The sequence below is a fragment of the Altericroceibacterium indicum genome, from assembly GCF_009828105.1.
Taxonomy (GTDB): Bacteria; Pseudomonadota; Alphaproteobacteria; order Sphingomonadales; family Sphingomonadaceae; genus Altericroceibacterium; species Altericroceibacterium indicum.
The window spans coordinates 228,594-343,936 of the sequence record NZ_WTYQ01000001.1; the positions used below are offsets into that span (position 1 = coordinate 228,594).

Below are 115,343 nucleotides of genomic sequence, written 5' to 3' on the forward strand. Positions count from 1 at the left end.
AGGCACATGGCGCCGCTCAGCAGGAGCTGTTCAAGCAGCGGTATGCCCGCAGCACTGAGCCCGGCGGCCAGCAATGAACCCACAACCATAGCACCAGAGTTGACAATATTATTGGCTGCAACGGTTCTGGCTGCCTGTCCCGCATCGACCTTGGTTGTCAGGAATGCATAGAGCGGCACCACGAACATTCCCCCTGAGATAGCGATCAGAAGCAGTGTTCCCAGCACCAGAGGTGCCAGAGGCTGGATAATAAATTCTGGCACGTCCATCAGCTCGGTGGGGACGTGTTGTGCCCAAAGCTTGCAGACGAAATAGAACATCACCACGAATACCCCCATGGCGATCACGGAAATGGGGCCATAGCGCGCCGAAACTCTGCCCTTCAGCAGCGCATTGATAGAGATGGAGCCAATCGCCACGCCGATAGAGAAGGTCACCAGGAAAAGGCTGGCTACTTCCTTGCTTGCCATCAGGACATTCTTGGCCAGTGGTGGGAACTGGATGAACAGAACGGCACCAATCGTCCAGAAAAAGCTGATGGCCATGATCGCGTAGAAAACTTCACGATCCTTCATCGTATTGCGGATGAGCGCGATGGACGAACGAAAGACGTGATAGTCGATCTTTTGGCCTTGCTCAGTTGGTGGAGCGGGCGGGACTTGCTGGCTGGTGATAAAGCCCACCACGGCCATCACGACCACCACCACTCCGGCCACTTCAATGGGAATCCATCCGGCTAGGATGGTGCCGGCAAGAATGGCGATATAGGTTCCGGCTTCGACAAGGCCTGTTCCGGCAAGCACTTCGTCACGTTCAAGATGCTGAGGGAGAATGGCATATTTGATCGGCCCGAAGAAAGTCGAATGAATGCCCATAGCAAACAGGGCGACAAGCATGAGCGGGATCGCGACGGATTCGATCATGGTCGCACGCCAGGCAAGGTAAAGCCCGGTTGCGCCGCAAGCCATGATGACAATTTCCGCACCTTTCACCCAGCGGATGATTTTCGCCTTGTCGCGCATATCGGCCAACTGTCCGGCGAGCGCGGAGAGAATGAAGAACGGGAGGATGAAAAGCCCGGAAGCGATAGCGCTAAACTGCGCTTCTGCCTCAGCGGAACTGTAGACCTGATACACAACGAACAGGACCATCGCGTTCTTGTAGAGATTGTCATTGAAAGCATTCAGCAGCTGCGTGACAAATAGCGGCAGAAAGTTGCGCTTCTTCAGCAATTGGGTGGAAGTCAAAGGTATCGGCCTGTGCTGCCTCGGGACTGTGTTTGACCCATAACGGAGCTTTTGTGCTGGACAAGGGCAGGAAGCGCTTTTTCCTCGCGCGTTTCGGCGCTAGGGCATTCATATAATGTGGACTCTGCCTAATATTCTCACCCTGTCGCGGATTATCGCGCTCCCTCTCCTTATCGCTTTGATGTGGTGGCCGAACTGGGCGCTGGGCTATATATTGGCATTCCTGCTTTATTGCCTGATGGGCATTACTGACTATTTTGACGGGATGCTGGCGCGCTCCAGCGGTTCTGTTTCACGGCTTGGAATTTTCCTCGATCCCATCGCGGATAAGATCATGGTGGCCACCGTGATTTTGATGCTGGTGGCCAATGGGGATGTTGAAAGCTGGAATGTGATCGCTGGCTTGGTGATTCTGTTGCGAGAGATCGCTGTATCGGGCCTGCGTGAATTTCTGGCTGGCGTTCAAGTGTCCATGCCGGTTTCCAAACTGGCCAAATGGAAGACGACTTTTCAGTTGATTGCTCTTGGTGCGCTGATCCTTGGTTCAGGGCTTCCGCAATGGCCTTTTGTCCATCTGGTTGGACTGGTGAGCCTCTGGGGGGCCGCCGTGCTGACATTAATCACGGGTTGGGATTATTTGCGAATCGGTATGAAGCATATGGACTGATCGGATGAACGGTGGGAATCTACCGTTCATCCCATGGATTCGGCAGGTCCATTCAATCGCGTGGCTTATGTAATTGTCCTTCGCCGGCCTTGTAAAAGAACTGACTACAGGTCAGCCAGCCTTTCAAAGGCCTGAGGGGGAGCACGCATGTCAGGATCAGGATGGGCAGCGACACGATCAAATGCACCCAGAATGGTGGGTCCAGTTTCACCTGAATGATGAGGGCCAAAGCAATCGCCGGAATGCAGGCGAAGCACGTCACAAAAAAGGCGGGGCCATCTGCCGGATCAGCAAATTCATAGGACAGGCCGCAGACATCGCACCCTTTGCGCAAAGTGAGAAATCCATCGAACAGCCGCCCTTCGCCACAGCGTGGGCAGCGGCCCCGCAGGCCGGTTTGCAACGGGCTGAGGCGTGGCCAATGTTTGGTGGATGAAGGCTGATTGCCGTTTATCTGATCAGCCATAATGCCTGCATCTCCGCTGTGCATGGTGTAAAAGAGGACCTGTTGTGTAAGCCATGCCAGGCTTTGTCAAAACAAGTGGCAGGGTAGGGCAACTTGCCCAATCTGCCGTAAAGTCATGAATTTCCGGCTCTCAATTCATTCGCCAGCATACGGAATTCTTCCTCGCGTGGGGAGTTCTTGCGCCAGATCAGTGCGATTTCGCGGCTGCTGTGGGCTGACTTTAAGGGGCGCGCAACAACATCGGTTCCGCTCAGAATACCAGCATCAATCGCCATCTTGGGAAGCATGGTCAGGCCAAGGCCGTTGTCCACCATCTGTACCAGCGTGTGCAGGCTGGTGCCGATCATCGTGGCGCTACCGCGTAGTTCCGGGCGGTTGCAGGCGGCCAGCGCATGTTCTTTCAGGCAATGCCCATCTTCAAGCAGCAACAGACGCCCTTCGTCGATCATTGCAGGAGGGACGCGGTCAGGCGGATCGCGTGGATCATCTTTCGGGAAGGCGATGAACAATTCGTCCTGAAGGATGGTTTCTTTTTCCACATCGCCGGTCGCGAAGGGAAGGGCCAGCAACACGCAATCCGCCCGCCCATGGTGAAGAGATTCGACCGCATGTTGGCTGATTTCTTCACGCAGGAAGAGCTTCAACTGCGGGCGATCTTTGCGCAGGCGTGGCAAAATACGCGGTAGCATGAAAGGCGCAATCGTAGGGATCACGCTCATCCGCAATTCGCCGGAGAGCGGCTTGCCAGCGGATTGCACCAGATCGGACAGTTCTTCCGCTTCACGCAGCAGGCGGTGTGCTTTGGCGACCACCGCATTGCCCAGCGGAGTGAAACGCACGACCCGGCGGCTGCGTTCAACCAGCGTGACACCCAACAAGGATTCCAACTCGCGAATCCCGGCTGAAAGCGTGGATTGCGAGACAAAACACGCTTCTGCCGCGCGGCCAAAATGCCCATGCTCTTGCAGCGTCACAAGATATTGCAGCTGCTTGATCGTGGGCAGATAGGTGCTCATTCCTTTTCAGTCTCCGCATCAGCACCCTCGGCTTCTGTGATGCCCGAGGCCTCAGCCTTAACGTCATCGATGTGACTCATTTTGAGGCGGCCGTTCTCGACGGCAAAGGCAAGTTTTCCTTCAACCAGATCGAGCGCTTCCTTACCGAAGACTTCATAGCGCCACCCTTCGAGGATTGGCAGATCGCGACTGCCCGAAGCTAGTGCTTCCAATTCATCCGAACGGGTCAGCAGGCGCGAGGCAATATCAATATCACGGCAGCGAATCTTGAGCAGCAGTTTCAGGAGGTCAGCGACCAACGCGCCTTCCTTGCCCAGCGGTGCACCGCGCTTGGGCTTGTCGGGCATTTCGCTTTTGGGCAGCGGTTCTGCTTCTTCGAGCACCCGCATCAGGCGCTTGCCGATGTCATTTTCCCGCCATGCCTGAGAAAGTCCACGCACTTTGGCGAGGTCTGCCTGCTTCTTGGGGGGATGGCCTGCGAGATCAGCCAATGTTTCATCACGCATGATTCGGCCACGCGGAATGTTCTTGTCCTGCGCTTCCATTTCACGCCATGCCGCGAGGGCTTTTAACCGGCCGAGCACCTGTGCATTGCGTGAAGGGGCACGAACTTTTTTCCATACCTGGCTGTAATCATTGCGATAATGGTCAGGATCAGCGAGCTTTTCCATCTCGGCATTGAGCCAGCTTCCACGGCCTGTCTTGATGAGCTTTTTCAAGATACGCGGGAAAATCTCAGCCAGATCGGTGACATCGCCAATCGCATATTCGATTTGCCGTTCGGTCAGCGGGCGGCGGCTCCAGTCGGTGAAGCGCGCGCCTTTGTCGATCACCTTGCCGAGCCAGCTTTCGACCAGATTGGCATAGCCGATCTGTTCAGACTGGCTGATTGCCATAGTAGCAATTTGCGTGTCGAAAATGGGATGCGGAGTCTTGCCGGTGAGGTTGAAGATGATTTCCACATCCTGTCCACCAGCATGGAAGACTTTCAGCACATCTTCATTTTCTGTCAGCAATTCCAGAAGCGGGGAAAGATCGATTCCTTCGGCCAGTGGATCAATGGCAGCAGCCTCTTCCTGATTCCCGACCTGCACAAGGCAGAGCAGGGGCCAGTAAGTGTTTTCCCGCATGAATTCAGTATCCACGCAGATAAAATCCGAGGTGGCAAGCCGGTCACACAGAGCAGCAAGTTCATCGGTTGTGGTAATTAGCGGGTGTATAATCATTCGTTTTTTTCGTATCGACCTATTCGTGTCGTCATGGCACGGCCTTGACAATTAGGCGGCGTTACCGTGTTAGCGCGCGTTTTCTTAAATGTCTCATAGCTTCCCGAATGGAAAGAGTCTCGATGCACGCTTACCGTACCCACAATTGCGCCGCACTCCGTAAGGAAAATGTAGGCGACACTATCCGTCTTTCCGGATGGGTGCACCGCAAGCGAGATCATGGCGGTGTGCTTTTCGTTGATTTGCGCGATCATCATGGCCTGACTCAGATCGTTGCGGATGAAGATTCGCCCGCGCTCGAAATTCTAGACCGGCTGCGCGTTGAAAGCGTTGTCACCATTGATGGTGAAGTGAAGGCGCGTAGCGAAGGCACGATCAATGCCAACCTGCCGACCGGTGAGATTGAAGTGTATGCCCGCGCTATCACTGTTCAGTCGGCTGCGGCAGAATTGCCAATGCCGGTGGCAGGCGAGCAGGAATATCCTGAAGATATCCGCCTGAAGTATCGCTTCCTCGATTTGCGCCGTGAAACCATGCATCGCAACATCATGTTGCGCAGTCAGGTGATTGCCAGCCTGCGCAAGAAGATGGTGGAACAGGGCTTCACGGAATTCCAGACGCCTATCCTGACAGCGTCCAGCCCCGAAGGTGCGCGCGATTTCCTCGTGCCGAGTCGCCTTCAGGCTGGCAAGTTCTACGCGCTTCCACAGGCGCCGCAGATGTTCAAGCAGATGATGATGGTGGCGGGTTTTGACCGTTACTTCCAGATTGCACCATGCTTCCGCGATGAAGATCTGCGCGCTGATCGCAGTCTTGAGTTCTACCAGCTCGATTTTGAAATGAGCTTTGTGACGCAGGAAGATGTGTTCCAGGCGCTTGAACCCGTTTTGGCTGGAACATTCGCTGAATTTTCTGGCGGCAAAACCGTGACACCCGCCGGTGAATTTCCTCGGATTCCTTATCGCGAAGCCATGCTGAAATATGGCAGTGACAAGCCTGACCTGCGCAATCCGCTGATCATTACCGATGTGACCAATCACTTCGAGAAATCCGGCTTTGGCCTGTTTGAAAAGATCGTGGGTTCAGGCGGTGTGGTCCGCGTGATCCCGGCTCCGAACACGGCGGATAAGAGCCGCAAATTCTTCGATGACATGAACAATTGGGCGCGTGGCGAAGGTTTCGCCGGCCTTGGTTATGTCACTCGCAAGGGCGGTGAATTTGGCGGTCCGATTGCCAAGAATCATGGAGCCGACAAGATGGCGGCGCTCTATGAAGAGCTGGGCCTTGGTGATGATGACGGTCTGTTCTTTGCCGCTGGCAAGGAAAGTGAAGCGGCTAAGCTCGCCGGCGCTGCGCGTACCCGTGTTGGTCAGGAACTGGATCTGATTGAACAGGGTTGCTTCAAATTCTGCTGGATCGTCGATTTCCCGATGTTCGAATATGACGAAGAGCTGAAAAAGATCGATTTCAGCCACAATCCATTCTCCATGCCGCAGGGGGAAATGGATGCGCTGGAAAATCAGGACCCGCTCGATATTCTTGCATGGCAGTATGATATCGTCTGCAACGGCTATGAATTGTCCTCAGGGGCCATCCGTAACCACCGCCCGGATATCATGTATAAGGCGTTTGAAATTGCCGGTTATGGCAAGGAAGACGTGGATGCCAATTTCTCTGGCATGATCGAAGCCTTCAAGCTTGGCGCACCGCCGCATGGTGGCTCAGCGCCAGGGATTGACCGGATTGTGATGCTGCTGGCGGATGAACCCAATATCCGCGAAGTCATCGCTTTCCCGATGAATCAGCGCGGTGAAGATCTGATGATGGGCGCACCTTCTGTCGTCAGTCCCAAGCAATTGCGCGAACTTCACCTGCGTGTGGTGGAGCCGCCCAAGGCTACACAGGCCGAAAAAACCCGTACGGACCAGATTGGCGAGTAAGGCGTTATGGTTTCAGACTGGCAAGTTCTGTTTAGTATAGCACTTGCCAGTTTGCCGACCATTGATTAGGGCGAAAGCCAATTAGCTAAACCCCAAGTTCGAGAGTGAAAAAATGAGCGATACCGCTGAACGCGTTAAGAAGATTGTTGTCGAGCATCTCGGTGTAGAAGCTGACAAGGTAACTCCTGATGCAAGCTTCATTGATGATCTGGGTGCAGACAGCCTCGACATCGTTGAACTGGTGATGGCATTCGAAGAAGAATTCGGTGTCGAAATCCCTGACGATGCGGCTGAAAAGATCGCAACCGTTGGCGATGCGATCAAGTACATCGAAGAACACAAGGGCTAAGGCCCAAACGCCCCGCCACGACTGTTTGCGCCGCCAGCGCTGAGTGGGCGGGGCAGGGCTATGAGAGGCTCAGCCATCGTGGCTGGGCCTTTCGTAATTTCGGAGAGTGAATATGCGCCGTGTGGTCGTAACCGGACTGGGCCTCGTAACGCCGCTGGGCGGCGATGTGGAAACGAGCTGGAAAAACCTGATTGCTGGTAAAAGCGGGGCTGGCCCGATTACCCGATTCGATGCCTCGGATCAGAAGTGTCAGATCGCCTGCGAAGTGAAGCCAGCGGACCATGAATATGGTTTCGATCCGAACAAGCGGGTGGACACGAAAGTCCAGCGTCAGGTCGATCCGTTCATCATTTATGGTATCGATGCTGCCGGGCAAGCGCTGGAAGATGCCGGCCTTACCGATATGCCCGAAGAGATGAAGCTGCGCGCTGGTTGCTCGATCGGTTCAGGTATTGGCGGCCTGCCGGGTATCGAAAAAGAATCCATCGTTCTGCATGAACGCGGCCCAAGCCGTGTCAGCCCGCACTTTGTCCATGGCCGTCTGATCAATCTGATCTCCGGTCAGGTTTCCATCAAATATGGTCTGATGGGGCCGAATCATGCTGTGGTGACGGCATGTTCAACCGGCGCGCATTCGATTGGCGATGCTGCCCGGATGATTAAGGATGATGACGCTGACATCATGCTGGCTGGCGGTGCAGAAGGCACTATCAACCCGCTGGGCGTGGCTGGGTTCGCCCAAGCCCGCGCGCTGAACACATCCTTCAATGATCGTCCCGAACAGGCCAGCCGCCCTTATGACAAGGACCGCGATGGTTTTGTTATGGGTGAAGGTGCCGGTGTTGTGGTGCTCGAAGAATATGAACACGCCAAGGCGCGCGGCGCAACGATCTATGCTGAAGTGGTAGGCTATGGTCTGTCCGGCGATGCCTATCACGTCACAGCTCCGCACCCTGATGGCTATGGCGCTTATCGCGCGATGGAAATGGCCTTCAAAAAGGCCGGAATGACTCCTGCCGATATCGATTACGTAAACGCGCATGGCACGTCGACCATGGCTGACACGATCGAGCTGGGAGCAGTTCGCCGCCTGTTTGGTGATGCTATCAGCACCATGTCGATGAGCTCCACTAAGTCTGCCATAGGTCACCTTCTGGGTGGGGCAGGTGCCGTTGAGGCTATCTTCTGTATCCTTGCAATGCGTGATCAGATCGTTCCGCCGACCCTTAATCTGGATACTCCGGATGAAGGTACAGAAGGTGTTGACCTTGTGCCGCACAAGGCAAAGGAACGTACTGTTAATGCGGTGCTGAACAATAGCTTCGGCTTTGGCGGTACAAATGCCAGCATCATTATGAAAAAACTGGACTAAAATCCTATGCTGCGTCGCGGTTGCTCGCTGGTCGTTATTCTCGGCCTCATCTGTGCGGCAGCCGCGGCGCTGTTTGGCTCTAGCTGGTGGGGTTCTGCCAATCTGGAGAAAGATACACCCTTTCTTGTCGCTTCCGGATCGAGCCTTACGGCGGTCGCCAACAAGCTGGAAGAACAGGGCATCATCAATTCGGCTGATGGGTTTCTGACCCATGCCAGGTTTCTGGCCAGTAAGGACCCCATTCAGGCTGGCGAGTTTATGTTACCCGCAGGTGCTAGTCCTGCGAATATTCTCGATATATTTCAACACGGTGAGGTCATTCGCCGCTTTGTGACTATCCCGGAAGGCATGCCTTCCATCATGGTTTATGAACGACTGATGGGCGAAAAACTGCTCACCGGTAAGATCGACGTTCCAGCGGAAGGCTCAGTGCTGCCGGAAAGCTATGATTTCGAACGCGGTGAATCGCGCGCTGATGTTTTGAAGCGTATGCAACAGGCGATGACAGAGACTGTCCGCGAACTCTGGGCAAAACGCAGCAAGAATACGGTTGCCAAAACCCCGCAGGAAGCTGTCACCTTGGCGTCTATCGTTGAAAAAGAGACTGGCGTTCCGAAAGAGCGCCGGATGGTGGCCGGGCTTTACTCCAATCGGATAAGGCAAGGCATGATGCTGCAGGCTGACCCGACAATTATCTATCCGATCACCAAGGGCAAGCCTCTGGGCCGGCGTATCCGCCAGTCTGAAATCGCCGCTGTGAACGATTACAACACCTATTCGATGGTTGGGCTGCCCAGGGGGCCGATTACCAATCCAGGGCGCGCTTCGATTGCGGCGGTGCTCAATCCAGCGCAAACGCAGGCGCTGTACATGGTGGCCGATGGCTCAGGCGGGCATGTTTTTGCCAACACGCTGGAAGAGCATAATCGCAACGTGGCAAAGTGGTTCGAATTGCGGCGCCAGCGCGGCGAGATGTAACGCTGGAGCACCTTTCGAGCACTGGAAAAGAGTGAGGCACTGCCATGGCAATGACTGGCCCAGCACCGTTCATTATTACTGCTCAATTGCCGCCAGATATACACTCCTGGGCTACAGGCCTGCGGCGGGAGCATTTTCCGCCTGAGCGCAACCATCTTGATGCCCATGTGACGCTCTTCCACATTTTGCCACCAAGCGCCGAAACAGAAATCCGCGATGCTCTGGCATATTGTGCAAAGACCTATCGGAAGCCTGAAGCACAGGTGGAGGATATCATGTCTTTGGGTAAAGGTACGGCGTTCAAAGTTTTCAGCCATGACATGCAGGTGATTCGCGCAGAATTAGCCGATCGCTTTCATGGGCTGTTGACCGATCAGGATGCGCACACCCCACGTCTGCACATCACCATCCAGAACAAGGTCACTTTAAAAGAAGCGCGCGCACTCCAAGCGGAGCTTCAAAGCACCTTTATCCAACGCAATTTCGCCTTTCTGGGCCTTAGTTTGCACATCTATCGTGGAGGACCGTGGGAGTTTGTAAAAAGTTGGTCTTTTCGAGGTTGACCAAACCCAAACACCAACGTAATGCCCCGCCTCACCAGCGCACAAGCGCAGGCCTACAGTGTGGCGGAGTAGCTCAGCCGGTTAGAGCAGCGGAATCATAATCCGCGTGTCGGGGGTTCGAGTCCCTCCTCCGCTACCATTTCGCGAATCATCTCAAACCTCGCAAAATGGCGGTTTTCCGCCGCATTGAGGTGTTGGAGATGATCGCAATCGTCCTCATGCATGCGTCTTGCGTTGGACAGACCTGGTCAGCTTTCGACCGGTTTGGACGCCTGTTGTGCTATGATTTGTGCTATTGTTTCCTCGCCTCGTGTTGATCGAGGTAGCCATGGGAAAAGCTCAGAATTTCAATCCTTCGAGCCTTGATATGCTCCGTTCGGGCAGGCGTTCTGATCCGTTGGTGGCCGGGCTTTGTGTGATTGTCAGCGCCACTGGTAAGAAGACCTGGACGTATCGGAGGCGCATCGCGAAGTCGGGGGTGATCGTGCAGCTCACGCTTGGCACCTATCCAGCTAACACTATTCCGGATGCGCGCGAGTGGGCCACCGGGTTGAATGCCGCTGTAGAGCGAGGGGAAGATCCCCGAGTTGCCATGCGAATCGAGGAGGCAAGGAAGACCCTGACGGTCGCGAAAGCTCATGCGATCTATATGGAAGCGATGAGGCGTGGTGATCGAAAGGTACTCAAGCCCCGCACGCTCTACGACATGTTTTGGCAATATCCGACGGAGCGTGCCGCTGTTCAATGTCCGGGATGTTGGACGAACCGGAACGTCTCCTTTCAGAAGCGCCGACTGGGATAGCGGACGTCCCGGACGGCAAACCGGAGCGTCAGCTTCGCGCCCCAGAGTCAGTCGTTCGAACGCCCGAAACTGATCCTTGAAGCTGCCTTTCATTTCGGACGTTGCGCCCGCGGTGCGACCTGGCTCACGCGGCGGTGGCGACTGGGGCTTTTTTCACGGGTGCGCGGTCCAGCGATTTGACCAGTCCCCGCCCGCGCGGCATTTAATATCCGCTGATGATCGGCGTAACTACGATTATCTATAATGAGTCGGGCAGTAATGGGATCGAGACGACCGAATGGCCAAGCCGAAGAAGGCCAAATTGAAGCTCATGCTGTCTTCGACAGTCTACGGGATGGAAGATCGCCTCGACCAGATCCATGGACTGCTGACCGGGTTCGGTTATCAGGTGTGGAGTTCGCATAAGGGCAGCCTGCCGGTCGTGCCGGGGTTGAGTGCGTTCGATACCTGTCTTGCAGCGGTCGATGCCTGCGACCTCTTCTTCGGCATTATCCGCCCGCAATACGGTTCCGGGGTCGAAGAGGCCGGAGGAAACTCGATCACCCACCGCGAGCTTTCGCGCGCGATCGAGCTAGACAAGCCGCGGTTCTTCTTGGCCGACGCGATCGTAGTCAATGCACGACGTCTTCTGATGGACCTCGGACACAAGGGATCCGCGGGACGTGCCAAACTCAAGCTTGGAAAGGGCGCGAAGCTGATCGACGACCTCAGAGTGATCGATATGTACGAAGAAGCAATCCAGGATGCGGTTCCGATCACGGATAGGACCAACAACTGGGTGCAGACCTACGGGGACAGGGACGACATTCTGCGGTATGTCGAAGAACAGTTTAATCGGTACGAGGACTTGGAAGAGCTGGTGATGAGGCCCTCTCCCGCTACCGAGGGAGACGCCGAGGCATGAAGCAAAAGACACTTCTGGCGCGCTTTCGCAAAGGCGAAGATTCCTCGAATGAGTTTGTCGCCCGGGCAGCATCAGTCGAAGCGATCGGAAAAACCGCAACCGCCTTTCTCAACACGTCGGGCGGAACAATCTATGTCGGCGTCGGCGATGACGGCACTCTTCACGGTGTCGGGGAACCGGTCGAGCGGACCGTCGAGACAATTGAGCGCATGCTCAGCGAGCGCCTTTCGCCCTCTTCCTTTGTGACGGTTACTATCGAAGACATCGGCGACGATCCGATCATCGTCATCGATGTGCCCGCGGGTCACGATCGTCCTTATGTCTTTGACGGAGCAATCTTCATCCGCTCGGGTGCCCGGACGAAGCCCGCGGATAGCGCTATGGTCCGCAAACTCGTTCAGGCTCAGGTCGAGGCTCCGCAACGGTGGGAGCGGCGGATCTCTCCGTCGATGACCGACGAGGATCTCGACATTGATGAGGTTCTCGCGACGGCGCGTGCTGCGCAGGAGCAGGACGCGGGTTTCGTCGAGACAAGGGAACCCCATGAAATACTGCGCAGGCTTTCTTTGTGGCGGAGCGAAGGATTCACGCAGGGCGGAGACGTCCTGTTCTCGCATGACCCCTCCATTCGGCACCCGCAGTGCCGCGTCCAGTTTGTGGTCTTCGAGGACGATAAGGCGGGTGACGAATATCATAACCTCAAATGGCTGACGGGGCCGTTGCTGGACGTCGCCGATCAGGTCTCGCGCGAACTAGAGAGTATCAATGCGTCGCGGGTCTTATTTTCTGAAGAGAGCCTCAAACGCGATCAGCGTAAGCGCTACGCACCGCGCGCTCTGCGCGAGGCTCTTGTCAATGCGCTCGTTCACCGGGATTATTCGGCCTACTCCGGAGGAGCCCGGATAGCGGTCTACCCTTCGCGCATCGAATTTTGGAACTCAGGCAGCCTTCCCGACGAGCTCAGCACCTCGGACTTGAAGCGCGAGCATCCCTCGGTTCCGGTCAATCCCGACATCGCGAAGGTCTTCTATTTGAGGGGGCAGATGGAGCAACTCGGCCGCGGCACCCTGAAGATCATGAGAGCCTGCGAAGAGATCGGAGCGCGCAAGCCCGTCTGGAAGGACAGCAAATCCGGTGTCACATTGACGATTTACGCGGCCGACAAGCTGCCTCTTGAGGCCTCCGAGTTCAATGAGCGTCAGGCCGCTTATCTTGAAGCGACGCAGCCGGGCTCCGCAATCTCCCCTGCCGATTATGCAGCGACCTTTGCCCAAGGTCTGACACCTCGTTCGGTCAGACGGGACCTTGTCGATTTGGAGGACCGCGGCTTTGTGCGACGCGAAGGAGGCGGCCCTTCCACCGTCTACATTCGCTTGGACACGTAAACCGGACATATGCGGACATTAAAGGGGGCGTGCAATGTCCGGTTCGAATGCCAGGATTGACGGAATTCCGACGTTCTCTTTGAACAATGCGGACATTTCGTTGTAAATGCGGACATTGCAATCCATTGCACCATGTCCGCATTTCAAGCAAAACCGCAGAATTCCGTTGGTTGCAAAACCGCAATGCGGACATCGTATGCGGAACCGGCCATCCGACCTTTTGCCCACAACGAGAGCAAAGATGTCTGAAACGCGTATATGCGGGCACCCGCGTTGCGCTATCACTGGTTCTCCGCCAGCGGTATTATTCGCCTCGCGTCGAGTGCAGATCGGATCACGGGGCTTGATAACATTGGCCCAGCTTAGGCCCGAGCTGCTCACGCAAAAACATTCTTGATCCGATCGCCCACGGCATAGCGCAGGAAGGGCGCCAACTCGGCGCTTGGCGCGACGTCCGCGCCTATGACGCCGAAGACTTGGCGCAATGGCTCGAACGCTCCGCCAACACTCAGATCTGGTTCTCCGCAGAGATCGGACGTCCTACCGAGGACGTGCTTGTCTTGCCCGAATGCTGGCGGCGCTGGTCCGAATCGACCGCGCCGAAACTCTCGCCTCTGCTATTCGAAGAAGCAATCAAGGACCGCCGCCAATCGCTGGTCAACTGGATCGAGGGCGCGGGCGAGCACCCTTTCGTCGTCGTCGCCGATTCACCCGACGAAGCGCTCGCCTTTCTCGCCCTCGCTTTGCGCGAAACAGACGGTAAGGCTGGGCTGCTGCACGACCGCGCGATCCTTGCGACCAGTCCCGAGGCGCTTGCGCGCATTGCTGCCGCGTCTCACGAAGCGATCCTCCTCGTCGCCGACCGTGAAACTGAACTCGCCGCCGCCAGTCTCACGCGCCGCCATAAGGTCATCGTCACCCACTCAAGCGTAAGCCCGCAGGCGCAAGAGATCAGGCAAGCAGCCACTCGCAAAATGATGCCAGCTTGCAAAGCTAGCGCCATATGCAGTGCGCAAATGGTCGCGTTGACGCCTGCCTTGGAGCTTTCGGCAAGCAGAGCCTTTGAGTTGCGAAAACTTGGTGGCTTGAGCGCCAAACAATTGACGAGCTTACTTGCCTTGCCGCTTAGCTTACGTGCGTTTTGCGATACCTGATTGAACTACAACGGCATGGGCCGGTTCGCCTATGTGAACGATTGGCGGGTAATGACAAACTGCTAAAGGCATCGCGAATGACTGCTACGTTGGCGCGGCCAGCCGGCAGCAACGTACTACATCGCCGTCGGGTGAGAGAAGTAATCGTCATACCCACCATCTTGCTTTCACAATGCTAGAGGCGGCATCCACGGCGGCTATGCTTCAAAGTCAGGACGTGGCGCCGCAACATCTACAAGTACCACACCGTCTAGACCAGGGTGCGCAGCCCGAAGTTTTTCACGCGTTGTGGCGGATGATTCGTCTAACTCCCGAGTGTCGATATCCGAGAAGAAGGCAAGATAATCCGGCGGCTCGCCGTCGGGCCGCTCTGGCGGCCGAGGAATGTCCAAATAGCGATCACCAAGAACCTCGCGCGAGAGTTGCCCGAGCGATCGAAGAATGGTGAAGCGAACTATGTGACATTAGGGCCATGGGGACGCAGTTTGGCGCAGACCAGCCAGGAATGGCTTTTCGCATCTCCTCGCATAGACGGTCCGCACCTGTTCGGGTGGTTCAAGGCCCGGGACAGGGTTCACAGCCGGATGGAGCGGTTTGCCGGGATGGAAGTGCCCCGGTGGCATTTCCATGACCTGCGTCGCACGTTTCGATCACATGCCCGACGAATTGGTATCGATCGGGATATCGCAGAATTGATGCTCAACCATAAACGCAAAGGTCTTGAGGGCATCTACGACAGGAACATGGAGTTCGGACTGAGAGCAAAAGGGTTTGCCGCTTGGGAGGAATTTTTGGTTGCCATCGCACTTAAGGCAGGGGTGGCGTCTGAACTAGACGCACCTCTTTGAGGAAGCGGCCAGCTCGCCACACGAATTGGGAGGTGGCCGTCCGTTCTTTCCTGTCGGGCGCGCATTTTCAACAGCGACCCGCTGATTAAGATTCCAAGATAAATATTTTAAATCAGGTATTTGAATGCATTCGTTCATATTATTTCTTATCACGAACTCCCAGTAAATCCTATGTTTGCACAATGGGGCACAACACAAAAGTGGTCACATGTTGTTGACAATATTGAAGAGGCGTTCGTCTAATTCGCCTTTGTGATCGAGGTCTACGTCAGCCATATCCTGTGCTGACTGGTCAACAGATGAATACGCCCGAGTTTTCTATACTCATCACGTGCTGCCGTTCGAACTCTACGGCCGACAGCATCCCGTTTCGAACATGCTTGCGTATTGGGTTATAGAACATCTCGATGTAATCGAGCACATCCTGCCTGACCTCGTCGCGTGAGCGATAACTCCGTTGCCGGATGCGTTCGCACTTGAGAGGTTTGAACAAGCTCTCGACCATTGCCCCTTCGATGGGCTCAGGGCAGTATGGGGAGCGTCCAGTCGGCCACGGTCAGGTCTTCGGCCGTAGCCCCGTCCCAATCTGCACGCTCAAGCTGGTCGAGCGCCGCGCACATGCCGAGAAAATCGGCGATGGTTTCATCAGGATGCGCGATGGCTTCCTGACGCATCACGGCAAGTGACCCTGTGGCGCCTACCCATCCGGAGGCCGGGCGCAGGTGGCCGGCGATCAGGCGCAGAAGCGTGCTTTTGCCGGTGCCGTTGCGTCCCACGAGGCCGGTGCGCTCGGGGCCGAAGGTCAGGCTGAGATCGGAGAAAAGCGGTGTGCCGTCAGACGTGAGCCAGGACAGGCAGGAAAGAGAAACGGATGCAGGCATGGGACAGGACTTCTCGCAGCGAAACCAGAGGGGTGAAGGCGGCGATCATCAGGTCCATTTCGAGAACATCTCCTGCGCTGCAATGGCTGTTAGTTTAGGGACACCTGCACGCTGCTTCAAGAATGGCCTGAACGTCCGCTTTAGTTGTCATGAGACGTCCCTTTATCGAGCCTATCACCCGCACCCGACCATCGCGGGTGTTCTGCCAGCCAAGGCGGAGGGAGGGGCGCCGCGCGGGCGCCCCTCCGATCAGTCCGCCGGCCAGCGCAGGACGAATGGCTGGCACCCGCCCACTATGCCGCCGTTGTGGCGGATGGTCTGGCCCGGCTCCAGTTCGAAGCTGGGGATGCGCGCGAACCACTCTTCGAGCAGCACCTTCATCTCCATGCGGGCGAGGAACTGGCCGGGGCAGGTATGGTTGCCGTTGCCGAAGACCATGTGATTGCGGACCTTGCGGTCGAGATCGAAGGCCATCGGGTTGTCGTTGATCGCGTCGTTGAGCGCATAAAGCTCGGTCGGCGCGATCACCATGTCCCCCTTGCGCAGGGTCACGCCGTCGACCTCGGTATCGGCCACCAGCTCGCGTGCGGACGACACCAGCGGCATGCGGCGCAGGCATTCGTTGATCGCCGCGTGATGGCAGGTGGGATCGGTGGCGATGCGGGCCTGTATCTCCGGCGCCTGAGCCAGTGTGCTCATGGTGAAGCTCATGAAGTTCACCACCGTATCGAGGCCGCCGACCAGAACTTGGCTGGCGAGACGCGCCGCTTCGTCCTCCGTCATCGGGCGATCGTTGACCTTGCTCTGCGTGATATGGGTCAGCAGGTCTTCCCGACTGGAATTGCGCCGTTCATCGAGGATCGGCTTGAGATAGGCCTTGAACGAGGCGGTCGCCTCGGCCGGCGTCATGCTGCCATCGGGCCGGGTGAACTGGTCCGCCAGATGCTTCAGCCTCGGCAGGTGCTCGACCGGCAGATCGACCAGCTCCATGAACACCCGCAAGGGCAGCTGCTCGGCGAACTCGTGGACGAACTCGCAGCGACCATTGGCGACAAACCCCTCGATCAGTTCCGCAGTGAGCTTGCGGACCTTCGGTTCGAGCGGTTTGATGGCCGAACCATACAGCTTGTCGTTCAGAACCTTGCGATAGGGCCGGTGGACCGGGGGATCGAGCGACAGGGGCAAGAGGTCGCCATAGGCTTCCCCCGCCGTCGACTTGGGCACCAGCACGACACGGCTCGAAAAGCGCGACGCATCGGAAAAGACCTCGCCGATCAGCTCGGGTGAAAGCGCGATCCAGTGCCCTTCGTTGTGCGGGGTCCAGACGATCGCATGCTGCGTGGAATCGCGCAGCTGGACCCAGGCCTTGTGCAGATCGTGCTGTCCGTCGAACGGGTTGTAGATATCGAAATCCACGACCCGGTCGTCAGGCAGGCCTTCCGGCCTTGTGGCTGTTGCCGGTGGAGCAAGCGTTGTGTCGGTCATGGCGTCACTCCGCTGCTGCGAATGCATCGACCGGAAGGTTGGGCACAACCTCCCGGGCAAGCCGCGTCATCGATTCTTCCCACGGGGTGGGATTGTCGATGTAGTCGTAGCTGTAGGTGAGCAGGGTGCCGAAGCCGCCGCCGAGCTGGTCGACCCAGCTTTCGAACTTCTCGCGCACGGTTTCCACCGAGCCGACGATCCAGAAGTGGTCGGCGAGGAATTCGGGCGTCACATCGGACACGGAATAGTCGGTGCCCTCCGTCATCGCTTCGGCCAGCCCGAAGGCGTGATAGGTGGGGAGCAGATATTCCCGCCATGCGCGGCCCATGCCACCTTCGAGCGCCAGCTTGCGCGCTTCGGCATCGGTGTCGGCGATGAACACATCGCGCACCACGCGGTGCATCGTGCGGTCGCCGTGACGACCGGCCTCGGCAGCGGCTTCGCGATAGACCCGGAAGTGATCGATCAGCGCCGAATTGCTCGAATAGACCGATGCGGGCGAATAGCCGTGCGCCCCCGCATAGCGGATCGAGGGCGAATTGGGGCTGAGGCCGGTCATGGCCATGGGCATGGTGCCGCCCCAGGGCTTCTGGTCGCGAATGGGGTGCGCCGCATCGCCTTCGGGCAGCGATGCGCTCCAGAACTCGCCCTGATAGTCGAACGGCTCGCCCTTCCAGATCATCTCCATGATCTTGACCGATTCCTGCATCATCAGGTGATTTTTCTTCATGTCGGTGAGGCCGCGCAGCTTGGCGTCGGTGGGGTAGGCACCGGGCGCGACGCCCATCTGGTAGCGCCCCTTGAGGATATGGCTCAGCCAGGCGGCCTGCGTCGCAAGGGTAGCGGGGTGGTAGTAGGGGAGCAGATGGGCGAGCGGGCCGAGCTTGATGCGTTCGGTGACGCGGGCAGCGGCTGCGATCACCAGTTCGGGGCTGGGGATGGCTTCCCAGTTGAGGGTGGCGTGCTCGCCGACCCAGTACTCCGAATAGCCCGCCTTGTCAGCCACTACGGCCTGGTTGACGGCCCAGTCGAACACCTGCTCCGGCGTGCGCTCGGGCGGCAGGAACGGCGTCTGAAACACTCCAACTTCCATAACATCCTCCATTCTTACGATCTTATTAGCACAGGTGTGATATTTATGGCTGGTCGAGTCAACATGCTTGCGCGAATATCGGCTGAAAATTGGCGAATAATATCACAGGTGTTATATTGCTTGACGCGGGTTTCGATGTCAGGCAGGTCGCCAGCATGTCTTCCAAACGGCTCAAAGGACCGGATACCGAGCCCCAGCCGGCGACTCGCGAACGCTTGATTCTCGAAGCCGAGCGCCTGTTCGGGGAAAGAGGGATCGACGGGGTCACCATGCGCATGATCTGCGAGGCGGCGGGTCAGAAGTTTGCCGGCTCGGTGCAGTATCACTTCGGCGATCTCGAAGGCCTTCTCTACGCCGTGTTCGAGTATCGGGAAGAGCGACTCCAGCCGCAGCGGCGGGCCATTCTGGACGAGGCCAGGACGCACGGGCTTACGGGCGATCTGCGCCAGCTGCTCAGGGCCGTGTTCGAGCCCAATTATCGCATGTTCGCCGATGAGGGGCATATCTCGTACATGCGCTGCCACGCGGCCTATCTGACAACGCACCGGCCGCGCGGGGTGGAGCATCCGGTCGACCGGGCAAGCCCGACCACCGTCGCCCTGCGCGAGGCGATGGACCTTCTCGACCGGCGGCTGGCGGTGCTCGGGCCAAGCCTGCCCACGCGCAGGCTGGAGTGCGTGGGGACCATGTTCCTGCTCGGGATGGTCGAATATGCCGCCGATCCGTCGCGCTATGCCATGTCGGTGGAGCGCTGGTACGAGGAGCTACTCGACATGATGGTTCAGGCCATCAGCGTCTTGCCGCGCGTTACCGGCGACGCGCAAGCGTGACCCCGGCGTGACCGGCCAGATCAGTCCCTGGCGAACAGCGGCGGAATGACGAGCAGCTCCTCGCCGGTCGAACCGGGATCGAGATAGTCGCCCAGTTCGCGAATCTGCGCCTCGTGCGATGCGAGGTCTTCGGGGCTGTGATCGGGGTTGAAATAGCCTTCGCCGACCACGAAGCCGACCCGTGCCACCTTGCCCGAGGAACTGGAGAAGATTTCGCCGTTGAGCCCGGTGCTGCGATGGGCAAGCCACAGCACGGTCGGGGCGACGATGGAGGGTGGCCCCATCGGCACCTTGCCTTGCGCGATATCCTCGCGCCAGTCGTCGCCCTCGGAGGCTTTGCCGCCGAAGAAGGCATCGCGGTTCATGCGCGTGACGGCCATCGGCGCCACCGCGTTGACCGTGATGCCGGTGCCGATTGCATCCTGCGCCGCGCATTTGGTGAAGCCGGCCACAGCCAGCTTGGCCGCGCCATAGGCACCCAGTGCGGCATTCCCGGCAAAGCCCGCGTTCGAGGTGGTGTTGACGATCCGGCCATAGCCGCTTTCGAGCATATGCGGCCAGGCGGCGGCGCACATGTGGAAGGTGCCGTCGAGCGTGACCGATTGCATCGCTCGCCAGTCGGTCTCGGCAATGTCGGGCACGGCGGCAAAATTGATGATGCCGGCGTTGTTGATCAGGACCGTGAGCTTGCCGAACTGCGCAAGGGCGGCAGCGACCACCGCCTGAGCGCCCGCGCGCTCGGCCACCGAATGGGTGTTGGCGATGGCCTTGCCCCCGGCAGCCTCGATTTCGCTGACGACGCTTGCCGCCACGGCCGCCTCGATATCGTTGACGACCACGCTTGCTCCGCGCGTGGCGAAGGCGAGCGCATATTCACGCCCGAGCCCCTGACCTGCTCCGGTGACGATCACCACTTCGTCATCAAACCGCATTGTCATACCCGCCACTCCTTCGAGGCCAGCTCCGGTTAGCCGGGGATTTCGAACAGACCCGCCGAGCCCATCCCGCCCGCGACGCACATCGACACCACGGCGTAGCGAACGCCACGCCTGCGTGCTTCGAGCAGAATGCTGCCCGTCAGGCGCGCGCCGGTCATACCGAAGGGGTGGCCCAGCGCGATTGCGCCGCCGTTAACGTTGATCTTCTCGGGATCGATACCGAGCTTGTCGCGGCAGTAGAGGTACTGGCTGGCGAAGGCCTCGTTGATCTCCCACAGGCCGATATCTTCCACCTTCAGGCCCGCTCGATCGAGCAGCCTGGGAATGGCGAAGACCGGTCCGATGCCCATTTCCTCCGGCGGGCAGCCGGCGGACTGGAAGCCGCGGAAGATGCCGAGAATCTCCTTGCCCTCGGCTTCGGCCATGCTCCGCTCCATCAGGATCTGCGCGGCCGCGCCATCGGACAACTGGCTGGCATTGCCGGCCGTCACGTGCTGGCCCTCCTTGACGATCTGCCCGTCCTTCCACACCGGCTTCAATCCGGCGAGCTTCTCTGCCGTCGTATCGGCGCGGATGCCTTCGTCGCTGGAGAGGATGACTTCTTCGCGCCCGGTCACGCTGCCATCCTTGGCGATGATATTCCTGGTGACGGTTATTGGCGTGATTTCTTCACCCAGCCGTCCTGCGTCGGTGGCGGCGGCGGCGCGCTGGTGGCTGATGGCCGCAATGGCATCCTGCTGCTCGCGGCTGATGCCGTACTTGTCCGCCACGATCTCGGCGGTTTCGATCATGGCCATGTAGGCATGCGGTTGCCGGTCGAGCACGGCCTTGGGCTGGGCCCGGTAGGTGGGCGTATGCTGGTTGCGGGTATGGGTAATGCTTTCGGCGCCGCCCGTCAGCGCCACGTCCATGTCATTGGCCATGATGCCGCGCGCCGCGAAGGCGAGGGTGGTCAGCCCCGAGCCGCATTTGCGGTCGAGCGTCGTGCCGGGCAGCGAGATCGGCAGTCCGGCCGCGAAAATGGCCGTACGCGCAAGGTTGCTGCCCTGCGTGCCGAATTGCGTGCCGACCCCGATGAGAACATCGTCGATCCGCTTCGGGTCGATTCCGGCCCGCTCGATGGCGGCCTTCATGACATGGCCGGTGAATTCGGGGGCATCGGTGTCGTTGAGGGCGCCCTTGAACGCGCGTGCGACGCCCGTGCGGGCAGTTGAGACGATTGCGGCTTCACGCATGGCAGGCCTTTCCGGAATGCTGTTTCAAAAATGGGATGAGGAGATCGCAAAATGCATCGCGCATCTGGTGATGGAGCAAGTGCGAGCCGCCCGGCATGATCTCCAGCTGAACGTCGCGCATCAGGCCGAGCAGGTCTGGGCCGGGGGCCGGACGCTTGGCGCTGTCGCCGTAAACGAGCAGGGTGGGGCAGGCGGTCGCCGCCAGCACATCGCGCAGATCGTCGCCGCGCTGGTCTTCGGGCGGGCGGCCGCGCACGAGGGGATCGAACTTCCACGCATAGCCGCCATCGGGAGCCTCGCGCAGCCCATAGATCGCAAGGCGCTTGACGGTTTCCGCATCGAGCTCCGGGTGATTGCGGGCGAGGCGCTGACGGGCTTCGTCGGCATCTGCAAACCGGGTCGGCTCGGTCGCGCGCTTGTTGCGCCGCCGTTCGATCCAGTCTCGCAGCCGCAGCGGGTAGGGGCGGTGCGCGGCCATTTCGTCGCGCTGGATCGGCAGGGTTACGCACTCTATCCCCACCATTGCGGCAATGCATTCGGGAAAGGCCGCAGCAAGCCGCAAGCCCAGAGCGCCGCCAAGCGAATGGCCCACCAGTACAACCTGTTCCAGCTCCATCGCCGCGATCACGTCGGCAAGGTCGAGGACATGGGCGCCGAGGGTATAGCCGTCCGGGCTCGCCCATTGGCTGTCGCCATGGCCGCGCAAGTCGGGCGCGATGACGAAATGGGTCTGGGCCAGCCTTGCCGCGATCCAGTCCCAGCTACGATTGTGATCCCACAGGCCATGCACCAGCAGCACCGGCGGCGCTGCCTCGTCCCCCCAGGTGGTGACATGCAGGCGGAGTTCGCCCGGCTGGATGAAGCGGCTTGCGGGGCGCATCATTGCAGCACGAGCCTGTCGCGCAAGGCCCGCCGCAGGATCTTGCCCGTCGGCCCCTTGGGCAGTTCGTCGAGCAGATGGATCGCGGCGGGCTGCTTGTAGTGCGCCAGCTCCGCCTTGCAGAATTGCGTGAGTTCGCCGGTGTCGACATGCCCGCCGGTTGTGGCGGCGACGAAGGCCACCGGGACTTCGCCGAGGTCTTCGTCTTCGGCGGCGATCACCGCAGCTTCCGCGACGTTCCGGCAGCGGTAGAGCACTTCCTCGATCTCGACCGGGTAGATGTTCTGCCCGCCGCGAATGATGACATCCTTCTTGCGGTCGACAATGAAGGCAAAACCATCGGCATCGAGGTAGCCGATATCGCCGGTGTGCAGCCATCCGTCGCGCAAGGCGGTGGCGGTGTCGTCAGGCGCATCGTGGTAGCCCTGCATCACGTTCGGCCCTCGCACGACGATCTCGCCCGCGACCCCGGCCGGGCAGTCCTGCCCATGGTCATCGCGGATGGCGAGATCCATCCCGTCCAGCACGCGGCCAATCGTGCGGCCGTGCCGCAGGTTTCCGTCTGGTCCGAGTTCGACCCTGGTCAGGGTCACCAGCGCTGTCGCTTCGGTCAGGCCGTAGCCGGTCAGGACTTCGACGTTCGGCGCCTTGTCGAGGATGCGCGCGAGCAGCGGTCCGGGCACGGGCGCGCCGCCGGTCATGATGCGGCGCAGCGAGCGCAGCGCGCCGCCCGCGGCATCGGGATGGTCGAAGATCCGTTGCAGCATCGTGGGGACGGCGGGCACGAAGGTACAGGAATGTCGCGCAATCGCCGCGATGACCTGTTCCACCTTGAAACGCGGCAGCAGGATCATCGTCGCTCCGGTGGCCAGCATGGCGTTGATGCCCTGATTGAGGCCGAAGGTGTTGTAGAGCGGCAGCGCGCACAGGATCGTGTCCTCGCGCGTCAGGCCGAGCCAGCCGGGCGTGGCATCGTAATTCGCTGCGAGGTTCGCCGCAGTGAGCATCACGCCCTTCGCCTTGCCGGTGGTCGCGCTGGTGAGCAGGAGCATGGCCGGGTCGCTCGGCAGGACTTCGGCCGGTTGCGCCGGGGCATGCAGTTTGGTCAGCGCCTGGATGACCTCGTCGTCAATCGAGAACAGGCGGCAGTCGAGCTGATCGACCGCGGGCGCAATCGGTGTGCCCAGCACATCGTCGGTGACAAGGAACTGCAGATCGCAGCAGCCGATTGCGTGGACGATCTCGCCGGTGCGGTACATCACGTTCAACGGGGTGACGACCGCTCCCAGAGCAAACAGGGCCTGCTGAACCACGACGAAGTCGGGCGACGAATCGAGGTAGACGCCGACCCTCGACCGCTTGCCGATGCCAAGGTTGGCGAGGGCCGCCGCCATCGACGTGACGCGTGCGGCAAGATCGCCGAACGTCAGGCTTTCCCCCTCGAAGACAATCGCGGTCTTGTCGGGCATTTCCTCAGCCCGACGGAAGAGGTGGGCGGCGCGATTAGGCATTGGCGCAAGCCGGTGTGGTCACGTCGCCGAGGCCGTATATTCGCCGCGCCGAGCCGAGGAACAGGTCCGCCTTCTCCGCCGGGCTGTATTGCTGCGCGAGGCGCTTGAAGGCGTTCCAGAGCGTGCGATAGGAATACATCGCCTTGTCGACCGGGAAGTTGCTCTCGAACATGCAACGGTGCGACCCGAAGAGCTCGATGCAGGTTTCGACATAGGGCCGCCATGCCGCGGCGAGTGTTTCCGAACCGGGCGGGGCCGGATCGAGATGCCATTGCGCGCCGCCGATGATCATGCCGAAGCCGCCGATTTTCACGGACACGTTGGGGCACTGCGCCAGCTCGTGCATGTCCTTTGCCCAGGCCTTGCGCACCTCCTCCTCACGCCCGCGATAAGGGCCGACGCCGATGATCGCGCCGACGTGATCGAGCACGATCTGCAAGTCGGGCAGGGCGCGGGCCATGGCCGCAACTTCGGGCAATTGCTGGTGATAGAGCATCGCATCGTAGACAAGTCCGCGCTGCGCCAGCCGGGCAAGGCCCTTGCGATAGGCGGCGTCGCCCAGCAATCCGGCCGGGCCGGGGCGCAAGACGATGCCCTCGGGAAAGTTCTCGTCGCGCGACACGCTGTGGCGAATGCCGACCAGCGCCGCGCCCGCCACGGCCCGGTGCGCGTCCAGAATCTCGTCTACCGCTTCGCCCAGGCACAGGTCGGCCTTGGCCACGATGCCTTCGGCTACAAGCGAAGCGTGTCCGTCTTGTCTGGCCCTGCCACGCATGGCCATGACCTTCTCGGTTTCACCGACCGGCGCGAGGCGTGCCGGGCCGTCCTTGCGATAACCGTAGTGGGCCTCGACGCAGACGGTAGCGACGATCTTGTGCCCGTCGTCGAGGTCTTCGCCGAAGGCATCGAGCAGGTAGGGCTCCTCGTGCTGCTCCCAGAGGTGATGATGGGCATCGATGATGGGCAGATCGGGCTCGACCACGCCCTCGCGCATGCGCCGCAACCACGCCGGGTCGGGCGGCGGATAACGGTATTGGCCGGTCACATCGAGGCCCAAGATCACAAATCCCTCTCCCGATATTCATTCGGGTTTTTCTAAGCTAAATCTGCCCGCACAGCAATCGTGAGCAGCCGCTATCCCAGTTATATGCCGGTGTTATACAGCAAAATTCGGCCAATCAACCAAAACCGAAAAAACGTCGAAAAAAACTTGACCGGACAATCGGGCACCCATAACAAGCTGAACGAGCCGGCAGCGGTGCTGGAGGGCTTGCCCGCCAACCCGATTGCCGAGGCTGACATATGAGAGGAGTGCTCGATGGCGCTTGGGAAGGTGGCAGTCGTCGCGACTGCGCAAACCGAGCTGCGGCCCTTATGGGGTGAGGCGCAGCATATAGATCTGATTTCCGCAGTGGTGACCTCGGTCTTCAAGGGGTCCGGTTTCTCGATCGACGATGTCGACTTCGTGATCGACTCCGGCAGCGATGTCCTTGATGGCCGGTCGATCTCGAACTGCGGTTTCCTCGGTGCGCTTGGCGCGCATCGCAAGGAAGAGGCGCGGGTCGAGGCGGACGGCATCTGGGCGCTGCAATATGGCGTGAACAAGATCCGCTCCGGCGCCTCGTCGGTCGGGCTGATCGTGGCCTATTCGAAGCCTTCGGAGTCGCTGGTGGAGAACTACTGGGCCTCGCAGGTCGAGCCGTTCTACCAGCGTCCGGTCGGTTTCTCGCAGCGCGCGGCGGCGGGCATTCAGGCTCAGCGCTATCTGGCCGATCGCGGCTGTTCGGAGCGCGATCTTGCCGAACTGGCAGCGCGCCGGTGGGCCGATGCGAAGGCGCATGCCAGTGTGCAGATTGGCGATGTGCCCGACGCCGAGGCCATTCTCGCCTCCAGCGAAAGCGCCTTGCCGCTGACCGAACTGATGATGGCGCGCCCGGTCGATGGGGCGGTTGCCATGCTGATCGTCGATGAGCCCTCCGCCCGGCGCGCGGGCAACAACCCGGTCTTCATCACCGGCATGGGCAGCGGCACCGATTGTCACGCCTATGCCGATCGTGACCCGCTCAAGCTGGCCTCGCTCGAAGGCGCTGCCGCCATGGCGGCAAGGGCTGCCGGATGGTCTGCCAAGGAGGCCGATGTGGTCGAGCTGTCGGCGCATTCGGTCGTGGGCGAGATGCTGGCGATGGATGTGCTGGGCCTCGATGAGGGCAAGGCGGCGATCAATCGTTCGGGCGGGGCATTGCCTGCCGACCCGATCATGGCGACCGGCCTGTGCCGGGCGGCAGAAGCGGTTCGGCAGTTACGCGAACCGCAGCTCTACGGTGGCGGCGCTCCGTCGCGTGCCGTGGTGCATGGCGCGCAGGGCGTGGGCATGCAGAACAATTGTGTCATGACGCTCGAGGTGTAAGGACATGGGTCATCACGTAGCAATCGTAGGGGTCGGCCAGACGCATCATGCGCGCCGCCGTACTGACGTCAGCCAGGCAGGTCTTGTGCGCGAGGCCGTTGACCGGGCGCTGGCCGATGCCAATCTCGAAATGGGCGACATCGACACGGTCGTGGTCGCATCCGGCCCGGTCCTGTTCGGGGCGGTCAATCACCCCGAGCTGTGGGTGGCGAACGCTATCGGCGCCAAGGGCAAGCCGATCTTCCGCGTAACCAGCGGCGGTGGCGCGGGCTTCGCGGGCGCTCTGGCCGGCTATTACCAGGTGGCGGGCGGCTATGCCGGTCGCACGCTGGTGGTCGCTTATGACAAGCTGTCGGAGGGGCCGCTCCAGTATTCGATCTCGACGCTTTACGATCCCTTCTGGGGCCGTGAGTTCGCCGTCGGCATCATGGGCTTTTCTGCCGCTTACTGGCGTGCCCGGATGGACGCGCTGGGCCACACGGAAGAGGCGGCGGCCATGGTCTCGGTCAAGAACCGTCGCAATGCGATCGCCAATCCCTATGCGCACATGAAGAAGGAAGTGACCGTCGACGACGTGCTCAATTCCAAACCGCTGTGTTGGCCGATCAAGCTGCTCGACGTGCCGCCGATTTCCGATGGCGCCGCGGCCATCGTGCTCTCGAACGAGAAGCTTGCCGCAAAGTCCACGCAGAAGCCTGCCTTCATCAATGGCATTGCCTATTGCTGCGAGGCCGACAACGCGGCCGAGCGTTCGCTGATGCTGTCCGAGCCGCTCGCGCTGGCGGCCAAGAAGGTTTATCGCGCTGCCGGCATCACCAACCCGCGCCGCCAGTTCGACGTGGTCGAGGTGCAGGAGCCCTATTCCTGCTTCGAGCTTAACTACTACGAGAGCCTCGGCCTGTGCCCTCCGGGTGAAGCCGCACAGCTCGTGGCCGCTGGCGCGACCGATCTCGATGGCGATATTCCGGTCAATCCTTCGGGGGGCTGCATGGGAGCCAATCCCATCGGCGCGGTTGGCGTGGTGCGCCTGATCGAAGGCGCGACACAGGTCATGGGCCGCAACGAGAGCAACCAGATCAAGAATGCCAGGCTGGCGCTGGTGCAATCCGGTGGCGGCTGGGCCAACCTGCGCGGCTGCGCCGTGCTCAGCGCATAAGGGAGAGCGACAATGTATTCAGCACCTGAATCCATGTCTTTGGACATGCCGACGTTCCACGCGGAAATCAGCCTGCCCTACACGCTCACTCCGGGCGGCGCGGCGGGGACTTTCCTCGCCGAAATGAAGAACCGGCGGATCGTCGGGTCACGCTTTGCCAATGGCGAAGTGGTGGCGCCGGCGCAGGATTTCTCCGCCAGCGACGGCGAACCGATGGCGAGCTTCGTCGAGGTTCCCCAGACCGGCGAGATTACCGCCTTCACCCGCGTCGATGGCACTATCATCGCCTTCATCAAGCTCGATGGCTGCGCCAACGAATTCCCGCACCGGGTGCTTGGCGATCTCGATGCGGTCAGGATCGGCCAGCGCGTGAAGGCCGAGTGGGACGATGGCGTCGAGAACTCGATCCTGGCGATCAAGGGCTTCGTGATTGCCGAGGATGCAGCGGTCGGCACAGTTTCGGATCTGTCCGAGCCGGAGGAGGCCATCGGCTCGCTCGACTATGCGCTGGCGCTGCCATACGAGCACGCCTACGGCCCCTACTACGGACGCATGTTCGACGAGATCAAGGGCTTCGGCCGGGTCATGGGGGTGCGCACGGCGGATGGCGACGATGCCCTGCTGCCCCCGCGCGAGATCGACGACATTTCGCACACGCCGACTGGCACCTGGAAAACCTGCGCCGATACCGGCACGATCCGCGGCTGCTCGATCATCAACATGGAATTCATCGGGCAGACCAAGAAGCCGCCCTATGTCTATGCCGAGATCGTGCTCGACGGTGCCTCCACGCGCCTGATCCACCTGATCGAGATCGACGATGTCGAGTTCGCCAAGAAGAACATCGGCCCCGGCACGCGGGTGCGCGCCATCTGGACCGACGGCGAGCGCAAGGGATCCATGGCCGATATCGAACGCTTCGAGGTTATCGAAGAGTGAGCAACTGGACAGTCACGTCTCTCCGCATCGGCGAGATCTACATTCCGCACGACGGGGCGATCCAGCGTGACCCGATCCATTGCTGGCTGGCCCGTAATGGCGAGCACAATGTGCTGGTCGACACGGGGATGACCGATATCGCGATGGTCACCAGGCGGCTCAAGGTGGAAGGCTGGGGCGGCGGTCACGAATATATGACCAAGGCCCTTGCCGCCGAGGGGCTGGAGCCGTCGGATATCGATCACATCGTCCTGACCCATGGGCATTTCGACCATGCGGACAATCTCGATCTGTTCCCCGACGCCTGCGTGGTGATCCAGCGTGACGAGCTGGCCCATGCCGCAGACCCGGTGCCCTCGCAGCGGATCTTCTACTGGAACACGACGGTCGAGAATCTGGTCGCGCGGCGGCGGCCGAAGCAGATCCGCACGCTCGACGGGGATGTCGTGCTGTTTCCCGGCTTCCGTATCCTCAAGGTGCCAAGCCACACGCCGGGGATGCAGGTGCCGATCCTGACGACGGCCAAAGGCGATGTCGCCATCGCATCGGATCTGGGCGATCACTATCGCTACTGGTTTCCGGCCGATCCGCGCGCGACCACGCGGCCGCAGCGCTCGCTTGCGGATGCCTACCTCACCGGCAACATCCGCAGCGAAAGCGAGCGCGACTGGCAGGCGGCCATGCGCCGGGTGCAGGCCGCATCCGATATCGTCATTCCCGCCCACGACTTCCGCATCCCAGTGCGTATGCCCGAAGACTGGTGGGACATTCCCGAAAGCAATGAGGGCGATCTGGCCAGCGTTCCGCCCGATCGCGAAACTGACAATCTGGCCAAAGGACGCGGATGACCATGGAAAACGTTCTGCTCGAAATCGAGGACCGCATCGCAACGGTCACGCTCAACCGCCCCGACGCGCTCAACGCGACGACCGATGGGCTTTATGGCGAACTGGCCGCCTTGTGGCCGAAGCTGCGCAGCGATCCTGACGTGGCCTGCGTGATCCTGACCGGGGCGGGGCGCGGGTTTTGCGCCGGTGCCGATCTCAAGAACCGCCGGACCGACCTCACGCCGCTGCAATTGAGCGCGCGACATCGCTGGATTCTCACGAATGTGCTGCGTCCGCTTTACGAGATGGAAAAGCCGGTCATCGCCGCGGTCAACGGGCCAGCGGCTGGTGCCGGGGCGAATATCGCGCTTGCCTGCGACTTTGCCTATGCCAGCGAGAAAGCCAGCTTCACCCAGGCCTTTGCGCGTGTCGGCCTGATCCCCGACCTTGGCGGGCTGTTCTTCCTCCAGCGCGCGGTTGGCCGCGCAAGGGCGAAGGAACTGGCCTTTACCGCGCGCAAGGTGGAGGCGGCTGAAGCGCTCGAACTGGGGCTGGTGCAAAAGGTCGTCCCGCATGACGAACTGCTCGCCGCCGCGCGCGAGACCGCGCTCGCCATTGCGCAGAATGCGCCGACCTCGATCGGGATGATGAAGACCCTGATCGACAAGTCCGAATATTCGACCTTCGACCAGATGGTCGAGTTCGAGGCCTATGCGCAGACGGCAGCCTTTGTCTCTCCGGACTATCTGGAAGGGGTCAATGCCTTCCGCGAGAAGCGCAAGCCCGTGTTCAACGGCGGTCCGGCGCAGACCGATAACGAGACATGGCGCTAGGCGCAGGGGGCAATCATGGACTTCACCTACACCGATGAGGAGCACAGGTTCCGCCTGGAACTGCGCGAGTGGCTGGCCACCGCGCTGCCCGAAGGCTGGGGCGAAACGGTATTCGAACCCGAGGATGAGGAAGAGCGCTATCTCTTCCGGCGCGATTGGGACAAGAAGCTGAGTTCGGGCCGCTGGGCCGGTATCAACTGGCCGGTCGAGTATGGCGGGCGCGGGGCAACGCTGGTCGAGCGCGGCATCTTTGCCGAGGAAATGGCCCGCGCCAAGGCACCCGAAAGCCTCAACATCATCGGCCACAATCTCGCTGGCACCACGATCCTGCATCACGGCAGCCAGGCGCAGAAGGATCGCTTCCTGCCGCCGATCATCGCCAATGAGGAGTTCTGGTGTCAGGGCTTTTCCGAGCCCAATGCCGGTTCCGACCTTGCCTCGGTGCGGACCAAGGCGGTGCGCAAGGGCGACAAGTATGTCGTCAACGGCCAGAAGATCTGGACCAGCTACGCGCAGTATTCGCAATGGTGCTTTGCGCTGGTGCGGACCGATCCCGATGCGCCCAAGCACAAGGGCCTCAGCTTCCTGCTGATCGACATGAGCAGTCCGGGCATTTCGATCCGTCCGCTGCGGCAGATTTCCGGCGAATCCGAGTTCAACGAGACCTTCTTTGAAGATGTCGAAGTGCCGGTGGAAAATCTCGTGGGGCAGGAGAACGACGGCTGGCGCATCGCCATGACGACGCTCGCCTACGAACGCGGGCCGGAAGACTGCCTTGGCCGACAGGTCCGCTTCAAGCAGGAGCTGGAAAAGCTGCTCGAAGTCTGTGCTGTCGAACCGACCGCGAATGGCGTGCTGGCCGACGATCCGGTCGTGCGCCAGAAGCTTGGCCGCTCGATCGTCGAGGTCGAGGCGATGCGGCTGGTGGCGCTCAAGAGCTTCAGCCGCATTCTCGCCGGAGACGAGCGCGGGCCCGACGCATCGGTCATCAAGCTGTACTGGAGCCATGCCGCGCAGCGCATGAACGAGGCGGCGCTCGATATTCTCGGCCCGGCGGCGGTGCTGTCCGAAGGCGATGACGATGCCATGGCAGGCGGACGGTTCCAGACCAGCTTCCTGCAATCGAAGGCATTTTCGATCTACTCCGGTTCGTCGGAAATCCAGCGCAACATCATCGGCGAGCGCATGCTCGGGTTGCCGAGGTAGGGGAGGGACCGCAGATGAATTTCCTGTTCAACGAAGAGCAGACCAGTCTCGGCGAAACGGTCGGACAGGTCCTTGCCGATCATGCCGCCCTGACCGGTCCCGACCCTTCCCGCGACAGCGATGGAGAGGTCTGGGCGGCGCTGGCAGAGCTTGGCCTGTTCTCCCTTCTGGTCGCGGAAGAGCATGGGGGCGTTGGCCTCGGTTTCGTGGACCTTGCGCCCACGGTTGAGGCGCTGGGGGCGGGGCTTGCGCCGCCGCTCATTGCATCGACGCTTGTCGCCACCGAGGCGGTCAACCGGCTGGGCGATGTCGAACAGCGCGCGCAGCTGCTCCCCGACATTGCTGCGGGCGAAACCGCCATCGCGATTGCCTCGGCCGAGCTGGGGCGCGGCAACGATCCGGTGTTTGCCGAATGCGGGCTGCACGATGGCAGGCTGACGGGAAGGAAGATCGCCGTGGCCGGGGCCGATGTTGCGCAGATGCTGCTTGTCGTCACCCGAACGCAAAGCGCGCCGGCGCTGGCGCTGGTGCCGACCGATGCGCCCGGTGTGACGGTTGAGCCGCATGCAGACATCGACCCCTCGGCGGGCCTGTGCCGGGTGACATTCGACAACGTGGCCGTCGCTTCTGCTCAATTGCTGGGCGAGGGATCGCCCGGCGCGCTCGATACGCTCATCGATCTTGGCGCCACGGCCCAGTCCGGCATGGCGATGGGAATTGCCGAGGTGATGCTGAAACGAAGCGTCGCCTATGCCTGCGAGCGCGAGCAGTTCGGTAAGCCGATCGGTTCGTTTCAGGCGATCAAGCACCGCTGTGCTGACCTTGCGGTTGCGGTCGAGGCGGGCAAGGCGACCTCGCACTATGCCTTCTGGGCCTGTTCGGAAGATGCCGAAGATCGCGCCAGCGCGGCTTCGGCGGCCAAGGCCTATTGCGGCGAGATTGCCTGCAACGCCTGCAACGATGCGATCCAGATCCACGGCGGCATGGGCTTCACGTGGGAACTGGGCCTGCACCGGTTCCTGCGCCGCGCGCAGGTGATCGAGCACGCCGTGGGCAGCCGTGCCTGGCACTATGAGCGCGTGGTTGCCGAGACACTCGCCGCGCGCGAAGTGGCCTGATCTGCCATGGACAGCAAGCTCCTGCGCGATCTGGAAATCCTGACCGGCCTGATGGAGCAGGGCGGCTGGAAAAGCCTGCGCCTCCACAGCGACGAGATCAGCGTCAACCTGTCGCCAACCCCGCAAGGTGGCCCCGAGCGGGCAGCCGCGCAACCGGCGGCTCCCCGGCGAGAGCCTGAGCCGCACCCAGCGACACCGGCACCATCGCCCGCACCGATAGCGGCCCTGCCAGCGTCCGCTCCGCCGAGCGACATCGACCCGGCCTGGGCCGTGGTCAAGGCGCCCAATCTCGGCACGTTCTACCGCTCGCCGAAGCCCGGTGCGCCGAACTTCGTCGAGGTGGGGCAGCAGGTGCAGGCGGGCACCGAGCTGTGTCTGATCGAAGTGATGAAGCTGTTTACCTCGGTACGAGCGGAACAGGCGGGCACCGTCCGCCACATCGCCGCCGCCGATGCCGAACTGGTCGAAGGCGGCCAGCCGCTGATGTATATCGAACTCGCATAATTTACCGACCGACCAGATGGTTGGCGAGAGGAACTGACAATGGCTCATGTTGAATTTCTGGACGAGACCATGCGGGATGGTCAGCAAAGCCTCTGGGGCTTGCGCATGCGCGCCGGCATGGCGCTGCCGGTCGCACCACTGCTCGATAAGACGGGCTTTTCGACGATCGATCTGACAGGCGGCGGCATGCTCGACGTCCTGACCCGCTACTGTCAGGAAAACTACTGGGAAGGGCTGGACCTGCTGGTCGAAGCCATGCCCGAGACGCCTTTGCGCGCAGGGTTGCGCGCCAATGCCAATGTCACCTTCAGCGTCAGCCCGCGCGCGCTGATGGACCTGTGGGTGCGCCGTCTGTGCGCGCATGGCATCCGCTCGTTCTGGATCTACGATGTGCTGTTCGGCATGGACAACATGCTGCGGCTCGCCAAGGTCGCCAAGGAAGCCGATGCCAAGGTGGCGGGCGCGATCATGTTCGCGCTCTCGCCGGTACATACGAACGACTACTTCGCCGACAAGGTGCGCCAGCTGGCCGCGAGCCCGGACATCGATTCCATCCTGCTTTACGACACCGCCGGTGTGCTGGAGAAGGAGCGGCTCGAAGGCCTGCTGCCGAAGCTGGTGGCGCAGGCCAACGGCAAGCCGATCGAGTTCCACGCCAACAACCTGCTTGGCCTTTCGGGCAAGGCCTATTGCGATGCGGTGGATCTCGGGGTCAGCGTGCTGCACACGGCCAGCAAGCCGATGGCGAACGGCCCTTCGGTGCCCTCGACCGAGATTACCGCGCGCAATATGGAGCTGAAAGGGCACACCCACTCGCTCGACAAGAGCCTGTTCCAGCCCGTCGCCGATCATTTCCGCGCGGTCGGCCAGTCGGCCGGGTTCCTCATCGACCAATTTGCCGAATACGACGCTTTTTCGGAACAGCACCAGATTCCGGGCGGGATGATGGGTACGTTCAAGGCGCAGCTTGCACAGCACAACATGACCGACCGCCTGTCCGACGTGCTGGACGAGGTGGCCGCTGTTCGCCGCGATCTCGGCTATCCCGGCATGGCGACGCCGTTCAGCCAGCTGGTGGGGATTCAGGCGGTGCTCAACATCGTCACCGGCAAGCGCTACGGCACGGTGCCCGACGAAGTCGTGCAGTACGCCGCTGGCTTCTACGGCGAGACGGTGGCCCCGGTCGACCCCGAGGTGATGGACCGCATCATGAGCTCACCGCGCGCCAGGGAGGTGCTCGATAATCCTCCCGCCGATCCCGATCTCGACGAGCTCAAGAAGCAATACGGGACCGAGGATCTCGACGAACTGATCTACCGGGCGACGGTTCCGCAGGCCGATATCGACAAGATGCGCGCGGCAGGGCCGGTTCGGCGTGACTATCCGCTGCTGTCGTCGCCCGAGCTTGAACAGGCGCGCAAGCTGATGGAAATCGCCAATAGCCCGGTGGTCGAAGTGAAGACGGCCGGGATGGATATCTCACTGCGCCGATAAGGCGAGCTCGCGCTCAGCGGGATACCGGCCGAGCGCGAGGAAACATCCCGCGCCGAGCAACAGCAGGCCAGCCGAAATGGTGAGCGGCCAGCCATAGTTGCCGAAAGTATCATAGGCAAAGGCGAAGGCCGGAGGGGCAAGCCCCGCTCCCAGCGCAACGAAGATGTAGAGCCGTCCGTAGATGCGGGCGAAATGGGCAAGGCCGAGATAGCGCGCGGCCAGAAATCCGAGCATGTCGAACTCCATCCCCGTCGCCATGCCGATGGCCATTGCGGCCATGGCATAGGCGACGAAATCAAGCGGCTGCTGGATCAGGAAACAGGCAATTGCGGCGGGTATGAGCACTGCTGAAGCCACCAGCGGTGCCCAGAAGATGTCGACGAAAAAGCCGACCAGAATCCGCCCGGCGACGATCGCCAGACCGAAAAAGCCCATGATCGAGACGGCCTCGCCTTGCGACAGGCCGCTATCGGTGAGCGCCGGCACCAGATTGGGGATGAGCCCGCCAACAGCCACATAGATGCAGAGCGTCGCCACGCCGATGAGCCAGAAGCGATGGCCGCGCACGGCCTCGCCCAGGGTAAGTCCGGCTCGCGGCAGCTCTGTCTCGGGCAGGCTCCCGGCACGATGCCCGCCCGTTCCGCGTGGCAGGCCCAACAGGCACAGCGGCAGGATCAGCAGTAGGCAAAATCCGGCCAGCCAGATATAGGCTCCTTGCCATCCACCCCATTCCAGCCCGGCAACGGCAATGCGCGGGGTGATGAAGGCGGCAAGGCCCGTGCCCGACAAGGCCACGCCAAGCGCCAGCCCGCGGCTCCTGACGAAGCGGTCGGCAATGAGGAACGTCCAACTGACCGCGCCCGCTCCCGCGCCGAGCAGGGCCATCGCCGCATAGAGCAGGTAAAGCTGCCAGGCGCTGCCCGTCATGGCGGCGCAGACCAGAACCGCGCCGCCCAGTCCGACAATGCCGCCAAGGATCGACCGCCTCACGCCGAACCGCTCGACCAGCCAGCCTCCGAGCGGCCCGCCAAAGAAGCCGAGCCCGGTGCTGAAGGTGATCGCGGCCTGGATGGTCGCCCGGCTCCAGCCGAATTCCGCTTCAAGCGGTCCGGTCAGGACGCCGATCGAATAGACCGGGAGCGTGGCCGGAGAACTGGTCAGCGCCAGCGCGGTGAGGATGACCAGCGGCCAGTTGCGCCGCCATTCCCCGCCGCGCGTTTGCGCCGGCAAGCCTGCCGGGGTCACAGCGCGGTAAGGCCGCCGTCGATGATATATTCGCTGCCGGTGATGAAGCCGGATTCGTCGGAGGCGAGGAACACCGCAAGGTTCGACACGTCCTCGACTTCGCCGACCCGCTTGATCGGAACCGAGCCGCTGGCGACCTTGATCTGCTCGTCATCAAGCGCCGCCGTCATCATCGGGGTGCGGATATAGCCGGGGTGGACCGAGTTGGCGCGGATGTTGTGCTCGCCATATTCGATGGCCACCTGCTTGGTGATGCCGCGAACCGCGAACTTGCTGGCCGCATAGGCGACATTGGGGGTGCCATAGATCGCCACGATCCCGGAGATCGAAGAGATATTCACGATGGAGCCGCCACCCGCTTCGATCATCGAGGGGATCACGTGCTTGGTCCCGAGAAAAATCGCGGTCTGGTTGATCTGGCAGACCTTTTCGTAATCGCTGAGCGAAAGATCGGCGGCCTTCGCGCCGGGCCCCAGAATTCCGGCATTGTTGATCAGCACATTGGCCGGGCCGAACCTCTCATGGGTCGCCTTTATCACGGCTGCCCAGTCGGCCTCACTACCGACATCATGGCGCACGAACATCGCCCCATCGCCGAGCTCTGCTTCGAGCGCGGCACCGGCATCGGCATTGATATCCGTGAATACCGTCTTCGCATCTTCGGCGACAAAGCGGCGCGCATGTTCTGCGCCCATGCCCTGAGCCGCGCCGGTGATAATTGCGACCTTACCTTCAAGCCGTCCCATCTCAACTCTCCCAAACCGAATCTAAATCGGAAAATTTTGGGTGAGATTAGCGATGCTGAGGAGGAAATCCATACCTCGGCAGGAAATCCGAAAATTTTTCCATTTTCCGGGTCGGCTGTGGGCGCCCCGATTCAGGTCTGGGCGGCTTCGAGTTCCAGCATTCGGATAATGCGCTCGGCCATTTCGACTCCGGCTTTGGTCAGGTTCTTCGGCTTGCGGTACAGCAGCCAGGTGATGATGGTCTGGTTGACGCTGCCGACGATGAGTGCGGCCGTCTCGTACTTGTTGGTGTCGCGCCTGATCCAGCCTTCCTCCATGCCCTGCTCGACAAGGTGGCGGATGATCCGGGTGAAGTCGTCGATATTGGCTTGCAGCCCCGTTTCGCCAACGAATACGCTCGGCCAAATTTCCAGATAGAGCAGGCGCGCCCACTCGGAGTGCTCGCGCGCATAGTCTGCCGACATGGTCAGATAGACCAGCATCTTTTCGCGCGCCGTCATCTCCGCAGTGGTCGCATCGCGGAACGAGGCGAAGAACTCCGACAGGTGCGTCATCGGAATCTCGTAGGCGAGGTCTTCCTTGCTCGCGTAATACTCATAGAGCGTCGAGGTCGAGATGCCGGCTTCGGCGGCGATATCGGCGATGCGTGCGCGCGAGATGCCATCGCGGCCGAAAACGCGCAGGGCGGCGTTGAGGATCTGCTTTTCGGTCCGTCGGCTGCGGTCTTGCTTGCGTTCGGACTCTCTTGTCGAGCGGACGATCACGTCCTCGATCAGTCGGTCCCAGTCAGTAGCTTCCGCAGTTTTGGAAGATACGGGTTCAATACTCGCTTCGCTGGCCAATTTTCGCCCCAATTTCGGAAATTTCGTCGATTTTGCACTGTTGTGTCGACGCGTCAAGTTTCAAGCGACCGTACAGCCCCGATCGCGATTTGCGGCGCATATTCCGTTGCGGAGTTGGCCGGAGAGGGCGGGGCGGGAGGTCCTGCATTCCGGCGCCCAATCGGCCTTCGGAAGACTTTTTCCGAATATTTTTCGATTTTATTTGACGCTGCGAGCCTAGCTGGATAGACCGAGCATCACAGAAAAGGGGCGCAAAGCCCTTGGTGGAGAGAGCTTATGATTTCAGGCTGCAAGCCCTGCTTTCGCATCGTCCCTGCCGGGCGTGTCTCGCTGATGGCGGAGGCCGGGCGATGACCGGTCCCGCCGAGTGTGCGAAGAGGCTGGTCGACGCCTACAACAGGCAGGACTTTGAGGGGCTGCGTGCGCTCATCGTCGAAGATCTGGACTTTGCCCATTTCAATCGCGGGTTCGCCCTGAACAAGCGGGACGAACTGATCGCAACCCTCGAAGCCTTTGTTTCCGACTATATGACGGAACGGCACTTCGAGCCGGCAGAGCGGATCACCGAACATGGCGACATGGTGGTGCTCGAATCCTGGTACGTCGGCACCACGAAGGTCGACCTGCCCGGCTTCGGCGCTGCGGGCGAGAGTTTCCGTCTCAAATTCTGCAGCGTCATGCGCTTCAACGACGAGGGCCTGCTCGTCGAATGGAAGGATTACGGCTGACCGGTCGGTCGGCCCTGGCAAACAGAACACCGGACCAAACAACATACCGGAGTGGAGAGATCGCAATGAAAGTCGGAATGTTTCAAACGCCCTTCGTCAGGCCTGAGCGGACCCCGCGGCAGGTTTTCGAGTGGGCGCTGCGGCAGGCTGTCCATGCGGACAGGATCGGTTTCAGTGAATACTGGGTCGGCGAACACGGCACGCTCAACTGGGAGGGCATTCCCAGCCCCGAACTGGTGATTGCCGCTGCCGCGCTACAGACCGAGCAGATCAAGTTCGGCCCGCTGGCGCACCTGCTGCCCTATCACCACCCGGCAACGCTGGCCGTGCAGACCGCCTGGCTGAGCCAGATCCTCGAAGGCCGGTATATGCTCGGCGTTGCGACCGGTGCCTATCCGACCGACGCGGCGCTTCGCGGTATCACCGACATGAAGCAGAACCACGAGATGATGCTCGAAGCTATCGACATCATGGAGCGGGTATGGAAGGCGGAGCCATTCCACTTCGAAGGCAAATACTGGAACGCCGGTTTCCCCGAAAATGACGGGAAGAAACATCTGCGCGACGTTCGTCCGTGGAACAATGATATCCAGATGGCCATGACCGGGCTTTCGGCCCCGTCGCCTTCGATCGGCTTTGCCGGAAGGAACGGCTTCATCCCGGCCTCGGTCTATGCGGGCAACGAGTTCCTCAAGAGCCATTTCCAGACCTATCGCGAGGAGATGTCCAAGGGGGGCCGCCAGTCCGACCGGTCGGCTCACCGCGTGGTGCGCGATGTGATCGTCGCCGACACCGATGCCGAGGCGCGCGACCTCGCGATCAATGGCGGCATCGGCCTCGCCTGGAACGAATACCTCAAGCCGACCTACGAGCGCTTCGGCGTGCTGGGCGGGCTGGTGAACGACCCCAATGTCGATCCGGCGGACGTGGATGCGGAATATCTGGCCGAGCATGTGTGGATCGTCGGCTCGGTCGAAACCGTGCGCCAGAAGCTCAATCACTGGGTGGATGAGCTGGGCGGACCTTTCGGTACGCTGCTGATCTACAGCCACGACTACATCGACAACCCCGAACCGTGGGAGCATTCGATGAACCTGCTGGCGAACGAGGTTATCCCGCATGTCGGGGTCGATCAGGAAGCCGGAGCGGCTTAAGTCATGGGTCGGCTGGCAGGAAAGATCGCGGTCATCACCGGTGCCGGGCAGGGCATGGGCGAAGCTCATGCGCGCATGTTCGTGGCGGAGGGCGCAAAGGTGGTGCTCACCGACATCAATGGCGATGCCATCGATGCCATCGCACAGGACCTTGGCGCAGATGCCGTCGCGATCCGGCACGATGTCGGAGATCCTGCTGGCTGGGACGCGGTGATGAAGCTCGCCAGCGAGACGTTTGGTGTCGTCAACGTCCTCGTCAACAACGCCGGGATCATCGGCCCGGTCAAAGGGATACTCGATTTCACGGCCGAAGAGTTCACCGAGGTGTTCAGGGTCAACGAGCTTGGCACCTTTCTGGGCATGAAGGCCGTGCTGCCCGGCATGATCGATGCGGGCGGCGGCTCGATCGTCAACATCTCGTCGATTGCCGGAATGATCGGCACACGGGCATCATCGAATGCGGCCTATTGTTCGACCAAGTTCGCCGTGCGCGGGATGAGCAAGCTCATCGCGGCGCAGTGGGGCCATGCCGGCATCCGGGTGAACTCGGTCCATCCGGGCTACATCCTCACCCCGATGATGATCGCCGCAACCGACGAGGAAGGCGGCGGGGCGAAGGAGGCAATTCCGCTGGGGCGTCTGGCCAGACCGGACGAGGTATCGCGCCTCGTCCTGTTCCTGGCCTCGGATGACGCAAGTTTCGTGAGTGGAGCCGAACACGTCATCGATGGAGCGATGATCGCAGGCTGAAGACAGTTACAACGAGCCCCGCTTAGAAAAGGGGACATTGGGAGAAGTGCAATGGGAGATTCGAAGTATCTCTGGACGGCATGCGCCGGAATGGCCGTTCTGGCCATTCCGGCGCATGCGCAGGACAATTCCGGTTCCGATCGTGAAGATGCGCAGCAGCGCAGCTCCGCTCCCGGTACGATCATCGTTACCGCCAACAAGCGGGAGCAGGCAGCCAACGACGTCGGCCTGACAATCCAGGCCGCCAGCGCCGAGACGCTTGCCGATCGCGGCATCTCCGGCCCCGACGATCTCGCCAAGCTCGTTCCGGGGTTCACCTTCACCCAGTCGCTCTATTCGACCCCGGTCTACACCTTGCGCGGCATCGGCCTCTATGATGCGACGTTCGGCGCGGCCCCCTCGGTCTCGATCTACAGCGATGAAATTCCGCGCAACGTTCCGACCATGTCCGACGGTCTCGATCTCGATATCGAGCGGCTTGAAGTCCTGAAGGGGCCGCAAGGCACGCTGTTCGGCCAAAGTTCGACCGGCGGCGCGATCAACTATGTGGTCGGCAAGCCGACCAACACCTTCGAAGCCGGAGCCTCAGCCTCCTACGAGCGGTTCGACCGGTTCGAGCTGGAAGGTTTTGTCAGCGGTCCGCTGTCCGATACGCTGAAGGGGCGTCTGGCCGTCAAGGGCGTGACGGGCGGCGCATGGCAGCGCAGCCTTTCGCGGCCCAACGACGAGAACGGGACCGAGCGCAAGCTCGCAGGTCGCCTGACGCTCGACTTCGAGCCAACCCCCGCCGTCCGCCTTCGCTTCATGGCGACAGGCGCGCTGGACAAGTCCGATCCGCTCGCTCCGCAATATGCGGGCACGATCTTCAATATCTACGGCTCGCAGGCTGAGCTGGATGCGTCCGGCAACCCCTATGGCTATGTCGATGCCACGCGCTATCAGCAGCTGACCGACCCGACGAGCCCCGGCTACGACGCGTCTTTCCTCGGGCGTCGTGCAGTATTAGAAGGGCGCTTGGCGAGCAGCGACCCTGAGGTCGCTGCCGGAGCCAATGCGGCACTGGGCACGCCGATCAGCGACAATGCGCGCGACGGGGAATGGACTCCGGGCCTGCTGAGCAAATCGGACAACAACTATTACCAGCTCGCGCTGCGCGGCGATTTCGATGTGTCCGACACGATCACCCTGACCTCGATCACCGCGCTGGCTGAGAAAAACCTCGCCTACAATCAGGATCTCGATGGAACCACCGCACGGGTGGTCGACGTTCCGCTCGATGGCTATGTCAAGACGTTCAACCAGGAGCTGCGCGTTGCCGGCAATAGCGATCTGGTGAACTGGATCGTCGGCGCGAGCTACGACAACATCGAAACCGAGCAGAACAATTTCTTCTACCTCGGCGCCTATTCGGGCAACGCGGATCTCATCTCGATCACCCTCAACAACTTCAGCTCCAAGCAGAAGTCGTACAGCGCCTTCGGCAATGTGGAATGGGAGGTGTTGCCTGACCTCAGGTTGCAGGGCGGCATTCGCTACACCAAGAATGAACTAAGCGCGTCCTATTGCTACAACGACCCCGCGATCGACACGGGGCAGGGGGCGGCGACGCTGTTCGGTTCCGCGCTCAACAGCGTGCCGATCACCATCAACCCGGGCGAGTGTTTCCCGACCTCGGGCGATATCCTGCTGGGCACGGCTGCCTCGACCATCGATCCGGTTCTGACCAGCTTCGATGAGGACAACGTCTCGTTCCGCCTTGGCGCCAATTACCAGTTCTCGGGCGGCACGCTGATCTATGCGACCGTCAGCCAAGGCTACAAGGCGGGCATCTATTCCGCGATCGGTGCATCGCGGACCAACCAGTACACGCCTGCAAAACAGGAAAAGGTGGTCGCCTATGAAGCCGGCTTCAAGGCACCGCTCGGTCAGGGCCGTTACCAACTGAATGCCGCCGGCTTCTATTACGACTATTCCGACAAGCAGGTGCGCGGCCGTGTGCAGGATACCGTGTTCGGCCTGCTCGAAAAGCTGCTCAATGTCCCCAGTTCCTATATCTGGGGGCTCGAAGGCGAGTTCACCGGGGAGCCGGTGGACGGGCTGAACTTCTCGACCAGCGCGACCTACCTGCAGAGCAAGGTCACCGGCAACTATTCGCAGACGCCTGATGGTCTGGCCGTCTACAATGCGGCGGGGTTCACCGGCGACTTCAGCGGCTCGAAGCTTCCCTACACGCCTGAGTTCAGCGCCAATGTCGATATTCAGTACCGGGCCAGCCTGGGCGGTGACATCGATGGCTTCATCGGCGGTACGGTGGTCTACACCGGCAAGCAGAACGCGACGTTCGAGACCAGCGTACTGCAGGCCGACGACTTCGTGATCGACGACTACACCACGCTCGACCTGCGTGCGGGCATCGCCAGCCAGAACGATCGTTGGCGCGTGTCGGTCTTCGGGCGCAATGTTACCGATGAATCGTACGTCACCGCGGTCTCGACCTTCCTCGATACCCTGATCCGGTATCGCGGTCGGCCCGCGACCTACGGTATCTCGTTCGACTTCAAGTACTAAGTGTCCCCAGAGGCGGTCGGTTCGGCCGGCCGCCCGCATCTTGAGGAAACATGGCGGATTCAGCTCTTCCCGAAAACCTGCGCTACCTGATCGAGGAGTTCAATCGCTCCGGCCTGCGCGAGTTGCACATACGCAGAGGAGATTTCGAACTCCTCCTGTCCCATACCGATCACGCGCCGTCAGCGCCCGCCGCAAGCAGGCGACCTGCATCGCCATCGCCGCAGCAGGCGCCGCAGGCTCAGGCACCTGCCGCCCCGCCACCGGCGGAGCAGATTGCCGATGGCCTGCCCGAGGGAACCGTCGCCGTTGTCGCGCCGAACCTGGGCACCTTCTACCGCTCGCCGAAGCCCGGAGCCGCGCCCTATGTGGAAGTGGGCCAGCGGGTCGAACAGGGGGCAGAGCTGTGTCTGATCGAGGTGATGAAGCTGTTTACTACGGTACGCAGCGAAGTCAGCGGCACGGTTGAGGCGGTGCTAGTGGAAGACACCGCCATGGTTGAGGCCGGGCAGGCGTTGTTCGCGGTGCGAGCGGACTGATGGCTATCAAACGTCTGTTCGTCGCCAATCGAGGCGAGATCGCCCTGCGGGTCGTGAAGGCTGCGCAGGCCCTGAATATCGAAACCGTTGTCGCGGTATCCGACGCGGACTGGGAAAGCGCGGCAGCGAAGATGGCGGACCGGGCCGTGGTGCTTGGGCCCGCCTCCGCCGCCAAAAGCTATCTCGATCCGCGCCTTGTCGTTCACGCGGCGCGCGAGAGCGGCTGCGATGGCCTGCATCCCGGTTACGGCTTCCTGTCGGAGCGGGCGATCCTGCCCCGCCTGTGCGAAGACCATGGCATTGCCTTCGTTGGCCCACGGCCCGATGTGATCGAGGCTCTGGGCGACAAGTTGCAGGCAAGAGCCATGGCATCGGCGGCAGGGGTGCCGCTTGTTCCGGGCAGCGAGAATATCGCCAGCGGCGCCGATGCGCGCCGTGAGGGCGACCGTATCGGCTATCCGGTCCTGCTGAAGGCGGCGGCGGGCGGCGGCGGTCGCGGCATGGTCATTGCCAACAATGGCGACGAGGCGGAGGCCGGTTTCCAGCGCGCTTCCGCCGAAGCCGAAGCTGCCTTCGGGGATGGCACCATGTTCATGGAGCGCTTCGTGCCCGAAGCGCGCCACGTCGAAGTCCAACTCATGGGCGACGGGCAGGGCAAGGTGCTCCATTTCGGCGAGCGCGATTGTTCGGTGCAGCGGCGCTATCAGAAGCTGATCGAGGAAGCCCCCTGCGCGGCCATGTCCGACGAGTTGCGCGCGAAGCTGCACAAGTCCGCCATCGATCTTGCTGCCAGCGTCAACTATCGCAACGCAGGCACCGCCGAGTTCCTGTTCGACGTGCAGCGGCAGGAATTCTACTTCATCGAGGTGAATGCGCGCATTCAGGTCGAGCATCCGGTGAGCGAGATGATCTCCTCGTTCGATCTCGTGCAGGAGCAGATCCGCATCGCGGGCGGTGCGGGCCTGTCGGTCGGGCAGGATGACGTTGTGCTGTCCGGCCATGCGATCGAATGCCGCATCAATGCCGAGGACGCCGCGCGTGATTTCGCGCCGTCACCGGGCCGCATCACGCGGTGGGATGCCCCGACAGGCGAGGGGATCAGGCTCGACAGCCACATGGCCGAAGGCGCGATGATCCCGCCATTCTACGACAGTATGGTCGGCAAGCTGATCGCCCATGGCAAGGACCGGGCCGAGGCCATCGACCGGCTGGTCGGCGCGATTGACGACTTCGTGATCGAGGGGGTGCCGACGACGCTGGGGCTCCAGCGCGCGATCGCCACGCATCCGGATTTTGTCGCCAACACCATTCACACCCGCTGGCTCGAACAGGTGGTTCTGCCGCAATTCGGAAAGGATGCGGCATGACCGGCAAGAGCGACCCCGCCGCCGCAGCGATCGACAACGCGCGCGCGTTCATGGATGCCATGCTGCAAAGCGACTGGCTGGAACTGCACGTTGCGACCGACGATTTCGAGCTGTTCATTGCCCGCGAGGGTGGTGGGCCCAACCCGATGTTCGCTGGTGCAGAGCTGGACGAAGTGCCGGCACCTGCCGCAGCGGCCAAGGCGAGCGCCATCACGGCTCCGCATGTCGCGACGCTCGTCTGGGCGGCGCAGCCCGGCACGAATGTTGCCGCCGGGGAGGCCTTGGCCCGGATTTCGGTTCTCGATGAGGAAACGGACATTACGGCGGCTCGCGGTGGGCGCGTTGTCGCGGTGGATGCCGCACCGGGCGAGCTTGTCGAGTTCGGCATGACGATCCTTCAGATAGTGGAAGCAGCATGACAGCACAGATAGCCACACGCATTGGCGTCTGCGGCGCGGGAGCGATGGGATCGGGCATTGCCGAGATCGCCGCGCAGCGCGGCGCCGATGTGAAGGTGTTCGACGTTAGCGCAGAAGCGCTCAAGGGCAGCGAGGCGCGGATCGGCAAGTCGATCGCGCGGCTGGTCGAGAAGGGCAAGCTGACCGGAGCGCAGGGTGACGAGGCGCTTGGGCGTCTGCAATGGGTCTCCGATCTGGCCGACATGGCGGATCGTGAGCTTGTGATCGAGGCCGTGATTGAGGACGCCGAGATCAAGGCAAGCCTGTTTGCCGGGCTCGAAGAGGTGCTCGACGATAGGGCGATCATTGCCAGCAACACCTCGTCGCTGCCGATTGGCCGACTGGCGCGCACCTTGCGGAATTCGGGCCGGTTTTGTGGCATGCATTTTTTCAATCCGGCCACCGTCATGAAGCTGGTCGAGGTCATCTCTGGCCCGGCGACCGATCCGGCAGTCGCCAACAGGGTGGCCGCGACAGCGACGGGCTGGGGCAAGGTTGCCATTCCGGTCGCCGACGTGCCGGGCTTCATCGTCAACCGCGTGGCGCGCCCGTTTTATGGCGAGGCGTTCACCGCGCTCAATGAGGGGGCCGCGCAGCCGCACGAGATCGACGCCCTGTTCCGCGCGAACGGCTTTCGCATGGGGCCGCTCGAACTGACGGACCTGATCGGGCAGGATGTGAATTTCTCGGTCGCCCGCTCGGTTTACGATTCCTATTTCGGCCAGACGCGCTTCGTCCCCCAGCTGCGGCAGGCCGCACTGGTCGACGCAGGGTGGCTGGGGCGCAAGAGCGGACGGGGCGTCTACAGCTACGACGACGGGCAGGGCACCAGCGATGAGATCGCCAGGCTGACCGAGGCAAGCGATGCCGACCGTGATCTTGCCAAAAGGGTGCTTGGCCTGAAGGCCGGAACCTTACTTGAAAGTGATGGCGTCCTCATCGGCCTGACACGCGGCAGGACCGCCGCAGGCGAGGCAAGGGCGGTGGGCAAGCCGGTCGTGCTGTTCGACCTGATCGCCCCCGATGGCGACGGTCCGATTGGCTACAGCGTATCCGACGAGCGCGCGGTGCAGATGGCGCAGGCGGTTGCGGCGGGCCTTGGGCGGGCGGCGGTGCGTCTGGCCGATCGGCCCGGACTGATCGTGTGCCGCACGTTGGCCCAGATTGCCAATGCCGCCGCCGATGCGGCGTTCGAGCAGGTCGCTGACGAACAGGGCATCGATTCCGCGCTGCGCTTCGGGGCGAACTACCCGTTCGGCCCGTTCTCCTTCGCCGACCGGATCGGGCGCGACACCCTTGTTTCCATCCTCCAGAACATCGCCGCCGCAACGGGGCAGCCGATGTATAGTCCGTCACAATATTGGAGCGCGCCGTGAGCAATTCCGACATCCTGTTGCGCGAGAAGCGCGACGACAAGGTGCTGCTGCTGCGGCTCAACCGGCCGGAGAAGTTCAATGCTCTGGCAACCGATCTGCTGGCCGCCGTGGCCGATGCGCTGGACGCGGTGGCAAGCGACCCTGACGTGCGCGCCGCCGTCATCACCGGTTCGGACAAGGTCTTTGCCGCAGGCGCAGATATCAACGAACTGGTGCAGCGCGACACCGATGGAGCGCTGGCCGATCCGCGGCCCGGCCTATGGGCGCGGATCCGGGCCTTTCCCAAGCCGCTGATCGCGGCGGTGGAGGGTTGGTCGCTGGGTGCGGGCAACGAACTGGTGATGTGCTGCGACCTTGCCGTCAGTGGCGAGAGCGGCAAGTTCGGTCAGCCCGAAACCAATCTCGGCATCATTCCGGGCGCGGGCGGAACCGCGACCCTGCCGCGTCTGGTCGGTCGCACGCGCGCCATGAAGATGGTGCTGCTGGGCGAGCCGATTACCGCACAGGAAGCGCTTGCGGCGGGGCTGGTCTGCGAGGTCGTGGAAACCGGCAAGGCGCTGGAGACCGCGCTCGCGCTTGCGACAAAGATTGCAGCCCGCGCACCCGTGGCTATGCAGCAGGGCAAGGCGATGGTGCGCGCCGCTTTCGAGACGGAGCAGAGCGCTCATCTGACGATGGAACGGCAAGCCTTCGCGGCACTGTTCGGCACCGCCGACAAAAAAGAGGGCGTCGCCGCCTTCCTCGAAAAGCGGGCGCCGGAATGGCTGGGCCGCTGAAGACCCGCGTCACCGAGCTTCTCGGAATTCGCCACCCGATCATTCAGGGGGGCATGCAGAATGTCGGGCGCGCCCGCCTCGCCGCAGCCGTTTCGCAGGCGGGCGGGCTCGGCATGCTCACGGCGCTTACCTTCCCGACACCGCGCGCCCTCGCTGACGAAATCGCCCGGTGCCGCGCGCTGACTTCGGCGCCGTTCGCAGTGAACGTGTCGGTCTTCCCGACCATGCGCCCGCCTGATTATGGCGCGATTGTCGATGTCATCGCCGATGCGGGGATCGACATTGTCGAAACCGCCGGCACGCCCGAGGTGCGCGAGGTCTGGAGGATGCTTCAGGCGCGCGGCATCCGGATCATTCACAAGTGCACCTCGGTGCGGCACGCTCTCTCGTCGCAGCGGCGCGGTGTCGACATGATCTCGATCGACGGCTTCGAATGTGCAGGCCATCCGGGCGAGGATGACATCCCCGGCCTTGTCCTCATTCCGGCCGCAGTCGATGCGCTGGAAATCCCGGTGATTGCCAGCGGCGGCATTGCCGATGCGCGCGGACTGGTCGCCGCGCTCGCACTCGGCGCCGAGGCGGTGAACATGGGCACGCGCTTCTGCGCCACGCAGGAGGCGGAAATTCACGACAAGGTGAAGGCCGCCTATGTCGCCAACGACGAGCGCCAGACGGATATTATCCTGCGCCCATTCAGGAACAGCGCCCGTGTTGGGCGCAATGCCGTGTCGCAGGAAGTGCTGGCGCGCACCTGTCGGGACGATCCCAGGTTTGCGGACGTTGCCGACCTTGTGTCAGGTCAGCGCGGCAAGGCCTTGCTGGAGAGCGGCGATCTCGACAGCGGCATCTATTGGGCGAGCATGGCGCAGGGCCTGATCCACGACATTCCGACCTGTGATGCGCTGATTTCACGCATGATGCGCGAAGCGCGGGACATCATCGCCGCAAGACTGACCGGGATGCTCGTCGGCGGATAGCGCTTGGTCTGCACTCACGCCTCTGGTTCCTTGCCAAGGGCGGCGCGCACCGCGGCGTTGCTCTCGGGGTTCTCGACCAGTGCCGAAGATGCTTCCTGCGCCGTGAGATAGGCGTCCATCCACTCGGGCCCCTCGAACATCAGCGAGGCCAGCTTCCGCGCCTTGAGCGCGGGCAGCGACTTACCCGCAATGGTGTCGGCCAGATCCAGCGCCAGTGGCAGGACGGCTGAAGAGGGCACCACGTAATTGAAGAAGCCCGTATTTTCGAGTTCCTTGGCGGTGAAGGCGCGGCCGGTGTAGACCATCTCGCGCACCTTGGCCTCGGGCATCCGCAGGCTGGCGAGCAGCCCGGCGCTGCCGCCGATCAGGCCGTAGTCGACCTCGGGGCAGGCAATCCGCGCATCGTTGCTGGCCACGCGCAGATCGCACATGCCTGCCAGCATCACGCCGACACCGATGGCGGCGCTGCGGATCGCGGCAATCATCGGCCGGTCGATGCGGTGGAACTGCGGCAGGCACTCGTTGATGAAATCGTAGCGTTCCTTGCGCCGGGCCGCTGTCATGCCCTCGAATTCGCGAAGATCAGCGCCGCCGCACCATGCGCGTGCGTCGTCGGGGGCGGTCAGCACGATGACCTTGACCCGGTCGTTACCCGAAACGAATTCGGCGAACTCCCGAATGTCCTCATAGGTCTTCAGCGAAAGCGCGTTGACCGGCGGGCGCGAGAAGGTGACTAGCGCAACGCCATTGTCCTGCAACTCGACCGAGAATGCGCCGAACCGCACCGCATCGGTGCTTTCCTTGCCGTACATCACTGGGCCATCGTGAGGTCGACGCCGGTCATCTCGCGCAAGTGCTCGAGCGTCAGGTTGTCGACCATTTCCACGACCTTCGCCCCGTCCGGGCCGAGGTCGATCACGCCCAGCTCGCTGTAGATCCGCGATACGCAGCCAAGCCCGGTCAGCGGATAGGTGCAGTGCTCGACCAGCTTGCTCTCACCGGTCTTGGTGAGCAGGTTCATCATCACGAACACCTGCTTGGCTCCGATGGCGAGGTCCATGGCGCCGCCCACGGCGGGGATCGCGTCGGGATCGCCGGTGTGCCAGTTGGCGAGATCTCCGCGGGTGGAGACCTGGTAGGCACCCATGACGCAGATATCGATATGGCCGCCGCGCATCATCGAGAAGCTGTCGCCGTGATGGAAGAAGCAGCCGCCATTCAGCAGCGTGACGGGCTGCTTGCCGGCGTTGATGAGGTCCCAGTCAATGTGGTCCTCATCGGGAGCGGGCCCCATGCCGAGGATGCCGTTTTCGCTGTGCAGGAAATAGTCGCCAGCGGTATCGAGATAGTTGGCGACCTGCGTCGGCAGGCCGATCCCCAGGTTGACATAGGCGCCTTCGGGGATGTCACGCGCCACGCGCCTGGCGAGTTGCTGCTTGTCGAGGCGCTGGATGGTATCTGCGGCGCTCATGCTGCGGCCTTTCCTGCATCTGCAATCCGGACGATGCGGTCCACGAAGATTCCGGGGGTGACCACGGTCTCGGGATCAAGCGTGCCGAGCGGGTCGATGTCCTCGACCTGGACGATGGTGGTCTTGCCAGCCATGGCCATGATCGGGCCGAAATTGCGCGCGGCCTTGCGGTAGACGAGGTTGCCCCAGCGGTCGGCCTTGTAGGCCTTGACGAGGGCGACATCGGCCTGAATTGGATATTCGAGCACGTATTGGCGCCCGTCGATTTCGCGGGTTTCCTTGCCCTCGGCCAGCTTGGTGCCGTAGCCGGTTGGCGTGAAGATCGCCCCGAGGCCCGAGCCTGCAGCCTGAATGCGCGCGGCAAGGTTGCCTTGCGGGACCAGCTCAAGCTCAAGCTCGCCAGCGCGATAGCGCTCCTCGAAATGGCGCGAGCCCACCATGCGCGGATAGGAACAAATGACCTTGCGCACCCGGCCTGCGCCGATGAGCGCAGCGATACCGACATCGCCGGTGCCCGCATTGTTGCTGATGATCGTGAGGTCGCACGCCCCTTGCGCCACGACACCGTCGATCAGTTCGGCGGGGACACCTGCCTCGCCGAAGCCGCTGATCATGATGGCCGCGCCATCCTGCAGCCCTTCCAGTGCCTCGGCGACTGTCCTAACCTGTTTGTCGATCACCTGCTGCCTCTCCAAATTCCGATAAAATTTCGGATACAATAGAACTGGTGGAAATTATCGCAAGCCGTCTTTCGCTGCTGGTAGCCTTCACGAACCGCCGAGCGGCGTGGCGCGGCAAAAGGCGCCGTCGAAATAGAGCATGGGATCGGCAGTTTCGGCCATGTCCATGTGGCGGACCTTGCCGATGAAAATCTCGTGCGTTTCGTAGACGTGACTATCGAGAAGTTCGCATTCGAACGAGGCGGTTGCGCCGTTCAGGAAGGGCTGGCCACCCGGTGAATCGGCCCATTTGCCCGCTTCGAAACGGTCGCGACCTTGCTTCCCTCTCTGCGCGGAGAAGATCGCTACGGTCTCTGCCTCGTCGGCGGCAAGCAGGTTCAGCGAGAATCGCCGCGTGCGTCCGATCAGCGCGTGAACGCTGGCATTGCGGTTGACGCACACGAGCATCAGCGGCGGATCGGCGCAGAGCGAGTTCCAGGCGGTCGCCGCCATGCCGGTGCGCTCTTCCCCATCGGCCGATGAGACGATCGCAACCGGGCCCGGCACGCGCCGCATCTGCGTGACGAACTGGGCGCGGTGGGTTTCGGGACAGGGAGGTTCGATTTTGCTGTTTGACATTGGTGTATATCCGAATAAAAGTCGGATTAATGTACATCGAGTTTTGCAGAACGCAAGCCGACATTGCGCAAACTCGCGTCTTGGGGAGAACGGCGATTACTCCGGTAGAGGATATTCTTGGCGAGGCCCGCGCGGGCCATATCTTCATTCTCGTGGATGACGATAATCCGGCCAGCACGGGCGATCTCGTGGTTGCGGCGCAGATGGCAACGCCGGTTGCCGTCAATTTCATGGCCGCGCATGGGCGCGGGCTCATTTGCCTGGCCTTGCAGCAGGACCGGGTCGACGCCCTCGGGCTGGACCTGATGCATGCACGCAACCGGTCGCGCCCTGACGAAAGCTATGCCACCTCGATCGAGGCGCGCGAGGGCGTTTCGACCGGCATCAGCGCCGAGGACAGGGCGCGCACCATTTCGGTGGCAATCGATGCGGCAAGGGGCACGGACGACATCGTCACGCCGGGGCACGTCTTTCCGGTCGTCGCCAGTCCGGGCGGTGTGCTCATGCGGGCAGGGCAGGTCGAGGCCGCCGTCGATATTGCACGGCTAGCAGGGCTCAATCCGTCGGCGGCGATCTGCAAGATCATGAACGCGGCCGGCGATGTCGCGCGGCTGCCGGAACTGCGCGAACTGGCGGCCGAGCATGATTTGAAGATCTGCTCGGTCAGGGATCTGATCGCCTACCGGCGCATGAACGACCGGATGATCGAACGCATCGGCGAACGCCCGGTCAAAAGCCGCTTTGGCGGTGAGTGGCGGGCGGTTGCCTACCGCAACAAGATCAACGGCGAAGAAACCCTCGCCATGGTGCTGGGCGAGATCGGGCCCGACCGGCCGACGCTGGTGCGGATGCATCTGCTGTCGATCTTTCATGACGTCTTTGCCGAGGATACGAGCCGGACGGGTCTGCTCGAAGCCTCGATGCGGCACATTTCCGAAGAGGGCAGCGGCGTGATCGTCCTGATCAACCGGTTCGTGTCCGACTATGTCAGCCGTACGCTGGTGCCCGCGGGCGAGAGCCTGAAGGGCGGACAGGAGTTGCGCGACTATGGCGGCGGCGCCCAGATCCTGAGCGACCTAGGCGTGCAGCAAATGGTGCTGTTGACCGATACCCCCAAATCGCTGGTGGCTCTCGAAGGTCACGGCCTGTCGATTGTGGAGCAGCGCAATATTTCCTGACCGCCACCGTCCGCGCGGACAATGGCGATCATATCTGAGCTTCGAAATGGAGTTGAACCCATCATGAAAATCCTCGTGCCCGTTAAGCGGGTGATCGACTACAACGTGAAGCCGCGTGTGAAGGCGGATGGCTCCGGGGTGGACCTCGCCAACGTCAAGATGAGCATGAACCCGTTTGACGAGATCGCCGTCGAAGAGGCGATCCGTCTGAAGGAAGCGGGCGCTGCCGAAGAGGTGATCGCCGTCTCGATCGGCCCGGCCAAGGCGCAGGAAACGCTGCGCACCGCGCTCGCCATGGGTGCCGACCGCGCAATCCTGGTGGAGACCGACGCCGAGGTCGAACCGCTGGCGGTTGCCAAGATCCTCAAGGCCATTGCCGAGGCGGAAGAACCGGGCATCGTGATGCTCGGCAAGCAGGCGATTGACGACGATTCGAACCAGACCGGGCAGATGCTTGCCGCGCTGATGGGCCGTCCGCAGGGCACCTTCGCCTCGAAGGTCGCCATCGACGGCGATCATGTCAGCGTCACCCGCGAGGTCGATGGCGGTCTGGAGACGGTGAAACTGGCCCTGCCCGCGATCGTCACCACCGACCTGCGCCTGAACGAGCCGCGCTATGCCTCGCTGCCGAACATCATGAAGGCGAAGAAGAAGCCGCTCGACACCAAGACCCCCGACGATTTCGGCGTCGATGTGGCCCCGCGCCTCAAGACCACCCACGTGGGCGAACCGCCCGTGCGGCAGGCGGGCGAGATCGTTCCCGATGTCGATACGCTGGTTGCCAAGCTTAAATCCCTGGGAGTTGCCTGATGACTGCCCTCGTACTCGCTGAACTTTCGGATGGCGCGGTGGCGCCCGCCACGCTCTCCGCCGTCACCGCTGCCGCGCAGCTTGGTGGTCCGGTGCATGTGCTCGTTGCCGGTGCGCAGGGCGCGGCTGACGAGGCCGCCAAAATCGCCGGTGTCGAAAAGGTGCTCCACGCCGGCGACGCCGCCTATGCCGATATGCTGGCCGAAAACGTCGCGCCGCTCGTGGCGGGCCTGATGGCCAAAGACGGCGTAGGCTACGACGCCTTCCTCGCGCCTGCCACCACCACCGGCAAGAACGTCGCCCCGCGTGTGGCTGCGCTGCTTGACGTGATGCAGGTGTCGGACATTCTCTCGGTCGAAGGCCCGAAGAGCTTCACCCGCCCGATCTACGCCGGCAACGCCATCGCCACGGTCGAAAGCTCGGACGCCAAGCTGGTGATCACCGTGCGCACCACCGCTTTCGACAAGGCGGCAGCAGAAGGCGGCTCGGCCAGCGTCGAGGCGGTGAGCGGCCCCGGCGATGCGGGCCTGTCGAGCTTCGTCGGCCTTGAAGCCGTGAAGAGCGACCGCCCCGAGCTGACCAGCGCCGGGACCATCGTTTCCGGCGGCCGCGCGCTGAAGGACAGCGAGACCTTCGCGGAGGTCATCACCCCGCTTGCCGACAAGCTCGGCGCCGCCATCGGCGCGAGCCGTGCGGCAGTGGACGCGGGCTATGTCCCCAACGACTATCAGGTCGGCCAGACGGGCAAGATCGTCGCGCCTGAGCTTTATGTCGCGGTGGGCATTTCGGGCGCGATCCAGCACCTTGCGGGGATGAAGGATTCCAAGGTGATCGTGGCGATCAACAAGGACCCCGACGCACCGATCTTCCAGGTCGCAGACCTGGGGCTCGTTGCCGATCTGTTCGAAGCAGTCCCGGAAATGACAGCCAAGCTCTGATGAACAAGCTCTATCCTTCCGCAGAAGCTGCGCTGCAAGGCGTGCTCCACGATGGCATGCTGATCGCCTCGGGCGGGTTCGGCCTCTGCGGCATTCCCGAGCGTTTGCTGAAGGCGATCCGGACCTCCGGGGTAAAGGATCTCACCTTCGCCTCGAACAATGCCGGGATCGACAACGAGGTCGAGGAGATCGTGCCCGCCGGATCGCTCGATCCCGACCAGATCCACCTGCCCGGCGTTTATGTCCAGCGCATGGTGGTGGGCGCGCCTTACGACAAGAAGATCGAATTCGTGACCACGCGCGAAAGGGAGAGCACCCGATGAGTTGGACCCGTGACCAGATGGCCGCCTGTGCTGCGCAGGAATTGCAGGACGGCTTCTACGTCAACCTCGGCATCGGCATTTCGACGCTGGTAGCCAATCACATTCCCGAGAAAATTCACGTCACGCTGCAAAGCGAGAACGGGATGCTCGGGATCGGCCCGTTCCCCTATCCTGACGAGGTCGACGCCGACCTTATCAACGCCGGCAAGCAGACGATCAGCAAACTTCCGCATTGCGCCTATTTCGGCAGCGCTCAGAGCTTCGCGATGATCCGCGGCGGCCATATCGATTTGACCGTGCTCGGTGCGATGGAAGTCAGCCAGAATGGCGATATCGCCAATTGGATGATCCCCGGTAAACTTATCAAGGGGATGGGCGGGGCAATGGATCTGGTCGCCGGGGGGAAGAAGATCATCTGCGTGATGGAACATGTCTCCAAGCACGGCGAACCCAAATTTATCCCTGAGTGCACCTTGCCGCTGACCGGCAAAAACGTGATCGACATGCTGATCACCGACCTCGCGGTGTTTCAGCGTCCTGACCATTCCTCGTCGTTCAGGTTGATCGAGCTGGCGCCGGGTGTGACTGCCGACGAAGTGTCGGCCAAGACAAATGCCAATTACCTATCATAGGCCAGCCGGTGTTCCTGGCTCTCGCAAGGAAATCAATATGATCAAACTCATCGTTACCGACCGCGAAGGCGAGGTTCACGAAATCGAGGCCGAGGAAGGGCTGACATTGATGGAGGCTATTCGCGACAACGGCTTCGACCAGTTGCTCGCGCTGTGCGGCGGCTGCTGTTCCTGCGCGACGTGCCACGTTCATATCGATCCTGCGTTTGCAGGCCGATTGTCCGAGATGAACGAAGACGAGGATGACCTGCTCGACAGTTCCGATCATCGCGATGTGACCTCACGGCTATCCTGCCAGATATCGCTGAGCACAGCGCACGATGGCCTGAAGGTCAGGATTGCCGAAGAGGACTGAACTGCCCGGAAAAGCTGGAAAGCCCAGGTCACAAAAATGGTCACAGTGAGAGCCGTCCGCGGCTCAAGCCTGTCGCCGGCCTCGACGTTCAATGTCCGGGATGTCGGACGATCCGGAACGGCAGGTATTTGGGCCTAGCTTGCGGATAGCTGCCGTTCGATGTGGCTATGTCCGGTGGCAGCTACGCGCCTCAATTTCAGACCTAACAGATCGCCCGACCATCGCCTGAAAGCGGACATATCTGCCGATACGCCACAAGGGCCGGATCTGGGACGAAGCCGCCGTTCGCGAACATGAACGACAGTAGCCGGTTTCGGCGGGACGCCAGACGTTAACTCAATTGCGCCGTTCACCCTCTGAACGGGCAGACGGGGCGGTAGGGGACTGTCCGGTTCGGGTATTATTGTGCGAATGGCTGCCGATGGGGCGTATCGGAAAATATCGCCTGATAGGGTTTCCGGCACTTTCTCAATCCGACAGGGTTTTCCGCACATTCGCCTCCACACGAATACCAAGAAGCGGCGTGCGCGACATGTTTCTGGCGGAATTGCATGCCGACTGCAGGGAAAACATGTGATTTCCGACAGGTGTGCAGGGATTTCCTGTTATTTTCGAATAATGTCGAGAATCTTGTCGGCAGCGACATCGGCACCGCTTTCCGTGCGCACCTTCTGTGCTACGCGATCTGCTTTCATTTCATAGTCGGGATCGTTCAATAATTTTCGCAACAGGTCCGTACCGTCCCGCATGAACTCATCGAGCGGCGCTGAAATGCCTGTCCCAAGCTTCTCAAGCCGTTTGGCGTGATCGAACTGGTCGCCCATCAAGGGCACAATCAACTGAGGCTTCCCCGACCGGAGGGCCTGTCCCATCGTTCCGACGCCTCCATGATGGATGATGACCGCTGCATACGGAAACAGCAGAGAATGGGGAGCGTAATCGACAACCTTGATGGATGGCTCGTCGATGCCCGGATCGAACGGCGTCAAAAGAACTGCTCGCATCTTCAATTCCCGCGCCATCGCAGCCACGCGGTGATAAAATTCCTGCGCAGCGAAGGGCACGAACGAACCAAGCGAAACCACGAGGGGAGGCGGCCCCTCGCCAAGAAAGCGAGACAGGTCCGCAGGTAGCGCGGTGAGCTTGACATCTGCGCTGTCGAACCATGGAAAGCCTGTCAGGCTTGCTGGTTGCGGAGCATCAGCGGGAATATTTCCCAGAGAGGAAGAGTAGAGGCCGAGCGAATATGCCGGTCGGGTGCCAGGCTGGAGCACCGGTGTCGCAGTGGATTTTGACAGCCCATGCGACAGGCGCACCGCGTCAATCCGCTTTGCATAGCGCCGCTTCAACTCCGTAGTCATCATCGCCCCAATCAAGCGGTTCCAGTTCCGACCGATTATCCCCAGCGGAGGTTTGGCTAGTCCGCCGAATCCCGGTGCGACCGGCGGGTCAAGAAGGGAGAACCACGACATCGGTTGCAAAACGGCGGAGATATAGGGAACGGAGCGGGCTTCGGCGACAATGGGAGCGGCAAGGGCAAATATGGAACCGACAATCGCGTCGGCACCGGAAACGATTTTCAGTAGACGGTCGGTGCTCTCGCCAAGCGGCGGCAATAGGATTTGGTTCACGAGAAAATTTGTGTCCGCAATGACTTTCCGAACGATTTCATCGTCTTCAAGACCTGTCGCACGCCCAAGTTCATCAAATGACGGTAGAATGGCTTCTGCTTCCAAACCGGCATCCCTGCATTTTGGAACATGATCCAGGGGAACCGCCAATATCGGTCGCGCACCGCGTATGCGAAGAGCTTGGCCGATGGCAAGGAACGGGTGAAGGTCGCCCAAAGAACCTACGGTCGCGAGGATGATCCTACTATCTGTCATGGCCGAGCACGTTCTACCGTCGCTGTTACATCTCGATTACCGCAGCTTTCGCGGAGGATGCGGGACCAATGCCCGACAAACAGGTGTTTGCCTGCAGGCAGGATTCAGGCGAGGAAGTACCCGTGACGCGCTTAGGTTCAACTTCGCACGACGTCCTTGAAAATGAGGTGGCAAAATGCTACCTCATGGGCTGGAGGTGACCTATGGCCCAGTCCATCAAACTTGCCGACGACATCATGAAGATCGTCCGCCGCGAGTCCGAGTTACAGAGCCGCTCGATTGCTGGCCAGATCGCCCATTGGGTGCGCATCGGCCGCGCCATCGAGAAATCTGGCAATTTCGATCATGTCCGCATCACCGCTGCGCTTGCCGGCCACATCGAGACAACAGACCTGACCGAAGAGGAAAAGGACGTCTGGCTCGACAGTTTTGTCGAGAAAATGGGGCAGCCCGGGTCCGACGAGGACGCTTTCTTTGCCCGGCGACGGCAGCTTGGTTTTGGCGTTGGCCTTGATGCGGCCGGCAATCTCGTACGCGAGAAGGCCCCGCGCAAGGCATGAAGCCGACGATGATCGTGCTTGCCGGGCCTAACGGCGCCGGTAAGTCGACTCTCTACCAGACCCGTGTAGCACCAAGCTTCGCAGGATCATTCATCAACGCCGACATCATCCAGCGCGACGAACTGTGCGATCCCTCTCCAGCCGCCTCTTACGAAGCGGCCAGGATCGCATCTTCGCGCCGGGCTGACTATCTTTCTCGACGTCGCGATTTCGTGACCGAAACGGTCTTCTCGCATCCTTCCAAGCTTGAACTGATCGACGAAGCACGAACCAAAGGCTTTACCGTCATCGTGATGCATGTCGGCGTCGAAACGCCAGATCTCTCTGTCGCGCGTGTCGGTACGCGCGTTGAGGAAGGCGGACATATTGTCCCAGAGGACAAGATCCGTGCCCGTTATGCGCGTGGCGCACCATTCATCCGCGCCGCAGTCCTTAAAGCAGATCGCGGCATGGTCTTCGACAATTCGCGTCTCAACGAACCGCCGAGCCATTGCCTGACATTCGCGAACGGGCGGCTGGCCTTTGCGTTGCCGCGCCTACCCGATTGGATCAGATCGGTCTATGAAGCAGACTTGAAGATCTGAAGCCAGGTGCGAAGGATAGCCGGCAAGCTACCCAGTGCCAGCCAGGTAATCCGGGCTTAATCTTCATTGAGTGTAGTTTGCACAGCCCGATCGCCCACCCTGCGTCCAGATGTCGAACGTCGACTGACCTTCCTCAGCCATCATCTGGATCATGGAGATTTCACGTTCTGCAAGGGGCCGTTGAAGTTCTGCATAAAGCGTCCGATCATCTTGACCTGCACCCGAAAACTTCGATCTTTTCATCACACACTCCGTATCCGATCCTGCCATGGATCGACGGTTCCTACACCACCCCGTGGGACACGACCCAGTGCCGTGTCCAGGTCTTGCGCGGGCACGTCGAACCGGACCTGGCTTGCTGTCGTCGGCGCAGCGACGTCCGACAGCGCGGTCTGTGCCACGGCTGCGCCCGTTCCGCACGGCGCCGCAATGGCCAATGCAGACTGAGTGACCCGCAAAGCGATTACGCAGCTCTTTTTCGCCATTTTCCTCAATATCCCTCCCCATCTTTTGCTTATTGATTAAGATGCGATGCTGAGGTCTGGGCAGAGGAGAAGTAAGGTTACGAACGGTTGAGGATGGAGGCTGATACGTTACCGCTGAAAGCGGGAGCGAGCATTTCTTCGTTACGATATCATATTAAGATCACCGGGATCGGGTGGTGTTCGCCGGGGTGATGCCCCTACGCCAAGACGAGACGTGCTAAGGGTGGTGCGTCATCGGCCGACACCACCGCAAGTGCTTCGATCGGCCCGGCGCGAATGGCAGGCTATTCGGGGTTCCGGGCGAAGAACGGCGCGAACGCGCCATCCTCGACCGCAATACGGACGAGCCTCCTTGCCCAACGGCATTTTGGTCCTGATCGACGATATCGCTTGCCCATGCCTGAGTGAAACGGCGCTGCCTGGTAGGATTGGGACTTTAATGCGCCAAATGGACGATGCCGCCCATAACGACTAGCCCAATCAGACTCGACAGGGCAGCGCGCCATCCGCCCGCGGCAGCATTGCTGCGAGGGAGCAGTTCGGACGCGCCGATATAGAGAAATCCACCTGCGAACACCGCGAGAAGCAACGCAAATTCGCCGACATCGACCCTGATCGCCTGACCGAACGCGACGCCTGCCAGCGGCGCCACCGCATTCGCCAGCAGCCAGCGATGGGCCTTTCGGGAAGCCTGCACAAGGGATGAGAGGCAGCGCGACTATCTGCGGTTGCGTATCGATGATCCGAGTTTCGCGCGCCCGATAACCGCTGCGCTGTTTCCTGATGATGATGGAATGTCGGCACAGCTGATGTGGTGACGCTGAGGGAGGTTTGCCGCCAATGAAATATTTGCCGATCCTCGCCGCATCATTCAGTCGCGCCACGGTGTAGCGTCATGGACAATTCGCGTCTTTCTACACAACGAATCCAATTTATCACGGTCGAGGAGTTCGCCGGTATGGCTCGTGTCTCCCGACGAACTATCGATCGCTACCGGCGTGCTCGACCGGATGGCTTTCCAGCCGAATATGACCTTGGCCGCGGTTTGGTTCCTCGTCCGCGCTTCAAACTCGAAGAGGTCGAGCGGTGGCTCGATTCACGAGCTCTGTGGTGACACTGTGCAGCGCTACAATCGGGCGATCGCATTTTTCGAGGTCCGTAGAACCTGATGCCAATGGGTAGGCTGACGTGCATAAGAATGGCTTGGGCCGTGCGACGTAATCAGAAGGCTATACATGGAATTGTGTCATGATTTGTGATGTTGACCGACCGATAACCTGCAATTAGAAGTAAGAGATCGGCAGTTTTCTGTCGATTTCGCCGCGTTGTTTGAGACCATATCGCGTCATCATAATCCGCGTGTCGGGGGTTCAAGTCCCTCCTCTGCTACCACTATCATCCTGAAATCATACGTTTTTTGTCGAAAGCCACTGACGCGCTTTTTGCCGTTTTCGGGAAAGTTTACAAAGTGCTGTAAACTTTTACGCCGATAGGCGCTCTGCGAGGTCGATTATTACCCTCGCTTCATCGACATAGCGGGCACGGATTTCGCACACGCGTTTTGCTGTCCATCCGATGATTTTGGCAATCTTTTCATCCGTCAGGCCCTTAAGTGCCAGGAAGGTTGCAAAGGTGCCGCGTAGGTCGTGGATAGTGCGATCAAAGCCGTCTGGCTTGCGGCGTTGCCAGACGGTTTCCAATCCGCTTTCGGTCCACGGCTTCTGGCGGCTGTTGAGCAAAACGGCACCTTCACGCTTTTCGCGCTGATCGAGCCATTTGCGCAGTTCGGTATAAATTGGGATCACCGCCCGGCCGCCACGCTTGCGGGTCTTTTCGATGATGATCGCTTTTTCGCCCACGTTCGACCAATCGAGCCGGATCAGATCGCCCAAGCGCAGGCCAGTGAGGCTGGCGATCGATGGCACAGTCAGGGCAGTAGGCCTGTATGTCCTCTTCTGTTTCTTCGATCTGCCACCCACGGGGCAGAGCCTGCGTTTGGCGCAATTCCACCGCGTCGCAGGAAGTGCATTCGAACACATAAGGAACTTGGACCATGCGCTGGGCGCGGCGGGTGGATGAGGCGAAGGCTTTGGCAGATTGAATACGCATGGATGGTCTCCTGAAGGTTAGAGGCTGGGTCAGATGCAAAGGCAGGTGCGCAGGGCAATCAGCAGCGCGAGCGCTGCTATGATTGCGGCCATGCGCAGAGTGGCAGGCTGGTGATGGGGCGTGTTACTCGTTGGCTGCTTTTAGTGCGTAGGCTTTATGCGCTGAAGGGCAGGAATGGAGTGGATGGCGGAATGGCGGCTTTCAGGGAGATAATCGGCGATAGCTGACGATCGGCAGCGAAAAAATCATCCGGCAGCAATCGCCCAGTTGCGGACATCAAGTCTTTGCGGCACGATGCCTAGATGGGCTGGATCGTAGAGTTCATCATTCAGGGATTTTGGGAGGGAGCTGTCGAGGTAGCTTATCGGAAATGGGGTTGGCTTGGCGGTATCGTCGCTTTCCTCTTGCCAATCATGCTCATGGCATTCGCTCTATGGCTTGTGACCCGCTAACGCCCACTAGCGGACGTTCCAATCGCCGCTATCGTTAGACAGAAATCAAGAGGGCCGCGTGTTCGATTGGCTGAAAAGAGCGAAGCGATCTTCAAGTTCGCCTTCGACAAAAACGCTGCCGATCAACCCGGCGTTGTTCGATCAAGGAGGAGCGAGTCTATATGAGGCTCTCAGCAATCACTGGGCGTTATCTGATCCAAACACCTACACGCGCGGGGGTGCAAGCGCAGATGTAGAAGCGATATGCACTCCAACTGCCGGAAGATTTTCGGGCCTATCTGATCCATGCCGCGCCAAGCACAACATTCATGGACGACATTGGCACTCAGTGGTGGGCACCAAGCGGGATTAAATCTATTCCTGACGAATGCCCGGATGGGCCGCCCGGTCAGATTAATCATGAGATCGAACAGGAGAAAGACGCTTATCTTGTATTCTCTGACTATTTGATCTGGTGCTACGCTTGGTCAATTTGCTGTTCGAACGGGCCAAATCGAGGCAAGATCGCCTTGATCGGCGGCCTGCCGGACACGTTTGTGGCTAATAGTTTTCGCGATTTCCTTTTGCTCGAATTGACCGATGATCTGGCGATACTTCACCCGGCGCAGGGCTGGTGGCGCTGGCATCCAGAACATCGGGATGGGCTGAAAGCGTGTGATAGACATAGGCACTGCGCGGGCCAGCCACTGAATAGCCATCAGGGGCCAGCAGCACCCGGCGGCGCAGATTGTCATCATCTTCCATCACGGCGGCACTTCTAGTCTGCTCATCCGCTGGCACCAGCACTTGCCTTGTGACACCAAAGACAGCGGCAAGCTGGTCAAGATCGGAGCCTATCGCATAAGCCACCATGCAGGCGCGGGCGGCTTCATTGATCCGCTGGCGGATAATCAGTTCACGATAGGCGGCCACTTGCAGCACTTTGATAGCCGGATCGCTATCGATCAGGGCTGAAAAGCTGGGGTCTCGTTCCACCAGATCATCGCGCATCTGGGCAAAGATCACCTCGTAATCCAGCTCTTCCACCGCAACAGGGGCCGGAAGGCGGGAAAGATCGACGGCGGGGGAGGATGAAATTGAAGTGACCATAGCCACAGCTATGGAACACGTTCAGGCGCGCGCGGTAGGGCGCGGCGCGGTGGAATAAGGCGCTACCGCGAAGCAAAAGAGTAGATGCGCGATGAACACTTAACGGCGGGTTTCCCCCGCCGCTATATCAGGCCACCAATATATCAGCTCAGTGCGAAGCGACCCATTGCAGAAGCGCTTCGTCAATCCGTGATTGCCAGCCTGGACCACCAGACTTGAAATGGTCCACCACTTCTGGCGAAAGACGGATCGTCGTACTGATTTTTTTCGGGGCTTTCTGCGGGCCGCGTGGGCGGATCGATTTGGCCAGTTCAGGGAATGCCTGTGCGAAAGGCACCGCCTTGGCAAAATCTTCCTCGGTCCATTCCGGGTTATCGCTTACCGCATCCAGATCGGCTTGGGTGTATTTGGGTTTTGTCATTTCAGCAGCCTCCGTTCTTTGCGACTGGCCGGGCGAGCCGAAATGATAGAAATGGCTTCGGTGCCCAGCGTAGCGAAAATCACAGCGATTACGCCGTTGAGACGACCGATAGCTGCATAGCGCCCATCCTTTGCCTCGATAATAATTGAGGTCAGGAAAAAATCTTCGCCAATGTCTGCAAAGTCAATACCGTGCTTTGCGATATTTGCGTTGCGCTTCGGTTCATCCCAAACGATCTCCATGAACTTTTTGTAGTTACAATTTACCGATGATGCAAGTCTTTTTGTTACTACAATAAAGTCTTTTAGCTATCAGGATCGAGAAGTTCCGCAGCGACATCGAGCGCCAGTTGCTTATCACCTTCACTGAAACCGAGGAGGCGACGTTCGGGGTAGCGGGTTCGCACAGGCGAACCGCCGCGTAAGTATCCTACCGTTGCCACTTCGCCAAAGTGGCTGACTGATGCGACATTGCTGACCGTTCCGGTGGCGGGGCGGATTTCCACGCCTTCATCATCAGCACTGATCTTCCAGTTGCGGGCGCGGCGCAGGCCTCTGAACATCTTGCCGCGATTGCGTTTGAGCAGGCGGGAGCGATATTCTTTGCGAGGTTTGCGCGGTTCCATCGCAGTGCCATCGGGCTGGATGTTTGCCGAAATGCGTTTGAGGTTGGAGCGGCGCAGGGCCTGACCGAGTTCCACCGCCCCACGGCGGCGCTGGGCTGGTTCCAAGCCATGCAGGATCTGGCCGAACCATTCTTCGAAGCGGGAAAGGTCATCATCCACAGGCTTAGCTTTCCCACGGAGGGCTTCCGACCGCTTAATGGGCTTGCGTCGGCTGGAAGAGCTAGTCGCGATAAAACTTGAAACCCTCGACACAGGAGATTTACACATGACCACAGCAACGCAAAATTCCACCGCTAACAAGCGCCCTGACTTCGCCGTAAAGGTCCGCAAAGGAAGCGGAGAGAAAGCTCGCTTCGAGCAGATCGGAGTTGTCTGGACCCGCGATAACGGCTCGATGTTTTGCCGTCTTGTCGGCAGTCAGGTTGTAACGGATGGCTTCTACATCTTCCCGATCAACCGCGAGGCGGGGCATTAGCCCCGCCGTCATTCGCCGCCAAGAGCATTGCGAGAGCCGCTTGGGTTTTGTTCTTTCAGCTTGCGCAGGTTTCGAAGTTTCCAGCGCGGCCCGGGCAGGGCATCCAGCCCTGCAAGCGGATAAAGCGACCAGTCAGGTTCACAGGCATCGAAACTGCGGAGGAGTGAGCGATCATCCGGGGTGAGGCCACGATGGACTGCCCCGATGAGGCGGTCCATCGTGGCCTCGTGATCGTCATAGGTAAATTCATCGAATGCCATGCCCGCGAATTGCTTTGCGAAGGTTTCGCGTTGATCGAGATGGTTGGGTTTTAAGAGTTCCGATATCGGGCGGTTGTGGCTGACCAGCGCTGCGATGAAGCCCCAACGAACATCGGCGCTGAAACCTTCCGTATCGAGCAGACCATCATGCGCGCCGGTTGCAGATGACCGCGCAGAACCGCGTTTACCTCGATCTTGATTTGTGTGCCTTGCCGTTCACAAAGCAGTTTGACTTCGGGCGCGCTTGCGCTGCCTGACGGGCGGCAGCGTGTGTCAGGATATGTCGCTTCGACCTTTGCCCTGATGCGGTCAAGAGCCGCAGCAATTCCTTGCAGATCGTCGGCACGTTCACCGGCATTGAGCCATGTGAGGTCAATATCGACCGAAAGGCGCGGCATATCCCGCACGAACAGGTTGATCGCCGTGCCACCCTTAAGAGCAAGCTCTTCTTCCTGCCCGACCAAGGGCAGGACGTCGAGCAACAGATCGACTTGGGAACGATATGCCTCACGCATCGACGTTCACCAGTTCGGCTGGAAGGAGAAGGCCGTATTTGGCGACATACTTCCCCGAATGGACAAGGCTCCGATCACCCTTGCCAAGGTCCATCACGTCAGGATTGAGGTGGCGCTTAACGGGAAGATCGGCCCGTTCCGCCAGATAGAGGAACAGGCGTTTGACCTTGACTGAATTGCAGGCTTCAAGAAGTTCCTGCATCAGCTTCGGGCGCAAAGTGACCAGCCCTTCGGTGAGCTGCGCGGCTTCAACAAGATCGACAGCTTGCGGCGTCAGGTGCAGTGTTTCCAATATCGCCCTTTCAGGGCTGGACGCGCGCAGCTTGAAACCCTCAACTGCTTCAAGGTCAGTCACCCCAAGATCGGGGGGCAGAAATTTCGTTTGCATATGGCGTATGTCCACCGACCAATCATAGGTCTTGAACCAAGCGGGTAGCGCGACCTTGGGGGGAGAGAACAGAAATACGGTCTGATCTGCAAAGCGGAGATAGTGCGATTTGCCCGTCATCTCCAATGCGGTGCGTGCGGCAACATGCACGTCCAGCTTGAGCTGGGTCTGTATCGCCCATAGCGCGCCTTGCCACGTCACAGTTTCGACAGGCCGCTTGAATGCGCCGTGTCCGAGCGATTCCAGCCATTGCCGTAGCCCATATTTGTGGGCGTCCTGTGCCGTTATGCCGAGTTCCTTGAGGCGCACGGTCGTTATGACGGTATGGGGTCGCCACTCGTCCATAAGCTCCTTTAATTTTTTGTCTCTGGATAGCCTCATAGGATATTATTGGCGTAAATATCAAAGAATGGCAAGGCCAAGAGGCGTCTCAACCTTGAAAAAAAGGCCAAAAATATCCCAAAGAGATAGTTTTGGGAAAAAATTCAAAGAGCGCGCCATGAGTAACAGACATATCTCGCCTAAACAGCAATCCGCTTCGCTTCGTATCGGCTAAGGGCGCGCAGCTTATTTCGCCGATAGCTTCCTTCGCGCTCGCGCGAAGGGACAACGAAACTCTTGACCATTGGAATAGGCTTCACGCTTGTTCCTTGCAGCGCTCTATCATGTTATCGCAACCATAGAAAAAGCGGTGTGAGAATTTGTACCCACGCCAAGGGGGGATGGATGACAGACTATAAAACAAGTCGCCGTGTTGTGATGGCAGGTTTTGGCACTGGTTTGACGGCGTTGGCCATGCCTGCGCTAGCCAGTGGCGATGCACAGCCAGCGCGCAAGTTGGGCTATGCGATTGTTGGTTTGGGTTATTATGCCACCCAACAGATCATGCCCCAATTCGTCGGGTGCGAACATGCTCGGTTGACTGCACTGGTTAGTGGCACGCCAGAAAAGCTAGAGCGTTACGGGGCGCAATATGGAATCCCGAAAACGCACAGATACAACTATAGCAATTTTGATAGTATTCGGGATAACCCCGATATCGACATTGTTTACGTGGTTTTGCCCAATTCCATGCATGCCGAATATACGATCCGGGCGGCACAGGCAGGCAAGCACGTGATGTGTGAAAAGCCAATGGCGGTCAGTGTTGCCGAATGCGAGGCTATGATCTCAGCATGCAGCAAGGCCGGCAAGAAGCTGATGATCGGTTACCGCTGTCATTTTGAACCTTATAATCTTCACGCCATCGCACTGGCGAAAAGTGGCGACTTTGGTCCGACGCGGATCATTACTGCTGAGCATGGCTTCAATGCGAAGCCAGATCAGTGGCGGCTGGAGAGGCCGTTGTCTGGTGGGGGCTCCTTGATGGATATCGGTATCTATAGCCTCAATGCGACCCGCTACCTGACGGGAGAAGAGCCGGTCGAAGTCATGGCCATGGAATCGACGGATCGCAGTGATCCGCGTTTTACGAGCGTGGAAGACCGAATTGATTTCATGCTGCGGTTTCCATCCGGAATACTGGCAAACTGCGTGTCATCCTATAGTTCCAATCATAATGCCTATCGCGTCACAGGCACTAAAGGCTGGGTAGGGATGGAGCCTGCCACGTCTTATAGCGGACAACGAATGTCCGTGAATTTGCAAGGGGAAATCCATCAGGTCACGCTGCCATTCTCTCCCAAGACGCAGTTCGCAGCACAACTTGATCATTTGCCGCAAGCCATCGCTAGTGGAATTGAGCCGCGCACATCAGGCGCAGAGGGCCTGCGTGATATGCGCATCATCGAGGCGATTTACCGCTCTGCGGCAGAGCGTCGCGCCATAACCCTGACGGCTAAATAAGGACCATGAACATGACTATCGATCGCCGCAAACTGCTGGCATGTGGCGCACTGATGGGCGGTATGGCAACACTGCCTTCAGGCTTAGCACGCGCTGCCGTAAAATCGGGGGGCGGCACAACTCTTGAGCGTGTAGGCGGTATTACTCGGTTTGACCCTGAACTGGAAAAGATACTGGATGTAAATGCGCCGGTTGAAGTGCTGGCCACGGGTTATAGTTGGGCGGAAGGCCCGGCCTGGGTGCCCACCGGGGGATCGGATGGTAAAGGCTATTTGTTGTTCAACGATCCGCCGAACAACATCATGTACATTTATACTCCCCAATCTGGGGTGGAGACATTTCTTTCGCCATCAGGTTTGGTGGGCCCGGTTCCCAAGACTATTCGGGAAGCTGGTGCCAATGGTATGGCGCTCGATCTGCAAGGGGGGCTGGTGGTAGCAGACAGCGGCACTCGCGCGATTGCGAGGATCGATCTGACCACTAAGCGTAAAACAATCCTGGCCAGCACGTTTGAAGGACGTCGCTTCAATAGTCCCAATGACGTGGCCGTTTCTCGTGACGGGATCATCTACTTCACTGACCCGCCATATGGCTTGGTTGAGGCGGAGGCGTCACCACTGCGTGAGCTGGATTTTAACGGTCTCTATCGGTTGTCACCCGATGGTGAGGTAAAGCTATTAGGCCAGTATCATCGCCCGAACGGTGTTGGGCTTTCTCCGGATGAGCGCACCTTATATTTATCACTATCTGATGAAAAGCGTCCGGAAGTCCTGGCCTATTCCTTGGATGCGCAGGGGATGCCTACCGGTCCGGCACGCCTGTTCAACGATATGCGTGTCCAATTTGCCGAGGGGAAGCCTGGATTGCCTGATGGGATGGAGGTTGATCCTCGGGGTTATGTGTTCGCCACCGGTCCGGGTGGTGTCCATATATGCGCGCCGGATGGACGGCTTCTGGGAATGATCGCCACAGACAAGGCCGTAGCCAATTGCGCGATCGGAGATCGTGGAAAGACGCTTTATCTCACATCTGCTTCTATGCTGGCGCGTGTCTCCTTGCGAGGTTGATGCGCTATTCCATTCGCACTTGAGCCGCAGCATGGCTGCTATGTTGTCGTTTGCTGAAAAGCAGATTTTTGCGATCTGGCCTCCGATGGCGGACAGTCGGAAACCGGCCCAGTGTTAACGCCGGGATAAAATGGGGCCAAGCATCGGTTTAAAAACGGGCCAGTTGATCAAGCAAACACCTAGGGCCGTAATAAATGCGATTGCCAAACGCCTGCAATCCCACTTTTTGCAACGACAAAACTATTACAGACGATCAATCTCGATCGACGGGTAACTTTCAGGGACCGTCGTATAGAGGCCCTTTATACCGGCTAGTTTGGCTTCATCTATCAGCTGCCGAGACCACAGCCATGTGTAACCGCCTAGATCAATATCGGCAAAGCTATGGATGTCAGGATCAAGGTCGGGATCGATCACTGCGCCATTGCGGTTGGGGTATTTCACCTTTCTCATCCACTGCCCCCCCCCTAAATCCTCGTCCACGATCTGGATGTCGCAAAGATCAGGATCAATAGCACTGAGGCAGCGGTTCGGCATTACCAGATTGTATTCAACATCGCCGTCCTTGGCCTTGACAACAATAGGCAGGACCTCGAGCGATCCCGGATCGAGATCTTCAATCAGATCCCGAAGCCTGTTCGAAATTCCACAAGCAGCCGTCCCGGTCGTATAAAAATCGACCAGCCTGCCTTTCTTGAGCGAAAAAGAGACTTCCGGCGTCGGCAGAACATCAAGCCCTATTCGTTTCTTGCCACGCGCGCCCATCCAAGGGTTTTTCGTAAATTCCAGCGTGTTCTTCCAGTAAAATACACCAGGATAATCTCGATTAGAAGCAACAGCGAAGAAACGGTTTTCAACCACATCCGGCACCTTCGCCTTAAAAATATGCGAACCACCTTCAGGCACCAAAGCCAACAAATCATCAACTGTACGTTTCATTAGACTTATTTCCCTCGTGGACGCGATTTTTCGATGCATCACCCTCAACCTATTGCAAGGTGTTTTCGCTTGAAACGTAATAGTGCAAACTTCGTCGCAACAGTGCTTGCCGACCTCTCATATTGGAGCGCTAACGGTTAACAGTTGAGTTTTACATCATCTGGAGCCAAAGCCCAGCCAGCCTATGAGACAGGCGAGCGAGCAGGGTAGGCGTGGCACCTCACAGTGCGCGCTTTTCATGCCGGTTTTGATGCATTCTCGGCCATCGCTGAAAAGGGCGCAGGCCTGTTGCGGGGCACCTGAGTTTGGTACCCCGCCAGTGGTTGATGAGCCCGTGTGAGGCTTCAGGCTTAGAATTCGTAGCGCAGGGTGGCGGTTACGCTGCGTGGCTGGCCATAGGCATACTGGCTGTAGAAGCCGATCTGCGAATAATAGGTCTTGTCGAACAGGTTGGCGACGTTGACCTGCGCTGAGAGGCCATTGTTCATACGATAACGTGCCATGAGATTGACGAGGGCATAGGACGGATTGCCGAGCCGTTCGGTCTTGCTGGTCACTGGATTGGTCGCGTCTGTATAGGTGAAACCCTGCCAGCTCACACCGCCGCCGACAGCCAGGCCCTCGAGCCCGTCCTGAAAAGCGTAAGTCGTGAACAGCCGGGCTAGCCGCTGTGGGCTCAAAGTGTTGATCCGCACGCCATTGGTATCGCGGGCCTTGAAGCCAGTATAGCTCGCGCTCACTTCCCAGCCTGGCAGGATGCGGCCGTTCGCCTCGATCTCGAAGCCCTTGCTATGTGCCCCTTCGGCGGCTGTGTAGGCCTGATTTGTGGTTCCGGGAACCATGTGGTCAGGATCGATCTGGCCCAGATTGTCTTGCTCAATGCGGAACACGGCCAGCGAAGTCGTCAAGGCACCGTCAAAATAGCTGCTCTTCAGGCCCGCCTCGTAATTGACGCCTGTCACCGGCGGTAGAAAGTCACCGTTCCGGTCCTGATAGTTCTGTGGGTTGAAGATCTTGGTATAGCTTGCATAGAGCGTTTGCCCCGGAACAATGTCATATAGAACACCGGCGTAGGGAAGGAGGCGGTTGCGGTCGCCATAGTCCTGTGCGGTGCCATAATAATTGCCTTCGCGAGTCCACGAGGACAGTCGCGCCCCCACGATGACATGGAGTGGATCGGCAAGCGAGAGGCGAGTGGCAGCGTAATAGCCCCACTGCTTGGTTGTACGGTCGACGACCTGTGAACGCTCACCCCATTGAGGTTCTTCGAATGAGCCATCCCATTCGAAGAAGTTGCCGGTGCTGCCGAGATCAGACGTTCTGGCAAAGCTGTAATAGTCGAAATTCTGCTTGGCATAGCTAGCACCCAGTGTGAGCTCATGCTCGCGGCCTAGCAGCGCGAAAGTGCCATTGACGCGAAGGCCAAAATCGATCTGGTCAGATCTGCTCTGATAGCGCGAAGCTAGCGGCGAGAGGCCTTCGCCGGTGTCACGGTCGAGGGTTCCGGACAAGTAGAGTAGCCGCAGCTTACCCTTATTCTGAGTGTGGTTGGCGTAGCCTTTGATGGTCCAGTTCGAACCGATCTGCTGGGTCAGGTTGAGGAACTGTGTTGCATTCGTCGATTGCCAGGATGCCCATTTGGCGGCGGTTGTTTTGGAACGGCGCCAGTCAGTGCGCGATCCGTCGGAGAACCACACCGGCAAGCCACCCCACTGGCTGCCATCGGGATCATTCTTCTGGAATGAGGCGCCCACGGACAGAAGTGTCGTAGGGGACAGGTCGGCATCGACCACGCCGTAGGCGATGCCGGTGCGATCCTGAAGATAGTCGACAAAGCTGTCGCCCTTTGCATAGCGGCCCACTACCCGCGCGCGCACTGTGCCATCGGATGTGATGGGCGTGGAAATATCGCCTGTCAGCGACCAGCGGTCCCAACTGGCGTAGGAGCCAGCAACCGAACCAGTCAGTTCCTGGCTGGTTGCGTGCTTGCGGACAAGGTTGATGGAGGCTGAAGGGTTCCCGGCACCGGTCATCAGGCCGGTTGCACCGCGCACGATTTCGACATGGTCATAGATCGCCAGATCGAGCAGAGATTCACCGGCGCTGAAACCGACATCCCATTGTACTGGAATGCCATCGACCTGATAGTCGCTGATCGTGAAACCGCGTGAAGAAAAGCCGTTGCGCGAACTGTCATAGGCTTGTGATGAGATGCCAGCCGCATTGTTGACCACATCGGTTAGCGTATGTAGCCCCTGATCCTTGATCCGTTGTGTAGTGATGACCGTGACGGACTGCGGAGTTTCCTGAATAGTCAGATCGAGACCCGTACCCGACGCAAGTGCCTTGTCGCTGGTATAGGCGCCAGTGACAACGATTTGCTTTGCCCCGTCCGCATCGCTGGCTTCATCAGCCTGTGCGGTGTTTGCACTTAAAACGCAGGCTAGCGCGCAAAGCGAGATGCTTGCATGGCGCGATGCTGCACAGGTATGAGGGCGGGTCGCGAAAATCATTGGTGCCTCCTGAATTCAAAACTGCAATAATGCAAATGCGAGTCAGTTTCATTTTGGCGTCGCACTAGGTTCCATGAGCATTGCCGTCAAGCAGGGAGTTCTCGGCTTGCTGACGTTTTGTGGATGTTTCTTCAGAAGGTGTGAAATGCTCTGGTCGAAAGCACAGGTTTAGCTCTGCTTCCAACAGCACTCAGCAGTAGATTGATGAGCAGCACACGAACGGTCGGGCAGGGGGGCTGTGCCGCCCGCCATTAGGGGATCAAACCGGATGCATGCTTTATCCATGATGGGGAGAGGCTTGCATCCGGTCTGCGTGATGTATCTTTCGTGGTTCAGGCGATTAAAAGCGCTTTTGTATCGAGGTGTAGAAGAAACGCCCTTCGGCGCTGGCAAGGCTCGCATCGTAACCATAGGTTGCATCAAGGAACGGGGGCTTGGAATCGAGCAGGTTGCGTACACCGAAGCGGATTCGGGTTCCCTCGATCGGACCATTCTGGAATGTGTGCTGGAGATAGAGGTTCATCGTGAACCAATCGTCAACCTTCCAGAATTCACCCGTATCGTCCTGTACGACACCAGTATCATAATAGGTCCCTACATAGCGCCCGAACAGGCCCGCACTCCAGCCGTCCTTTTTCCAGGTCAGCGTGCCTGAGGCCTGCCACTTGGGGCGCCCGTCCTGTTCGATAAGATTGCCGACGGCTTCCAGTGGGATATTGTCGCCCAGAACCGACTGGATAAGCTGTGCCTGTTCGGAAAGGCCCTGATAGGCTTTATCAAGATATGAGGCATTGATCTTGATATCGAAAGTGCCAAGCGGCGTTTCGGGAGGGCTGTAATAGAGGCCGAAATCGATGCCGGCGCTGGTGCGTGTATCGAGGTTGGTGAAGAGGTCGTTGATTGCGATGATTTCCCCGATCGGCGTCAACCCACTACCCTGATAGAAGGCGATGTCATCTGCGGTCGGATCGGCGCGTTGTACGCTGCCAAGCCCACCATTACCCTGCAGGCGTGAGACGTAATCCAACGCAGCAATGTTCTCGGCTCCGAAAATACCGACCAGATTGCGCTGCTTGATGTGCCAGTAATCAACGGTGAAGGTCCAGCGCGGCGTCGGGCTCAAAACTGCACCGAAGGAGTAGCTGGCGTTCTTCTCGGGCTTGAGTTCTGAATTGCCGAAACGCTTTTCTTCGACACGGTCATTGCCCGAACAGGCACCGAGGCTGGCAATGTCTCCCTTGTTGACGCTGGCCTGGCAGCGGTAATAATCGATGACTGTGCTGACGCGCGTGGTGACTTCGGTGTTGAGTTGTTCGAGGTTTGGCGCGCGGAAGCCTTCCGCATAAGAACCACGAAGCTGGAGCGGCTCGAAAGGATACCAGGAGGCTGCGAATTTCGGGCGAAATACACTGCCAACATCGGAATAATGTTCGAACCGGCCAGCCAGTTGCACATTGAAAGAGCGGATCAGCGGAACGTTCATTTCCGGGCTGACGAGAGGGATGGCGAGTTCCGAGAACGCCGAAAACACATTGCGCGATCCTTTGGAATCACCCGCCACGCTTGATCCCATGATGTCCGACTGGTTGATCATTTCCCCCGTGACGGCATCGATATAATTGATCGTACCATCCAGACGATCATCATAGTTTTCGTTGAAGCTGGTCCGGCGCCATTCGCCACCCAGTGCGATCCCCACATCGCCACCGGGGAGCGACAAAAGACGCCCGTTCGAGACTTTGAGATCAGCAAGGGCGAGGGTTGTCTTGCCGCGACGGGTGGTGTCGACCAGAAAACTGTCAATGGTCGATTGCGGATTGGCTGTGGCATCTCCCCAATTGGGGTTGGCAACATCTCCACCATTGAAAGGGTTGTAAGCACTTGAATCGGTGCGGTTGAGCGCTTGGCTGAAGAGAGTGTTACTCACCCGGTCGAAGGTCACATCCTTGGTCGTGGCTTCGGAATAGAGTGCTGCTGTGTCCCAGTCCCAATCGCCAATGGCTCCGCGAAATCCGCCGAGGAGACGATAGGAATCATTGTCGACGCGGATATGACGCAGGCCTGCATCGACCACGCGGTAATTGGTCAGCGTAACATCAAGGCCTTCATCCGGAATATCGAATCCCGTGATGCGGTTTGCATTGCCAAGAGCGCCGAGCGGATTCCAGTAGGCATCCTTTGAGATGTTAAACCGCGCTGAACTCAGGATTGAGGATTCACCGCGATATTCGTCGGTTCGTGCCCGGTAATAGCCAAGTTCAGAATAGAATTCGAAATTGCCAAAATCATGGTTGATGAAGGCAAAGGCGTTCCCGCGTTTCAGGGCAGGCGACATGGTACGTGACTGGTTGATGTTGTAACGTAGATCGCGCGGCAGGCTGCCATTGGCGATGCACAATCCGTCAGACAAGTCGCCGGTGCAGCCTTTTACACTGCCGGGCTGGATATGGAAAACACCGCCCGAACTTGTGAGACCTGCAACCGCGCCCGATGCGGTAAATTGGCCCCATGGGGTGCTGCTCGAACGGTTGTCAAAACTGGTGTCGCCTTCGAATCTGGTGCCTTCCACGAAGCTGCGCCGGTCACTGGCACCGGCATAACCCAATTCATGCGCCCAGACTTTGGTAGCCTCGTAATAGCTGAGCGAAAGCGAGATATGGGTGCGCCCTTCGTTGAAGCTCCATCCACCTTGCAGGTCACCGGAATATTTCATCTTGCTGGTGTTCTCGGCAAAGCCTACTTCCCCGGTCACTCGTAGACCTTCGAAATTATCGTCGAGTACGGTATTGACCACGCCTGCCACCGCATCCGAGCCATAGATGGCCGAAGCACCATCATGCAGCACTTCCACGCGCTTGATTCCGCTGACCGGGAGGGTGTTCATATTGACGGTGGAGACCGGAACGGAGTCCTCAGTCTGGGTGCCCGGGTGCTGCACCATGCGGCGTCCGTTCAGCAGCACCAGCGTGTTGCCCGAGCCGATACTGCGCAGATTGACCGAGGCCACGTCGCCGCGTGCGGAGTGGACACCGCCCGAAACTGTGTCCGTGCCGTTGAAATCCATCGTCCCATTGGCCGGAAGCGCTTGCAGCAAGTCTGCTGCAGAGGTGGGGGCGATGGCATCGATGTCTTCCTGATTGATCACCGAGACGGGCAGTTCGCCAGAGCTTTCGAGTCCCTTAATCTGGCTGCCGACCACAACGATTCCCGCATCCGGATCGGTGGATTGGGCTGCTGCGGCGAAGGGCAATCCGGCAAAGCTGCAGGAAATGAACAAAGCGGCTTTGAAGCGACTATGGCGTGTGGAAAGGAACCTGGACGAAAGCATGGTGTATCCCCCTGTTGCAGTTGTTGTCAGCCGGCGATGGGGGCTGACACAAATCTGCAATGGTGTTTCAGGATCGGGGAAGGTTGGTCCAATTCCGGTGCTTCCTTATGGTATAACCTCAGTCTATACAGTGCTCTGAATGCAAAAAATCGGAGCATGTCATGCGCTTGCGCCATATCGAAATCTTTCACGCGGTCTACGAACATGGTTCGATCAGTGAGGCAGCGCGAGCGCTGAATGTATCACAGCCTTCTGTCAGCAAGGTTCTGCGCCATGCAGAGGATCAGTTAGGATATGATCTCTTTCTGCGCAGCAAGGGCCGTCTTGTCCCGACTGAGGCTGCGCATGAACTCTTTGCCGAAGCTGCGGAAGTTTATATGCGGCTGGGCCGTCTTTCACGCGCAGCGCGCAACATTGGTGCGCGCAAGGGAGGGCATCTGCGTGTGGGCGTGCTGCCTTCGCTGGGGCTTGTGGTTGCACCGCGTGCGGTGGCGCGTATGCGCAACCTGCACCCGGATGTGACATTCGAGATTACGACTTTGCACAGCCGCGAAGTGGAGCGCTGTCTCTATGAACGTGAATGCGATGTCACGATCGGCTACCGGGTGCTGCGGCAATCTCCTTTGCGACAGATCCCGGTTGGAAATGCGGGACTTGTATTGGTTGCTCCCCGTGGAGAATTTGGCCCCGGTACTGGCTCGGTGCCGATTGACGTGCTGCATGGCCGTAACTTTATTGGCCTGCGTGATAGCGGGCCACTGGCCGATGTGTTCGTGAACGAGTTGAGCCGCCTTGAGATCGTGCCGCATGAGGTGGTGACATCGCACACCTATTATACAGCACTTGCCCTCGTGCGCGAAGGGCAGGGCATGACCGTTACCGACGCCTATACTGCTGCTGCGCTTTGCGCTCCCGACCTTGCCTACCATCGGCTTGAGCCCAATGTCATCGCTCCGATCAACGCCATGATGCTTGAAGACGCACCTGCTGAGGCGCTTATCACTCCCTTTGTAGACGTGATGCGGTCGGTGATGACCGAGCCGGACCCCGTGCTGGAGCGAGAGCCTGAAGTATAGCCATCGGTTATGCCCTTTCCAAAAAGCGGACATTGTGTTGTGATATCTAAGCCGCCAGACCCATGGGCCTTCGTAGCTGACGTTCTGTGAACCCATTGGAAGATATTCGCGTGACTGCTTCACCTCTCGCTCATCTCCGCACATTCGCATATTATTGCATGATCGGCGCAGGATTGGGTGGCGTGGGAATCGCATTCGGCAGTGCGAATGCAGCAACGCATGTGAACCCAGATGATGCGGTCCGGGCAGTTTTTGCAGCCAGGGCCAGTTCGTCGGCACCGGGCTGTATATGGGGTGAGTTCGCTGAAGGCCGAACGGTGCGGATTGTTGCCACAGGGCAGGCAGATATGGCCACCGGGCGCAAGCTCGATACCGATACTCTGTTCTATGGCGCGTCCTTGTCCAAGCAGTTCACTGCGCTCGCCGCAGCTACGCTTGTTGCGCAGGGCAAGCTGTCGATGGATGACGATATCCGCCATTATCTTCCCGAACTGCCTGCCTATAGCCGACCGGTAACAGTCGCCATGCTGATGCACCACACGTCAGGAATTCGGGATTCGCTTTCGCTATTGCGGATGGCCGGAATGGAAGACGTAGGGCGTGCGAGCAAGGGCGAGGCGCTGGACCTCCTTTTCCGGCAGCGTGACACGGCCTTCGAACCGGGGAGCGCATACAGCTATTCAAACGGAGGCTATCTGCTGCTTGCCGAAGTGGTCGCGCGTGTTTCTGGCGAACCGTTTGATGTGTATGCGCGCAAAGCTATCTTCGCACCGGCGGGTATGCCCCATGCCTATTTTCTGAGTGACGCAAGTCTACGACCGGGTTCCTTTGCGCATGGTTATGTAAGGAAGGACGGTCAGTTCGAGTTGCGCGATACATTCCCCCGTTTCTCCGGTTCAGGTGGCCTGATGCTTTCGATGGCAGACCTGGCCGCTTGGGAAAAAGACGTGGCAGAGGAGCATCATGTCTGGACGCCCGCGATTGCGCGCATTCTCCTCAAGCCCGGACGGTTCAACGATGGCAGTCTGGTCGATGATGGCAAGGGGCTGGCCTATGCCGGGGGCCTGCATCTGGGCCTTCGGGGAACCGAGCATGTCATTATGCACGGCGGGTCAGCAGAAGGCTTCAAGCACGCCTATTTGCGGCTGCCTGACAGGGGGCGCTCTTTCGCCTTGCTGTGTAACCGGGGGGACTGGCGTGCGAGCACCAAATTGGCTGAAGCTCTTCGTGCTTCCGGAACGCCGCTTCCCGGCCTGCTACATCGGCCACCGCAGGGGGTGTTCCATTCGGATGAATTGAACGCGGATTACAGCCTTGCCGCAGAGGGCGATAATTTGCTCGTGACCATCCGTTCACCCTTGTCTGACGGGGCGCAGGTGCTGCGGTTTGAACCAGGTGACGATGGCCGTTACCATTTCGGCTCCATGAACCTTGCTCCAACCGATGATCCTGCCCGTCTCGTGCTGCGACGTGGCCGTTCGGGGGATATTATCCTCATCCGCCGTGCTGAAAGGAATGAACGATGATTGTCCGCTCACCCTTGAAGGGCCTCCTGCCCCTGTTGTTCAGCGGTTGCGCTGCTCTTGCCCTCTCAGGCGTGGCTTCAGCAGAGCCGGAAGTGGCGGACACGGTAACGGTCATTCGTGGGGGAACAATCTACGATGGGAGTGCTCCGTCCCCGATCAAGGGGGATGTCGAACTGCATGGAGATACGATCGCTTATGTCGGCCCTTCGCGGGCAGTCCCGGCCGGAGCGCGTGTTATAGATGCAAATGGCATGATCGTGGCGCCGGGTTTCATCGACCCCCATACGCATGCAGATCGTTTCCTGGATAGTGAAGACGGGGAAGGGAGGCTCAATCTGCCGTGGCTGATGCAGGGTGTGACCACGATCTTCACCGGCGTGGACGGGGGAGGAACCCCGGAGGTCGGCACGTTCCTCGATGATGTTGAAGCGCGCACTTTCGGCACCAATGTAGCAACCTATGTAGGCTTCGGCCCAGTGCGACGGGCGGTGCTGGGCAATGATGACCGGGCACCGACACAAGCGGAACTTGCGCAGGAAAAGGCACTTGTCGCCAAGGGCATGTGTGAAGGGGCGCTGGGGCTCTCAACGGGCCTGTTCTATGCTCCGCAAAGTTTCTCCAAGACGAATGAGGTTATCGCGCTGGCGCGTGAAGCGGGCTTACGGGGAGGAATTTACGATACGCACCAACGTGATGAGGCCACTTACACAATCGGCATTGCGAAGTCGGTTGAAGAGGCGATCACGATTGGCCGGGAAGGCGGATTGCCGGTTCACTTTGCGCATATCAAAGTGCTGGGTGTTGATGTGCAGGGCACAGCAGATGCGATTATCGCGCAGATCGAAACAGCACGTGCTTCCGGCCAGAATGTCACGGCCGACCAATACCCCTGGGATGCATCGGGCACCAGCCTTCAGGCCGCGCTTCTGCCGGGCTGGGCGCAGGATGGCGGGCGCCCTGCCTTGCTGGAGCGCCTTGACGACCCGGCAGTGCGCCAACGTATCAAGGAAACGATGGCGGAGAATATGCGCCGGCGGGGAGGGCCGCACGCGCTGTTGCTGACCAATCCCGGGCATGAGTGGACCTCTATGCGGCTGGATGAGATCGCGTCGCGCTGGCAGGTTGACCCGCTGGATGCGGCGATCCGGATTATTCGCGATGGCGATCGTTCGGGCAAGCTGGTTTCTTTCAACATGGCCGAGAGTGACATTGCGGCTTTCATGCGCCAGCCGTGGGTCGTGACCAGTTCGGACGGTTCGGAAGGCCATCCGCGCATGTACGCCAATTTCCCCCGCAAATATGCGAAATATGTGAAAGCGGATCATGTCATTGATCTGGCAACTTTCATCAATAGCAGCACCGGGCGCACGGCCGACATGTTCGGCTTGCGCGACCGTGGGCACCTCAAACCCGGATATAAGGCTGATGTCGTGGTCTTTGATCCTGACGCTTATCATCCTGTCGCGACCTATGTTTCACCGCGCGAATTGACAGAGGGTGTGACGGATCTTTTCGTCAATGGACAGGCTGCGATCCTTCACGGCAAGTTGACGGGTGTCGCAGCTGGCCGCGCCATTCGCCATATCCCGCCGGAGGGCACCTGCCCGGCCGCCTGAGCTAGCAGGCAGGAAATCGCGCCGCCAGAGCGGCTGGAATACGAATTAAAGAGGCAGTCAATGGATCATTCGCGAGGCGCGAAGGAAGGAGTGTGCCGGGTGCCGGGTGAGACTTGTGGAGATCGGCAGGTCGATGTGGCGGTGCTGGGTGCAGGAGTGGTGGGCATGTGCACGGCCTATGCCCTGGCGCGGCGTGGGCTCTCGGTGGTGCTGATTGACCGTGATGAGGGGCCGGGGCGAGGCACATCTTTCGCCAATGGAGCGCAGCTTAGCTATGCCTATGTTGATGCGCTGGCGCAGCCTGCCTTGTGGCGCAAAATACCTGCTATGCTTGCCGGGCTGGACCCGGCATTTCGTATCAGCCTGCAACCGGACATGGAATTTCTTCGCTGGAACCTCGCTTTCTTGCGCAACTGCACCGCAAACCGTTTTCGTGAAGCGACGCGCGCAGCTTTGCAATTGGGATTGGAATCGCAAATCGCCATGGCGCAATTGCGCGCCCACCATGCGTTTGATTTTGGCCATGCCACACCGGGCAAGCTCCATATCTATCGAGATACTGCGGCTTTGGCGCGGGCTGAGGAGGTTTCGCTTCTCAAGCAGGAGGCAGGATTTGAACAGCACGTTGTTTCCTCAGCCGAGGCGCGGAATATCGAACCGGCGCTGAGCGGCGCAGAGGATTTTGCCGGTGCCTTATGGACCCCGGCGGAGGAAGTCGGTGATCCCCATCGCTTTTGTGAAGGATTGCTCGCCGCAATGCGGTGCGAATATCGGGTTGCAGCACATTTTAATTGGACACTGGGATCTTTTGCCGAAACTGATGACGGTATTACGGTGACGGAGAAAGAGGGCGGCACGGGGCGAGAACTGCGTGCCCGGCAAGCGGTCATCTGTCTGGGGCCAGAGGCGGGGCCATTCCTTTCCGGCCTTGGTATCCGTGTCCCGATCCAGCCGATGAAGGGCTATAGCTTCACTGCGCCGGCCACCGCCGGTGCCCCGAGAGTCAGTCTGACCGATACAGCGCGCAAGATTGTTTTTTGCCGCCTTGGTGAGAGCCTTCGCGTTGCCGGTCTGGCTGAGCTGGGGCAGTGGGATCGATGGGTCAATCCCGATCGCCTTCACGCTCTTATCCACGGTGCACGTGCATTCCTGCCAGAGGCCGCACGGTTTGACCAGGCTGGTGAGGGCTGGGCCGGATTGCGGCCGATGACACCGGACAGCCAACCCATTGTGCGCCGCGCATCGCGCCGGATCATCCTTAACATCGGGCACGGAATGTTGGGGTGGACCTTTGCTGCCGGGACTGGTGAGCGGGTCGCCGGGCTTCTCACGGCCGGTGATATCTGCCCTCCATATAAGGGCTTGTTCAAAGCCTGTCCCCGATAATGTCGCCAGGGCAGCTGGGAGGAACTAGCTATCCGACGGCTCGTTGAGCGATTGCAACCAGCGATATTGCGGAGACACGTGATGGCCAACCCCTTACCCGAAGCTAAACACTATGATGATGCCACAGGTGGTTGGGGGTCGTTAAAGGGGATTGGGCATATAGAGATGTCTGCGAAGAGCACGCCTGATGCTGCTCTATCGTTGAAGGAATTGAACAAGCCGGGCGGTACGATGTGTTCGTCCTGTGCCTGGACCAAGCCGGAAGACCCTCATGCGTTTGAATTTTGCGAAAACGGCGCCAAGGCCACTTTGTGGGATCTGACAACGGCGCGCTGCACGCCTGAATTTTTTGCGGAACATTCCGTTTCTGAATTGCGGGGGTGGGGTGATTATGAGCTGGAAAAGCAGGGCCGTTTGACCGAGCCGCTGCGCTATAACCCCAAGACAGATCAATATGAGCAGGTGAGCTGGCAGGAGGCATTTTCTGCCATTGGTGCGCAGTTGCGGGCGCTCGACCCCAAATCCGTGACTTTCTATGCCAGCGGTAAGGCAGCGCTGGAGCCGTCGTATCTCTATGCTCTGTTCGCCCGTGCTTATGGGCATAATAATCTGCCTGACAGTTCCAACATGTGCCATGAAACGACTTCCGTTGGCCTTAAAAAGGTGATCGGGACGCCGGTTGGGACCTGTCAGATGGAAGATTTTGAGCATGTCGATGCGATCTTCTATCTGGGGCAAAATCCGGGCACAAATAGCCCGCGTATCCTGCACCCGCTGCAACAGGCGGTGAAACGTGGTTGCAAGATTGTTGTGTTCAATCCGCTCAAGGAAAAGGGGCTGATTGAATTCGTTAATCCGCAAGACCCGATTCAGATGACCATCGGGAAGCCCACCAAGCTGGACCATCAATATTGTCAGGTCCGTTCGGGCGGCGACATTGCCGCTCTGATGGGCGTGTGCAAACGTGTGATAGAATTGGATGAGGTTGCTAAAAAGGCCGGAGCCAAGCGGATTCTCGACAGCGATTTTATCGCCCAGCACACCCACGGGCTGGATGCATTCATCACCAAGCTGAATGCGACCCAATGGAGCGAGCTGGAACAGGCCAGCGGTCTTTCCCAAGCGGAAATGGAAGCGGCCGGGGATGTCTATGTTGGGTCTGAAAATGTGATTGGCATTTATGGCATGGGGCTCACCCAGCATGTGCACGGATCTCAGGCCATCGGAATGCTGGTCAATTTGCTGCTGCTGGGCGGCAATATGGGACGGCAGGGCGCAGGGTGCTCCCCCATTCGCGGGCATTCCAATGTGCAAGGGCAGCGTACAGTCGGCATCACTGAAAAAACCGCTCTGGCCCCGGTGGAGAAATATCAGGAGTTGTTCGGGGTGGAGACGCCCTCAGAAGATGGCAACACCACGGTAGATTTCCTTGAAGGTGTTCTGAATGGGTCGAGCAAGGGATTCATTGGCCTTGGTGGCAACCTTGCCAAAGCGGTGCCCGACCATGAACGTGTTCATGCAGCCTGGGGCGATATGGAACTGACGGTTCATATTGCGACAAAGCTCAACACCACGCATCTCTTGCCCGGCAAAAGCAGTTGGATTCTTCCCTGTCTGGTGCGCGCAGAGCAGGATGAACAGGCCAGCGGCAATCAATGGGTCAGCGTGGAAGACAGTTTCAGCCATATTTATGGCAGTCGCGGCCATCGCACACCGGCTGGAGATAATATCAAAAGCGAGACCGCGATTGTCTGCGGGATAGCCGAAGCGACCCTTGGTTCTGCCAATCCCAGGCTGACATGGAGCGATTGGCTGGGTGATTATTCCAAGATCCGTGACCTGATCGCGGAAACATTCGTCGAAGAATTTCACGATATGAACGCCCGGATGAACAAGCCCGGCGGTTTTTATCGCGGCAATGCGGCGCGTGAGCGGATTTGGAAAACCGATAGCGGGAAGGCTGAATTTACCGATCCCACGGTTCTCAACTCTTGCGGTATTGGCGATGCAGAAGGCAGATACCATCTGGCGACTTTGCGCTCAAACGATCAGTTCAATACCACGATTTATGGCCATTCTGATCGGTTGCGTGGTCTGTCTGGCAGCCGCATGATCGTGCTGATGCGCCCCAGTGACATGGTTGCCGCAGGGCTTTCTGAAGATGATGAGATTACCCTCGTGACAGACCTTACGGGATCGGATCACGGTCAGGATACGATCCGCAGAGCGGTGAGCGGGTTGAAGCTGGTTCCGTATGATTTGCCGGTGGGAACATTGGCCGGCTATTTCCCGGAACTCAATCCGCTGGTGCCGCTCTGGTATCACGAAGAATTGTCACAAACGCCAGCCAGTAAAGGCGTTCCGGTGCGTATCGAACGCGGGTAAGCGGGAAAGGAGAGCCATTGATGTGGCTCTCCATCCGCTTCTTCGGTGAGGTCTGGCCTAGCTGCCTTGCTGGTAGCTGGCCATAATATCGCGGCGCATGGCCGCGCCGCTGCTGGCACGTGCATAGAACATGTGGCCGCCATCATACATGTGGAGATTGACGCGGTTCTTGACCCCGAATGATGGCATTTGTGCAAGGATCAGGCGGGACGCGAAATAGGGGCAGGAAAGATCGTCCCAGCCGTGGACGATGTTGACCACCATTTTGGGGTCGATCGAAATAGCCTGGCGAAGATCGCTCACCGGGGTGTCTGTATTATCCCGGTCCCAATCCTTGTTCACCTCATAAGACAGCGCGTTATAGCGTGCATCAATCTTCCAGCCGACCTGACGGGTGACGAAATCGACCATTGCAGAGGTGGTGGGGGCGATCAGGGTCGTCAGCAAGGGATCGCTATATCGTGGAGAGGAACTGGCAGGGAAGGGATCAAAAGCGGTGTAGTTGGAATCATAGACTGATCCGACAAGGCCCTGATCACGGCGGATTTCACGCAAATATGTGCCGATATCAACCCGCCCGTTCATCTTCTTGACGAGCGCCGGATCAAGGCCGGTCAGTTCCGCAACTTTGGCAGAAAGCCTTGCCGTAGCAGCCTTGTCCTGCGGGCCAGCCAGAAAATCCTCAACAAATTGCGTGCGGACGTAATTTTCAACCGGGCCCATGGTGCTGGCATCGAGCGGCTTGCCTTCGCGTTCGAAATGGCCCGCCGCCATAGCAGGCAAATTGATCATCCAGGGCAATGGCGAAAGCGCGTCATCATCCCCAATCGCAGGGGGGTCGAGATAGGGGGACACCATCGTGATGCCGGAAACGCCAACCCCCATTTCGGTCTGAAGATAATAGGCCAGACGCGGAACACGGTAACCGCCATAACTTTCGCCAACGAGATATTTGGGGCTGGTCAGCCGTTCATTCTTCACCAGCCAATCATACATGATCCGGCTAAGGTAATGGATGTCCGTATCGGCTGTATAAAACGCCTTTTTGGTTTTCTCTTCATCTACCAGACTGCGCGAAAAACCAGTGCCGATGGGATCGATAAATACCAGATCCGTAAAGTCGAGCCAGCTATTGGCATTGTCGGTCAACACTGCCGGGTCTGAAGGGGAATCGCCTTCTGCACCAAAGTTGACCTTCTTGGGGCCAATCGCGCCAAGATTGAGATAGACCGACGCCGCCCCTGGTCCGCCATTGAAAGCGAAAGTTACGGGCCGCTTCTGTGCGCTACCCGGAACCGTATAGGCGGTGTAAACCACCTCGCCGATGGTTTTGCCCTTTTCATCCTTCACCGGAAGGGAGCCAACGGTCGCAATATAGTTGACCGTCTTACCGCCGATAATAGCCGTTTGCTTGATAGATTTGTCAGCGGGCAGAGGTGCCAATTGCGTACCGTCCTGATCCGCCTTCTTTGCAGCATCAGCCGTCGCAGCCGGCTCAGCCGCAAAAGCTGGAGTGGCCGTCGCCAGCAGCAGAGTGAGAGAGGTCATCGTGACAAAACGCATGGAGCATTCCCTTTGCATGAAGAATTGGGGCCGGGTAGGTTTCAGATGTAACAATATATCACAGTGTCGCAAGCGATTTGCGGGTGGCTGATCAATATAGCTGGGGTTCTGGGCATATTTTGCGCTCTTGTGGCTGCTTTAGGTTGCTGTTGGTGCCCCTGTGTTGCTTTCAACAGGCTGTAGACCGGCGCATTTTGTGATTTTTAGATACAATTGTGCATCTGCCAATTTAGGGTTCGCGATAGAGCGATCTTTATGCGATGCGCGATTTCTATGACCACTTTTCTTGCCATTGATTGGGGCACAACCAATCGCCGTGTGTACCATATTGGAAACGGTGAAGTCATCGCGACACATCGGGACAATCAAGGCGTGAAAACCCTCTCTAGTGATGATTACAACCGGCTGATTACAGCGGATAGAGCAAGGTTTGGCGATTACCCTGTGCTTATCGCAGGAATGGCCGGATCGACTATCGGCTGGCGTGATGTGCCCTATGTCGCAGCACCCGCCAGTCTATCTGACCTCGCGCAAGGCACTTACGAAGTGGCGGACAGGGTAGCGATTGTGCCGGGCGTTTCCTATCACGATGATCACAGGTCGGATGTGATGCGCGGAGAGGAAGTGCAGCTTTTGGGCGCTGTTGCGGATCGTACGGTTAAGCCTGATAGCCTGCTGTGCCAGCCCGGAACCCATTGTAAATGGGCGATTATTTCAGACGGGAAGATTGCAAAATTCACGACATCTATGACCGGGGAGCTGTTTGCTCTGCTCCGTACTGACAGCGTCTTATCGGCTTTCCTGACAGCAGATGTCACGCCGGGTGCTGCTTTCAAGCGCGGTCTTGCTGAAGGGGCCAAGGGTGATCTTGCGGCATCCTTGTTTTCCATTCGTGCAGCCAGTGTTCTGGGGCATATGCCATCCCATGATGCAGCATCCTTTTGCAGTGGTGTATTGCTGGGAAGTGATGTGGCAGCGCGCCTTAGCGATCATGGTGATGAGGTCATCACAATCTTAGCCGATGCACCATTGCGCGAACTCTATCGCACTGCGATTGAAACGCTTGGTGGCACTGCGGCTGTTGTTGATAGCCAGCAGGCTTTCGTCGCTGGTATCACCGCTATCAAGGACCTTTGGAAGTGAGCTATTCAGACGATTTCATAGCGGCTTTTGCAGCTTGCCCCCTCGTGGCGATTTTGCGCGGCGTAAAGCCTGACGAAGTGGAAGCCATTGGCGATGTGCTGGTAGAAAGCGGCTTTCGCTTGATCGAAGTGCCGATGAATTCACCTCAACCGCTGGATTCTATTGCTCGTTTGACCAATCGCTTTGCAGGAACTGACGTGCTTGTGGGGGCTGGCACTGTGCTGGATGTCGATCAGGTTGCACAGGTCCAAAATGCTGGTGGTTCGCTGATGATTTCACCCAATTGTGATGTTGACGTTATCGCAGAAACATCACGACGCGGGCTGGTTTCGATCCCCGGCATTGCAACGCCAAGCGAAGCATTTGCTGCCGTGAAAGCAGGAGCCAATGCTATCAAACTGTTTCCGGCAGAAGCGTTTGAGCCGATCGTCATCAAAGCGATGCGGGCTGTTCTGCCCAAGGATTTGCGCATTCTGCCAGTGGGCGGAATTACGCCTGATAATTGCGGGCCTTGGCTCGCGGCCGGAGCGGCTGGTTTCGGCCTTGGTTCAGCACTCTACAAGCCCGGCATGACCGCAGAAGAAGTTCGCGGCCATGCCCAGGCTTTTCAGAAGAGCCTTGGGGTTATCTGAAGGGTATCATTTCTTCTCAGGTGCCCCGATTGTGAAGGAATAGGTGAGAGGCTCCAGCTTGATGCGGTAGGGCATATGCGCCCTGCCATCGAGGTTCCAGCCTGTATCACCACCGACCCCGGCCTGCGCGGCATCAATCAGCAATGTCCCGTGATCGTGGGGTTGAATATCTGAACTGTGGGCTTTCCCGGGCTCTTTCAAGGCTAGGTCGCTATAAGGAAATGCAAGGGCATTGACGGAGAGGGGTTGAGTGCCTGTGACCCGGAATCCTTGTCTTTTACCGGTCAATTCAATCCAGCGAACATCCGTTTTATTGCCAGATTCCTGCGGGCGAGCATAATCATGGAATTGCTCGGCCAGCGTGCCGCTCCATTGCGCAATCAAGCCACCAGTCTTGCGGTCAGCATAGGTTTCCTGTGGTCCCCGGCCATACCAGCGCACCTGGTCAAGAGTTTCCGGCGTATCAAAAGCGAGGCCTACTCGTAAGGGGTCTGGCAGAGTATCGCGCAGCGGATTGAACTTCATCGTGACGCCGAGCGTGCCATCATTATTCATTGTCCAGCGGGTTGCTACCTTCACGGAACCCACGCCCATGTCATAGCGCACTAAGATGGCATTGCCGTCACGCTCAACCGCTTCAACCCGGCGATGCTCGGAGAAATACTTCCACATTGCGTGGCTTTTGGGGATGCCACTGCCCACATCATTATCCGTGGGTGCGCGCCAGAAATTGGGAGCGCCACCGCTCAAAAGCTGTACGCCATTGCGCGAATAGCTTTGCACGAGGCCCGTTTTACGATCGATGGTGAGCGCAGTATTGGCGGCAGTCAGCGAGATGGCACTGTTGGTTTCAACAGGCGTTACGCTGCTATCCGGCACAGCTAGCTGAGGAGCGGACAGGATGAATTGCTCCCAACCTACCACATGGCCTGCTGGCATCATTGGTATGGCCCCAGCTTTTGTGCGGGCGCGCAACACGAGGATACGCTCTGCATTGGTGGCTTTGGCGGGAGGCAAGTTAAAGGCAAGTGCAGCGCTTTGGCCTGCTTCTACCTTGGGTGTGGGCATATTGCCTTTGGCCACTGCCAGGCCGTCTTCCATCAGCGTCCAATCGAGCGTGAAGCGGGAGAGATCAATGTGATCATGGCGGTTGGTTACGCGGTAGCCTGATGCATTGTGGCTGAAGATGATGGGCGATTGGACCTTGGCGAGTTCATAATATTCAGGATCGGGCGTGCGGTCAGACTGGATGACCCCGTCACCCACCGGGCTGGTGTCACCATGCACGCCGGGTGCGTTGGGGTCGGGATCAAAGTCGATGCCTTGCCCCCAATAGGAACGGCCATTTTCATCTTTGAGCAGCATAGTCTGGTCTACCCAATCCCAGATGAAGCCACCTTGAAGCTTGGGATAGCTATACATTGTGTCCCAATAACCCTTGAGGTCGCCAAGGCTGTTGCCCATCGAGTGAGCATATTCGCAAAGGATTAGCGGCTGCGTGAAATTTGCGTCCTTGGCGTAATCGATCATCTTGGGCACATCATCATACATCGGCGCGAAGATATCGACATAGTCGTTCACCGGATGGCGCCAATTGCTCATGCTCCAGCCCAGGAAACTGACCAGGCGAGAAGGATCATTGGCTTTGACCCACTTGGCAGCGGCTTCAAAATTCGGACCGACGCCGGTCTCATTGCCGAGCGACCAGAAGATGATGGAGGGGTGGTTGCGGTCACGTTCGACCATTCGTTGCACTCGGTCGAGATGGGCAGCGCGCCAATCCGGGTCATAGCCGAGGAGAACGCTGGGATCATTGTCCCGCTCTTGCGACAGGCTGAGATAGCCATGGCTCTCAATATTGGCCTCATCCATGATGTAGAGACCATACTCGTCAGCCAGATCATACCAGCGTGGATCATTGGGATAATGTGATGTACGCACTGCGTTCACATTGGCGGCTTTCATCAACTCAATATCGCGCCGCATGGTGGCTTCCGAGACGACGTGGAATGTCTTGGGGTCATGCTCATGCCGGTTAACTCCCCGGATCATGATGTGCTTGCCATTCACGCGCACTTCGCCATCCACAATCTCAACCGTGCGAAAGCCAATTCGGCGGCTGGTGGCTTCGATCAACTTTCCATTATCGTCCAGCAGTTCCACCAACAGAGTGTAGAGATTGGGCGTTTCAGCCGTCCATTTACGGATACCGGGTAAGGTCGCGGTCAGAGAGGCGGTTTTGTCTGCACTGCTTGCCTGTACCTCGGACTTAGCCAGAGCTTTGTTCCTATCCAGCACGGTTGCGCGAACCCGCTTGGCTTCGCCTGTACCGCCGAGTGCTACGGTCAGGCCCAGCTTTCCATCGCTGTAGTTCTGATTCAGCCCGGCATCGACTACGAGATCACGGATATAGGTGGGCGGGGCGGCATAGAGGGTGACGCTACGCTCTATGCCGTTGACGCGCCAGAAGTCCTGATCTTCCAGATAGCTGCCATCGGAAAAGCGGTAGAGTTCAATAGCGACAACGTTGCTGCCTTTGTGGGCATAAGGGGTAATGTCGAATTCTGCAGGCAGCTTGGAATCTTCAGAATAGCCTACCCGCTGGCCATTGATCCAAAGGTAATACGCAGCACCCGCTGCACCGATGGTCAGCAGCAGGCGCCGGCCATCGTAGGAAGCGGGGATCGTAAAATCGCGTCGGTAAGAGCCAACTTCATTGAGGCTATGCTCAATCTTGGGTTGGTTGCGGGGGAAGGGATAGCCACTGCCGACAAAGACCGCACGGCCATAGCCTTCAGCCTGCAAGATACCAGGCACCTGCATGGTGCCCCATTTGCTTACGTCAAAATCAGGGCGGTAAAAATCGACGGGGCGTTCATCAGGGTTGGGAGAAAGATGAAACTGCCATTGCCCATCAAGAGACAGATGGTAGCGGGATTGAGAGGTGTCACGTGATAGCGCGCCAGCACGTGTTTCGAAACCGTCAAAGCTTGTGTGCATCGGTTCTGCACCTTCTCGGATGATCTCAGGTCGCTCCCAATTGGGTGTTTCGGACCCGGAAGCCGATCCTGCGGAAGACATTACCGCGAGCAAACTTGCCGCTGTGGTGAATGAAACAAACCTACGCATCAAACCAATTCCCCAATTTTGCAGGAACGCATGGTGACACGATTGGGAAAAATAGTATATGGTATTTTATTATTTCTAACGCAGAGGTCCCTCATCCATGATCTGCACGGCTCTCAACACCCAACGTATTGTAATAGTGGCATTATGTGGCGCATTAGCTCTGCCAGCTATCGCCAGTGCAGAGCCAACGCGGGAAGATTTGAAGCGGTCGGTAGAGCTACGCGAAACATGGCAATATCTCACTCGGGATATCGCTTGGCCGGCGGCATGGATGCCGGATGGCAAATCGTTCTCCTATCGCAAAACGGTAGAAGGTGGCTTTGCTTTTGAAACGGTTGATGTGGCGACGCTTAACAAAGCCCCGGCATTTGACCAGCAGCGCTTAGCCGAGGCGTTAAGCACTGAGCTCGGGGAACCTGTCACCGCTTTGCGACTACCTTTCGAGGAATTCGCCTATGACGACACGGGGCAAGCGATCACCTTTGCAATTCATTACGAAGGTTGGCGTTGTACGATCACCGATTATCAATGTGCCCAGCAGATCGACCATAGGCGTCCGCGCGGGTTTGGCGTGGTGCGGGACCTTTCCGTCCCGGCTGACAATCGTCCCAGAGTATCGCCTGATGGCGCTTGGGCAGCTTTTGTGCAGGATAACAATCTTGTGCTACGCAAGTCAGGTGAGGCGTCTATAATCCCTTTGAGCGAGGATGGGTCAGAGGGTAATTTCTATGACCCGGAAACGATTTCCTGGTCACCCGATAGCCGCCATCTGATGATTTACCGGGTGAAGCCGGGTTATCCTCGGCATGTCTTGCGGGTAGAGGCTGCGCCTGAGGATCAGCTTCAACCAAAGTTGAATAGCCAGCTCTACCCCAAGCCCGGTGATGCGGTTGATCTGGAGCAGCCTGTGCTGTTCGATGTGTCAGCCCGAAGCCATGAGGATATTGACCGGGGCTTGTTCCCTAATCCTTATCAACTCTCCGATCCACACTGGCGGAGTGACAGTAAAAGCGTTGCCTTTGATTATGTGAAGCGCGGATTTGGGCAGGCGCGGATCATTTCCGTTGATGCACAAAGCGGTGCAACTCATGCGGCGGTGACCGAAAATGCCAAGACTTTCGTCTATGCAGATCGCCGCTTTTCTCACGATGTTGGAAATCTAGGGCAGGAAATAATCTGGGCTTCGGAGCGAGACGGCTGGAACCATCTTTATCTGATCGATGGCAAAACCGGGCGGGTGAAGAACCAGATTACCAAGGGTGATTGGGTCGTTCGAGATGTCGTGAAAGTGGACGATGACAAGCGGCAAATATGGTTTGCTGCCAGTGGTATGAATCCGGGTGAAGACCCTTATTTCCGGCACTATTATCGGATTGATTTTGATGGGCGCCATCTTACCGCACTGACGCCGGCGCGCGCCGATCATGTCGTACGTTTCTCTCCCGATATGACGCTCTATGTAGATACGTATTCGCGGGTTGATTTGCCGACCATCAGCGAATTGCACCGGGCAAGCGATAGCAGCCTGATCGCCACCATAACCAAGGGAGACATCAGCCGCCTGACGGCAGCAGGCTTCCGCCCGCCTGAAGTGTTCAAAGCCAAGGGGCGCGATGGTAAAACCGACATTTTGGGTCTCGTTGTGCGGCCTCAAAACTATGATCCAACTGCCAGATATCCGGTGATTGAGAATATCTATGCCGGTCCGCATGACAGTTTTGTCCCCAAGGACTTCTGGCCGTTTGGCTATCATTCCGGCGGTGACAAGGTGATCGGGATGCAGGCGCTGGCCAATCTTGGCTTCATTGTTGTTCAGATTGATGGAATGGGCACCGCCAATCGTTCAAAAGCATTTCAGGATGTCGCGTGGAAGAACTTGCAGGATTCAGGCTTTCCTGACCGAATTCTCTGGCACCGTGCGCTCGCTGACAAAGATTCGTCCTATGACATCAGCCGGGTAGGGATTTATGGAGCTTCCGCAGGCGGCCAGAGCACACTCAATGCTCTGCTGTTCCACGGCGATTTCTATAAGGTCGGCGTGGCCATGGCGGGCTGTTATGACAACCGGATGGATAAGATCAGCTGGAACGAGCAATGGCTCGGCTGGCCGGTTAACGATAGCTATGCAGCGGCTTCAGGCGTCGATAATGCGGCGAGGCTCCAAGGTGACCTCTTTATGATCGTTGGTGAACAGGACAGCAATGTTGACCCTGCATCGACCATGCAAGTGGTAGATGCCCTCATCAAAGCGGATAAGGATTTCGATCTTTTGGTGGTGCCGGGCGGTGAGCATACCGTCGGTCGCTCAAGCGGCCCGATTGATTACGTGACCCGCCGAATGTCGGAATTCTTTATTGAAAAGCTGCAATAGGACAAGCTGCGCCGCCATTCAAATCGGGTTGCCTGCAAGGTGTGTGTTATGGTGATTGCTCAACAATTCTTTGGGAAATGTACCCTGCAGATAAGATAGGTTTTATAGCGAGAAGTGTCGATGGCACTGCTATTAAATAGCTATGGCCATTTCCCAGACCAAAATAACGCTATTAGGCCTGATACAAATTCGTCCAGCATCTGAGCCTGCACGGCATCCTTTGTCCTTGTGCTGGGAATAGCTTGTTCGCTACTCGAAGTGAACTTTCAACAACAGATCAAGGGTCATATGCTGCAGACAATCGCCGGCCTCACCCAGCTTTATAGCGCCGAGATCGGTCTGTTCCTTCTTCTTGGTCTGTTTATCGCTTTTGCAATGGAGCGTCGCCCACCTGCAGTGGTTGCCATGGTGGGCGGGTTGTTGATGCTCGTACTGGGCTATATTTCCAGCAAAGAACTGCTTTCTGTATTCAGTAACCCTGCGCCCATTACCATCGCTGGTATGTTTGTTCTAACTGGTGCGTTACTGCGAACCGGTGCGCTGGAGGAAATTTCTGGCTGGATCATTCGGCGAACCTTGCGCCGCCCGCGTATGGCATTGGCCGAAATGGGCGGGGGGACCATGCTTGCCTCGGCATTCATGAATAATACACCTGTTGTGATTGTCATGATTCCGATTGTTCGCCGCCTTGCCAGAGTGCTTGGCGTATCTGCCACCAAGCTTATGATTCCATTGTCATATATTTCGATCTTGGGCGGCACGCTCACGCTGATCGGGACATCCACTAATCTTCTTGTTGACGGTGTGGCGCAGGATCAGGGGCAGCCTGCATTTGGTATATTTGAAATCACTGTTGTCGGTGTGATCGGTGCAGCAGCAGGGCTCTTGCTGCTTGGCTTCTTAGGCAAGCGTTTGCTACCGGATCGGTCTGGTCAAGACGCAGTCGATAGCGGTGAAAGCGATACTTATCTTTCCCATCTGGTGCTCAACTCAGAAAGCGAACTGATCGGCAAAGCCCTTGGAGGCACTGCTTTTGCACGCCGCCCCGGTATCCGTATTGCTGGTGTGCAGCGAGGAAAGAGTATTCAACGGCGGGATTTTGATGATTGGGAACTAAAGGCTGGGGATCAGCTGATCGTTGCGGCCAGCCCGGCTGAACTTGCCTCGCTTGCGGAAGCCTATGATTTTCGTACTGGGTTGAGCGGTGTGGGTGGTGGCGTTGAAACAGCTGGCCCGGACAGACCCAAGGACTTGCGTTTCCTCCAGGCAGTGATACCGGGGTCGCATCCCGTGATTGGCCGCAGGCTTGCTGAAATCCCGGTTCTCTCGCGCTATCGCATCAGAGTTTTAGGCTTGTCCCGTCCTCGGCATATGGCTGGCCCGGACCTGGCCAATGTGCGGGTGAGGGCGGGCGATTGCCTTTTGATCGCCGCTGGCAGCGATGCGGCGCAGGCTCTTCATTCCACCGTGACGCTGGTGAATGTAAGTGATGCTCCTATCAGGGCATTCCGCCGCTCAAAGGCACCAATTGCTTTGGGTACTTTGGTGGGTGTAGTGGCCCTTGCGGCGTTCTTCGGTTTTCCGATTGAAGCCATGGCTCTCTTAGGCGTTGGGGTGGTTCTGGCCACACGATGTATCGAAGCTGAAGAGGCGTGGGGTGCAATTGACGGCAACACACTCGGTCTGATTTTTGGTATGTTGGCCTTTGGTAAAGGGCTTGATAACGCTGGGACTGTTAATCTTCTGGTGGGCTTTGTGGAGCCTTACCTTTCATCGTCCTCTCCATTTCTGGCTCTGATAGCGGTCTATGCTGCTGCCAGTTTGCTGACTGAAACTGTGACCAACAATGCAGTAGCAGTCATATTAACGCCTATCGCAATCAATCTGGCTCAATCCATGGGAATTGATGCGCGCCAGCTTATCGTGGCGGTGATGTTCGGTGCGAGTGCGAGTTTTGCTACGCCCATCGGCTATCAAACAAACACATTGGTATATGGCGCAGCGAATTATCGTTTCATGGATTTTGTGAAAATTGGTGTGCCGATGAACTTGTGCGTTGGCACCGCAGTTTGTTTTGCGATCCATTACTTTATCTGATCTGCGCCTGCCATAATTCACAGGCGCAGATCAGGATGAATTTTATTAGCCTGCAGCGCTGAGTGTTTGCCATAGAACCCAAACACCAATGACCAGGAAGAGCGCTGCTGCAATGTAGCGGATCACACCCATAGGTATCCGCTTGATAAGCGCGTTACCAAAGATCACAGCGGGAACGTTAGCAATCATCATGCCAATTGTTGTGCCGGCTGTGACTGCAAAAACACTGCTGAACTGAGCGCCTAGGGCTACAGTTGCGATCTGCGTTTTATCGCCCATCTCAACAAGGAAGAAGGCGATCAATGTGGTGGTGAAAGCACCAAAACGCGATGGCTTTTCGTCTTCATCGTCTAATTTGTCCGGTATCAGCGTCCAGCCTGCCATCAGAATAAAGCCGGCAGCAATAATGTAACGGAACCAATCACCGTCAAGGATTGAGGCAATTTGATGCCCCACCATCGCTGCTAGAAAGTGGTTGGCGATCGTAGCGAAAAAGATGCCCAGAATAATAGGTACAGGCCGTTTGAAACGGGTCGCTAGAAGAATAGCAAGCAATTGCGTTTTATCGCCAATTTCGGCGAGAGCGACCACGGTCGTAGAGGTCAGCAAGGCTTCCATAAAATGCTCCGGGGCCGGGCGAGCACGCGCAATGACACTGCAAATCCAGCCCGGCCCGGGAAGGATCGCAATGTCATTGGTCTCGCCTGAACGGTTATCCGTCCCTTCCGCACCACGATCTCTCGACCGAGTATGTTGACGCGAAAGCCCGCATAAATGCGGTTGGCTACTCCCCAGATGACGGGAAGCCCTTTAATGGGCGGAAGTTCGAAAGGCAAGGCGTCACGCGCTTGACCGAAGCGCCTCAATCCCTATCCATGAATGCGATGGATGAAAAACCGGCTCTTCCTTTGCCCCCACCGTTGAAGGCCTTGCGTGAACGCGGGCCTATTGCTCTCTTTCTCGATTTTGATGGGACGCTTGTTGATCTCGCTCCAACGCCCGATAGCATCAATATACCTAGCAATCTGGCGCAGCGGCTCGAGGCATTAGCTGCTACCTTGGACGGCAGGTTGGCATTGGTGAGCGGTCGGGCGACCGACAATCTTGAACAGCACCTTGGTCCTCTGAAAATTGCCCGTGCAGGATCTCACGGAATATCTCGGTTTCAGGCTGATGGTCATCGGCTCGGTGCAGAGCCAGAAGGGCTACCTCGAGAAGTTTACGATGCTCTTGGAAAATATGCACAAGCGAACGGCTTTGATCTGGAAACCAAAGCCCATGGTGCTGCGCTGCACTATAGATCTGTTCCTGATCGGGAACACGATGGCCTCACGTTCGCTAAGAATATTGCAGAGCAGCATGAGCTCAGATTGAAGCGAGGCAAATTTGTTTTCGAACTTGTTCGCCCAGGAGCTGACAAGGGAGGGGCAGTCAACGCTTTCATGGTGGAGGAGCCCTTCAAAGGTGCTTTGCCTATCTTTATTGGCGACGATGTGACCGATGAAGATGGTTTTAACGCTGTCAGCCGATTGGGAGGCTTTGGAATCCTGGTCGGTGATCGTTTTTCTACTGAAGCGCTGCACAGGCTCGCTTCACCAAAAGAGGTTATTGAATGGCTGGATCTGTGAGCGGTGTGAAACCCGATCTTGAATTGTGGCCCATCGGCAATTGCCAAGTGTCTGGTTTGATCGATGAAAGGGCTGGTCTTGTCTGGGGGTGTGTTCCCAGAGTGGATGGCGATCCGGTTTTTTGCTCACTGCTCAATGGCCGCAGTCAGGACGTTGGCGTATGGCGGTTTGAGCTTGAAGGTCAGGTTTCTGCAACGCAGCGTTACGAACGCAATTCACCTATTCTGATTACACGGCTGGAAGCCGAAGACGGCAGCGCGGTTGAAATTTTCGACTTTTGCCCACGCTTTGAACGCAATGGCCGGATGTACAGGCCGGTAGCGTTCACCCGTATAGTACGCCCGGTATCCGGCGCACCGCGTATGCGCGTGGTTTTGCGGCCGATGCGAGATTACGGCACCAGCGTTGCAGAAACGACAAATGGCACGAACCATATTCGTTATCTCGTTGGCAGTCAGGTCATGCGGCTCAGTACGGATTCGCCGGTAGGGTATATTCTTGAACAGCGCCCATTTCGTGTGGAAAGTGATCAGCACTTCTTTCTAGGTCCTGACGAGCCGTTTAGCGGCAATGTGCGCGGTGAAGTGCGGCGGATGCATTCCAACACGCGCAAATACTGGCAACTCTGGGTCCGTGGACTTGCGACTCCGCTGGAGTGGCAGGATGAAGTGATCCGGGCTGCGATCACGCTAAAACTGTGCCAGCATGAAGAAACGGGCGCCATCGTGGCGTCGCTCACTACGTCCATTCCGGAAGCGCCCAACACGGAACGCAATTGGGATTATCGCTACTGCTGGATACGCGATTCCTATTATACGATTCAGGCTTTGAACCGGCTCGGTGCGCTGGATGTGATGGAAAAATACCTCGGCTATTTGCGCAATATTGTGGATAGTGCCAAGGGCGGGCAGATACAGCCGCTTTACTCTGTCATGGGTGTTGCCGAGCTCAACGAAGCGACCGCTCCTTATCTGGCAGGCTATAGAGATATGGGGCCGGTCCGCATCGGCAATGCAGCGTATAAGCAGGTTCAGCATGACTGCTATGGGCAAATTGTTCTGCCAACGGCGCAGGGGTTCTTCGATAAACGACTTATCCGGATGGCCGATGAAGGTGACTTCGAGAGTCTTGAGCAAGTTGGCGAAATGGCGTGGAAAATGCACGATCAGCCAGATGCCGGCTTGTGGGAGTTTCGGACCCGAGAAGAAGTTCACACATATTCAGCCGTGATGAGTTGGGCGGCCTGTGACCGCCTTGCCAATGTCGCTTCCTATCTGGGCAAGTCAGACCGGGCTGAGTTGTGGCAGGAAAGAGCGGACATGATCCGCTCAACGATCGAAAAGCACGCCTGGAAAGGCGACGGCGATAATGGTCATTATGGCGCTACTTTCGAAACTGATTATCTCGATGCCAGTCTGCTCCAGATGGTCGAACTGCACTATATCGACAGCGACGACACACGTTTTCAGGCAACTTTCGAGGCAATAGAGAAAGCTTTGCGACGTGGGCCGCATATGCTCCGATATGCCAAAGAAGATGATTTTGGTCTTCCCGAAACCGCATTTAATATTTGCACATTTTGGCTCATTGAAGCCCTCCACCTGGCGCATCGTGACGAAGAAGCCCGTGAACTTTTTTGTACAATGCTCAATCACCGCACGAAATCTGGCCTTCTTTCCGAGGATATGGATTTTGAAACTGGAGAGCTTTGGGGGAACTTCCCACAAACTTACTCGCTGGTTGGTATAATTAACTGTGCGGAACTTCTCTCTAAATCCTGGGATACTGTTAGATGAGCCGATTAGTCGTTATTTCGAACCGCGTTGACGTCCCAAAGGCGCGGGGTGTGGCAGGTGCTCAAGGAGGGTTGTCCGGCGCGTTGAACTCAGCGCTTAAACAAAACCGTGGCATCTGGTTTGGGTGGTCAGGTGAAGATGTTGAGGAGTTTACAGGCCATCTTCACTTCCAACGACACGATGGTGTAACCACTGCAACAGTCGATCTGGCTACTCAGGATGTCGAAGAATATTACAATGGCTATGCTAATTCGACTTTGTGGCCCTTGTTTCATTACCGGATTGACCTCACCGAATATGAGCGTGAGTTTGGCGTCGGGTATGAACGTGTAAATGAAAATTTCGCCAGCAGTGTTCTACCACTTATTGACCAGGACGATATGGTTTGGGTGCATGATTATCACCTGATTCCACTAGGCGAACGCCTTCGTTCCAAGGGATTGAAGAACCGTATGGGTTTCTTCCTTCATACCCCTTGGCCTCCAACGAGGCTGCTTGTCTCATTGCCGTTTCACGAGCGGTTGGTGGATGCGATGTTGCATTATGACCTGATCGGATTTCAGTGCGACGAATGGCTTGAAAGTTTCCTGCATTATTGCCGCAAGGAACTGGGTGCCGATGTGAATGAGCAGACTGGCGAGGTCACGCTTAACGGTCATACTTCTATCGCCAGAGCTTATCCGATTGGGATTGATTACGATCACTTCATGTCGAAAGGCGAAACAGGGGAGGCCAAGCAGGCTCAGCAGCGATTGCTGTCGAGCACACGGCACCGGCTGGCTATGATCGGAGTGGATCGTCTCGATTATTCTAAAGGCCTTCCCGAGCGGATTGATGGCATTGGTCGGTTTTTCGACACTTACCCTGATCGTGTGCGTGAGTTGATATATATCCAGATTGCCCCGCCATCACGTGAGGGGATCGGCTCTTATCAGGACATTCGCTCTCTGCTTGAACAGAAGACGGGCCAGATCAATGGTGCTAGGTCGGAAGTGGATATCGTTCCCATCCGTTATGTGAACAAAGGGCAGTCTCAGGAAGAGCTTTTCGGGTTTTACCGGGCTTCTAAGATTGGGCTGGTGACACCACTGCGTGACGGCATGAATCTTGTGGCTAAAGAATATGTTGCTGCTCAAGACCCGGAAGATCCCGGTGTTCTCATTCTCTCGCGTTTTGCTGGCGCTGCTCAGCAACTGCAGGATGCATTGCTCGTCAATCCGCATAGCCCGGATGATGTGGCGCATAATATCCGCATCGCGCTCGATATGCCGCTAGCTGAGCGTAAAGAGCGATGGGAGCGGATGCACCAATCTGTAAAGGAAGAGAATGTGCAGCGCTGGACGCAGAACTTCACTAATGATCTGGCGGCAGTGGCTCCTTCTGTTCAATGAGTCAGGCTTGTGCCCAAGCTGTGCTTGGGTAAACGGCAAAAAGCCTATCACACGTAGCTCTTGTGATCTGAAGTGAAAATGCGCACCTCCATTGGCAATTGAGGGCGCGTTTTCGCGCCCAGTGATTGCGCTGCCCATGCGAATGCGTTTAGGGCGCTGCGCAAGGCAAGAATGGACGGAATTTCATGACAACGCATAAAACCAAAATGCTGATTATCGGTTCAGGCCCGGCAGGTCTTACGGCGGCTATCTACGCGGCTCGCGCTGGCATGGAGCCGATTGTTGTACAAGGGTTGCAGCCCGGTGGTCAGCTTACGATAACCACCGATGTGGAAAACTATCCCGGTTTTCGTGATGTTATCCAAGGTCCTTGGCTGATGCAGGAAATGCAGGCACAGGCTGAGCACGTCGGCACGCGGATGATGTGGGATACGATTACTGAAGTAGACCTTGCCAACGGCTCTCCTTTCATTGCGAAAGGGGATAGCGGGGATGAATATGCGGGTGAAACGCTCGTCATTGCAACAGGAGCGCAGGCAAAATGGCTTGGTGTTCCGGGTGAGCAGGAGCTTTCAGGTAAGGGTGTGTCTGCCTGCGCGACCTGTGATGGCTTCTTCTACCGGGGTAAGAAGGTGGCCGTTATCGGTGGTGGCAATACGGCGGTTGAAGAAGCGCTATATCTCACCAATCATTCTGATGACGTAACTCTGATTCATCGCCGCAGCGAATTGCGGGCGGAGAAAATTCTGCAAGATCGCCTGTTCGCGAACCCTAAGATTTCAGTTCTGTGGAATAAGCGGGTAGAGAAATTCATCGGTGATCCACTGCAAGGTGGGCTGACGGGATTGGAATTGGCAGACAGTGACACCGCGGAAATAAGCCATTTCGATTGCCAGGGTGGTTTTGTCGCGATTGGTCATGCGCCGTCGACCGATCTGTTTCATGGCAAACTGGCGATGGAAGAATCGGGCTATCTGGTGGTCGAACCTGGTACTCCGAAAACCAGCATTCCCGGCGTTTTCGCCTGTGGTGATGTGATGGATCATACCTATAGGCAGGCTGTTACAGCAGCTGGCACCGGATGTATGGCTGCGCTTGATGCTGAGCGTTTTCTTGCCGCCCAAGAATTTATGGATAAAAAATAACAGCTTAGCATTTTTATGCTTAAATAGGCTTGATTCTCAAGTAGGGTTCGATTTGGGCTGCATTTATTAAGTGCGGCCCCATTTTTTTTAAATTAATTTTGAACTTTCCCATTTTGGGAAAAGGCATGAATACCTCGGTTCTCTGCCCTTGCAGGTTTAGAAACTTCGTCTAACCCACTGACAACCACCCGATAACGTCAGCCGAGATTTTCCGCATTCTGCCGGAAAATCTCGGCTGACGTACTGAGAAATATGGTTAACGAGTGATTTGAAAGTCGTACGAATATTAACGAAGAATAGGAAAATATGCGATAATGCTGATTTCTGATATTTCTTTAAAGTAGCGACGAAAAAGATAGAAATCCCGGGGGCTCAAGTAGATGCTAGCGACATTTCATAATTTTAAGATATTGATCCTATCGACTACCGGAATTTCCAGAGATACGCTTTATATCCATGCGGGATTATTGGTTTTTTTTGTGGCTCTATCCTGCTTAAGGGCACGGCTTGGGGATAAGAGCGTCTGGTTAGTTGCTTTGGCTGCATCCGTTACTGCAGTGATACTGGACTGCATGTACGCCGACCAGGTCGGTGAGCGCATTCATTATTGGCAATGTTTTGATGATGTTATCAACGCTATGATATGGCCAACCGTACTGACACTTTGCGCACGACTCAACTTTTTCAAGAGCTGAGGTGGCTGATTTTTGCCAGTTTTGAACGATCTTAATGAAGTGTATCATCCCGTTCTTCTCTGATGGCTATGCCTTGGACAGTGCATTCCAGAAAAGTTTCCCCAGAACCGAAGATTAACGAAATTACCTATAATTAACCTTGATCTGCTCGCTTTAGGACGGATGCTACCAGTGCCTGAAAAGAACAGAGCGGGGCCTAAGGGGTGTTGAAGGTGGTCTAAAAGGTGCCGACGCTACCGATAATGACCGCCAGAAATTCGGCTGAACAAATCCACTTGTTCTATGCCATCCGGTCTAACATGGTGCTGGGCTAGTGCCATCGTAAACATGACTTCGGATCATTTGCCCCTATCAACGCATTTCTGAAATGAATTCGTGGCATGTCATCGGGCGGCAGAATGATTTCATCTGACACGAAACCTCTCTAAGAGGGCGGGCAAGATTCGAATTCAGTGGAGACATCAATGTCCAAAGTCCTGATCATCGGCGCTGGTGGCGTCAGCTCGGTTGCCGTTCACAAGATGGCGATGAACAATGCCATTTTTACAGACATCCATCTTGCCAGCCGTACCAAGGCGAAATGCGATGCGATTGCGCAGAGCGTTAAAAGTCGCACTGGTGTCGATATTTCAACCTATGAAATTGATGCTGAAGAAGTGCCGGCGCTCACGCGGCTGATTAAGCAGATTCAACCCAAGCTGGTGGTCAATCTGGCACTGCCTTATCAGGATTTGCCGATCATGGATGCCTGCCTTGAAGCGGGTGTGAACTATCTCGATACGGCCAATTATGAGCCGAAGGATGAAGCCAAGTTCGAATATAGCTGGCAGTGGGCCTATCAGGAAAAGTTCCGCGAAAAGGGCCTGATGGCTCTGCTTGGCTCTGGTTTTGATCCGGGCGTCACCAGTGTTTTCGCAATGTGGCTGAAGAAGCACAAGCTCGAAACCATCCGCCAGCTCGACATTCTTGATTGCAATGGCGGTGATCACGGTCAGGCTTTTGCGACGAATTTCAATCCTGAAATCAACATCCGCGAAGTGACGGCCCCTGCACGACACTGGGCGAATGGCGAATGGGTGGAAACTCCGGCCCTGACGATCCGTCAGCAGTTCGAGTTCGACGAAGTTGGCCAGAAGAACATGTACCTCATGTATCATGAGGAGCTGGAGAGCCTGTCGAAGTTCCTGCCAGAGCTGGAACGCGCGCGTTTCTGGATGACCTTTGGCGATGAATATATCAAACATCTGACCGTCTTACAGAATGTCGGCATGACGGGGATTGAGCCGATCACCTATCAGGGCAAAGACATCATTCCGCTGCAATTCCTGGCTGCTGTACTGCCAAAGCCGGAAACTCTGGGCGAAACCACCAAGGGCAAGACCAATATTGGTGACATTGCTACCGGTGATGCACGTGATGGTTCAGGTGAAAAAACCTTCTATATCTATAACATATGTGACCATGAAGACGCGAATGCGGAAACCGGAAACCAGGCTGTGAGTTATACCACTGGTGTTCCGGCCATGGTGGGTGCGGCAATGATGCTGACCGGCAAATGGGCCGGCGAAGGTGTCTTCAACATGGAGCAGTTCGATCCCGATCCGTTTTTGGAAATGCTCGGTAACAACGGGCTTCCATGGCAGGTTAAGGAGTTGGCTGGTCCACTGGAATTTTAAACGAAAGATCAGTGATGATGAAATTTGCTATGGGTGCGTTGGCCAGCGCCATGATTCTGGCTGCCTGCAGTCCGTCAACAGCACCGGAAACACCGGCACAGACTACAGGCCCAAAGCTTTTTCTCAGTCAGCAAGAGCAGCGCGATTGTACTGAAACTGGCGGCACTGTGGAAAAACGCGGGCGGTTACAGGCAGAGGTTTGCGTGCATCCTTTTGCTGATGCGGGTGAGAGTTGCACGGACAGTTCAACCTGCGACGGCAAATGCATCGTAAAGGGCAATAGCGGTGAAGGTCATCAAGTGGCAGGAACCTGTCAGGCGGATGACCATCTGTTTGGCTGCTATGCCGAAGTTGAAAATGGCAAAGCGGTACGATCCATCTGCGTGGATTGACCTGTCGCTTCCAAAATGACCGGGGCGGTGCAACAGCTCTCCGGGTGTGGCCATGCCTTGCGCTTTCCCTTAAGGGGAGGCGCAGGGCATGCCCCTTTCAGGGGCAAGAAATCACGTTAATGTAAGGACCATAATGGAAACACAGGCTGGCGATCCCGGAGCATTTGCTCAGTTTGATCTCAACCGGGTTGATAGCCCCGCATTCGTCGTGGATGCGGCCAAATTGCGTGAGAATTTACGAGTTCTTGCCGATGTACGGAACCGTTCCGGGATCAAGATCCTTTCGGCATTGAAAGCTTTTTCCATGTGGTCGGTTGCACCGATCATTGGTGAATATCTTGATGGTGTCTGCACCTCCGGCCTGTGGGAAGCGCGGTTGGCATCAGAGCATTATGATGGTGAGATTGCCACCTATTGTGCAGCCTATAAGCCTGATGAACTGTTGGAAATCTGCCGCTTGTCCGATCATGTGATCTTCAACACGCCGGGCCAGATTGAACTGTGTTCACAAGTGATTGCTCATGCACGCACGCAGGGCCTCGATTTTGATGTTGGTCTGCGGCTCAATCCGATGCATGCCGAAGGGGAAGTGCCGCGCTATGATCCATGTGCGCCGCATTCGCGCCTTGGCTTCCCGATCGATCAACTTGAAGATGATCATATCGAACTGGTCGATGGCATCCACCTCCACACTTTGTGCGAGCAGGATTTTGTGCCGTTGAAGCGCACATGGGAAGCGCTGGAGCCGCATATTGAGCCCTACTTTGGCCATCTGCGCTGGATTAACCTAGGCGGGGGGCACCATATCACAAGATCGGATTATCAGCGTGATGAACTGGTTGAATTCCTGATTGAACTGCAGGAGCGGACCGGGGCTGAAATCTATATGGAACCGGGTGAGGCCGTGGCGCTGGATGCTGGCATTCTCACCGGCACGGTTCTGGATTCGCATTATAACGGTATGCCGTTGGCGATCACCGATATTTCCGCGACCTGCCATATGCCTGATGTGATCGAAGCGCCCTATCGTCCGGCCATGCTGCATGAGGATGAAGATGGGGCAGGGGAGAAGATACGTCTTGGTGGCCCGTCATGCCTCGCAGGGGATGTGATCGGCGATTATCGCCTGCCTGTGCCTTGCAAGCCGGGGGAGCGAATCGCCTTTCTGGATCAGGCCCATTATTCCATGGTAAAAACCAACAGTTTCAACGGTGTGCCCCTGCCATCCATCTGGTTGTGGGATAGTGAAACTGACCAGCTCGAACAGATCAGGAGCTTCGGATATGAGGATTTCCGGAACCGACTGTCCTGACCAGACGTAGGTCAGAAAACCGTGCAAGGGGAACGCTCTGTCGAGTGTCATAAATTTCCCCTTGCATGTCGTCACACGAGGCTTATATGCGCGCCCTCTGCTGCCCCATGGGGACTTCCTAACCGCAAGGCAGCCTCGCTTGTAAAACTAACCGTTTGGGGGTCCCTTGAATTGCACATTTACCCTGACGCCTCGGCTGTAGTTCGTGATCTTTCGCCGGATGAGCCTGTCATCCTGAATCGCCCACATGCGGCGGCTCGGGCTGGACGCTTCTTCGCGCAGAAATTTCCCGGAAAATCGCTGTATGCGGTGAAGGCCAATCCTTCGCCCGAAATCGTTCAGATCCTATGGGATTCTGGCGTGACGCATTTTGATGTCGCTTCCATTGCCGAAGTGCGGATGGTGCGCGGGGTTTTGCCTGATGCAACGCTGTGCTTCATGCATCCCGTGAAGACCAAGCGAGCTGTAGCCGAAGCCTATCACACGCATGGCGTGAAGACATTCAGCCTCGATACGATCGAAGAGCTGGAGAAGATCGTTGAAGCCACCCGTTCGCAAGACGGCGCACAGGCTGAAGATCTGAACCTGCTGGTGCGTCTGCGTGTATCTTCCGATTATTCGGAACTGTCGCTGGCATCCAAATTCGGCATCGATCTGGCTGATGCGGCTCCGCTGCTTCAGGCAACCCGCCAGCATTGTGATGCGCTGGGCATCTGCTTCCACGTTGGCAGTCAGGCGATGACGCCGTTTGCCTATGTGCAGGCGCTGGAGCGCGTTCGTGCCGCGATTGCAGAAGCAGCCGTGACGGTGGACATCGTGGACGTGGGTGGGGGCTTCCCGAGCTCTTACCCCGGCATGGAACCGCCACCGCTCGAAGATTACTTCGCTGTGATCCATCGCCATTTTGAAAATCTGCCGATTTCCTATTCGGCAGAGCTGTGGTGCGAACCGGGCCGGGCGCTGTGTGCAGAATATAGCTCGCTCATCGTGCTGGTGGAAAAGCGTCGTGGGGATGAACTTTACATCAACGATGGGGCCTATGGTGCCTTGTTCGATGCAGCCCATGTGGAATGGCGTTTTCCAGTGGAAGCACTGGAAGATGATCTGACCGAAGGCCTGATGGAGTTTTCCTTCTACGGCCCGACCTGTGACGATGCGGATTTCATGAAAGGCCCTTTCATGCTTCCCGCTGACATTCAGGCTGGCGATTATATCGAAATCGGTATGCTCGGTGCCTATGGCGCAGCGATGAAGACTGGCTTTAATGGCTTTGGTGCGGCGGCATGTGTGAATGTGTCCAACGAACCTATGGCTAGCCTCTATCGCGGTGATAGGGTTGACCCGCGCGAAAGCGACAATGTGGTGAGCTTGCGCTAAGCGCTGGTTACATTATCAGTTATAAAAAGGCCCCGGAGGAGCGATCCTGCCGGGGCCTTTTCTTGTGTGGTGGAGCGGAAAGCACGGCTTAGCCCGGTGCCTGGTCCTTGCCGTAATAATGCTTGCCCAATTCCACTTCCGGGCGACCTTGCGCCGCGCGGTGGGCGTTGGTGTCACGTAGCGAATAGACGCAGCCGCAATATTCCTGCTGATAGAATTGTTCGCGCTTGGAAATCTCGATCATCCGTGCGCCGCCGCCGCCTTTACGCCAGTTGAAGGTCCAATACTTCAGATCAGGATAATGCGCTGCAGCCCGTTCGCCAGAACCGTTGATCTGGTTCATGTCTTTCCAACGCGAAATGCCAAGGCAGGAGGTCATGACCGGAAAATCATTCTCGTGGGCGTAGAGGGCAGTGCGTTCAAAGCGCATGTCGAAGCACATGGTGCAGCGTGCACCGCGTTCCGGCTCCCATTCAAGGCCGCGTGCGCGTTTGAACCAATTGGTAGTGTCGTAATCGGCATCGACGAAAGGCACATTATGTTCTTCAGCAAAGCGGATATTCTCTTCCTTGCGGAGGATATATTCCTCCTTGGGGTGAATATTCGGATTGTAGAAGAAGATCGTATAGTCGATTCCGCTCGCCGTCATGGCTTCCATCACTTCGCCCGAACATGGCGCACAGCAGCTATGCAGCAGCACGCGCTTGTGGCCTTCAGGCGGAGTAAGAACCGGGCGTTCGATATCGGTCGTGGTCATAATAGCTGTCCGTATGGCCTTGATAGGCAATAGGCGCGCCATAACCGATCTAAGGGGTGAGATGGAACCCCTGCCAGTACGGAGGGTGCTTATTTCGCCTCAGCCATATTTGTCGCGATGTTTGGCCAGAGTGCCGGAGACCCGGTCCAATGCCGAACTGATTTTCTTCGGAAAGCTGCCCGGAGTGATCGCAGTGGAGTCTGAATGGGCAGCGCAGACCACTGCGGCAGCGGACCAGCGTTCCCCCAATTCCTGCGCCCAGCCACTGAAATCACCTGCCGCACCGGGCCGCTTTTCAAGCGCCTTGGCCAGCGTGGGGTGGAAGGAGATTTTGGGCTTGGGCAATATCCAGCTCAGCGGTGCAGGCCAATTGAAATAGGTGAGCGTGTCATCAACATGGATGACGCCTGAGGGCTTGTGATAGGCCAGCAGTGAGGAAAAATGCACGTTCCCATTATCGGAAATGTAATCCACCCCGCGGGGCTGGGAAAAGTCCAGAACATCGCTGTAAAGCTCTGATACTTTGTTACTTTCTACCGTTGCCTCTTGCCAGTGGATTTGCGGGCAGCAATGTTTATGGCGGGTTGAGCCATAGACTTTGGCGTGCGGGAAGAGCGATGCCATCCCATCGCAATGGAGAGTGTGGAAGGGATGCAGATTGAGGATTGCCTCCACCCGATTTCCCCCCTCAGTCAGCGCAAAAATATCACGCTGCATTTCTGGTGTCAGAGAGTAGGAATCCAGGAAAATAAAATTTCCGCTGGGTAATTTCACGAGAGAAGCCTGCGTCCCCACATTCAATAGGCCGGCAATTTTGAAGATCCCCCGAATATTCCAGAAATTCTCATTAATCCGGACGATTGCTTCGCTCATGCCATTCTCCTGTTGCTGTGCACATGCCCTGCCAGTCTTACGGTTGAAGCGGTAAAGTGTTTCACCTGCAAGTCTGTTGTGCGCAATTGGAGAAAAGAGCGTGAAATATCGCACAATTACTCGATGAATCTACATAATCCGCCAGACCAACCAATGGCCTTTACGCCTCTCTTGTGAGGCAATTGGTCCGCTATTGTGAGGTGCTGTTGGCCAGCTATAGGGCGGATCGATGAGGCACTCTTTCTTCTATACCCAAGCGGCTGCAATTCTGCTGATTGCGCCCTTCCTTGGCGCATGCAGTGACGACCGCCACGATGAGCGGCTGGCGGCGGCCGGTCCCAACCCATCGCTCAGTGCTTTGATGAAAGTTGCTGATGCTGATGCCGGTGCCAGAAAATTTGGCCAATGTGCAGCGTGCCATACGATCCGCAAAGGCGGCGCGGATAAGAACGGGCCAAACCTGCACGGTATATTTGGCAAAAGAATGGGGCAGGGTAGCAGAGCTTTCAGCTACACCGCAGCGCTCAGCAACGCAGGCGGCACATGGGATGCACAAACCCTGGATGCCTGGCTCCAGAACCCACAAAAGGTGGTCCCCGGTACAAAAATGCAATTTGGCGGGATTGCTGATCCGCTCAACCGCGCTGATGTGATTGCTTATCTGCAAAAAGAGGCGGATTAGCCATGTTTCAGCACTCTTCGCCAAAATGCTGCCAGGGCAGTTGATCGATGGGCGTTATTGCAGAACCTGCATGACATCGACCAGCTTCACATCGCGCATCTGATTGAGATAGGCCTCGTAATACCCTTTGTGGGAAGCGCCAACAATCGCCAGCAATTTTGTTCCCGGCTTGCGGCCAAGCACTTCCCTGATATTGGCGACCATGCGCAGATTGCGTGTTTCCCAATAAGCGACATAACGCCGCCCGAACGCTTCGGGGGAAGGTTCCGCGAGGGCAGCGCCCCAGTCCGAGTGGTAGGCTTCTATGGCATATGAGGGCGAATTATACGCGCGGTAAATATCCAGTAGGCCGTCAGCTTTGCCCAAATTGGCATTGAGCGCGTCACTTTGTGCGTTCCGCGCCTTGGTGGCCGGGTTATCCCACGCTTTCATAAGGGCCGCGCCATAGGCTTCGTTATCGAGCATATCGCCTGCATAATATGACTGATCGTCGACGTTCCACACGCGCTCCAGGCCGGATTTCGCGGCCACTTGCGCTGCTATGAGGTCAACTTCGTTCTTTCGGCTTGTCTGGCGGTCGAGAAAGGTTGCCAGCGTGTCAGTGAGCTGGCCTTCAGCGCGGCGTTCCTGTTGGGGCAGGCGGAGCCACTGAACGGTTGCCGAAGCTGGCTCGCCAGCAGCCAGAAAGAGCAATGCCAGTTTTCGCCGTTGTTGAGGAGTGGGGTCATCCGGCCAATTCGCAAGGATCTTCTCGACGTCGGCATTGGCGGTTGGCACATCGAGACCGCTTGCCTGATGGGCTTCTGTGGTATCGAAGCAATAGCTGTTGAGGGTCTCTTCGTCATATCGTGCGGGCTGCCGCTGCATTGCATCACAGAGCAGGCCAGAGCTGTTTTCTACCGCAACAGCCGTTGGATGCCATTTTACAAGGCGATTCACCAATGGCTGGGTCATTTCCGGGCGGAAATTATCTGGCAGGGTGGAGAGATGCGGCGATGCAAGGACCATCACTTCATTAGGTGATCCCGCTGGGCGATCATCGAACCGGTCAGGCTGAAAGGACGGATGGTAGTTTTGCGCAACAGCAGCGCCGCTAAATCCTATAGCGAGAAATATCAGAGCCCTCGCTGCCGCAAACTTTGGCCGTATCATGCCCGACTCCTGCCAATATGAGAGTGGGTAAAGCTAGCACTCAATTGAACAAGTGCGAACAGTGCTGTTCATTGGTGAAAGCGGCCTTGCAGCGCTTCAGTGTCGCGCTGGAGCAATGCGTCTTCGCGGCCTGAGCTTAAGCCGCCAGACGCATTTCCAGACGGTCCCAGATTTCCACCAGTGCGTCGGTCAATTCGCGCATCATGGCGTCTGTGTGCGCCGGGCCGGGGGTGAAGCGCAGGCGCTCTTTCCCGCGGGGAACGGTGGGGTAATTAATCGGCTGCACATAGGCGCCATATTCGGCCAGCAGAATATCGCTGATGCGTTTCGCCTTCACCGGATCGCCTACCATGAGCGGTACGATATGGGTGGTGGAATCGAGCACAGGCAGGCCTGCTTCACGCATCATGCGTTTTAGCGTGGCGGCGCTTGCCTGCTGCTTCTCACGCTCTTCCGAAGAGGATTTGAGATGGCGAACAGATGCGAGCACCCCTGCCACCAGAACGGGGCTGAGCGAGGTCGTGAAGATGAAGCCGGGGGCGTATGAACGGATCACATCGATGATCTTTTGATCGGCTGCGATATAGCCGCCCATCACACCAAAGGCCTTGCCTAGCGTACCTTCGATAATGTCGATCCGGCCTGCTGCAGCGTCGCGTTCTGAAATGCCACCGCCGCGCGCGCCATACATGCCGACCGCATGGACTTCATCGATATAGGTGAGGGCGTTATATTTGTCCGCCAGATCGCAAATCGCGTGGATCGGGGCGACATCGGCATCCATTGAATAGACGCTTTCAAACGCGATCAGCTTGGGCACATCAGGGTCTTCTGCAGCGAGCAGTTCTTCCAGATGGGCCACATCATTGTGCCGCCACACGCGCTTTTCACAGCCGGAATTGCGGATACCGGCGATCATGCTGGCGTGGTTCAGCTCGTCCGAGAAGATCACACAGCCGGGAAGCAGCTTGGCAAGGGTGGACAGCGTGGCGTCGTTGGAGACATAGCCGCTGGTGAACAGCAGCGCGCCTTCCTTGCCATGCAGATCGGCCAGTTCCTGCTCAAGCTGGATATGATAATGGGTATTGCCACCAATATTGCGCGTGCCGCCGGAGCCTGCGCCGACATTGTGCAGCGCTTCTTCCATTGCTTCGACCACCTTGGGATGTTGCCCCATGGCGAGGTAATCATTGGAACACCAGACGGTGATCGGCTTGGGGCCATTATGCCCAGCAAAACAGCGCGCATCGGGGTAGGAGCCCTTATTGCGCAGGATTTCGATAAACACCCGATAACGGCCTTCTGAATGAAGACGGTCAATCGCTTGGTCAAAAATCTGGTCGTAATTCACACAACCGGTCCGTTTTGCTCCGCATTCAAAGGCTTGGCGCCCTTATTTTCGCGGCTAGGGATAAGTTGAATGCGCTTTACGATGATCCGCCCCGCGTTGGAAGGAGAGAGTTTGCGAGCTTGTCGCATTAAAAGCGTTCAATGTGATCGATGCCATAATTCTGCAACATGGTGAGCAGGCTGCTGTCAGCTGGCTCTCCCCCAGTGAATACCGCAAAATCGCGTTGTTTTCGGCTGAAATCCTGCCCTTGGGTAAGGTGGTGGATGCGCCGGGCAATCCCTTGAGATCCGTCGATGAATTGGACATTTTGCCCCAGCACTTCGCCCAGTTCCTGCTGTACCAGCGGGAAATGCGTGCAGGCGAGCACCACCGTATCAATTTCGTTGCCTTGTACCTGACTGCGTAGCCCTTCAATAGCTGCGTGGAAAATAGCGGGGTCAGGCGTAATTCCGCGCAATTTGGCTTCTGCTGCGGCGACAAGGTCGGGTGCTCCATAGCGAATCAGGCGTTTGCCAGAAGCGAATTCGGCTTCCAGATTATCGACATAGGCCTGCCGGATTGTCGCTGCGGTTCCCAGTAACCCGATCACTCCGCTTTTGGTCATCGCCGCAGCCGGTTTGATGGCGGGCACCGTGCCAACAATCGGCAGATCGAGCGCTTCTCTCACAGTGGCAAGGGCAATGGTGGAGGCTGTGTTGCAGGCGATGGTGATAAGGCGCGGACGATATCGCTCTACCATCCGGCCAAGCATGGCGGGCACGCGCGCGGCGATTTCGCTTTCCGTCTTCTCGCCATAAGGAAGGGCTGCCGTATCAGCGGCATAGACAATAGGCGCATCCGGCAAAAGTTTGCGGATTTCAGCCAGTACAGACAGGCCTCCCACACCAGAATCAAAGATCAGCAAAGGGGCATCGGCAAGGGGGGCTTCGCATGTCATATCCATTTCGGCATATTTTCCCCCTGTGGAATTGCAAGCAAGCCGCTATGGGTTGTGCAAGATTATTGTTCGTCATGGCAGCAAAGCCACGCAATCTGCGGTGGCGTGGGTGCCATGATGGTTTGGCCAAGATGAAGTGGGACTTAGGATGAGCAACGGGCTGGATGCCCTTCTGGCGGCTTCGCTGGGATATGTACTGGGTTCGATTCCCTTCGGTCTGCTGCTGGCAATGGCCGCGGGCAAAGGGGATGTTCGCAAGATCGGATCGGGCAATATCGGCGCAACCAATGTTCTGCGCACCGGAAGCAAGAAATTGGCTGCGGCAACCTTGCTGCTTGATCTGTTCAAGGGCTGGTTGCCGGTATTCCTCGCTTGGCAGTTTTGGCCGGAGGTGGTAGGCTTTGCAGCGCTTGGCGCAGTGATCGGGCACTGCTTCCCGGTCTGGCTGGGCTTCAAGGGCGGAAAGGGCGTGGCCACGGCAGCTGGGGTGTGTTTTGGCCTCGGCTGGCCCTTTGGGCTGGTATACGCCGTGACATGGCTGGGGCTGCTGTATTTCACCCGGATCAGCTCTTTTGCCGGAATGTGCGCAGCGGTAAGCGCGCCGGTGTTGGCCATGGTGCTGGGGCGCTGGGAGCTGGTCCCGGTGTTGAGCGCGATGGCCGCGATTATTCTGGTGCTCCATCGTGAGAATATCGCCCGGCTAAGAGCGGGCACAGAGCCTCGTGTGGGGTCAAGGAAGTGAGCTTGGCGCAAGCGGAAGCCTTTGCGCGCATCCGCTTGCTGCGCTCCCCCAATATCGGCCCGGTGAGCTATGCCAAATTGCTCCAGAGGTTCGATACGGCGGAAGCGGCTCTGGAGGCTTTGCCTGATCTGGCCAAGCGGGGCGGACGGGCTTATCGCGCTGCCTCGACTGTCCAGATTGAGAATGAAGTGGCCGCTGCGCGTGAAGCGCGCGCGCGCTATTTGTTTCACGATTCACCAGACTATCCGCAATTGCTGCGCGAGATGGCCGGGTCACCGCCGATTCTGCTCTATCGGGGCGATATTACGCTGGCAGCCAAGCCTTGTGTGGCGATTGTCGGTGCGCGTAATGCTTCTGCTGCTGCGGTGAAACTGGCGCGTGACTTCGCTGCTGAACTCGCTGGGCAAGGGCTGGTGGTTGTTTCCGGGCTGGCCCGCGGGATCGATGGGGCCGCCCATCGCGGGGCGCTACCTGCCACTATCGGAGTGATCGCCAGCGGGATTGAAATTGCCTATCCCCCGCAACATGCCGATCTTCAGGAACAGATCGCAACCGAAGGCCTGTTGTTGGCCGAACAGCCTCCCGGCACAGAACCCCGGGGGAGCCATTTCCCAAGTCGAAACAGAATTATAGCAGGCCTTGCTGCGGGAACGTTGGTGGTGGAGGCTGCGCCCAAATCAGGTTCGCTCATCACGGCAAGGCTGGCGGGCGAGGCGGGGCGTGAAGTGATGGCCATACCAGGCTCCCCACTCGATACGCGCAGCCATGGTTGCAATCAATTGATCCGCGATGGCGCTGTGCTGGTGCAATCGCCTGCGGATGTGGTGGAATTGCTGTCTGGCTTTGATGGGCAGCCGCTTTCGACATTCCGCGAAACCGTATCTGCTTTTGAATGCGCGCCCGAAGAGCTGGCTGATGAACCCGCCGACATTGGAAATCTTCTCACCACAGCGCCTGTGGGCGTGGATGAACTGATCCGGCAGAGTGGCCAAAGTGCGGGCGCTGTGCAAATGGCGCTTCTGGAATTGGAAATTGCCGGTCGGCTGGTTCGCCATGCTGGTGGACGGGTGTCACTTGAAGCTTAAGGGCTGACTCTTAAATAATCAGCAAGTGGAGGGAATATTGGGAAAGGAATTTCATGCTGGCGCACCTTGCCTGTCGAGACCGCATGATCCAAGCGACGAAAATGATTTGCCTGATGCGTTTTTTGAAACGCGTGGCTTGACGAACCGCTTTCATCCTTCCCACCCTCGTACGTACACATACGCGTAAGGATCAGATTACTTCCATGCAGCTCGTGATCGTCGAGTCGCCCGCAAAGGCGAAAACCATCGAGAATTATCTCGGCAAGGACTTCACCGTTCTCGCTTCCTATGGCCATGTGCGGGATCTCCCGCCCAAGGACGGTTCCGTCCGGCCAGACGAAGATTTCGAGATGGACTGGGAGCCTTACAAGGACAAACAGAGCCGCATTAAAGCGATTGCCGATGCGGCTAAATCGGCTGACCGCCTTATTCTCGCGACTGACCCTGACCGTGAAGGGGAGGCAATTTCGTGGCATGTGCTGGAGCTTCTGAAGAAGCGCCGCGCCTTGCCTAAGGAAGTGGAGCGCGTCACGTTCAACGCCATCACCAAAAAGGCGGTGACGGATGCAATGAAGGCACCGCGCCAGCTCGATATGGATCTGATTGATGCCTATCTTGCCCGCCGCGCTTTGGATTATCTGTTCGGCTTTACGCTTTCCCCAGTGCTGTGGCGCAAGCTCCCCGGTGCCAAGAGCGCAGGGCGGGTGCAGTCTGTTGCGCTGCGTCTGATCGTTGACCGCGAACGTGAGATTGAAGCGTTCAAGCCGCAGGAATATTGGCAAATTCTTGCCAAGATGGAACAGGACGGCACAGAATTTGATGCCCGTCTGGTCCGCTTTGACGGCAACAAACTCGAACGCCTGTCGATTGGCGATAAGGCCATGGCTGATGCCGCCAAGAAGGCGGTTGAGGATTCACGCTTCACGATTGAAGATGTTGAAACCAAGCCGCTGAAGCGCAATCCGGCCCCGCCTTTCACCACTTCGACATTGCAGCAGGAAGCTGCTCGTAAGCTCGGTTTCTCAGCCAGCCACACGATGCGTTTGGCGCAGGGCCTGTATGAAGATGGCGCGATCACCTATATGCGTACTGATGGTGTGCAGATGGATGAAAGCGCCATTTCTGCTGCCCGCAAAGCCATCGCGGAACGGTATGATGGGCATTATATCCCCGAAAAACCGCGCCATTACGCGACCAAGGCGAAGAACGCGCAGGAAGCCCATGAAGCGATCCGGCCAACCGATTTTACACGGGATAAGGCGGGCAGTGCCGATGCTGGCAGGCTTTATGATCTGATCTTCAAACGCGCCATGGCAAGCCAGATGGCGGCTGCCAATCTGGAGCGTACAACGGTCACTTTGCGTGACCCGACCGGCCGCCATGAATTGCGAGCAACGGGCCAGGTAGTCAAATTCGCAGGCTTCCTCGCGGTCTATGAAGAAGGCCGTGACAACAAGGATGATGATGAGGAATCGGGTCTGCTGCCGGTGATGCATAAGGGCGATAGCCCGGCCAAGAAGGACGTCCTGGCCACGCAACATTCCACCCAGCCACCCCCGCGTTTCTCTGAAGCCAGCCTTGTGAAACGGCTGGAAGAATTGGGCATTGGCCGTCCATCCACCTATGCGTCCACGCTACAGGTGCTGAAAGACCGTAATTATGTCCGCACCGAGAAAAACCGCTTCTTCGCTGAAGAAAGCGGGCGGCTGCTGACAGCCTTCCTCGAACGCTTCTTCGAACGCTATGTCGCCTATGACTTCACGGCGGGCATGGAAGATGAGCTGGATGAAGTGTCCGGTGGGCGTGCAGAATGGAAGAAGCTGCTTGAAGCCTTCTGGCGCGATTTCAAGCCGAAGTCTGACGAAGTGATGGAGCGTAAGCCATCTGAAGTGACGGAAGAGCTGGACGAATTCCTGTCCGATTTCCTCTTCCCACCGAAGGAAGATGGCAGCGATCCGCGTGCTTGCCCCAATTGCGCAGATGGCCGCCTGGCTTTGCGCGGTGGCCGCTATGGTGCCTTTGTAGCCTGCAACAATTACCCGGAATGCAAATATACTCGCCCCTTCGCCCAACCAGGTGGCGCGCAAGAAACGGGTGAGGAAGGTCTGATGGGGGAACACCCTGAAACGGGTGAGGAAATTCATCGTAAAACCGGGCGTTTCGGGCCTTACGTCCAGATGGGAGAAGGCAAGGAAGCCAAGCGTGCGTCAATCCCCAAGGACCTTGAGGATTTTGATCTTGATTGGGCCGTGAAGCTGCTCGATCTCCCGCGCGAAGTTGGGAACCACCCGGAAACCAGCGAGCCGATCATTGCTGCAATCGGGCGTTATGGCCCCTATCTCAAGCACGCTGGCAAATATGCCAAATTGCAGACTACCCGCGATGTGTTCGAAACGGGCATGAATGCAGCTGTCACAATGCTGGCAGAAGCTCAGCAGCGCGGTGGCAAGGGACGGGCCAAGGCAGAGCCGATCAAAGCTTTTGGTGCACACCCGACCAGCGGCGGGGAAATGAAAGTTCTTCCGGGGCGCTATGGTCCTTATGTGACCGATGGAACTACCAACGCCACTATTCCCAAGGATGTGAAGCCTGAAGATGTGACTGAGGAAGAGGCCATCCGTCTGATTGACGAGCGCGCGGCCAAGGCTCCGGCGAAAAAGAAAAAGGCAGCGCCGAAAAAGAAGGCTGCGGCCAAAAAACCTGCTGCCAAGAAGGCCACTGCAACAAAGGCGGCAACGGCTAAGACTACGGCGAAGAAAGCCGCACCGAAGAAAAAGCCGGCAACTAAAAAGCCTGCTGAGACTTGATAATGCAAGGGCGGGCACACACATGTCCGCTCTATGCTGCAAGTGCGAACAGATGAAGGGGAAGGCATGTCGGTCAACGCCGCGCATTGGGATGATGATCGCGGCGGTGCCTTCACCCGTGCCATGGAACAGGATGGCCTGCCGTTCCCACGCCGGTTCTGGGCCATTATCGCCATATCATTCGGCACGGCTTTGCTGGTTCTCGATGGTGCCATTGCCAATGTCGCATTGCCAACCATTGCGCGTGAACTAGGCGTCAACGATGGTGTGGTGACCAATGTCGTCACCGTCTACCAAT

At 58.3% G+C, this 115,343-nt stretch carries 106 protein-coding genes, 1 tRNA gene, 2 pseudogenes and 1 riboswitch (2 of these 110 cut by a window edge); of the genes and pseudogenes, 67 read left to right on the plus strand and 42 right to left on the minus strand.

From position 1 onward, the window contains the following. Positions 1-1,247: the 5' portion of an MFS transporter gene (locus GRI39_RS01150; RefSeq protein ID WP_246204809.1), read on the minus strand. It extends 70 nt beyond the left edge of the window; the window shows 1,247 of its 1,317 coding nt (coding positions 1-1,247); its start codon is at positions 1,245-1,247; its stop codon lies off the left edge, out of view. A 115-nt stretch (positions 1,248-1,362) separates the two neighbouring features. On the opposite strand from GRI39_RS01150, the gene pgsA reads away from it, so the two are divergent. After that, positions 1,363-1,914 carry a CDP-diacylglycerol--glycerol-3-phosphate 3-phosphatidyltransferase gene (gene pgsA, locus GRI39_RS01155; RefSeq protein ID WP_160737868.1) on the plus strand — a complete coding sequence of 184 codons (552 nt, stop codon included), beginning with the start codon at positions 1,363-1,365 and terminating at the stop codon, positions 1,912-1,914. A gap of 52 nt (positions 1,915-1,966) precedes the next feature. Here pgsA and GRI39_RS01160 read toward each other — a convergent pair whose 3' ends face one another. From GRI39_RS01160 to rnd, 3 genes are all read right to left on the minus strand, one after another. Next, positions 1,967-2,380, minus strand: a complete 414-nt coding sequence (locus GRI39_RS01160) for a DUF983 domain-containing protein (protein ID WP_160737869.1) — start codon at positions 2,378-2,380, stop codon at positions 1,967-1,969. Positions 2,381-2,493: 113 nt separating this feature from the next. Further along, positions 2,494-3,396 carry a hydrogen peroxide-inducible genes activator gene (locus GRI39_RS01165; protein ID WP_160737870.1) on the minus strand — a complete coding sequence of 301 codons (903 nt, stop codon included), beginning with the start codon at positions 3,394-3,396 and terminating at the stop codon, positions 2,494-2,496. Further along, complete coding sequence (gene rnd, locus GRI39_RS01170) at positions 3,393-4,622, minus strand: ribonuclease D (RefSeq protein WP_160737871.1); 1,230 nt, start codon at positions 4,620-4,622, stop codon at positions 3,393-3,395. The genes GRI39_RS01165 and rnd overlap by 4 nt, the downstream gene beginning before the upstream one ends. A gap of 122 nt (positions 4,623-4,744) precedes the next feature. On the opposite strand from rnd, the gene aspS reads away from it, so the two are divergent. From aspS to GRI39_RS01225, 11 genes are all read left to right on the plus strand, one after another. Next, positions 4,745-6,562, plus strand: a complete 1,818-nt coding sequence (aspS, locus tag GRI39_RS01175) for an aspartate--tRNA ligase (RefSeq protein WP_160737872.1) — start codon at positions 4,745-4,747, stop codon at positions 6,560-6,562. 112 nt (positions 6,563-6,674) lie between these two features. Further along, complete coding sequence (locus GRI39_RS01180) at positions 6,675-6,911, plus strand: acyl carrier protein (RefSeq protein ID WP_120324409.1); 237 nt, start codon at positions 6,675-6,677, stop codon at positions 6,909-6,911. 112 nt (positions 6,912-7,023) lie between these two features. After that, positions 7,024-8,283 (plus strand): beta-ketoacyl-ACP synthase II, encoded by a 1,260-nt coding sequence (gene fabF / locus GRI39_RS01185; protein ID WP_160737873.1) that lies wholly within the window; start codon positions 7,024-7,026, stop codon positions 8,281-8,283. A gap of 6 nt (positions 8,284-8,289) precedes the next feature. Continuing rightward, complete coding sequence (gene mltG / locus GRI39_RS01190) at positions 8,290-9,261, plus strand: endolytic transglycosylase MltG (protein WP_160737874.1); 972 nt, start codon at positions 8,290-8,292, stop codon at positions 9,259-9,261. A 44-nt stretch (positions 9,262-9,305) separates the two neighbouring features. After that, positions 9,306-9,824, plus strand: a complete 519-nt coding sequence (locus GRI39_RS01195) for a 2'-5' RNA ligase family protein (RefSeq protein WP_246204811.1) — start codon at positions 9,306-9,308, stop codon at positions 9,822-9,824. Positions 9,825-9,886: 62 nt separating this feature from the next. Next, positions 9,887-9,963, plus strand: a tRNA-Met gene (locus GRI39_RS01200). A 189-nt stretch (positions 9,964-10,152) separates the two neighbouring features. Then, the gene (locus GRI39_RS01205; RefSeq protein WP_160737875.1) at positions 10,153-10,626 is read left to right on the plus strand and encodes an Arm DNA-binding domain-containing protein; all 474 of its coding nucleotides are present in this window, start codon (positions 10,153-10,155) and stop codon (positions 10,624-10,626) included. Between the two features lie 277 nt (positions 10,627-10,903). Beyond that, on the plus strand, positions 10,904-11,530 hold the full coding sequence (locus GRI39_RS01210) for a DUF4062 domain-containing protein (protein ID WP_211371385.1): 627 nt from the start codon (positions 10,904-10,906) through the stop codon (positions 11,528-11,530). Beyond that, entirely contained in the window at positions 11,527-12,915 is a 1,389-nt protein-coding gene (locus GRI39_RS01215; RefSeq protein ID WP_160737876.1) for an RNA-binding domain-containing protein, read from the plus strand. The genes GRI39_RS01210 and GRI39_RS01215 overlap by 4 nt, the downstream gene beginning before the upstream one ends. 476 nt (positions 12,916-13,391) lie before the next feature. Next, positions 13,392-14,069 (plus strand): hypothetical protein, encoded by a 678-nt coding sequence (locus GRI39_RS01220; RefSeq protein ID WP_160737877.1) that lies wholly within the window; start codon positions 13,392-13,394, stop codon positions 14,067-14,069. Between the two features lie 485 nt (positions 14,070-14,554). Beyond that, complete coding sequence (locus tag GRI39_RS01225; protein ID WP_160737878.1) at positions 14,555-14,917, plus strand: site-specific integrase; 363 nt, start codon at positions 14,555-14,557, stop codon at positions 14,915-14,917. A 292-nt stretch (positions 14,918-15,209) separates the two neighbouring features. Here the strand turns inward: GRI39_RS01225 and GRI39_RS14420 are convergent. The 4 genes and pseudogenes from GRI39_RS14420 to GRI39_RS01245 form a co-directional block, all read right to left on the minus strand. After that, positions 15,210-15,431: pseudogene (locus GRI39_RS14420) on the minus strand (IS3 family transposase); the annotation flags it as partial. A gap of 7 nt (positions 15,432-15,438) precedes the next feature. Further along, positions 15,439-15,798, minus strand: a complete 360-nt coding sequence (locus GRI39_RS01235; RefSeq protein ID WP_160737879.1) for an ATP-binding cassette domain-containing protein — start codon at positions 15,796-15,798, stop codon at positions 15,439-15,441. A 249-nt stretch (positions 15,799-16,047) separates the two neighbouring features. Next, entirely contained in the window at positions 16,048-17,283 is a 1,236-nt protein-coding gene (locus tag GRI39_RS01240; RefSeq protein WP_160737880.1) for a cytochrome P450, read from the minus strand. A gap of 4 nt (positions 17,284-17,287) precedes the next feature. After that, positions 17,288-18,364, minus strand: a complete 1,077-nt coding sequence (locus GRI39_RS01245; RefSeq protein WP_343033267.1) for an LLM class flavin-dependent oxidoreductase — start codon at positions 18,362-18,364, stop codon at positions 17,288-17,290. 101 nt (positions 18,365-18,465) lie between these two features. Between GRI39_RS01245 and GRI39_RS01250 the strand changes: the two genes are divergently transcribed. Next, entirely contained in the window at positions 18,466-19,206 is a 741-nt protein-coding gene (locus tag GRI39_RS01250; protein ID WP_211371387.1) for a TetR/AcrR family transcriptional regulator, read from the plus strand. A gap of 20 nt (positions 19,207-19,226) precedes the next feature. Here GRI39_RS01250 and GRI39_RS01255 read toward each other — a convergent pair whose 3' ends face one another. From GRI39_RS01255 to GRI39_RS01275, 5 genes are read right to left on the minus strand one after another with little or no spacing between them, the layout of a single operon-like run. After that, entirely contained in the window at positions 19,227-20,144 is a 918-nt protein-coding gene (locus GRI39_RS01255) for an SDR family NAD(P)-dependent oxidoreductase (RefSeq protein ID WP_160737882.1), read from the minus strand. 29 nt (positions 20,145-20,173) lie between these two features. Then, entirely contained in the window at positions 20,174-21,379 is a 1,206-nt protein-coding gene (locus GRI39_RS01260) for a thiolase family protein (RefSeq protein WP_160737883.1), read from the minus strand. After that, positions 21,372-22,262 carry an alpha/beta fold hydrolase gene (locus tag GRI39_RS01265; RefSeq protein WP_160737884.1) on the minus strand — a complete coding sequence of 297 codons (891 nt, stop codon included), beginning with the start codon at positions 22,260-22,262 and terminating at the stop codon, positions 21,372-21,374. Before GRI39_RS01265 ends, GRI39_RS01260 begins: the two co-directional genes overlap by 8 nt. Further along, positions 22,259-23,770: a class I adenylate-forming enzyme family protein gene (locus GRI39_RS01270; RefSeq protein ID WP_160737885.1), complete on the minus strand. Its 1,512-nt coding sequence runs from the start codon at positions 23,768-23,770 to the stop codon at positions 22,259-22,261. The genes GRI39_RS01265 and GRI39_RS01270 overlap by 4 nt, the downstream gene beginning before the upstream one ends. Then, entirely contained in the window at positions 23,763-24,827 is a 1,065-nt protein-coding gene (locus tag GRI39_RS01275) for an amidohydrolase family protein (RefSeq protein ID WP_160737886.1), read from the minus strand. The genes GRI39_RS01270 and GRI39_RS01275 overlap by 8 nt, the downstream gene beginning before the upstream one ends. Before the next feature lie 66 nt (positions 24,828-24,893). Between GRI39_RS01275 and GRI39_RS01280 the strand changes: the two genes are divergently transcribed. From GRI39_RS01280 to GRI39_RS01325, 10 genes are read left to right on the plus strand one after another with little or no spacing between them, the layout of a single operon-like run. After that, the gene (locus GRI39_RS01280; protein ID WP_160737887.1) at positions 24,894-25,076 is read left to right on the plus strand and encodes a hypothetical protein; all 183 of its coding nucleotides are present in this window, start codon (positions 24,894-24,896) and stop codon (positions 25,074-25,076) included. A gap of 12 nt (positions 25,077-25,088) precedes the next feature. Continuing rightward, the gene (locus GRI39_RS01285; RefSeq protein ID WP_160737888.1) at positions 25,089-26,177 is read left to right on the plus strand and encodes a 3-ketoacyl-CoA thiolase; all 1,089 of its coding nucleotides are present in this window, start codon (positions 25,089-25,091) and stop codon (positions 26,175-26,177) included. 4 nt (positions 26,178-26,181) lie between these two features. Continuing rightward, complete coding sequence (locus tag GRI39_RS01290) at positions 26,182-27,333, plus strand: thiolase C-terminal domain-containing protein (protein WP_160737889.1); 1,152 nt, start codon at positions 26,182-26,184, stop codon at positions 27,331-27,333. A 12-nt stretch (positions 27,334-27,345) separates the two neighbouring features. After that, a complete protein-coding gene (locus tag GRI39_RS01295) occupies positions 27,346-28,272 on the plus strand; it encodes a PhlB family protein (protein WP_160737890.1) in 927 nt (308 codons plus the stop codon). Further along, complete coding sequence (locus GRI39_RS01300; protein ID WP_160737891.1) at positions 28,269-29,120, plus strand: MBL fold metallo-hydrolase; 852 nt, start codon at positions 28,269-28,271, stop codon at positions 29,118-29,120. The genes GRI39_RS01295 and GRI39_RS01300 overlap by 4 nt, the downstream gene beginning before the upstream one ends. Then, complete coding sequence (locus GRI39_RS01305; protein WP_160737892.1) at positions 29,117-29,932, plus strand: enoyl-CoA hydratase/isomerase family protein; 816 nt, start codon at positions 29,117-29,119, stop codon at positions 29,930-29,932. The genes GRI39_RS01300 and GRI39_RS01305 overlap by 4 nt, the downstream gene beginning before the upstream one ends. 15 nt (positions 29,933-29,947) lie before the next feature. Further along, positions 29,948-31,138, plus strand: a complete 1,191-nt coding sequence (locus GRI39_RS01310; RefSeq protein ID WP_160737893.1) for an acyl-CoA dehydrogenase — start codon at positions 29,948-29,950, stop codon at positions 31,136-31,138. A 14-nt stretch (positions 31,139-31,152) separates the two neighbouring features. Continuing rightward, positions 31,153-32,256, plus strand: coding sequence for an acyl-CoA dehydrogenase family protein (locus GRI39_RS01315; protein WP_160737894.1), 1,104 nt, complete (start codon positions 31,153-31,155; stop codon positions 32,254-32,256). 6 nt (positions 32,257-32,262) lie between these two features. Then, positions 32,263-32,760: an acetyl-CoA carboxylase biotin carboxyl carrier protein gene (locus tag GRI39_RS01320; RefSeq protein WP_160737895.1), complete on the plus strand. Its 498-nt coding sequence runs from the start codon at positions 32,263-32,265 to the stop codon at positions 32,758-32,760. A 39-nt stretch (positions 32,761-32,799) separates the two neighbouring features. Continuing rightward, the gene (locus tag GRI39_RS01325) at positions 32,800-34,254 is read left to right on the plus strand and encodes a pyruvate carboxylase (RefSeq protein ID WP_160737896.1); all 1,455 of its coding nucleotides are present in this window, start codon (positions 32,800-32,802) and stop codon (positions 34,252-34,254) included. Here GRI39_RS01325 and GRI39_RS01330 read toward each other — a convergent pair. The 3 genes from GRI39_RS01330 to GRI39_RS01340 all read right to left on the minus strand — a co-directional run bounded on the left by GRI39_RS01330 (position 34,240) and on the right by GRI39_RS01340 (position 37,087). Further along, positions 34,240-35,484, minus strand: a complete 1,245-nt coding sequence (locus GRI39_RS01330; RefSeq protein ID WP_160737897.1) for an MFS transporter — start codon at positions 35,482-35,484, stop codon at positions 34,240-34,242. The two genes, GRI39_RS01325 and GRI39_RS01330, sit on opposite strands and share 15 nt — an antisense overlap. Positions 35,485-35,495: 11 nt before the next feature. Beyond that, positions 35,496-36,245, minus strand: coding sequence for a glucose 1-dehydrogenase (locus GRI39_RS01335; RefSeq protein WP_160737898.1), 750 nt, complete (start codon positions 36,243-36,245; stop codon positions 35,496-35,498). 131 nt (positions 36,246-36,376) lie between these two features. Beyond that, positions 36,377-37,087 carry a TetR/AcrR family transcriptional regulator gene (locus tag GRI39_RS01340; RefSeq protein WP_119593981.1) on the minus strand — a complete coding sequence of 237 codons (711 nt, stop codon included), beginning with the start codon at positions 37,085-37,087 and terminating at the stop codon, positions 36,377-36,379. Positions 37,088-37,437: 350 nt separating this feature from the next. Between GRI39_RS01340 and GRI39_RS01345 the strand changes: the two genes are divergently transcribed. The 10 genes from GRI39_RS01345 to GRI39_RS01390 all read left to right on the plus strand — a co-directional run bounded on the left by GRI39_RS01345 (position 37,438) and on the right by GRI39_RS01390 (position 47,777). Next, complete coding sequence (locus GRI39_RS01345) at positions 37,438-37,815, plus strand: nuclear transport factor 2 family protein (RefSeq protein ID WP_160737899.1); 378 nt, start codon at positions 37,438-37,440, stop codon at positions 37,813-37,815. Positions 37,816-37,892: 77 nt separating this feature from the next. Then, a complete protein-coding gene (locus GRI39_RS01350; protein ID WP_245978771.1) occupies positions 37,893-38,969 on the plus strand; it encodes an LLM class flavin-dependent oxidoreductase in 1,077 nt (358 codons plus the stop codon). 3 nt (positions 38,970-38,972) lie between these two features. Next, a complete protein-coding gene (locus GRI39_RS01355) occupies positions 38,973-39,719 on the plus strand; it encodes an SDR family NAD(P)-dependent oxidoreductase (RefSeq protein ID WP_160737900.1) in 747 nt (248 codons plus the stop codon). 51 nt (positions 39,720-39,770) lie between these two features. Continuing rightward, the gene (locus GRI39_RS01360) at positions 39,771-42,287 is read left to right on the plus strand and encodes a TonB-dependent receptor (RefSeq protein WP_170324273.1); all 2,517 of its coding nucleotides are present in this window, start codon (positions 39,771-39,773) and stop codon (positions 42,285-42,287) included. A gap of 50 nt (positions 42,288-42,337) precedes the next feature. Beyond that, the gene (accB, locus tag GRI39_RS01365) at positions 42,338-42,823 is read left to right on the plus strand and encodes an acetyl-CoA carboxylase biotin carboxyl carrier protein (RefSeq protein WP_160737901.1); all 486 of its coding nucleotides are present in this window, start codon (positions 42,338-42,340) and stop codon (positions 42,821-42,823) included. After that, entirely contained in the window at positions 42,823-44,190 is a 1,368-nt protein-coding gene (locus GRI39_RS01370) for an acetyl-CoA carboxylase biotin carboxylase subunit (protein WP_160737902.1), read from the plus strand. The genes accB and GRI39_RS01370 overlap by 1 nt, the downstream gene beginning before the upstream one ends. Then, positions 44,187-44,609, plus strand: coding sequence for a biotin/lipoyl-containing protein (locus tag GRI39_RS01375; RefSeq protein ID WP_160737903.1), 423 nt, complete (start codon positions 44,187-44,189; stop codon positions 44,607-44,609). Before GRI39_RS01370 ends, GRI39_RS01375 begins: the two co-directional genes overlap by 4 nt. Continuing rightward, positions 44,606-46,024, plus strand: a complete 1,419-nt coding sequence (locus tag GRI39_RS01380; protein ID WP_160737904.1) for a 3-hydroxyacyl-CoA dehydrogenase NAD-binding domain-containing protein — start codon at positions 44,606-44,608, stop codon at positions 46,022-46,024. The genes GRI39_RS01375 and GRI39_RS01380 overlap by 4 nt, the downstream gene beginning before the upstream one ends. Beyond that, complete coding sequence (locus tag GRI39_RS01385; protein WP_160737905.1) at positions 46,021-46,800, plus strand: enoyl-CoA hydratase-related protein; 780 nt, start codon at positions 46,021-46,023, stop codon at positions 46,798-46,800. Before GRI39_RS01380 ends, GRI39_RS01385 begins: the two co-directional genes overlap by 4 nt. Continuing rightward, positions 46,785-47,777 carry an NAD(P)H-dependent flavin oxidoreductase gene (locus tag GRI39_RS01390; protein WP_160737906.1) on the plus strand — a complete coding sequence of 331 codons (993 nt, stop codon included), beginning with the start codon at positions 46,785-46,787 and terminating at the stop codon, positions 47,775-47,777. The genes GRI39_RS01385 and GRI39_RS01390 overlap by 16 nt, the downstream gene beginning before the upstream one ends. 14 nt (positions 47,778-47,791) lie before the next feature. On the opposite strand, the gene GRI39_RS01395 is transcribed toward GRI39_RS01390, so the two are convergent. The 4 genes from GRI39_RS01395 to GRI39_RS01410 all read right to left on the minus strand — a co-directional run bounded on the left by GRI39_RS01395 (position 47,792) and on the right by GRI39_RS01410 (position 50,546). Next, positions 47,792-48,589, minus strand: a complete 798-nt coding sequence (locus GRI39_RS01395) for an enoyl-CoA hydratase/isomerase family protein (RefSeq protein ID WP_160737907.1) — start codon at positions 48,587-48,589, stop codon at positions 47,792-47,794. Continuing rightward, positions 48,589-49,248: a 3-oxoacid CoA-transferase subunit B gene (locus tag GRI39_RS01400; protein WP_211371389.1), complete on the minus strand. Its 660-nt coding sequence runs from the start codon at positions 49,246-49,248 to the stop codon at positions 48,589-48,591. The genes GRI39_RS01395 and GRI39_RS01400 overlap by 1 nt, the downstream gene beginning before the upstream one ends. Continuing rightward, entirely contained in the window at positions 49,245-49,928 is a 684-nt protein-coding gene (locus GRI39_RS01405; protein ID WP_160737908.1) for a 3-oxoacid CoA-transferase subunit A, read from the minus strand. The genes GRI39_RS01400 and GRI39_RS01405 overlap by 4 nt, the downstream gene beginning before the upstream one ends. 87 nt (positions 49,929-50,015) lie before the next feature. After that, entirely contained in the window at positions 50,016-50,546 is a 531-nt protein-coding gene (locus GRI39_RS01410) for a flavin reductase family protein (RefSeq protein ID WP_160737909.1), read from the minus strand. A 29-nt stretch (positions 50,547-50,575) separates the two neighbouring features. Between GRI39_RS01410 and ribB the strand changes: the two genes are divergently transcribed. The 6 genes from ribB to GRI39_RS01440 all read left to right on the plus strand — a co-directional run bounded on the left by ribB (position 50,576) and on the right by GRI39_RS01440 (position 54,782). Then, the gene (gene ribB / locus GRI39_RS01415) at positions 50,576-51,724 is read left to right on the plus strand and encodes a 3,4-dihydroxy-2-butanone-4-phosphate synthase (RefSeq protein ID WP_160737910.1); all 1,149 of its coding nucleotides are present in this window, start codon (positions 50,576-50,578) and stop codon (positions 51,722-51,724) included. 63 nt (positions 51,725-51,787) lie between these two features. Next, entirely contained in the window at positions 51,788-52,534 is a 747-nt protein-coding gene (locus GRI39_RS01420) for an electron transfer flavoprotein subunit beta/FixA family protein (RefSeq protein ID WP_160737911.1), read from the plus strand. Continuing rightward, a complete protein-coding gene (locus tag GRI39_RS01425) occupies positions 52,534-53,472 on the plus strand; it encodes an electron transfer flavoprotein subunit alpha/FixB family protein (protein WP_160737912.1) in 939 nt (312 codons plus the stop codon). Before GRI39_RS01420 ends, GRI39_RS01425 begins: the two co-directional genes overlap by 1 nt. Continuing rightward, a complete protein-coding gene (locus GRI39_RS01430) occupies positions 53,472-53,795 on the plus strand; it encodes a CoA-transferase (RefSeq protein ID WP_211371391.1) in 324 nt (107 codons plus the stop codon). The genes GRI39_RS01425 and GRI39_RS01430 overlap by 1 nt, the downstream gene beginning before the upstream one ends. Next, positions 53,792-54,427, plus strand: a complete 636-nt coding sequence (locus tag GRI39_RS01435; protein ID WP_160737913.1) for a 3-oxoacid CoA-transferase subunit B — start codon at positions 53,792-53,794, stop codon at positions 54,425-54,427. Before GRI39_RS01430 ends, GRI39_RS01435 begins: the two co-directional genes overlap by 4 nt. A 37-nt stretch (positions 54,428-54,464) precedes the next feature. Then, positions 54,465-54,782, plus strand: coding sequence for a 2Fe-2S iron-sulfur cluster-binding protein (locus tag GRI39_RS01440; RefSeq protein WP_160737914.1), 318 nt, complete (start codon positions 54,465-54,467; stop codon positions 54,780-54,782). A 605-nt stretch (positions 54,783-55,387) separates the two neighbouring features. Here GRI39_RS01440 and GRI39_RS01445 read toward each other — a convergent pair. Then, positions 55,388-56,668, minus strand: coding sequence for a glycosyltransferase (locus GRI39_RS01445; RefSeq protein ID WP_160737915.1), 1,281 nt, complete (start codon positions 56,666-56,668; stop codon positions 55,388-55,390). Positions 56,669-56,871: 203 nt separating this feature from the next. Here GRI39_RS01445 and GRI39_RS01450 point away from each other — a divergent pair, with 203 nt between their 5' ends. After that, positions 56,872-57,228, plus strand: a complete 357-nt coding sequence (locus GRI39_RS01450) for a ParD-like family protein (protein ID WP_160737916.1) — start codon at positions 56,872-56,874, stop codon at positions 57,226-57,228. Beyond that, on the plus strand, positions 57,225-57,812 hold the full coding sequence (locus tag GRI39_RS01455) for an ATPase (protein ID WP_160737917.1): 588 nt from the start codon (positions 57,225-57,227) through the stop codon (positions 57,810-57,812). The genes GRI39_RS01450 and GRI39_RS01455 overlap by 4 nt, the downstream gene beginning before the upstream one ends. Positions 57,813-57,875: 63 nt before the next feature. Here GRI39_RS01455 and GRI39_RS01460 read toward each other — a convergent pair whose 3' ends face one another. Beyond that, positions 57,876-58,055, minus strand: a complete 180-nt coding sequence (locus GRI39_RS01460; protein WP_160737918.1) for a hypothetical protein — start codon at positions 58,053-58,055, stop codon at positions 57,876-57,878. Between the two features lie 678 nt (positions 58,056-58,733). Then, complete coding sequence (locus GRI39_RS01465) at positions 58,734-58,994, minus strand: ZIP family metal transporter (RefSeq protein WP_160737919.1); 261 nt, start codon at positions 58,992-58,994, stop codon at positions 58,734-58,736. Between the two features lie 16 nt (positions 58,995-59,010). Between GRI39_RS01465 and GRI39_RS14810 the strand changes: the two are divergent. Continuing rightward, a pseudogene (locus tag GRI39_RS14810) lies at positions 59,011-59,115 on the plus strand (DUF736 family protein); the annotation flags it as partial. Between the two features lie 663 nt (positions 59,116-59,778). Here the strand turns inward: GRI39_RS14810 and GRI39_RS01475 are convergent. From GRI39_RS01475 to GRI39_RS01495, 5 genes are all read right to left on the minus strand, one after another. After that, the gene (locus tag GRI39_RS01475; protein ID WP_343033268.1) at positions 59,779-60,222 is read right to left on the minus strand and encodes a tyrosine-type recombinase/integrase; all 444 of its coding nucleotides are present in this window, start codon (positions 60,220-60,222) and stop codon (positions 59,779-59,781) included. A gap of 1,176 nt (positions 60,223-61,398) precedes the next feature. Further along, on the minus strand, positions 61,399-61,947 hold the full coding sequence (locus tag GRI39_RS01480) for a baseplate assembly protein (RefSeq protein WP_160737921.1): 549 nt from the start codon (positions 61,945-61,947) through the stop codon (positions 61,399-61,401). A 148-nt stretch (positions 61,948-62,095) separates the two neighbouring features. Further along, on the minus strand, positions 62,096-62,368 hold the full coding sequence (locus GRI39_RS01485) for a BrnA antitoxin family protein (protein WP_160737922.1): 273 nt from the start codon (positions 62,366-62,368) through the stop codon (positions 62,096-62,098). Further along, the gene (locus GRI39_RS01490) at positions 62,365-62,610 is read right to left on the minus strand and encodes a BrnT family toxin (protein ID WP_160737923.1); all 246 of its coding nucleotides are present in this window, start codon (positions 62,608-62,610) and stop codon (positions 62,365-62,367) included. Before GRI39_RS01490 ends, GRI39_RS01485 begins: the two co-directional genes overlap by 4 nt. Before the next feature lie 62 nt (positions 62,611-62,672). Continuing rightward, a complete protein-coding gene (locus GRI39_RS01495) occupies positions 62,673-63,152 on the minus strand; it encodes a phage virion morphogenesis protein (protein ID WP_160737924.1) in 480 nt (159 codons plus the stop codon). A 106-nt stretch (positions 63,153-63,258) separates the two neighbouring features. Between GRI39_RS01495 and GRI39_RS01500 the strand changes: the two genes are divergently transcribed. Further along, positions 63,259-63,468 (plus strand): hypothetical protein, encoded by a 210-nt coding sequence (locus tag GRI39_RS01500; protein WP_160737925.1) that lies wholly within the window; start codon positions 63,259-63,261, stop codon positions 63,466-63,468. Between the two features lie 8 nt (positions 63,469-63,476). On the opposite strand, the gene GRI39_RS14425 is transcribed toward GRI39_RS01500, so the two are convergent. From GRI39_RS14425 to GRI39_RS01510, 3 genes are read right to left on the minus strand one after another with little or no spacing between them, the layout of a single operon-like run. After that, positions 63,477-63,728 carry a hypothetical protein gene (locus GRI39_RS14425; protein ID WP_211371392.1) on the minus strand — a complete coding sequence of 84 codons (252 nt, stop codon included), beginning with the start codon at positions 63,726-63,728 and terminating at the stop codon, positions 63,477-63,479. 50 nt (positions 63,729-63,778) lie between these two features. Next, complete coding sequence (locus GRI39_RS14430; protein ID WP_211371393.1) at positions 63,779-64,243, minus strand: nucleotidyl transferase AbiEii/AbiGii toxin family protein; 465 nt, start codon at positions 64,241-64,243, stop codon at positions 63,779-63,781. Beyond that, entirely contained in the window at positions 64,236-65,012 is a 777-nt protein-coding gene (locus GRI39_RS01510; protein ID WP_160737926.1) for a type IV toxin-antitoxin system AbiEi family antitoxin, read from the minus strand. The genes GRI39_RS14430 and GRI39_RS01510 overlap by 8 nt, the downstream gene beginning before the upstream one ends. A 345-nt stretch (positions 65,013-65,357) precedes the next feature. Between GRI39_RS01510 and GRI39_RS01515 the strand changes: the two genes are divergently transcribed. Together GRI39_RS01515 and GRI39_RS01520 are read left to right on the plus strand one after the other, a co-directional pair. Continuing rightward, a complete protein-coding gene (locus GRI39_RS01515; protein ID WP_160737927.1) occupies positions 65,358-66,476 on the plus strand; it encodes a Gfo/Idh/MocA family protein in 1,119 nt (372 codons plus the stop codon). An 11-nt stretch (positions 66,477-66,487) separates the two neighbouring features. Continuing rightward, positions 66,488-67,543, plus strand: coding sequence for an SMP-30/gluconolactonase/LRE family protein (locus GRI39_RS01520; protein ID WP_246204818.1), 1,056 nt, complete (start codon positions 66,488-66,490; stop codon positions 67,541-67,543). 243 nt (positions 67,544-67,786) lie between these two features. Here GRI39_RS01520 and GRI39_RS01525 read toward each other — a convergent pair whose 3' ends face one another. From GRI39_RS01525 to GRI39_RS01535, 3 genes are all read right to left on the minus strand, one after another. Then, complete coding sequence (locus GRI39_RS01525; RefSeq protein WP_160737928.1) at positions 67,787-68,482, minus strand: imm11 family protein; 696 nt, start codon at positions 68,480-68,482, stop codon at positions 67,787-67,789. Positions 68,483-68,832: 350 nt separating this feature from the next. Beyond that, the gene (locus GRI39_RS01530; protein ID WP_160737929.1) at positions 68,833-70,995 is read right to left on the minus strand and encodes a TonB-dependent siderophore receptor; all 2,163 of its coding nucleotides are present in this window, start codon (positions 70,993-70,995) and stop codon (positions 68,833-68,835) included. 340 nt (positions 70,996-71,335) lie between these two features. Beyond that, a complete protein-coding gene (locus GRI39_RS01535) occupies positions 71,336-74,323 on the minus strand; it encodes a TonB-dependent receptor domain-containing protein (RefSeq protein WP_160737930.1) in 2,988 nt (995 codons plus the stop codon). Positions 74,324-74,484: 161 nt separating this feature from the next. Here GRI39_RS01535 and GRI39_RS01540 point away from each other — a divergent pair, with 161 nt between their 5' ends. The 5 genes from GRI39_RS01540 to GRI39_RS01560 all read left to right on the plus strand — a co-directional run bounded on the left by GRI39_RS01540 (position 74,485) and on the right by GRI39_RS01560 (position 82,312). Then, positions 74,485-75,399, plus strand: a complete 915-nt coding sequence (locus tag GRI39_RS01540) for a LysR family transcriptional regulator (RefSeq protein ID WP_160737931.1) — start codon at positions 74,485-74,487, stop codon at positions 75,397-75,399. A 110-nt stretch (positions 75,400-75,509) separates the two neighbouring features. Beyond that, a complete protein-coding gene (locus GRI39_RS01545) occupies positions 75,510-76,925 on the plus strand; it encodes a serine hydrolase domain-containing protein (RefSeq protein WP_343033269.1) in 1,416 nt (471 codons plus the stop codon). After that, positions 76,922-78,541: an N-acyl-D-amino-acid deacylase family protein gene (locus GRI39_RS01550; RefSeq protein WP_160737932.1), complete on the plus strand. Its 1,620-nt coding sequence runs from the start codon at positions 76,922-76,924 to the stop codon at positions 78,539-78,541. Before GRI39_RS01545 ends, GRI39_RS01550 begins: the two co-directional genes overlap by 4 nt. A gap of 60 nt (positions 78,542-78,601) precedes the next feature. Beyond that, complete coding sequence (locus GRI39_RS01555; RefSeq protein ID WP_160737933.1) at positions 78,602-79,927, plus strand: FAD-dependent oxidoreductase; 1,326 nt, start codon at positions 78,602-78,604, stop codon at positions 79,925-79,927. An 81-nt stretch (positions 79,928-80,008) separates the two neighbouring features. Continuing rightward, complete coding sequence (locus GRI39_RS01560; RefSeq protein ID WP_160737934.1) at positions 80,009-82,312, plus strand: FdhF/YdeP family oxidoreductase; 2,304 nt, start codon at positions 80,009-80,011, stop codon at positions 82,310-82,312. A gap of 57 nt (positions 82,313-82,369) precedes the next feature. Here GRI39_RS01560 and GRI39_RS01565 read toward each other — a convergent pair whose 3' ends face one another. Continuing rightward, entirely contained in the window at positions 82,370-83,875 is a 1,506-nt protein-coding gene (locus GRI39_RS01565; protein ID WP_160737935.1) for a S10 family peptidase, read from the minus strand. Positions 83,876-84,148: 273 nt separating this feature from the next. Between GRI39_RS01565 and GRI39_RS01570 the strand changes: the two genes are divergently transcribed. Together GRI39_RS01570 and GRI39_RS01575 are read left to right on the plus strand one after the other, a co-directional pair. Continuing rightward, positions 84,149-85,018 (plus strand): 2-dehydro-3-deoxygalactonokinase, encoded by an 870-nt coding sequence (locus tag GRI39_RS01570; RefSeq protein WP_246204819.1) that lies wholly within the window; start codon positions 84,149-84,151, stop codon positions 85,016-85,018. Next, positions 85,015-85,650 carry a 2-dehydro-3-deoxy-6-phosphogalactonate aldolase gene (locus tag GRI39_RS01575; protein ID WP_160737937.1) on the plus strand — a complete coding sequence of 212 codons (636 nt, stop codon included), beginning with the start codon at positions 85,015-85,017 and terminating at the stop codon, positions 85,648-85,650. The genes GRI39_RS01570 and GRI39_RS01575 overlap by 4 nt, the downstream gene beginning before the upstream one ends. A gap of 6 nt (positions 85,651-85,656) precedes the next feature. On the opposite strand, the gene GRI39_RS01580 is transcribed toward GRI39_RS01575, so the two are convergent. Next, positions 85,657-88,779, minus strand: coding sequence for a glycoside hydrolase family 2 TIM barrel-domain containing protein (locus GRI39_RS01580; RefSeq protein WP_246204820.1), 3,123 nt, complete (start codon positions 88,777-88,779; stop codon positions 85,657-85,659). Between the two features lie 97 nt (positions 88,780-88,876). Here GRI39_RS01580 and GRI39_RS01585 point away from each other — a divergent pair, with 97 nt between their 5' ends. Then, complete coding sequence (locus GRI39_RS01585; protein WP_160737938.1) at positions 88,877-91,150, plus strand: DPP IV N-terminal domain-containing protein; 2,274 nt, start codon at positions 88,877-88,879, stop codon at positions 91,148-91,150. A 288-nt stretch (positions 91,151-91,438) separates the two neighbouring features. Continuing rightward, positions 91,439-93,247, plus strand: coding sequence for an SLC13 family permease (locus GRI39_RS01590; RefSeq protein WP_160737939.1), 1,809 nt, complete (start codon positions 91,439-91,441; stop codon positions 93,245-93,247). Positions 93,248-93,292: 45 nt separating this feature from the next. Here GRI39_RS01590 and GRI39_RS01595 read toward each other — a convergent pair whose 3' ends face one another. Continuing rightward, complete coding sequence (locus GRI39_RS01595) at positions 93,293-93,865, minus strand: TMEM165/GDT1 family protein (protein WP_160737940.1); 573 nt, start codon at positions 93,863-93,865, stop codon at positions 93,293-93,295. A 10-nt stretch (positions 93,866-93,875) separates the two neighbouring features. Next, positions 93,876-94,053: riboswitch (yybP-ykoY riboswitch) on the minus strand. Positions 94,054-94,095: 42 nt separating this feature from the next. Here GRI39_RS01595 and otsB point away from each other — a divergent pair. From otsB to GRI39_RS01635, 8 genes are all read left to right on the plus strand, one after another. Beyond that, positions 94,096-94,875: a trehalose-phosphatase gene (otsB, locus tag GRI39_RS01600; protein ID WP_246204821.1), complete on the plus strand. Its 780-nt coding sequence runs from the start codon at positions 94,096-94,098 to the stop codon at positions 94,873-94,875. Next, on the plus strand, positions 94,860-96,671 hold the full coding sequence (locus GRI39_RS01605; RefSeq protein WP_160737941.1) for a glycoside hydrolase family 15 protein: 1,812 nt from the start codon (positions 94,860-94,862) through the stop codon (positions 96,669-96,671). The genes otsB and GRI39_RS01605 overlap by 16 nt, the downstream gene beginning before the upstream one ends. Further along, complete coding sequence (locus GRI39_RS01610) at positions 96,668-98,062, plus strand: alpha,alpha-trehalose-phosphate synthase (UDP-forming) (RefSeq protein ID WP_160737942.1); 1,395 nt, start codon at positions 96,668-96,670, stop codon at positions 98,060-98,062. The genes GRI39_RS01605 and GRI39_RS01610 overlap by 4 nt, the downstream gene beginning before the upstream one ends. 185 nt (positions 98,063-98,247) lie before the next feature. Next, a complete protein-coding gene (gene trxB, locus GRI39_RS01615) occupies positions 98,248-99,207 on the plus strand; it encodes a thioredoxin-disulfide reductase (RefSeq protein WP_160737943.1) in 960 nt (319 codons plus the stop codon). A gap of 1,159 nt (positions 99,208-100,366) precedes the next feature. Beyond that, a complete protein-coding gene (locus GRI39_RS01620; protein ID WP_160737944.1) occupies positions 100,367-101,578 on the plus strand; it encodes a saccharopine dehydrogenase family protein in 1,212 nt (403 codons plus the stop codon). Between the two features lie 14 nt (positions 101,579-101,592). Continuing rightward, positions 101,593-101,970 carry a hypothetical protein gene (locus GRI39_RS01625; protein WP_160737945.1) on the plus strand — a complete coding sequence of 126 codons (378 nt, stop codon included), beginning with the start codon at positions 101,593-101,595 and terminating at the stop codon, positions 101,968-101,970. Between the two features lie 133 nt (positions 101,971-102,103). Then, on the plus strand, positions 102,104-103,282 hold the full coding sequence (locus GRI39_RS01630) for a carboxynorspermidine decarboxylase (protein WP_160737946.1): 1,179 nt from the start codon (positions 102,104-102,106) through the stop codon (positions 103,280-103,282). 171 nt (positions 103,283-103,453) lie between these two features. Further along, entirely contained in the window at positions 103,454-104,659 is a 1,206-nt protein-coding gene (locus GRI39_RS01635) for a type III PLP-dependent enzyme (RefSeq protein WP_160737947.1), read from the plus strand. An 88-nt stretch (positions 104,660-104,747) separates the two neighbouring features. Here the strand turns inward: GRI39_RS01635 and GRI39_RS01640 are convergent, their stop codons facing one another. Continuing rightward, on the minus strand, positions 104,748-105,416 hold the full coding sequence (locus GRI39_RS01640) for an epoxyqueuosine reductase QueH (RefSeq protein WP_160737948.1): 669 nt from the start codon (positions 105,414-105,416) through the stop codon (positions 104,748-104,750). A 99-nt stretch (positions 105,417-105,515) separates the two neighbouring features. Further along, a complete protein-coding gene (locus GRI39_RS01645) occupies positions 105,516-106,289 on the minus strand; it encodes a hypothetical protein (RefSeq protein WP_160737949.1) in 774 nt (257 codons plus the stop codon). A gap of 229 nt (positions 106,290-106,518) precedes the next feature. Here GRI39_RS01645 and GRI39_RS01650 point away from each other — a divergent pair, with 229 nt between their 5' ends. Beyond that, positions 106,519-106,971, plus strand: coding sequence for a c-type cytochrome (locus GRI39_RS01650; protein ID WP_160737950.1), 453 nt, complete (start codon positions 106,519-106,521; stop codon positions 106,969-106,971). A gap of 54 nt (positions 106,972-107,025) precedes the next feature. On the opposite strand, the gene GRI39_RS01655 is transcribed toward GRI39_RS01650, so the two are convergent. The 3 genes from GRI39_RS01655 to murI all read right to left on the minus strand — a co-directional run bounded on the left by GRI39_RS01655 (position 107,026) and on the right by murI (position 110,411). Continuing rightward, on the minus strand, positions 107,026-108,123 hold the full coding sequence (locus GRI39_RS01655; RefSeq protein WP_211371396.1) for a DUF5694 domain-containing protein: 1,098 nt from the start codon (positions 108,121-108,123) through the stop codon (positions 107,026-107,028). 136 nt (positions 108,124-108,259) lie between these two features. Next, on the minus strand, positions 108,260-109,474 hold the full coding sequence (gene hemA / locus GRI39_RS01660; protein ID WP_160737951.1) for a 5-aminolevulinate synthase: 1,215 nt from the start codon (positions 109,472-109,474) through the stop codon (positions 108,260-108,262). Positions 109,475-109,601: 127 nt separating this feature from the next. Then, entirely contained in the window at positions 109,602-110,411 is an 810-nt protein-coding gene (gene murI / locus GRI39_RS01665; protein WP_246204823.1) for a glutamate racemase, read from the minus strand. 148 nt (positions 110,412-110,559) lie between these two features. Here murI and plsY point away from each other — a divergent pair, with 148 nt between their 5' ends. From plsY to GRI39_RS01685, 4 genes are all read left to right on the plus strand, one after another. Further along, positions 110,560-111,153 carry a glycerol-3-phosphate 1-O-acyltransferase PlsY gene (plsY, locus tag GRI39_RS01670; protein WP_160737953.1) on the plus strand — a complete coding sequence of 198 codons (594 nt, stop codon included), beginning with the start codon at positions 110,560-110,562 and terminating at the stop codon, positions 111,151-111,153. After that, the gene (gene dprA / locus GRI39_RS01675) at positions 111,150-112,238 is read left to right on the plus strand and encodes a DNA-processing protein DprA (protein ID WP_160737954.1); all 1,089 of its coding nucleotides are present in this window, start codon (positions 111,150-111,152) and stop codon (positions 112,236-112,238) included. The genes plsY and dprA overlap by 4 nt, the downstream gene beginning before the upstream one ends. 203 nt (positions 112,239-112,441) lie before the next feature. Beyond that, the gene (gene topA, locus GRI39_RS01680) at positions 112,442-115,045 is read left to right on the plus strand and encodes a type I DNA topoisomerase (protein WP_160737955.1); all 2,604 of its coding nucleotides are present in this window, start codon (positions 112,442-112,444) and stop codon (positions 115,043-115,045) included. 66 nt (positions 115,046-115,111) lie between these two features. Next, a protein-coding gene (locus tag GRI39_RS01685; protein WP_246204824.1) for an MFS transporter crosses the window boundary here: on the plus strand, positions 115,112-115,343 show its start. 1,193 nt of this gene lie beyond the right edge of the window; only the first 232 of its 1,425 coding nucleotides appear in the window; the start codon lies at positions 115,112-115,114; its stop codon lies off the right edge, out of view.

Bases quoted from the DNA above. Each gene is read 5' to 3' on its own strand.
- pgsA (WP_160737868.1), top strand. From the start codon at position 1,363: ATGTGGACTCTGCCTAATATTCTCACCCTGTCGCGGATTATCGCGCTC.
- GRI39_RS01160 (WP_160737869.1), bottom strand. From the start codon at position 2,380: ATGGCTGATCAGATAAACGGCAATCAGCCTTCATCCACCAAACATTGG.
- GRI39_RS01165 (WP_160737870.1), bottom strand. From the start codon at position 3,396: ATGAGCACCTATCTGCCCACGATCAAGCAGCTGCAATATCTTGTGACG.
- rnd (WP_160737871.1), bottom strand. From the start codon at position 4,622: ATGATTATACACCCGCTAATTACCACAACCGATGAACTTGCTGCTCTG.
- aspS (WP_160737872.1), top strand. From the start codon at position 4,745: ATGCACGCTTACCGTACCCACAATTGCGCCGCACTCCGTAAGGAAAAT.
- GRI39_RS01180 (WP_120324409.1), top strand. From the start codon at position 6,675: ATGAGCGATACCGCTGAACGCGTTAAGAAGATTGTTGTCGAGCATCTC.
- fabF (WP_160737873.1), top strand. From the start codon at position 7,024: ATGCGCCGTGTGGTCGTAACCGGACTGGGCCTCGTAACGCCGCTGGGC.
- mltG (WP_160737874.1), top strand. From the start codon at position 8,290: ATGCTGCGTCGCGGTTGCTCGCTGGTCGTTATTCTCGGCCTCATCTGT.
- GRI39_RS01195 (WP_246204811.1), top strand. From the start codon at position 9,306: ATGGCAATGACTGGCCCAGCACCGTTCATTATTACTGCTCAATTGCCG.
- GRI39_RS01205 (WP_160737875.1), top strand. From the start codon at position 10,153: ATGGGAAAAGCTCAGAATTTCAATCCTTCGAGCCTTGATATGCTCCGT.
- GRI39_RS01210 (WP_211371385.1), top strand. From the start codon at position 10,904: ATGGCCAAGCCGAAGAAGGCCAAATTGAAGCTCATGCTGTCTTCGACA.
- GRI39_RS01215 (WP_160737876.1), top strand. From the start codon at position 11,527: ATGAAGCAAAAGACACTTCTGGCGCGCTTTCGCAAAGGCGAAGATTCC.
- GRI39_RS01235 (WP_160737879.1), bottom strand. From the start codon at position 15,798: ATGCCTGCATCCGTTTCTCTTTCCTGCCTGTCCTGGCTCACGTCTGAC.
- GRI39_RS01240 (WP_160737880.1), bottom strand. From the start codon at position 17,283: ATGACCGACACAACGCTTGCTCCACCGGCAACAGCCACAAGGCCGGAA.
- GRI39_RS01255 (WP_160737882.1), bottom strand. From the start codon at position 20,144: ATGACAATGCGGTTTGATGACGAAGTGGTGATCGTCACCGGAGCAGGT.
- GRI39_RS01260 (WP_160737883.1), bottom strand. From the start codon at position 21,379: ATGCGTGAAGCCGCAATCGTCTCAACTGCCCGCACGGGCGTCGCACGC.
- GRI39_RS01265 (WP_160737884.1), bottom strand. From the start codon at position 22,262: ATGATGCGCCCCGCAAGCCGCTTCATCCAGCCGGGCGAACTCCGCCTG.
- GRI39_RS01270 (WP_160737885.1), bottom strand. From the start codon at position 23,770: ATGCCTAATCGCGCCGCCCACCTCTTCCGTCGGGCTGAGGAAATGCCC.
- GRI39_RS01285 (WP_160737888.1), top strand. From the start codon at position 25,089: ATGGCGCTTGGGAAGGTGGCAGTCGTCGCGACTGCGCAAACCGAGCTG.
- GRI39_RS01290 (WP_160737889.1), top strand. From the start codon at position 26,182: ATGGGTCATCACGTAGCAATCGTAGGGGTCGGCCAGACGCATCATGCG.
- GRI39_RS01295 (WP_160737890.1), top strand. From the start codon at position 27,346: ATGTATTCAGCACCTGAATCCATGTCTTTGGACATGCCGACGTTCCAC.
- GRI39_RS01305 (WP_160737892.1), top strand. From the start codon at position 29,117: ATGACCATGGAAAACGTTCTGCTCGAAATCGAGGACCGCATCGCAACG.
- GRI39_RS01310 (WP_160737893.1), top strand. From the start codon at position 29,948: ATGGACTTCACCTACACCGATGAGGAGCACAGGTTCCGCCTGGAACTG.
- GRI39_RS01315 (WP_160737894.1), top strand. From the start codon at position 31,153: ATGAATTTCCTGTTCAACGAAGAGCAGACCAGTCTCGGCGAAACGGTC.
- GRI39_RS01320 (WP_160737895.1), top strand. From the start codon at position 32,263: ATGGACAGCAAGCTCCTGCGCGATCTGGAAATCCTGACCGGCCTGATG.
- GRI39_RS01325 (WP_160737896.1), top strand. From the start codon at position 32,800: ATGGCTCATGTTGAATTTCTGGACGAGACCATGCGGGATGGTCAGCAA.
- GRI39_RS01335 (WP_160737898.1), bottom strand. From the start codon at position 36,245: ATGGGACGGCTTGAAGGTAAGGTCGCAATTATCACCGGCGCGGCTCAG.
- GRI39_RS01345 (WP_160737899.1), top strand. From the start codon at position 37,438: ATGACCGGTCCCGCCGAGTGTGCGAAGAGGCTGGTCGACGCCTACAAC.
- GRI39_RS01350 (WP_245978771.1), top strand. From the start codon at position 37,893: ATGTTTCAAACGCCCTTCGTCAGGCCTGAGCGGACCCCGCGGCAGGTT.
- GRI39_RS01355 (WP_160737900.1), top strand. From the start codon at position 38,973: ATGGGTCGGCTGGCAGGAAAGATCGCGGTCATCACCGGTGCCGGGCAG.
- GRI39_RS01360 (WP_170324273.1), top strand. From the start codon at position 39,771: ATGGGAGATTCGAAGTATCTCTGGACGGCATGCGCCGGAATGGCCGTT.
- accB (WP_160737901.1), top strand. From the start codon at position 42,338: ATGGCGGATTCAGCTCTTCCCGAAAACCTGCGCTACCTGATCGAGGAG.
- GRI39_RS01370 (WP_160737902.1), top strand. From the start codon at position 42,823: ATGGCTATCAAACGTCTGTTCGTCGCCAATCGAGGCGAGATCGCCCTG.
- GRI39_RS01375 (WP_160737903.1), top strand. From the start codon at position 44,187: ATGACCGGCAAGAGCGACCCCGCCGCCGCAGCGATCGACAACGCGCGC.
- GRI39_RS01380 (WP_160737904.1), top strand. From the start codon at position 44,606: ATGACAGCACAGATAGCCACACGCATTGGCGTCTGCGGCGCGGGAGCG.
- GRI39_RS01390 (WP_160737906.1), top strand. From the start codon at position 46,785: ATGGCTGGGCCGCTGAAGACCCGCGTCACCGAGCTTCTCGGAATTCGC.
- GRI39_RS01395 (WP_160737907.1), bottom strand. From the start codon at position 48,589: ATGTACGGCAAGGAAAGCACCGATGCGGTGCGGTTCGGCGCATTCTCG.
- GRI39_RS01400 (WP_211371389.1), bottom strand. From the start codon at position 49,248: ATGAGCGCCGCAGATACCATCCAGCGCCTCGACAAGCAGCAACTCGCC.
- GRI39_RS01410 (WP_160737909.1), bottom strand. From the start codon at position 50,546: ATGTCAAACAGCAAAATCGAACCTCCCTGTCCCGAAACCCACCGCGCC.
- ribB (WP_160737910.1), top strand. From the start codon at position 50,576: ATGTACATCGAGTTTTGCAGAACGCAAGCCGACATTGCGCAAACTCGC.
- GRI39_RS01420 (WP_160737911.1), top strand. From the start codon at position 51,788: ATGAAAATCCTCGTGCCCGTTAAGCGGGTGATCGACTACAACGTGAAG.
- GRI39_RS01425 (WP_160737912.1), top strand. From the start codon at position 52,534: ATGACTGCCCTCGTACTCGCTGAACTTTCGGATGGCGCGGTGGCGCCC.
- GRI39_RS01430 (WP_211371391.1), top strand. From the start codon at position 53,472: ATGAACAAGCTCTATCCTTCCGCAGAAGCTGCGCTGCAAGGCGTGCTC.
- GRI39_RS01435 (WP_160737913.1), top strand. From the start codon at position 53,792: ATGAGTTGGACCCGTGACCAGATGGCCGCCTGTGCTGCGCAGGAATTG.
- GRI39_RS01440 (WP_160737914.1), top strand. From the start codon at position 54,465: ATGATCAAACTCATCGTTACCGACCGCGAAGGCGAGGTTCACGAAATC.
- GRI39_RS01445 (WP_160737915.1), bottom strand. From the start codon at position 56,668: ATGACAGATAGTAGGATCATCCTCGCGACCGTAGGTTCTTTGGGCGAC.
- GRI39_RS01450 (WP_160737916.1), top strand. From the start codon at position 56,872: ATGGCCCAGTCCATCAAACTTGCCGACGACATCATGAAGATCGTCCGC.
- GRI39_RS01455 (WP_160737917.1), top strand. From the start codon at position 57,225: ATGAAGCCGACGATGATCGTGCTTGCCGGGCCTAACGGCGCCGGTAAG.
- GRI39_RS01460 (WP_160737918.1), bottom strand. From the start codon at position 58,055: ATGAAAAGATCGAAGTTTTCGGGTGCAGGTCAAGATGATCGGACGCTT.
- GRI39_RS01480 (WP_160737921.1), bottom strand. From the start codon at position 61,947: ATGGTCACTTCAATTTCATCCTCCCCCGCCGTCGATCTTTCCCGCCTT.
- GRI39_RS01485 (WP_160737922.1), bottom strand. From the start codon at position 62,368: ATGACAAAACCCAAATACACCCAAGCCGATCTGGATGCGGTAAGCGAT.
- GRI39_RS01490 (WP_160737923.1), bottom strand. From the start codon at position 62,610: ATGGAGATCGTTTGGGATGAACCGAAGCGCAACGCAAATATCGCAAAG.
- GRI39_RS01500 (WP_160737925.1), top strand. From the start codon at position 63,259: ATGACCACAGCAACGCAAAATTCCACCGCTAACAAGCGCCCTGACTTC.
- GRI39_RS14425 (WP_211371392.1), bottom strand. From the start codon at position 63,728: ATGGCATTCGATGAATTTACCTATGACGATCACGAGGCCACGATGGAC.
- GRI39_RS14430 (WP_211371393.1), bottom strand. From the start codon at position 64,243: ATGCGTGAGGCATATCGTTCCCAAGTCGATCTGTTGCTCGACGTCCTG.
- GRI39_RS01510 (WP_160737926.1), bottom strand. From the start codon at position 65,012: ATGAGGCTATCCAGAGACAAAAAATTAAAGGAGCTTATGGACGAGTGG.
- GRI39_RS01515 (WP_160737927.1), top strand. From the start codon at position 65,358: ATGACAGACTATAAAACAAGTCGCCGTGTTGTGATGGCAGGTTTTGGC.
- GRI39_RS01520 (WP_246204818.1), top strand. From the start codon at position 66,488: ATGACTATCGATCGCCGCAAACTGCTGGCATGTGGCGCACTGATGGGC.
- GRI39_RS01525 (WP_160737928.1), bottom strand. From the start codon at position 68,482: ATGAAACGTACAGTTGATGATTTGTTGGCTTTGGTGCCTGAAGGTGGT.
- GRI39_RS01530 (WP_160737929.1), bottom strand. From the start codon at position 70,995: ATGATTTTCGCGACCCGCCCTCATACCTGTGCAGCATCGCGCCATGCA.
- GRI39_RS01535 (WP_160737930.1), bottom strand. From the start codon at position 74,323: ATGCTTTCGTCCAGGTTCCTTTCCACACGCCATAGTCGCTTCAAAGCC.
- GRI39_RS01540 (WP_160737931.1), top strand. From the start codon at position 74,485: ATGCGCTTGCGCCATATCGAAATCTTTCACGCGGTCTACGAACATGGT.
- GRI39_RS01550 (WP_160737932.1), top strand. From the start codon at position 76,922: ATGATTGTCCGCTCACCCTTGAAGGGCCTCCTGCCCCTGTTGTTCAGC.
- GRI39_RS01555 (WP_160737933.1), top strand. From the start codon at position 78,602: ATGGATCATTCGCGAGGCGCGAAGGAAGGAGTGTGCCGGGTGCCGGGT.
- GRI39_RS01560 (WP_160737934.1), top strand. From the start codon at position 80,009: ATGGCCAACCCCTTACCCGAAGCTAAACACTATGATGATGCCACAGGT.
- GRI39_RS01565 (WP_160737935.1), bottom strand. From the start codon at position 83,875: ATGCGTTTTGTCACGATGACCTCTCTCACTCTGCTGCTGGCGACGGCC.
- GRI39_RS01570 (WP_246204819.1), top strand. From the start codon at position 84,149: ATGACCACTTTTCTTGCCATTGATTGGGGCACAACCAATCGCCGTGTG.
- GRI39_RS01580 (WP_246204820.1), bottom strand. From the start codon at position 88,779: ATGCGTAGGTTTGTTTCATTCACCACAGCGGCAAGTTTGCTCGCGGTA.
- GRI39_RS01585 (WP_160737938.1), top strand. From the start codon at position 88,877: ATGATCTGCACGGCTCTCAACACCCAACGTATTGTAATAGTGGCATTA.
- GRI39_RS01590 (WP_160737939.1), top strand. From the start codon at position 91,439: ATGCTGCAGACAATCGCCGGCCTCACCCAGCTTTATAGCGCCGAGATC.
- GRI39_RS01595 (WP_160737940.1), bottom strand. From the start codon at position 93,865: ATGGAAGCCTTGCTGACCTCTACGACCGTGGTCGCTCTCGCCGAAATT.
- GRI39_RS01605 (WP_160737941.1), top strand. From the start codon at position 94,860: ATGGCTGGATCTGTGAGCGGTGTGAAACCCGATCTTGAATTGTGGCCC.
- GRI39_RS01610 (WP_160737942.1), top strand. From the start codon at position 96,668: ATGAGCCGATTAGTCGTTATTTCGAACCGCGTTGACGTCCCAAAGGCG.
- trxB (WP_160737943.1), top strand. From the start codon at position 98,248: ATGACAACGCATAAAACCAAAATGCTGATTATCGGTTCAGGCCCGGCA.
- GRI39_RS01620 (WP_160737944.1), top strand. From the start codon at position 100,367: ATGTCCAAAGTCCTGATCATCGGCGCTGGTGGCGTCAGCTCGGTTGCC.
- GRI39_RS01625 (WP_160737945.1), top strand. From the start codon at position 101,593: ATGATGAAATTTGCTATGGGTGCGTTGGCCAGCGCCATGATTCTGGCT.
- GRI39_RS01630 (WP_160737946.1), top strand. From the start codon at position 102,104: ATGGAAACACAGGCTGGCGATCCCGGAGCATTTGCTCAGTTTGATCTC.
- GRI39_RS01640 (WP_160737948.1), bottom strand. From the start codon at position 105,416: ATGACCACGACCGATATCGAACGCCCGGTTCTTACTCCGCCTGAAGGC.
- GRI39_RS01645 (WP_160737949.1), bottom strand. From the start codon at position 106,289: ATGAGCGAAGCAATCGTCCGGATTAATGAGAATTTCTGGAATATTCGG.
- GRI39_RS01650 (WP_160737950.1), top strand. From the start codon at position 106,519: ATGAGGCACTCTTTCTTCTATACCCAAGCGGCTGCAATTCTGCTGATT.
- GRI39_RS01655 (WP_211371396.1), bottom strand. From the start codon at position 108,123: ATGATACGGCCAAAGTTTGCGGCAGCGAGGGCTCTGATATTTCTCGCT.
- murI (WP_246204823.1), bottom strand. From the start codon at position 110,411: ATGACATGCGAAGCCCCCCTTGCCGATGCCCCTTTGCTGATCTTTGAT.
- plsY (WP_160737953.1), top strand. From the start codon at position 110,560: ATGAGCAACGGGCTGGATGCCCTTCTGGCGGCTTCGCTGGGATATGTA.
- topA (WP_160737955.1), top strand. From the start codon at position 112,442: ATGCAGCTCGTGATCGTCGAGTCGCCCGCAAAGGCGAAAACCATCGAG.